104 protein-coding genes (1 of these 104 running past the window's edge) are annotated in these 115,343 nt (G+C 41.7%); 74 read left to right on the top strand and 30 right to left on the bottom strand.

All coding sequences use genetic code 11. The features are described 5' to 3' along the window. The 6 genes from J4E76_RS00520 to J4E76_RS00495 form a co-directional block, all read left to right on the top strand. Window positions 1-1,444, top strand: the 3' portion of a protein-coding gene (locus tag J4E76_RS00520) for a xanthine dehydrogenase family protein molybdopterin-binding subunit (protein ID WP_208500471.1). Its footprint begins 725 nt before the window's first position; 1,444 of the gene's 2,169 nt are visible here — the last part of the coding sequence; its start codon lies beyond the left edge, outside the window; its stop codon occupies window positions 1,442-1,444. A 114-nt stretch (window positions 1,445-1,558) separates the two neighbouring features. Beyond that, window positions 1,559-2,017, top strand: coding sequence for a (2Fe-2S)-binding protein (locus tag J4E76_RS00515; protein WP_208500470.1), 459 nt, complete (start codon window positions 1,559-1,561; stop codon window positions 2,015-2,017). An 18-nt stretch (window positions 2,018-2,035) separates the two neighbouring features. Further along, entirely contained in the window at window positions 2,036-4,198 is a 2,163-nt protein-coding gene (locus tag J4E76_RS00510) for a xanthine dehydrogenase family protein molybdopterin-binding subunit (RefSeq protein ID WP_208500469.1), read from the top strand. 114 nt (window positions 4,199-4,312) lie between these two features. Further along, window positions 4,313-5,092: a nucleotidyltransferase domain-containing protein gene (locus J4E76_RS00505; RefSeq protein WP_208500468.1), complete on the top strand. Its 780-nt coding sequence runs from the start codon at window positions 4,313-4,315 to the stop codon at window positions 5,090-5,092. A 9-nt stretch (window positions 5,093-5,101) separates the two neighbouring features. Further along, window positions 5,102-5,605 (top strand): GNAT family N-acetyltransferase, encoded by a 504-nt coding sequence (locus tag J4E76_RS00500; protein ID WP_208500467.1) that lies wholly within the window; start codon window positions 5,102-5,104, stop codon window positions 5,603-5,605. A gap of 328 nt (window positions 5,606-5,933) precedes the next feature. Beyond that, complete coding sequence (locus J4E76_RS00495; protein ID WP_208500465.1) at window positions 5,934-6,488, top strand: DUF1572 family protein; 555 nt, start codon at window positions 5,934-5,936, stop codon at window positions 6,486-6,488. Between the two features lie 247 nt (window positions 6,489-6,735). Here J4E76_RS00495 and J4E76_RS00490 read toward each other — a convergent pair whose 3' ends face one another. From J4E76_RS00490 to J4E76_RS00475, 4 genes are read right to left on the bottom strand one after another with little or no spacing between them, the layout of a single operon-like run. Further along, window positions 6,736-8,043, bottom strand: a complete 1,308-nt coding sequence (locus J4E76_RS00490; RefSeq protein ID WP_208500463.1) for a NupC/NupG family nucleoside CNT transporter — start codon at window positions 8,041-8,043, stop codon at window positions 6,736-6,738. Window positions 8,044-8,100: 57 nt separating this feature from the next. Next, on the bottom strand, window positions 8,101-8,688 hold the full coding sequence (locus J4E76_RS00485) for a bifunctional nuclease family protein (protein WP_208500462.1): 588 nt from the start codon (window positions 8,686-8,688) through the stop codon (window positions 8,101-8,103). A 16-nt stretch (window positions 8,689-8,704) separates the two neighbouring features. Continuing rightward, window positions 8,705-9,655 (bottom strand): electron transfer flavoprotein subunit alpha/FixB family protein, encoded by a 951-nt coding sequence (locus J4E76_RS00480; protein ID WP_208500461.1) that lies wholly within the window; start codon window positions 9,653-9,655, stop codon window positions 8,705-8,707. A gap of 5 nt (window positions 9,656-9,660) precedes the next feature. Further along, the gene (locus J4E76_RS00475) at window positions 9,661-10,398 is read right to left on the bottom strand and encodes an electron transfer flavoprotein subunit beta/FixA family protein (protein WP_208500460.1); all 738 of its coding nucleotides are present in this window, start codon (window positions 10,396-10,398) and stop codon (window positions 9,661-9,663) included. Between the two features lie 99 nt (window positions 10,399-10,497). Between J4E76_RS00475 and J4E76_RS00470 the strand changes: the two genes are divergently transcribed. From J4E76_RS00470 to J4E76_RS00460, 3 genes are all read left to right on the top strand, one after another. Continuing rightward, window positions 10,498-10,881 carry a tetratricopeptide repeat protein gene (locus tag J4E76_RS00470; RefSeq protein WP_236017248.1) on the top strand — a complete coding sequence of 128 codons (384 nt, stop codon included), beginning with the start codon at window positions 10,498-10,500 and terminating at the stop codon, window positions 10,879-10,881. A gap of 216 nt (window positions 10,882-11,097) precedes the next feature. After that, window positions 11,098-11,502 carry an AraC family transcriptional regulator gene (locus J4E76_RS00465; RefSeq protein ID WP_208500459.1) on the top strand — a complete coding sequence of 135 codons (405 nt, stop codon included), beginning with the start codon at window positions 11,098-11,100 and terminating at the stop codon, window positions 11,500-11,502. A 28-nt stretch (window positions 11,503-11,530) separates the two neighbouring features. Continuing rightward, a complete protein-coding gene (locus J4E76_RS00460) occupies window positions 11,531-11,926 on the top strand; it encodes a VOC family protein (RefSeq protein WP_208500458.1) in 396 nt (131 codons plus the stop codon). Between the two features lie 116 nt (window positions 11,927-12,042). Here J4E76_RS00460 and J4E76_RS00455 read toward each other — a convergent pair whose 3' ends face one another. The 5 genes from J4E76_RS00455 to J4E76_RS00435 all read right to left on the bottom strand — a co-directional run bounded on the left by J4E76_RS00455 (window position 12,043) and on the right by J4E76_RS00435 (window position 20,956). Further along, window positions 12,043-13,782: a M14 family metallopeptidase gene (locus J4E76_RS00455; RefSeq protein WP_208500456.1), complete on the bottom strand. Its 1,740-nt coding sequence runs from the start codon at window positions 13,780-13,782 to the stop codon at window positions 12,043-12,045. Between the two features lie 6 nt (window positions 13,783-13,788). Continuing rightward, entirely contained in the window at window positions 13,789-15,411 is a 1,623-nt protein-coding gene (locus J4E76_RS00450; RefSeq protein WP_208500454.1) for a M14 family metallopeptidase, read from the bottom strand. 177 nt (window positions 15,412-15,588) lie between these two features. Next, entirely contained in the window at window positions 15,589-19,689 is a 4,101-nt protein-coding gene (locus J4E76_RS00445; protein WP_208500452.1) for an FG-GAP-like repeat-containing protein, read from the bottom strand. Between the two features lie 2 nt (window positions 19,690-19,691). Beyond that, window positions 19,692-20,138, bottom strand: a complete 447-nt coding sequence (locus J4E76_RS00440) for a hypothetical protein (protein ID WP_208500451.1) — start codon at window positions 20,136-20,138, stop codon at window positions 19,692-19,694. A 215-nt stretch (window positions 20,139-20,353) separates the two neighbouring features. Next, on the bottom strand, window positions 20,354-20,956 hold the full coding sequence (locus J4E76_RS00435; RefSeq protein WP_208500450.1) for a DNA-binding response regulator: 603 nt from the start codon (window positions 20,954-20,956) through the stop codon (window positions 20,354-20,356). A 168-nt stretch (window positions 20,957-21,124) separates the two neighbouring features. Between J4E76_RS00435 and J4E76_RS00430 the strand changes: the two genes are divergently transcribed. Continuing rightward, a complete protein-coding gene (locus tag J4E76_RS00430; RefSeq protein WP_208500449.1) occupies window positions 21,125-23,014 on the top strand; it encodes a sensor histidine kinase in 1,890 nt (629 codons plus the stop codon). Here the strand turns inward: J4E76_RS00430 and J4E76_RS00425 are convergent. Further along, complete coding sequence (locus tag J4E76_RS00425) at window positions 23,011-24,012, bottom strand: zinc-binding dehydrogenase (protein WP_208500448.1); 1,002 nt, start codon at window positions 24,010-24,012, stop codon at window positions 23,011-23,013. The genes J4E76_RS00430 and J4E76_RS00425 overlap by 4 nt on opposite strands. A 13-nt stretch (window positions 24,013-24,025) precedes the next feature. Beyond that, window positions 24,026-25,591 carry a replicative DNA helicase gene (dnaB, locus tag J4E76_RS00420; RefSeq protein ID WP_208500447.1) on the bottom strand — a complete coding sequence of 522 codons (1,566 nt, stop codon included), beginning with the start codon at window positions 25,589-25,591 and terminating at the stop codon, window positions 24,026-24,028. Window positions 25,592-25,782: 191 nt separating this feature from the next. On the opposite strand from dnaB, the gene murC reads away from it, so the two are divergent. From murC to J4E76_RS00385, 7 genes are all read left to right on the top strand, one after another. Next, window positions 25,783-27,150, top strand: coding sequence for a UDP-N-acetylmuramate--L-alanine ligase (murC, locus tag J4E76_RS00415; protein ID WP_208500446.1), 1,368 nt, complete (start codon window positions 25,783-25,785; stop codon window positions 27,148-27,150). Window positions 27,151-27,157: 7 nt separating this feature from the next. Further along, complete coding sequence (locus J4E76_RS00410) at window positions 27,158-27,964, top strand: 3'-5' exonuclease (protein ID WP_208500445.1); 807 nt, start codon at window positions 27,158-27,160, stop codon at window positions 27,962-27,964. Window positions 27,965-28,004: 40 nt separating this feature from the next. Beyond that, complete coding sequence (locus J4E76_RS00405) at window positions 28,005-28,688, top strand: hypothetical protein (RefSeq protein ID WP_208500444.1); 684 nt, start codon at window positions 28,005-28,007, stop codon at window positions 28,686-28,688. A 99-nt stretch (window positions 28,689-28,787) separates the two neighbouring features. Further along, window positions 28,788-29,576: a LytTR family DNA-binding domain-containing protein gene (locus J4E76_RS00400; protein WP_208500443.1), complete on the top strand. Its 789-nt coding sequence runs from the start codon at window positions 28,788-28,790 to the stop codon at window positions 29,574-29,576. Window positions 29,577-29,638: 62 nt separating this feature from the next. Continuing rightward, complete coding sequence (locus tag J4E76_RS00395) at window positions 29,639-30,709, top strand: serine hydrolase (protein WP_208500442.1); 1,071 nt, start codon at window positions 29,639-29,641, stop codon at window positions 30,707-30,709. A 96-nt stretch (window positions 30,710-30,805) separates the two neighbouring features. After that, window positions 30,806-31,657 carry an AraC family transcriptional regulator gene (locus J4E76_RS21095; protein WP_208500441.1) on the top strand — a complete coding sequence of 284 codons (852 nt, stop codon included), beginning with the start codon at window positions 30,806-30,808 and terminating at the stop codon, window positions 31,655-31,657. A gap of 52 nt (window positions 31,658-31,709) precedes the next feature. Continuing rightward, window positions 31,710-32,429, top strand: a complete 720-nt coding sequence (locus tag J4E76_RS00385; RefSeq protein WP_208500440.1) for a metallophosphoesterase — start codon at window positions 31,710-31,712, stop codon at window positions 32,427-32,429. Between the two features lie 269 nt (window positions 32,430-32,698). Here the strand turns inward: J4E76_RS00385 and katG are convergent, their stop codons facing one another. Beyond that, on the bottom strand, window positions 32,699-34,918 hold the full coding sequence (katG, locus tag J4E76_RS00380) for a catalase/peroxidase HPI (RefSeq protein ID WP_236017247.1): 2,220 nt from the start codon (window positions 34,916-34,918) through the stop codon (window positions 32,699-32,701). A gap of 236 nt (window positions 34,919-35,154) precedes the next feature. Here katG and J4E76_RS00375 point away from each other — a divergent pair, with 236 nt between their 5' ends. The 3 genes from J4E76_RS00375 to J4E76_RS00365 all read left to right on the top strand — a co-directional run bounded on the left by J4E76_RS00375 (window position 35,155) and on the right by J4E76_RS00365 (window position 39,156). Next, on the top strand, window positions 35,155-36,084 hold the full coding sequence (locus J4E76_RS00375; RefSeq protein WP_208500439.1) for an MBL fold metallo-hydrolase: 930 nt from the start codon (window positions 35,155-35,157) through the stop codon (window positions 36,082-36,084). A gap of 711 nt (window positions 36,085-36,795) precedes the next feature. Next, window positions 36,796-38,646 (top strand): PLP-dependent transferase, encoded by a 1,851-nt coding sequence (locus J4E76_RS00370; protein WP_208500437.1) that lies wholly within the window; start codon window positions 36,796-36,798, stop codon window positions 38,644-38,646. Window positions 38,647-38,694: 48 nt separating this feature from the next. Beyond that, window positions 38,695-39,156: a nucleoside deaminase gene (locus J4E76_RS00365; RefSeq protein WP_208500435.1), complete on the top strand. Its 462-nt coding sequence runs from the start codon at window positions 38,695-38,697 to the stop codon at window positions 39,154-39,156. A 65-nt stretch (window positions 39,157-39,221) separates the two neighbouring features. On the opposite strand, the gene J4E76_RS00360 is transcribed toward J4E76_RS00365, so the two are convergent. Continuing rightward, the gene (locus J4E76_RS00360) at window positions 39,222-40,043 is read right to left on the bottom strand and encodes a M48 family metallopeptidase (RefSeq protein WP_208500434.1); all 822 of its coding nucleotides are present in this window, start codon (window positions 40,041-40,043) and stop codon (window positions 39,222-39,224) included. 122 nt (window positions 40,044-40,165) lie between these two features. Here J4E76_RS00360 and J4E76_RS00355 point away from each other — a divergent pair, with 122 nt between their 5' ends. The 5 genes from J4E76_RS00355 to J4E76_RS00335 are packed head-to-tail and all read left to right on the top strand — an operon-like array spanning window position 40,166 to window position 44,952. Continuing rightward, the gene (locus J4E76_RS00355) at window positions 40,166-40,774 is read left to right on the top strand and encodes a fumarylacetoacetate hydrolase family protein (RefSeq protein ID WP_208500433.1); all 609 of its coding nucleotides are present in this window, start codon (window positions 40,166-40,168) and stop codon (window positions 40,772-40,774) included. Further along, window positions 40,761-42,662 (top strand): M23 family metallopeptidase, encoded by a 1,902-nt coding sequence (locus J4E76_RS21070; protein WP_208500431.1) that lies wholly within the window; start codon window positions 40,761-40,763, stop codon window positions 42,660-42,662. The genes J4E76_RS00355 and J4E76_RS21070 overlap by 14 nt, the downstream gene beginning before the upstream one ends. A gap of 3 nt (window positions 42,663-42,665) precedes the next feature. Next, a complete protein-coding gene (gene bcp / locus J4E76_RS00345; protein ID WP_208500429.1) occupies window positions 42,666-43,115 on the top strand; it encodes a thioredoxin-dependent thiol peroxidase in 450 nt (149 codons plus the stop codon). A 24-nt stretch (window positions 43,116-43,139) separates the two neighbouring features. Further along, window positions 43,140-43,988 (top strand): transketolase, encoded by an 849-nt coding sequence (locus J4E76_RS00340; protein ID WP_208500428.1) that lies wholly within the window; start codon window positions 43,140-43,142, stop codon window positions 43,986-43,988. Between the two features lie 10 nt (window positions 43,989-43,998). Next, a complete protein-coding gene (locus J4E76_RS00335) occupies window positions 43,999-44,952 on the top strand; it encodes a transketolase family protein (RefSeq protein WP_208500426.1) in 954 nt (317 codons plus the stop codon). A 137-nt stretch (window positions 44,953-45,089) separates the two neighbouring features. Here the strand turns inward: J4E76_RS00335 and J4E76_RS00330 are convergent, their stop codons facing one another. Then, window positions 45,090-46,664, bottom strand: coding sequence for a glycosyltransferase family 39 protein (locus tag J4E76_RS00330; RefSeq protein ID WP_208500424.1), 1,575 nt, complete (start codon window positions 46,662-46,664; stop codon window positions 45,090-45,092). A gap of 57 nt (window positions 46,665-46,721) precedes the next feature. On the opposite strand from J4E76_RS00330, the gene J4E76_RS00325 reads away from it, so the two are divergent. Continuing rightward, window positions 46,722-47,909 (top strand): aspartate aminotransferase family protein, encoded by a 1,188-nt coding sequence (locus tag J4E76_RS00325; protein WP_208500422.1) that lies wholly within the window; start codon window positions 46,722-46,724, stop codon window positions 47,907-47,909. Between the two features lie 53 nt (window positions 47,910-47,962). On the opposite strand, the gene J4E76_RS00320 is transcribed toward J4E76_RS00325, so the two are convergent. The 3 genes from J4E76_RS00320 to J4E76_RS00310 all read right to left on the bottom strand — a co-directional run bounded on the left by J4E76_RS00320 (window position 47,963) and on the right by J4E76_RS00310 (window position 50,839). Continuing rightward, complete coding sequence (locus J4E76_RS00320; protein WP_208500420.1) at window positions 47,963-48,490, bottom strand: hypothetical protein; 528 nt, start codon at window positions 48,488-48,490, stop codon at window positions 47,963-47,965. Between the two features lie 105 nt (window positions 48,491-48,595). Beyond that, window positions 48,596-49,135, bottom strand: coding sequence for an ATP-dependent protease subunit HslV (gene hslV, locus J4E76_RS00315; RefSeq protein ID WP_208500418.1), 540 nt, complete (start codon window positions 49,133-49,135; stop codon window positions 48,596-48,598). 60 nt (window positions 49,136-49,195) lie between these two features. Continuing rightward, window positions 49,196-50,839 carry a pyruvate dehydrogenase complex dihydrolipoamide acetyltransferase gene (locus J4E76_RS00310; protein WP_208500417.1) on the bottom strand — a complete coding sequence of 548 codons (1,644 nt, stop codon included), beginning with the start codon at window positions 50,837-50,839 and terminating at the stop codon, window positions 49,196-49,198. Window positions 50,840-51,029: 190 nt separating this feature from the next. Between J4E76_RS00310 and J4E76_RS00305 the strand changes: the two genes are divergently transcribed. After that, window positions 51,030-51,728 (top strand): SOS response-associated peptidase, encoded by a 699-nt coding sequence (locus J4E76_RS00305; protein ID WP_208500416.1) that lies wholly within the window; start codon window positions 51,030-51,032, stop codon window positions 51,726-51,728. On the opposite strand, the gene J4E76_RS00300 is transcribed toward J4E76_RS00305, so the two are convergent. Then, window positions 51,717-52,469, bottom strand: a complete 753-nt coding sequence (locus J4E76_RS00300; RefSeq protein WP_208500415.1) for a DUF6503 family protein — start codon at window positions 52,467-52,469, stop codon at window positions 51,717-51,719. The genes J4E76_RS00305 and J4E76_RS00300 overlap by 12 nt on opposite strands. Window positions 52,470-52,677: 208 nt before the next feature. Between J4E76_RS00300 and J4E76_RS00295 the strand changes: the two genes are divergently transcribed. Genes J4E76_RS00295 through J4E76_RS00280 form a run of 4 tightly spaced genes read left to right on the top strand, consistent with a single transcriptional unit; the run spans window position 52,678 to window position 56,035 of the window. Beyond that, window positions 52,678-53,673, top strand: a complete 996-nt coding sequence (locus J4E76_RS00295) for a beta-ketoacyl-ACP synthase III (RefSeq protein ID WP_208500414.1) — start codon at window positions 52,678-52,680, stop codon at window positions 53,671-53,673. A 3-nt stretch (window positions 53,674-53,676) separates the two neighbouring features. Further along, window positions 53,677-54,252 (top strand): hypothetical protein, encoded by a 576-nt coding sequence (locus J4E76_RS00290; protein WP_208500413.1) that lies wholly within the window; start codon window positions 53,677-53,679, stop codon window positions 54,250-54,252. A 53-nt stretch (window positions 54,253-54,305) separates the two neighbouring features. Continuing rightward, window positions 54,306-55,829, top strand: coding sequence for a toxin-antitoxin system YwqK family antitoxin (locus tag J4E76_RS00285; RefSeq protein ID WP_208500411.1), 1,524 nt, complete (start codon window positions 54,306-54,308; stop codon window positions 55,827-55,829). 44 nt (window positions 55,830-55,873) lie between these two features. Then, a complete protein-coding gene (locus tag J4E76_RS00280; RefSeq protein WP_208500409.1) occupies window positions 55,874-56,035 on the top strand; it encodes a Lacal_2735 family protein in 162 nt (53 codons plus the stop codon). Here J4E76_RS00280 and J4E76_RS00275 read toward each other — a convergent pair. Both J4E76_RS00275 and J4E76_RS00270 read right to left on the bottom strand, forming a co-directional pair. Continuing rightward, entirely contained in the window at window positions 56,027-56,914 is an 888-nt protein-coding gene (locus J4E76_RS00275; RefSeq protein ID WP_208500407.1) for an alpha/beta fold hydrolase, read from the bottom strand. The genes J4E76_RS00280 and J4E76_RS00275 overlap by 9 nt on opposite strands. A gap of 82 nt (window positions 56,915-56,996) precedes the next feature. Then, window positions 56,997-59,159: a glutamine synthetase III gene (locus J4E76_RS00270; protein WP_208500405.1), complete on the bottom strand. Its 2,163-nt coding sequence runs from the start codon at window positions 59,157-59,159 to the stop codon at window positions 56,997-56,999. A 238-nt stretch (window positions 59,160-59,397) separates the two neighbouring features. On the opposite strand from J4E76_RS00270, the gene mtaB reads away from it, so the two are divergent. Further along, entirely contained in the window at window positions 59,398-60,717 is a 1,320-nt protein-coding gene (gene mtaB, locus J4E76_RS00265) for a tRNA (N(6)-L-threonylcarbamoyladenosine(37)-C(2))-methylthiotransferase MtaB (RefSeq protein ID WP_208500404.1), read from the top strand. 238 nt (window positions 60,718-60,955) lie between these two features. Further along, window positions 60,956-61,237 carry a hypothetical protein gene (locus tag J4E76_RS00260; protein WP_208500403.1) on the top strand — a complete coding sequence of 94 codons (282 nt, stop codon included), beginning with the start codon at window positions 60,956-60,958 and terminating at the stop codon, window positions 61,235-61,237. A 459-nt stretch (window positions 61,238-61,696) separates the two neighbouring features. Here the strand turns inward: J4E76_RS00260 and J4E76_RS00255 are convergent, their stop codons facing one another. Then, entirely contained in the window at window positions 61,697-62,731 is a 1,035-nt protein-coding gene (locus tag J4E76_RS00255; RefSeq protein ID WP_208500402.1) for a hypothetical protein, read from the bottom strand. 203 nt (window positions 62,732-62,934) lie between these two features. Between J4E76_RS00255 and J4E76_RS00250 the strand changes: the two genes are divergently transcribed. Next, a complete protein-coding gene (locus tag J4E76_RS00250; RefSeq protein WP_208500401.1) occupies window positions 62,935-64,173 on the top strand; it encodes a hypothetical protein in 1,239 nt (412 codons plus the stop codon). Between the two features lie 67 nt (window positions 64,174-64,240). Here the strand turns inward: J4E76_RS00250 and J4E76_RS00245 are convergent, their stop codons facing one another. Beyond that, window positions 64,241-66,811, bottom strand: a complete 2,571-nt coding sequence (locus J4E76_RS00245; protein WP_208500400.1) for a M14 metallopeptidase family protein — start codon at window positions 66,809-66,811, stop codon at window positions 64,241-64,243. 164 nt (window positions 66,812-66,975) lie between these two features. On the opposite strand from J4E76_RS00245, the gene dnaE reads away from it, so the two are divergent. Both dnaE and trxA read left to right on the top strand, forming a co-directional pair. Continuing rightward, window positions 66,976-71,268, top strand: a complete 4,293-nt coding sequence (dnaE, locus tag J4E76_RS00240) for a DNA polymerase III subunit alpha (protein WP_208500398.1) — start codon at window positions 66,976-66,978, stop codon at window positions 71,266-71,268. Window positions 71,269-71,371: 103 nt separating this feature from the next. Then, window positions 71,372-71,707: a thioredoxin gene (trxA, locus tag J4E76_RS00235; RefSeq protein ID WP_208500397.1), complete on the top strand. Its 336-nt coding sequence runs from the start codon at window positions 71,372-71,374 to the stop codon at window positions 71,705-71,707. Between the two features lie 130 nt (window positions 71,708-71,837). On the opposite strand, the gene J4E76_RS00230 is transcribed toward trxA, so the two are convergent. Then, window positions 71,838-72,242, bottom strand: coding sequence for a helix-turn-helix domain-containing protein (locus J4E76_RS00230; protein ID WP_208500395.1), 405 nt, complete (start codon window positions 72,240-72,242; stop codon window positions 71,838-71,840). A gap of 90 nt (window positions 72,243-72,332) precedes the next feature. Here J4E76_RS00230 and J4E76_RS00225 point away from each other — a divergent pair, with 90 nt between their 5' ends. The 22 genes from J4E76_RS00225 (at window position 72,333) to J4E76_RS00120 (ending at window position 92,504) form a co-directional block, all read left to right on the top strand. Beyond that, a complete protein-coding gene (locus J4E76_RS00225; protein ID WP_208500394.1) occupies window positions 72,333-72,707 on the top strand; it encodes a nuclear transport factor 2 family protein in 375 nt (124 codons plus the stop codon). Window positions 72,708-72,718: 11 nt separating this feature from the next. Continuing rightward, a complete protein-coding gene (locus tag J4E76_RS00220; RefSeq protein WP_208500392.1) occupies window positions 72,719-73,117 on the top strand; it encodes a hypothetical protein in 399 nt (132 codons plus the stop codon). 180 nt (window positions 73,118-73,297) lie between these two features. Continuing rightward, window positions 73,298-73,627: a PadR family transcriptional regulator gene (locus tag J4E76_RS00215; RefSeq protein ID WP_208500389.1), complete on the top strand. Its 330-nt coding sequence runs from the start codon at window positions 73,298-73,300 to the stop codon at window positions 73,625-73,627. Further along, window positions 73,627-76,260 (top strand): ABC transporter permease, encoded by a 2,634-nt coding sequence (locus J4E76_RS00210; RefSeq protein WP_208500388.1) that lies wholly within the window; start codon window positions 73,627-73,629, stop codon window positions 76,258-76,260. The genes J4E76_RS00215 and J4E76_RS00210 overlap by 1 nt, the downstream gene beginning before the upstream one ends. Window positions 76,261-76,451: 191 nt before the next feature. Continuing rightward, window positions 76,452-77,258, top strand: a complete 807-nt coding sequence (locus tag J4E76_RS00205) for a LytTR family DNA-binding domain-containing protein (RefSeq protein ID WP_208500386.1) — start codon at window positions 76,452-76,454, stop codon at window positions 77,256-77,258. Between the two features lie 143 nt (window positions 77,259-77,401). Then, the gene (locus J4E76_RS00200) at window positions 77,402-78,508 is read left to right on the top strand and encodes an intradiol ring-cleavage dioxygenase (protein WP_208500384.1); all 1,107 of its coding nucleotides are present in this window, start codon (window positions 77,402-77,404) and stop codon (window positions 78,506-78,508) included. A 93-nt stretch (window positions 78,509-78,601) separates the two neighbouring features. Continuing rightward, on the top strand, window positions 78,602-79,285 hold the full coding sequence (locus J4E76_RS00195; protein WP_208500383.1) for a DUF6058 family natural product biosynthesis protein: 684 nt from the start codon (window positions 78,602-78,604) through the stop codon (window positions 79,283-79,285). A gap of 4 nt (window positions 79,286-79,289) precedes the next feature. Continuing rightward, window positions 79,290-80,309: a hypothetical protein gene (locus J4E76_RS00190; RefSeq protein ID WP_208500382.1), complete on the top strand. Its 1,020-nt coding sequence runs from the start codon at window positions 79,290-79,292 to the stop codon at window positions 80,307-80,309. A gap of 32 nt (window positions 80,310-80,341) precedes the next feature. Continuing rightward, on the top strand, window positions 80,342-81,097 hold the full coding sequence (locus J4E76_RS00185; RefSeq protein ID WP_208500381.1) for a phosphoribosylanthranilate isomerase: 756 nt from the start codon (window positions 80,342-80,344) through the stop codon (window positions 81,095-81,097). 107 nt (window positions 81,098-81,204) lie between these two features. Then, window positions 81,205-81,747 (top strand): hypothetical protein, encoded by a 543-nt coding sequence (locus J4E76_RS00180; RefSeq protein WP_208500380.1) that lies wholly within the window; start codon window positions 81,205-81,207, stop codon window positions 81,745-81,747. 109 nt (window positions 81,748-81,856) lie between these two features. Continuing rightward, window positions 81,857-82,564 carry a YafY family protein gene (locus tag J4E76_RS00175; RefSeq protein WP_208500379.1) on the top strand — a complete coding sequence of 236 codons (708 nt, stop codon included), beginning with the start codon at window positions 81,857-81,859 and terminating at the stop codon, window positions 82,562-82,564. Between the two features lie 62 nt (window positions 82,565-82,626). Then, window positions 82,627-83,013, top strand: a complete 387-nt coding sequence (locus tag J4E76_RS00170) for a DUF4345 domain-containing protein (RefSeq protein WP_208500378.1) — start codon at window positions 82,627-82,629, stop codon at window positions 83,011-83,013. Window positions 83,014-83,325: 312 nt separating this feature from the next. Further along, the gene (locus J4E76_RS00165) at window positions 83,326-84,075 is read left to right on the top strand and encodes a DUF6597 domain-containing transcriptional factor (RefSeq protein WP_208500376.1); all 750 of its coding nucleotides are present in this window, start codon (window positions 83,326-83,328) and stop codon (window positions 84,073-84,075) included. Window positions 84,076-84,107: 32 nt separating this feature from the next. Then, window positions 84,108-84,398: a YdhR family protein gene (locus J4E76_RS00160; protein ID WP_208500374.1), complete on the top strand. Its 291-nt coding sequence runs from the start codon at window positions 84,108-84,110 to the stop codon at window positions 84,396-84,398. A gap of 49 nt (window positions 84,399-84,447) precedes the next feature. Next, window positions 84,448-84,972, top strand: coding sequence for a DinB family protein (locus tag J4E76_RS00155; protein ID WP_208500372.1), 525 nt, complete (start codon window positions 84,448-84,450; stop codon window positions 84,970-84,972). 344 nt (window positions 84,973-85,316) lie between these two features. Continuing rightward, the gene (locus J4E76_RS00150; RefSeq protein WP_208500370.1) at window positions 85,317-85,838 is read left to right on the top strand and encodes a DinB family protein; all 522 of its coding nucleotides are present in this window, start codon (window positions 85,317-85,319) and stop codon (window positions 85,836-85,838) included. A 310-nt stretch (window positions 85,839-86,148) separates the two neighbouring features. Next, the gene (locus J4E76_RS00145) at window positions 86,149-87,459 is read left to right on the top strand and encodes a hypothetical protein (protein WP_208500368.1); all 1,311 of its coding nucleotides are present in this window, start codon (window positions 86,149-86,151) and stop codon (window positions 87,457-87,459) included. 689 nt (window positions 87,460-88,148) lie between these two features. After that, window positions 88,149-88,865: a hypothetical protein gene (locus J4E76_RS00140; RefSeq protein WP_208500366.1), complete on the top strand. Its 717-nt coding sequence runs from the start codon at window positions 88,149-88,151 to the stop codon at window positions 88,863-88,865. A 396-nt stretch (window positions 88,866-89,261) separates the two neighbouring features. Beyond that, window positions 89,262-90,332 (top strand): DUF262 domain-containing protein, encoded by a 1,071-nt coding sequence (locus J4E76_RS00135; RefSeq protein WP_208500364.1) that lies wholly within the window; start codon window positions 89,262-89,264, stop codon window positions 90,330-90,332. Then, entirely contained in the window at window positions 90,329-90,961 is a 633-nt protein-coding gene (locus J4E76_RS00130) for an MAE_28990/MAE_18760 family HEPN-like nuclease (protein WP_208500362.1), read from the top strand. Before J4E76_RS00135 ends, J4E76_RS00130 begins: the two co-directional genes overlap by 4 nt. Before the next feature lie 138 nt (window positions 90,962-91,099). Then, window positions 91,100-91,672, top strand: a complete 573-nt coding sequence (locus tag J4E76_RS00125; RefSeq protein WP_208500360.1) for a hypothetical protein — start codon at window positions 91,100-91,102, stop codon at window positions 91,670-91,672. 7 nt (window positions 91,673-91,679) lie between these two features. Then, window positions 91,680-92,504 (top strand): HEPN domain-containing protein, encoded by an 825-nt coding sequence (locus tag J4E76_RS00120; protein WP_208500359.1) that lies wholly within the window; start codon window positions 91,680-91,682, stop codon window positions 92,502-92,504. Between the two features lie 66 nt (window positions 92,505-92,570). Here J4E76_RS00120 and J4E76_RS00115 read toward each other — a convergent pair whose 3' ends face one another. Both J4E76_RS00115 and J4E76_RS00110 read right to left on the bottom strand, forming a co-directional pair. Further along, window positions 92,571-95,126 (bottom strand): M14 family zinc carboxypeptidase, encoded by a 2,556-nt coding sequence (locus J4E76_RS00115; protein ID WP_208500357.1) that lies wholly within the window; start codon window positions 95,124-95,126, stop codon window positions 92,571-92,573. A 143-nt stretch (window positions 95,127-95,269) separates the two neighbouring features. Beyond that, a complete protein-coding gene (locus J4E76_RS00110; RefSeq protein WP_208500355.1) occupies window positions 95,270-96,205 on the bottom strand; it encodes a carbon-nitrogen hydrolase family protein in 936 nt (311 codons plus the stop codon). Between the two features lie 170 nt (window positions 96,206-96,375). Between J4E76_RS00110 and J4E76_RS00105 the strand changes: the two genes are divergently transcribed. The 8 genes from J4E76_RS00105 (at window position 96,376) to J4E76_RS00070 (ending at window position 101,458) form a co-directional block, all read left to right on the top strand. After that, the gene (locus J4E76_RS00105; RefSeq protein ID WP_370592778.1) at window positions 96,376-96,894 is read left to right on the top strand and encodes an RNA polymerase sigma factor; all 519 of its coding nucleotides are present in this window, start codon (window positions 96,376-96,378) and stop codon (window positions 96,892-96,894) included. A gap of 1 nt (window position 96,895) precedes the next feature. Beyond that, window positions 96,896-97,528, top strand: coding sequence for a hypothetical protein (locus J4E76_RS00100; protein ID WP_208500353.1), 633 nt, complete (start codon window positions 96,896-96,898; stop codon window positions 97,526-97,528). 29 nt (window positions 97,529-97,557) lie between these two features. After that, window positions 97,558-98,526 carry a M23 family metallopeptidase gene (locus J4E76_RS00095; RefSeq protein WP_208500351.1) on the top strand — a complete coding sequence of 323 codons (969 nt, stop codon included), beginning with the start codon at window positions 97,558-97,560 and terminating at the stop codon, window positions 98,524-98,526. Window positions 98,527-98,936: 410 nt separating this feature from the next. After that, complete coding sequence (locus J4E76_RS00090; RefSeq protein WP_208500349.1) at window positions 98,937-99,704, top strand: DUF2589 domain-containing protein; 768 nt, start codon at window positions 98,937-98,939, stop codon at window positions 99,702-99,704. Window positions 99,705-99,789: 85 nt separating this feature from the next. Then, window positions 99,790-100,398 (top strand): DUF2589 domain-containing protein, encoded by a 609-nt coding sequence (locus J4E76_RS00085; protein WP_208500347.1) that lies wholly within the window; start codon window positions 99,790-99,792, stop codon window positions 100,396-100,398. A gap of 11 nt (window positions 100,399-100,409) precedes the next feature. After that, on the top strand, window positions 100,410-100,607 hold the full coding sequence (locus J4E76_RS00080) for a hypothetical protein (protein ID WP_208500345.1): 198 nt from the start codon (window positions 100,410-100,412) through the stop codon (window positions 100,605-100,607). Between the two features lie 9 nt (window positions 100,608-100,616). Beyond that, window positions 100,617-100,967, top strand: a complete 351-nt coding sequence (locus J4E76_RS00075) for a hypothetical protein (RefSeq protein ID WP_208500343.1) — start codon at window positions 100,617-100,619, stop codon at window positions 100,965-100,967. Continuing rightward, window positions 100,964-101,458, top strand: coding sequence for a DUF2589 domain-containing protein (locus J4E76_RS00070; protein ID WP_208500341.1), 495 nt, complete (start codon window positions 100,964-100,966; stop codon window positions 101,456-101,458). Before J4E76_RS00075 ends, J4E76_RS00070 begins: the two co-directional genes overlap by 4 nt. Here the strand turns inward: J4E76_RS00070 and J4E76_RS00065 are convergent. Both J4E76_RS00065 and J4E76_RS00060 read right to left on the bottom strand, forming a co-directional pair. Next, window positions 101,455-102,324: a bile acid:sodium symporter family protein gene (locus J4E76_RS00065; protein WP_208500339.1), complete on the bottom strand. Its 870-nt coding sequence runs from the start codon at window positions 102,322-102,324 to the stop codon at window positions 101,455-101,457. The two genes, J4E76_RS00070 and J4E76_RS00065, sit on opposite strands and share 4 nt — an antisense overlap. Window positions 102,325-102,499: 175 nt before the next feature. Then, window positions 102,500-102,841 (bottom strand): nuclear transport factor 2 family protein, encoded by a 342-nt coding sequence (locus J4E76_RS00060; RefSeq protein WP_208500336.1) that lies wholly within the window; start codon window positions 102,839-102,841, stop codon window positions 102,500-102,502. 125 nt (window positions 102,842-102,966) lie between these two features. Between J4E76_RS00060 and rluF the strand changes: the two genes are divergently transcribed. The 6 genes from rluF to J4E76_RS00030 all read left to right on the top strand — a co-directional run bounded on the left by rluF (window position 102,967) and on the right by J4E76_RS00030 (window position 110,568). Beyond that, window positions 102,967-103,701 (top strand): 23S rRNA pseudouridine(2604) synthase RluF, encoded by a 735-nt coding sequence (rluF, locus tag J4E76_RS00055; RefSeq protein ID WP_208500335.1) that lies wholly within the window; start codon window positions 102,967-102,969, stop codon window positions 103,699-103,701. A 21-nt stretch (window positions 103,702-103,722) separates the two neighbouring features. Further along, window positions 103,723-104,154 (top strand): hypothetical protein, encoded by a 432-nt coding sequence (locus J4E76_RS00050; protein WP_208500334.1) that lies wholly within the window; start codon window positions 103,723-103,725, stop codon window positions 104,152-104,154. A 214-nt stretch (window positions 104,155-104,368) separates the two neighbouring features. Further along, window positions 104,369-104,947 carry a TetR/AcrR family transcriptional regulator gene (locus J4E76_RS00045; RefSeq protein WP_208500333.1) on the top strand — a complete coding sequence of 193 codons (579 nt, stop codon included), beginning with the start codon at window positions 104,369-104,371 and terminating at the stop codon, window positions 104,945-104,947. 74 nt (window positions 104,948-105,021) lie between these two features. Then, window positions 105,022-105,798 (top strand): alpha/beta fold hydrolase, encoded by a 777-nt coding sequence (locus J4E76_RS00040; protein WP_208500332.1) that lies wholly within the window; start codon window positions 105,022-105,024, stop codon window positions 105,796-105,798. Window positions 105,799-106,075: 277 nt separating this feature from the next. Continuing rightward, on the top strand, window positions 106,076-106,594 hold the full coding sequence (locus tag J4E76_RS00035) for a DUF1697 domain-containing protein (RefSeq protein WP_208500331.1): 519 nt from the start codon (window positions 106,076-106,078) through the stop codon (window positions 106,592-106,594). Window positions 106,595-107,259: 665 nt separating this feature from the next. Next, entirely contained in the window at window positions 107,260-110,568 is a 3,309-nt protein-coding gene (locus tag J4E76_RS00030) for an amidohydrolase family protein (RefSeq protein ID WP_208500330.1), read from the top strand. Between the two features lie 18 nt (window positions 110,569-110,586). On the opposite strand, the gene J4E76_RS00025 is transcribed toward J4E76_RS00030, so the two are convergent. From J4E76_RS00025 to J4E76_RS00015, 3 genes are all read right to left on the bottom strand, one after another. Next, window positions 110,587-112,470, bottom strand: a complete 1,884-nt coding sequence (locus J4E76_RS00025) for a lipopolysaccharide assembly protein LapB (RefSeq protein WP_208500328.1) — start codon at window positions 112,468-112,470, stop codon at window positions 110,587-110,589. Window positions 112,471-112,718: 248 nt separating this feature from the next. Then, window positions 112,719-113,642 carry a glycoside hydrolase family 18 protein gene (locus tag J4E76_RS00020; protein ID WP_208500327.1) on the bottom strand — a complete coding sequence of 308 codons (924 nt, stop codon included), beginning with the start codon at window positions 113,640-113,642 and terminating at the stop codon, window positions 112,719-112,721. Between the two features lie 74 nt (window positions 113,643-113,716). Continuing rightward, complete coding sequence (locus tag J4E76_RS00015; RefSeq protein WP_208500325.1) at window positions 113,717-114,523, bottom strand: hypothetical protein; 807 nt, start codon at window positions 114,521-114,523, stop codon at window positions 113,717-113,719. Window positions 114,524-114,654: 131 nt separating this feature from the next. Here J4E76_RS00015 and J4E76_RS00010 point away from each other — a divergent pair, with 131 nt between their 5' ends. Both J4E76_RS00010 and J4E76_RS00005 read left to right on the top strand, forming a co-directional pair. Continuing rightward, window positions 114,655-114,954 carry an antibiotic biosynthesis monooxygenase gene (locus J4E76_RS00010; RefSeq protein WP_208500323.1) on the top strand — a complete coding sequence of 100 codons (300 nt, stop codon included), beginning with the start codon at window positions 114,655-114,657 and terminating at the stop codon, window positions 114,952-114,954. Between the two features lie 107 nt (window positions 114,955-115,061). Continuing rightward, the gene (locus J4E76_RS00005) at window positions 115,062-115,253 is read left to right on the top strand and encodes a hypothetical protein (RefSeq protein WP_208500322.1); all 192 of its coding nucleotides are present in this window, start codon (window positions 115,062-115,064) and stop codon (window positions 115,251-115,253) included. Window positions 115,254-115,343: the final 90 nt, after the last annotated feature.

Raw genomic sequence — 115,343 nt, 5'->3', positions numbered from 1 at the left:
ACCGGGTGTCATTGACATATTTGAAATAAGCCAAGGAGACAACCCGGGAAACGGGCTTGGCGGAGTTGCTATTGTTGCAGAGAACCAATGGGCAGCTTTTAAAGCAAAAGGACTTGTCAAAGCAGAATGGAATTCGCCTAAGGGATTTATCTCTTCTAACGAGCGATTGAGAAGAGCACTAGATAGAGGAGCGTCTTCCAAAGGCACAGTCTTGAAAGATGAAGGAAATGTCGGCAATGCTTTCAGAAATAGTGATGAGGTGATAGAGGCAAAATACCATGTACCCTTTATCAGCCATAGCCAAATGGAGCCGATGAATTTCATTGCTGATGTACAAAAGGACAAGGTTCTTTTAATAGGCCCTACTCAGACGCCAGGTAGTGCAGCAGCATCTGCAAGTAATATAACAGGTGTTCCTAGAGAGCAAGTTCAAATGAAGTTCACCCGAATTGGAGGAGGATTCGGCAGACGACTATTAAATGACTACGCAAACGAGGCGGTCCTCATATCTCAAAAGGTTGAAAGACCAGTTAAACTAGTTTGGACAAGAGAAGCCGACTTTCTAGCAGATTATTATCGTCCGGCAGGTGCTTACCACTTTAAGGCTGCTTTGACAGGTAAGAATCTTGAGGCCATGGAAGTGAATATATGTACAACGTCCCGTTACCTCTATAGACAGTCTACACCTGCTCATGGAACAGAAGCTTTTCCAGATCAACAACCAGCAGGTATGATTCCCAATTTTAAAGTCACCTACAGCCCACTCAAGTCCAATATTCCAGTGGGTGCCTTAAGAACCCCTGGAGTCAACGCTACTACATATGCATATCAAGGCTTCATGGATGAACTTGCCGAAAAGGTTGGAATGGATCCCATTGAGTTCCAGCTTGGTCTGATTGGAACCGAAGACAAAGATATGCCTTATGAAGACCATGGTGGCCCAACCTATAATACAGTACGCCTAAGAAATGTGATCGAATTGGTAAGAGAGAAGGCGAATTGGGGTGGTGGTAAGTCTCAGGGTTTTGCTGCGCAAATGATCTTCGGCAGCTATGTCGCATGTATTGTGGATGCTAGTCTTGTAGATGGAAAAGTAAAAGTAGATAAAGTGAATGTCGCAGTCGATTGCGGAAGAGTAATCAATCCAATTGGCGCCAATGCACAAGTACAAGGCGGTATCACAGATGCGATTAGTGCTGCCCTTTATGAATCCTTAGAGTTACGAGATGGAGCGCCAATCGGGCAGAACTTCGATCGTTATGAAAAACTAAGAATAACAGATTCTCCAGAAGTAGATGTTCATTTTGTCGCCAGTGAAGAGTCTCCTCAAGGCTTAGGAGAGCCATCCTACCCTATCCTGTTTCCCGCTTTGACTAATGCGGTTTATCAGGTTACAGGACAAAGAATAAGAGAGCTACCGCTCAAAAAACACAATTTGGTTTAAAAGGGATTTAGGAGCTAACGGATTAATTAGCAATAGAACCGTTACTCCTTTTCACCTATGAACTTGAGATGAATAGAAGTATATTAAATTTTAAAGCAGAATCAATCCAAACATATGGCATCATATAATATAAAAATCAACGGACAGACGCGCTCGGTCGAAGCAGGCGCGGATACGCCCATGCTCTGGGTACTTCGAGATGAGCTCGATATGAAAGGAACGAAATTTGGCTGTGGCATTGGCCAATGTGGCGCATGTACAGTACACCTTAATGGCAATGCGGTAAGGTCTTGCCAGATACCTGTGTCGGCAGTAGGTGAAAATGACATTACGACCATCGAAGGGCTTTCAGAAAAAGGAGACCATCCTTTGCAAGAGGCTTGGAAGCAACATGATGTACCCCAGTGTGGCTATTGCCAGGCAGGTCAAATCATGAATGCTGCTGCACTCCTTAATAAGAACTCAAATCCTTCTTATCAAGAAATTGAAGATGCAACACATGGCAATATTTGCCGCTGTGGAACTTATAACAAAATCAAGGCTGCCATTACCACGGCTGCTGAGCAACTATAACCTTTAAAGATTGAAAAGATGACGATAGTAAAAACACAAGTCAACAGACGATCATTCTTGAAGGCCTCTGCTCTAGCGGGTGGTGGTTTAATGATAGGCTTTTCATGGGCCTGTAACCCAATGGAAGCGGAAAGGGCTGCACCAAAAGAATGGTTCGATATGAATGCATTCCTTTCGATTGCAGACAATGGTCAAGTGACCATCATGTCCCCTAACCCAGAGATTGGACAGAATGTAAAGACATCCATGCCGATGATCATTGCTGAAGAGCTTGACATTGCTTGGGAAGATGTAATTGTAAAGCAAGCCCCATTAAACAGCACCACGTTTCAAAGACAAGTGGCTGGTGGTAGTCAGTCTATCCGTCAAGGATGGGCGAGTCTACGAATGGTTGGCGCTACAACAAGGCAGTTGATGATTAATACCGCTGCCAAAGAATGGGGAGTAGATGCTGCAGGACTCACAACTGAGAATGGATTTGTAATGAATGGCCGTAAAAAGCTTTCCTATGGAGAGCTTGCTTCGAAGGCTGTTGGTGAAACAATTCCTGAAGAGGTGCCTCTGAAAGATCCAAAGACCTTTAAAATTATTGGCAAGAGTAAGACCAATGTCGATATGGATGACATTGTTACAGGTAAACCACTTTTCGGAGTTGACTATACTGCGGATGGAATGGTATATGCTGCTGTAATGAGACCACCCGCTTTTGGCACCAAGCTAAAATCATTTGATGACAGCGAAGCAAGAAAAGTAAATGGTGTTCTGGACGTAATTACTTTTGACGACAATGAAAGACCCGACCAACGAGAGATCAGAGGCGAGAAAATTGCCGTTATCGCCACAAATACTTGGGCTGCCTTTAAAGGTAAAAAAGCCTTGCAGGCAGAATGGGAACGATCCTCGAGGCTAGAAAGCACAACGAACCACGATCGTGAGTTAAACAGATTACTCAACGTTTCGAATAGCGAATCACTAAAGCGATCGGATGGTGACATCAAGAAAGCTTTCGCGCAAGCTGATGGAACACTTGAAAGAACTTACGAAGCACCTTTCTTACCACACAACACATTGGAGCCAATGAACTTCTTCGCTAATGTAACAGAAGACAAAGTGCTATTGGCAGGACCAACGCAGACACCGGATTGGACGCAAGGAAGAGTAGCTGGTTTGTTAAAAAGAGAGCGATCTACCATTACCTGTGAAATGACACGTATGGGTGGTGGCTTTGGCCGAAGGCTTTATGGAGACTTTGCCCTAGAGGCAGCTGCCATTTCTGACAAAATCAGAAAACCGGTTAAGGTGCAGTTCTCTCGAGAAGATGATATGATGGCAGGTACGTACAGACCAGCATCAAAGTACAAGTTCAGAGCTGCTTATAAGGATGGCAAAATTACAGGCTATCACCTAACAGGTGCAGGGATTCAGATGGGAAATGCTACCCGTGAGAATTGGTTCCCTGCTGGAGGAATCGAAAACTACAAAGTCGAGTCTAATAACCTGAATAGTAATATCACTACAGGAGCATGGCGTGCACCAATCACCAACTTCCTTGCTATTGCAGAGCAAAGTTTCTTCGATGAATTATCCAAGGAAATGAATGTGGACGCTGTTCAGGTAAGATTGGATATTCTTGAAAGGGCTAAGTCTAATCCTGTAGGCAGTATAGACTATGAACCTGAAAAGATGATTGGCGTAATTAAGCTTGCTGCAGAAAAAGGTAACTGGAGTAATCCAGAAGCTGGTGTAAGCAAAGGGTTCAGCTGTTACTATTCACATAATACCTATGTGGCAGAAGTGGCAGATGTAACCACTGAAAATGGTCAGCCCAAAATCACAAAGATGACGGCCGCAGTTGACTGTGGTATAGTCATCAACCCTGAAGCTGCTATCAACCAGATCCAAGGTGGTGTGGTAGATGGAATAGGACATGCGATGTATGGCGACTTTGCTTTTGTAGATGGTGCACCTCAAGCAGCCAACTTCGATAAGTTCAGGTTGATCAGAACGAAGGAAGCTCCTAAAGTCGATGTTCACTTTGTAGAAAGCCTCAACGATCCTACCGGATTAGGTGAGCCTTCTCTCCCACCAGCAGGTGGAGCATTGGCTAATGCCATTGCAGGGGCAACGGGCAGAAGAGTGTATAAGATCCCGTTTACCAAGCAAGACATTGCGATGGGCTAGTCACTATCAATCTTAAAATTCATGAAAGCCCAGGTCTCGTTACTTGGGCTTTTTTTGTAACCCTTGTATATTCTACTCGTTAATACGCTAATTTTTTAATCTGTACTAAACACTATGATTCAAAGAGAATTTGCCCTGAACGCCCAAAAAGCCCTTCAAGAAGACGAGGATGTCATTGGCCTGGCTGTAGCTGGTTCGTGGCTCACCAATGAACTTGATGAGTACTCAGATCTTGACCTGATTTTGGTAACTCAGCATCGGCTATCGGATGATAAGTCAAAAATGCTCGAGTATGCCACTAGATTAGGCAAGTTGCTGAATGGTTTTACGGGTGAACACGTGGGGGAACCGCGAGTGCTTATTTGTTTATACGATGAGCCCCTACTCCATGTCGATATCAAGTTCTTAACCTTAGAAGAATTTGGTCCGAGAGTAGAAGACCCTATACTTATGATAGACCGTGATGGACAATTATCTAGCATTATGTCAGAGACCAAAGCTGAGTTTCCCTATCCCGATTACCAATGGATTGAAGATAGGTTCTGGACATGGATACACTATGCCCTACTGAAAATTGGCAGAGGTGAGCACACTGAAGCTTTTGATTTCTCAGCATTTATGAGGATGGTAGTCTTTGGCCCCTTACTCCATATCAAGAACAGCAACCAACCAAGAGGTGTTAGGAAAGCTGAAACCACTTTGTCAACGGAAGATTTTGACAAGCTTAAGGCCACACTACCTACGTATGACAAAGCCTCCTTGCTTTCCTCCCTGAGAAACTCAGTTAAGCTTTACAAACAATTACAACGCTCTTTGTTTGGATCGGACATCAGGTTAGCCACCATGACTGAGGAAAGTGTAATGAAGTATTTTGACCAAATAGAAAGTAAATAATACCTTTCAATGAAGCCTGACATTACGTTAAGAATTGCCACCATTGAAGACCTGGAAACGCTGTTGTATTGGGACAAACAACAACATGTAATAGATGCTGATCCTGATGATGATTGGGACTGGACAAATGAGCTCAAACAGTTTCCTTCTTGGAGAGAACAGCTGATGGCTCAATTGGAAGGGCGTCCATTAGGTTTTATTCAAATCATTGACCCGTACTTGGAAGAAACCCATTATTGGGGAGACGTGCCCAAGAACTTGAGAGCCATTGATATCTGGATTGGTGAAGCAGATGACCTAGGTAAAGGCTATGGGACCGAAATGATGCGACAAGCGATTGAAAGATGTTTTGCTGCACCTGAAGTCACTGCCATTCTCATCGACCCGTTAGTGACGAATGTCAAAGCCATCAGGTTCTACGAACGTATGGGTTACGAATTTGTAGAAGAGCGTCTATTTGGAGATGGCCTATGCGCTATTTACCGGTTAGATCGTAAAAACTGGGCAAATTAGTCCCACCTCTTTTACGCTAAGTATGATGAAGGGACTAAAAAATGTAATGAGAGTCTTCGGCAAGAGACTCCGAAGCTTCAGGTAGCCATCTACTCTAATCTTTTTACCCTGAGCCTGCCGAAGGGACTTATTCTATTTTGTATCTGTAGAGATTTGAGTACACTGCAACAGACTCTGATTGAGATGAAAGACAGTTAGCATAGAACTCCCCTTTCTCTCCCTGAGTGAAACGAAGGGCCTCATCACTAATATAAGTTCAGTTCCCTCGACAGGCTCGAGATAAGAAGAGATTGATTAAATTAAACAAAGTAATCAAACCCTGAACCCCATGCCCCTATCAGACCTTCAAAGTATCAGAAAACAATTCGAATATTATAAGTCACTTGGCGAAAAAACCTTGGCCCAAATCAGCGATGACGATCTCTTTTTCGAGTACAACGAAGACAGTAACTCAATAGCAGTAACTGTCAATCATCTTTGGGGTAATATGCTCTCACGTTGGACAGATTTTCTAACAAGTGACGGGGAGAAAGAATGGAGAAATCGTGATCAGGAATTCGAATCTATCATTAAGACTCGGGAAGAACTACTTCAAAAGTGGAATGAAGGCTGGGAATGTGTTTTTACAGCATTGGATTCTGTCAATGAAGATAATTTCGGCACCAGGGTTTACATTAGAAATCAGTCCCACAGTATTATGGATGCTGCACTACGACAGCTCGCACACTATGCCTATCATGTAGGACAAATTGTTTATGTGGGCAGAATGTTAGCACAAGACTGGAATAGCCTTACAGTCCCAAAAGGCAAATCGAAAGAATTCAATCAGGCCAAATTCGCCAAAGGCAAGCATGATGGTCACTTTACTGATGATTTTAAGTGATGTCACTGTGAAATGCTAATGTCCGTCAACCCTGGTTCGCACTTGTAGTGCGGACCTACCTCAGATAAAATTTTGTTAGATACGAACAGTACTCACTGCAAGCCTGCCTGTCGGCAGATAGGTGAGCACTAGGCAGGAAAAAACATGGACAAGTTCTGGCAATACGCGAGTTGATCCTCCCCCTGCTGCGCTTCCCCCTCTGAGAGGGGGACAATTGAGAATGAAGCTGTCCTCCTCTTTGAGAAGCTTAGCCAAACAAAGCCCCGGCAATAGTAGCAGTCATCATAGTGGCCAGTGTTGCAGCCATTAAAGCACGCATGCCCAGCTTCGAAAGGTCTCCCTGACGAGAAGGTGCCAAACTACCAATCCCTCCTATTTGAATGGCAATAGATGAGAAATTAGCAAAGCCACATAAGGCATAAGTAGAAATGATAATTGCCTTCTCACTCAGTACACCTGCTTCTTTCATTTCAGCAAGACTTAGGTAAGCAACAAACTCGTTGATCACTGTCTTTTGCCCAATCAAACTACCGACTTGAAGGGTTTCGGCCCAGTCTACTCCCATTGCGAAAGCAAAGACTCTAAAGCCCTGGCCTAGAATATACTGCAAACTAAAGCCATCAAAAACACCATTCGTTGACTCTACCACAAAACCATTCAGTCCAGTCCATGCACCTATACCATCGACCAGAATCCAGTTCACGGAATAGATTACAGCAATAAAGGCCAATAACATGGCTCCAATATTAGCAGCCAGTTTAAGACCATCACTGGCACCACCAGCCAGTGCGTCAATTACATTGACACCAATCTGGTCTTTGCTGACCTTTAATTCTTTATTCACTTCCTCCTCTTCCGGAAGGAAAATCTTAGCCATCAATATAGCTGCAGGTGCATTCATGATTGATGCACTCAACAGGTAAGTAGCAAACTTGGCTTGCTGTTCAGGATCACCTCCACCTAGAAATGAAACATAAGCCCCTAAGACAGAGCCTGCAATGGTCGCCATCCCTCCTGTCATTAAACACAAGAGTTCTGACTTAGTCATTTTACCAATAAAGGGCTTTACTAATAAAGGTGCTTCAGTCTGGCCTAAGAAGACATTACCAGCAGCCGACATTGACTCTGCACCAGAGAGACGCATGGTCTTGGCCATCACCCAAGCAAATACATAAACGATCTTTTGAAGAATTCCTAAATAATAGAGTCCAGCCGTAATGGCCGAAAAGAAGATTACTGTAGGCAAGGCCTGAAAAACAAACAGGAAACCAAGGCTATGGCCTACACCGTCTACTGCATCACTATTCTTTGCCAGGTCGCCATAAAGGAACTCAGCACCATTAAGTGCAAAGCTCAAAAAGGATACAAAGCCTCGACTGATGAAGTCGAAAACATTCTTAACAAAAGGGACTTCTGCAATCAAAAGGGCTATAACCACTTGCATGGCGATACCCACTCCTACCAGTCTCCAGCTAATCGCCTTCTTATTACCGGAAAGTAAGTAGGCTATTCCTACCAGAACTAAAAGACCTATGATTGCTCTTATAATATCCATTTTCTTAAAGGCATAAAAAAGCCTTTGTTCATTGGCTGAACAAAGGCTTTAGTTGAATTAACTTCTTTTATTTATCTCGTCTCTGATTTTAGCAGCACGTTCATAATCTTCAGCATTAAGTGCCTCATCCAACATCTCATTCAGCTTTTCTAATGAAAAGTCCTGAAGTCGTTCATCAGATTTAGATACCAATATTGGCTCTTCACTCTCCTCCTCCAACAGCTCTTCCTCATCTGTCAAGATGATCCCAGCTTCGGCCAACACGGTCTCATGCGTATAAAAAGGTACTTCAAAACGAATACCAATTGCAATTGCATCTGACGGTCTCGCATCAACTTCAATTGTCTTGATTCCATCTGTACATACAATTTTGGCAAAGAAAACACCTTCCTTAAGGTCGGAGATAATGATCTCTGTCACTTCAAAGTTAAACCCATGGGCAAACGACTTAAACAAGTCGTGGGTCATGGGTCTATTTGGTGTTATTTTCTCAATTTCAAGGGCAATCGCCTGCGCCTCAAACATGCCGATGATAATTGGTAGTCTTCTTTCTCCTTCGACCTCACCTAATACCAGCGCAAAAGAGCCCGTAGTTTGGGACTGGCTTGAAGAAAGCCCAAGAATTTCAATCTGTACCTTACTCAATGCTAAAAAATCTAAGCTATTGTGCTGCTTTCAGCGCCTCATTCAATTTAGGTAAGACTTCGAAAGCGTCTCCCACAATACCATAATCGGCAGCCTTGAAGAAAGGAGCTTCTTCGTCTTTATTAATTACGACAATATACTTAGAAGAATTGACACCTGCCAAGTGCTGAATAGCACCTGAAATACCAACTGCAACATATAGTGTCGGACTTACCTTAACTCCCGTCTGTCCAACGTGCTCATGGTGAGGTCTCCAATCCATATCTGATACTGGCTTTGAGCATCCCGTAGCAGCGCCTAGAGTCTTTGCTAGATCTTCAATAATACCCCAGTTTTCAGGTCCTTTAAGACCACGACCGCCAGATACCACAATATCAGCTTCTGGCAACAACACATCACCTTCTGCTTTTTCTGTAGATGTGATCTTCGTACCAAATAGGCTATCATCAAGACTTACACTGAAAGCTTCTACTGAAGCAGCGCCACCGTCTTCTTTGATCTCGACCGCGTTCTTCTTGATTGCCAATACCTTCTTATCGGTAGTCATATTCACATTGGCAAAAGCTTTACCCGTGTAAATACTACGCTTCACTTGAAATCCATTAGAAGTGTCAGGCAATGAAACGACATTTGATACAAGAGAAGCGCCTAATTTCATAGACACTCTTCCGACTACGGCATCCGCCAAAGAAGACTTAGCCGTAACAATTACATCAGCACCAGCCTCACTTGCAGCAGCAGCAATTGCAGCAGCATAAGGCTGAATCAATCCTGCATTCAATCTTTCATCTGCAACGTGTAGTACTTTGGAAGCACCATTTTGTCCAGCCGTTGCCAATTCATCGGCATTCACTGTACCCAGTGCCAAAGCTGTAACGTCACCCAAAGCGGCTCCATAAGAGATGGCCTCTCTTGAAGATTTCTTAATCTTTCCGTCTTCTGTTTCTATAAATACTAAAACTGACATATCTCTTAGATTACTTTGGCTTCGTTTTTCAATAGGTCAACCAACTCACTTACGTTGTCGGCATCAATCATTTTCACCGCTCCCTTTGCTGGCGGCAATTCATAGGCAGAAATCGCACTATGTGTAGCATTGTCAGAAGGCTCAACCACGTTCAATGGCTTAGTTCTGGCAGACATAATTCCCCTCATGTTAGGAATCTTCCACTCAGCGATCGGCTCTTGACAGCCCGCTACAAACGGAAGTGAAACTTCTAATTTCTCCTTTCCTCCTTCTATCTCTCTGGTAATTTTAGCATTACCTCCTTCAACCTGAAGTTGCATCACAGGTGAGAATGACGGTAATCCCAACAATTCTCCTACCATACCATGCACCATACCTCCGTTGAAATCGATCGACTCGCGTCCCATCAAAATCAAGTCATAGCCTCCTTCTTTAGCAATTGCAGCAATCTGATTTGCTACAAAGAAAGAATCCGATGGAAAGGCATTTACGCGAATGGCCTCATCGGCTCCAATGGCCAAAGCTTTTCTAATCGTTGGATCGCTATCCGCTTCTCCAACATTCAATACAGTAATTTTCCCTCCGTTCTGCTCTTTCAACTCTACAGCTCTTGCCAACGCGTAGTCATCATAAGGACCTATGATAAACTGTACACCATTCTTATCGAACTCGGTATTGTCATTGGTAAACGCAATGCGTGAAGTAGTATCAGGAACATGTGTGATACAAACTAATATGTTCATGCTTACTTATTTAATGATTTTAGTATCAACTCTATGATTGTCACTCTGGTTCTGCCCAAAAGCAGTTAATCAGACAAATGACGAATAAAGACAAGCTAGATGCCTAAATTTGCCCCGAAGATAGCCAATAAACAAGTAAATAAAAACGTAGTCGGCCGAATGAATCAAACCCGAATTGACTTACTTAAAAAGTATATTGAAGAAGACCCTAATGATCCCTTTAATCATTATGGTTTGGCATGCGAATACCTCTCCGAAAAACCAGAGGAAGCCTTAAAGATTTTTCAAGAATTACTAGCCCAGCATGCCGATTATCTCCCCACCTACTACCAAACTGGTCAACTATTAGAAGCATTCGAACGTGAAGAAGAAGCCTTAAAAGTCTATGAGACTGGAATGGCTCTCGCGAAAGCGCAAAACAATACAAAGACCTTTCAAGAGTTAAATTCGGTTCATCAAAACTTGTTGTTTGAAATGGAGTAATTATTTAATCCAGAATTTAATTATCCATCAGCTATCTAAGCCTCAGTTCTCTCCTCCCAAGGTGAGGTTAATAGATAAAAAAACCAGTCTGCATTGATTGGCTTTTTTGTTCTGCAAAGTTGATTACCACAACTCAGTCATTCAGTTTTGTTATTTTAGATGTTACTGACAACTGCTACATACGATCGTGTAGGAATAATTATGTCGGATTAACCAATGACATTTTACGAAAGAAAGCTTAAAAGACTTAATGAGGTTCTTTACAAAAACCAGAGTCAAATCGATGCCATAATTGACGTTAAAAACTATATAGACTGCAATTATGAAACTGATTTAAATCTAGACCTCCTGTCAAAGGTTCGGTTTATCTCAAAGTATCATCTCATACGCTTGTTCAAGAAATATTATGGGCTCACACCAAGACAGCATTTGATAGATAAACGAATTCAAAAATCTAAAGAGCACCTCACAAAAGGAATCACAGTTACTGAAGCTTGCTTTTTTGTAGGTTTCTCAAGCCTGAGTTCTTTCAGCGCGCTCTTTAAAACCAAAACAGGTAAAACGCCAAGTCAATTTCGAAAAGAGCAACTTTCGAGAAATGACTTAGTTTATGATTCCTGATCTTTGAATAGACAAATTTGAATTAACAATGAAGGTAACACTTATAAGTATCCCGGTTAGAGATCAAGAACAGGCACTCCAATTCTATACAGAAAAACTCGGGTTTATCAAGAAACTTGACACACCGATGGAAGGTGGTAATAGATGGCTTACACTCGTTTCACCAGAATGGCAGGATGGCCCAGAGCTCTTGCTGGAGCCAGCTCCCAACCATTTTGAGCCATGCAAAGTCTTTCAAGACGCATTAATGGAGGCTGGATTTCCATATACCCAATTTGATGTTGATAATATCGACTCCGAATACGAAAGGCTTACGAAACTAGACGTTGAATTCAGTGTTAAACCAACACAAATGGGAACTGTTAAGTTTGCGGTATTCAATGATACCTGCGGGAATAATATTCAACTGGTGGAGAAGTTATAAAACACTATAACCCTTTCAGATTAGCGTACTCTGGATTCAGTTAAAAAGTGAATCCTTCGATAAAAAAAAGCCACCCCGATAAAATCGGGGTGGCTTTTTGATTAGTTACTTATCTGCTATCGGCTTACAATACCACCTTTAGCACTGTCAACAGTAATCGTATACTTGCCTCTTCCGCTAACAATCCAGCGGACTTTAACAATTGAGTTACCTGGAATATTGTCAATTCTAAGCTTCTGAGGCTCAGTCTTCTGCTCTCGCGTGAAGTCTCTATCCTCATTGTCTACAACCATTCCTGCTTGTACATCAACACCAGAAATGCTGATAAAGTCAGGACGCTCAATCTTATATTTCAAATCTTGAGATGCATGAGTAGGCATAAGCCTATCATTTTGGATATAAGCAGTGATCTCTCTCAATCCACCACCTAGGTCCTTTTCCTTCACTTCAGGAATACTCAAGTTCGGCATATGGTAAGCGTGGTAGAGGGTGAATGCCATATTTCTATGCAATTCTTCCTCTAACATAAACCCAGGTGTTGCACGACCGAAATTCTTCTTGAACCCACCGATTTCAATCTCTCCATAAGTTGGATGATTGTAAGGTTTCCACGGTTCAAAAGCATCGCCCATCAACAACTCAGTATCGATATCATAATTCAGGTTTTGTCCACCTTCATTGTTCTTGTAATAAGCAAAACGAGTGAATATCTCATTAGAGAAAGTATAGATACCTCTACTACCATACATCCAGTCTAGCTCACCACCAAATACAGAGTACAAATCTTTATACACTACCAAGTAGTTATATCCAGGCATGATCTTTTCTCCTTTTCGGCCAATGGCGTCATAGATTCTGATATCAGCTCGGTTATAAGTCGATAGATCTTCCTGAGCACCCGGTCCACGAAGGATCATCCCCCCTGAGTTATGGTAACTCTGTCCGCCTGCGATATTTGGATGTGCCAAAACGAAGTCAGCTACATTTCTATTCTCAGGCACACTGAAAGGGTACTTGTAAGCACCTCTCTGGATATAATCCGGTTGCCATTTCCATGCCCAGTCTCTATTCGGGTCATAGTAACCTACTCTGTCCTCATTGACAAGGCCATCACCGTCATTGTCAATTCCTTCTTGACCCAGCATCTCATAACGCTGCACATTCGCAGGTACATTGTCATCGACACCTACAACAATCATCTTCCGTGGATCTTTAGGATCAAGAATGAAGTTTCCAGTAGAACTCTTCCTTCTCATTTGAGTAATAGAGCCGTTTCCGTCTAGATCATCTGGAGCATCCTCATCGAAAAGACCATCACGATCATCATCTAATGGAATCATTCCAGAACGCGGAGAACTACCCGTGTTAGGTTGCTTCATATAGTCATTTCGTGCATCAGGATTGATGGTTGGAATGATATAGAAGATACGATCATCAAGCATCTTGGTGATATAGTCCACATCACCATAATTCTCTGTGAGATACCAAGCGGTATAGATAGATATCTCTGCTCCTTGGATCTCATTTGAGTGAATGTTACCATCAATATAGAAACCAGGTTTACGATCTGCCTCGCCTTTCTCAAAGTTGGTAATCTGAAGCATCCACATATCACGGCCTTCATAAGATTTACCAATTGAAACCCTCTTTACGAGGTTAGGGTGAGCATCAGCAATCTTTTTAGTCAATGCTGCATGTCCTTCAGCAGTATAATAGCGATTGAAGCTAATCTGAACCTTAGGATTATGCGGAGAGCCTACGGCTCTGAATATCTCATCTGCGCTTTGCGCAAAAGCTGGGGTTATAAACCCAAGTAAGCAAATCGATAGAGCGAGTTTGTTTATATACTTTTTCATGTCGGCTTATTTGAGGTTAACATTAGTTGAAGTAAATCCGATGTGCGGAGCTCCAGCTTCGATCGTAACTGAACCCTTACCCTTGATGAGCCAGGTCATTGAACGTGCAGCATCGCCATCGATAGAAGGAATCAAAGTAATTTTTCGTCCAGAGACAATCTCCTGACCATTACCCAGTTTCAATTCTACCTTCAGCCTTCTCAGCCAACGCGAACGGCTACCCATTTGAGAATGGGTTGGCAATGTACCTCCGTTGTATAAATCGACCGTCACACGTGTCATGCCTTTCCCTACAGACTCTGCTCTTAAGTTGATCAACTCAACACTTGCCTGCATTTTGGCTACTTCCATAATGAATTCATTATGCTTACTTGCCAAGTCATCAATCATTGAGATTGGAGGGTTCAGCATATTAAAAGGAGCGATTCCGCCTACTTCAACCTTCATACCCGGGAAGTCTGGGTGATCCATTTCAGTCCAGTCTGCAAAATAGTTCGAGAGGCCTTCTTGCTCAGCCCATCTCAGGTAGTTCACCTCCCTATTCTTGTCGCTGTTCTTTTTCATGGTAGAATCACCTTTTACCATTGGTGCCCACCACCCTGGCGTGCTTAAGCTTATTCTACCAAAGTGGAAATATGCCCATTGGTTAAAGCTACCTCCTGGCTCCACTGACGGTGGTGCGTCTTTTGTACCAACAGTCTTGTTGTACTTTCCAGAGATTAGCTTATTCAATGTCTCATCATCTTTAAGCACACTGGTCACTACTCTCTTGGTAGCTCCGCCTCTATTGTATCTCCATGCACTAGAAAGATTATTCCCAGGACCGAAAGTCATGATAGCATAGATGTTCCATTTAGTATAGAGGATATCGAGCAAAGCTCTATTCTCCAATTCAGAAACTGGATGTTCGCCAGAACCTGGCGTGAAGTAGTCAAATGCGAAAGTCATACTCTTATTAAAGTAGATTCCACCTTCTCCATCTTCGTTAAAAGCACCATCCTTATCATTATCTGCACCTTCGGTGAAAACATGATACATTCCTTTCTCGCCTTTTGATTTATTGGCTTTGATCATTACCCTATCATCGGCAGGATGAGTAATCCAGTCGCCAGTAGCATCCTCAACGCGCATCATTGTGATCATACCGTCACCATTGAGGTCTTCGAATGGATCTTCATTCATTCTACCGTCACGATCGTCATCTGTGTCTTTAGCGTTTGCACTTCTTCCATACTTGAGGCTAGCAAAGTATTGCTCAGTGGCGTCAGGGCTCATATTTGGAAACACATAGTAAGTAGTATTGTCCAAAGCGCTCATATTGTTATTGACAATGTCCTCGGCAAAACGAACGGCCATTTCTACACCTAAAAGATGTTGGCCTTCAACGCCACCGACAACGGCCATAGCGGGCTTATTCTCCATATCGCCTGTACCCAAGGTGAGCATCCAGACATCTTTGCCTCCTAATGTTTTTGTAATGGACTTCAAGGTGGCGGCATTTGAGGAGCTGGCCAATCCACGAAGTCGTTGAACCAATTGACTGGCATTGTTATAGTCCTGCGCCCAGATGATCTGAGTTAAGAACAGCAATGCAGCAACCAGTCCAAACTTGTTCCGATTGATTCTCATATATTTTAGTCTTTGATAAGTTAAAAGTGAGTTTACTAAATTATCTCTGAAGTAAACTACAGGATTGTAATAGTAAAAGGAATGCCATTGTGAATGGCGCCTACAACATTTAGATGGAACTTACAAAAAAGGCTCCGAATGCATATTCGGAGCCTTTCATTGGTTTTAAATGTTGTATTACTGTTTAATCAAAAGTTTAGTACTCTTAATACCCATAGGTGTCATCAAGCGTATCACATAAACACCTGTTTTAAATGGCTTGGTGTTAAGTTCAACCTCTTTTTCCTGGTTGGCTTCAAGGCGCCCCTCAAAAGGAGTAGCCTTAACGATCCCATTTACATCGAGCAAGACTAACTTCACATCACCTTCCAAAGCTGAAGAGAAATTGATTTTGATAAAATCAGAGGCCGGGTTTGGATAAGTATTGATTTTAAGCTTAAACTCATTCAAATCACTAGTCTCAGTTTCTGATCCTACCTCAATTATTTCAGCAAATCCTGATTCTTGATTATTCGATGCCATTGCCATAACATTGGTACCACAGGTGCCTAAAGCATCTCCATGCTCCATTAAATGATCAGCCACAGCATTTACACTGATACAAAGGGTTCTTCCTTTATGACAAATGTGAACTTTCTTACCATCCCATTTATCCATAGTCTCAGGGTCAGCATAGTTACCTTTACTACCTTTGCCTTTACCCTTAATGCGATCTCTGTGTAAACATCTTATGTCTACAACGTTCACAGTAAAGCTCTCAGTAGTAGAGCAGCCGTTCTCATCTGAAACCACAACTACGTATGTACTAGTACTTTGAGGACCAACCTCAATAGATTCAGAACTTCCACCATTTAAGATATCAGCGCCAGTCCAACTATAGCTATAAGTGTTATTACCCCCATCAGCTGATGCTATTAACAGAGCTGTTTGAGTGCCATAACCCAAATAAATAGTATGATCTGCACCATATGTCGGTACTGGGTTTTCAGGAGACATATTGATACTTGCCTGAAGAGGTTCTGGCTCAGTAAGTGTAACAGTCTGATTAATTGAACTGCCATTTGCATCGGTTACAGTCAAGGTATAAGTTCCTGCACCCAAACCAGTTGGATCTTCAACATTATCACCATTACTCCAGCTATATGTATAAGGAGTACATCCTCCGGTCACTGTTGCATCAATACTACCGTCTGTAGCCCCATTACAACTCACGTTGAAACTCTGAACCGAATTGAAGACGGCAGGTATCATTGTTATTTCCATTGGAATAGGTACAACTGTAACATTGAAACTAGCACTAACAGCATTACCACTACCATCAGTGGCTGTATAGGTCACAGTTGTAGTGCCTACAGGGAAAACATCTCCTGGATTATGTGAACTTGTAAGGCTTACTGAACAATTATCAGAAGCACCTGGTGCTGTCCAGTTCACAATCTCAGAACAATCCGTATCCTGCGAGTTTACCGTTATATCTGAAGGAACATCGGACAGAACAGGGTCTTCATTATCTATTACCGTGACAGTAAATGTATGGGTATCATTCCCACAAGCATTTGTCACAGTCAGCGTTACATTGGTAATTCCCAAGTTAAAAGAAGCACCAGCTCCCGTTCCATCTCCACTACCCGATGTAGCTCCTGTGAAACTATAGCTAATATCAGGAATTGGATTGCCATTTGCGCCTACCTGATAGTTGACAGTTGCGGCACAGCTTTCTTCTTCTGTATTAACAGATATATCCGCTGGCACCTCGGAGAACTCTGCTGCTACACAGGTGATTTCCGCGGCAATATCAAAAGTGATGTTGCCTTCATCGCAATCATTGCTGACAATAGTAACAGAAGCACTGTAAGAAGTAATATTTGGAGCATTAAACACCAAATCGAAGTCAGCAGACGAGCCTGCACCCACGGAACTTGGTGCTCCTACTACATTAAAATATTGAGCATCCGTTCCGTTTACAGAAATTTGAGAGATATCAAGCACATTAGATCCTGTATTGTTAATAGTAAAGGTTTTCACGTTATCGGCATTCGGGAAAACATCACCATAATCACTCAAACTACCACTTGTTATGGCAGTGGCACCCTCTACTACATCAATTTCTGGTGGGTTAGCTGCAACGATCACCTCATCAGACTCAGCAGAACAACCAAACAAATCAATAACCCTGACGCTGTAGTTCCCTACTTCAGTAGCTGTATAAATTTGCTGTGTGGCATTAGGAATATCTACACCATCCTTCATCCATTGGTAAATTGATGATTGAGAAGCGGTTAAGACGGCAGTTCCGCTCGGAGGGCAGATATATGTCGTCCCAGTAGGGAATACATCTACAGTTGGATTATCATTTACCGTTAGGTCTGTTGGCAATGAAGTACCGGAGCAGCCTCCGGCATTTTGCACAGTCACAGTATATGCTCCTGATTCGGTAGCTACGTAAATCTGGTCAGTAGCACCTGGAATATCCACTCCATCCTTTTGCCATTGATAGGAATCCCCATCATTAGCTGTCATTGAAATTGTTTCACCTTGACAAACAGTGGTTTGACCCGTAACGATAATAGCCGCTGGTTGAACATTAACTATTGCCGGTGCCGAAGTCTGATTACCAGCGTTATCAAATACTGTAAGGATAACTTCATTTTCTCCTATGTCATTACAAGTAAAACTGGTGATATCAAGTTCAAGTCTATCAAGTCCACAGGCATCACTAGAACCATTATCCACATCTGCTGGAATGATGGACACAGTACCACTTGGATTTAATGCGACAGTGATATTTTTAGTGAGGGCCGTTGGAGGATCTGAATCAACCTGAGCACTCGTATTCCTATGAAACCTTATAGTTCTACTGCTTATTCCTGAAGTCGCAATATCTGGAACAAAGTCACCGTCCAAATCACCGATTACAATACCTGAGACTTCTGCACGAGAAGATGAAGTGTAATCAACTCTTGAGGCAAAAGTAGGCGCTCCAGGCCCTCCACTAGTATTCTTATATACAGAAAATACATTGACGCCAAGAGACTTAGTCACCACATCAGGAAATCCATCACCATCGACATCTCCAACACCGATTCTGTAGTTCCTTGTTGGTGATGGGATATTCACTGTTGGTGCAAAAACAATATCACCTACAGTTGAAATATTTCTCCATATCGCCACGTTGGTATTTCCCAGATAATTACAAGATGTAAAATCTATCTTACCATCTTTGTCAAAGTCGGCTATCTGCGCCCTGTAAGGGAACGTTCCTCTTCCATCTGACCAATCAGAATCTGATGACCAAAATTCAGGTGCTTCGAATGAGGCAGTCATGCTTCCTGGCGTTATTGTATTCCTAACACTCACGGCTCGATTGGCTCCCCCTTGAGAGGCGATAAAGTCAGTTCGACCATCTCCATCAACATCTGCAACTTGAATTCCTGTACAACGACTTCCAACATTACCAATGACCTGTCTAGGACCGAAACTAAAGTGGCCAGGTCCGGTACTTGTGTTAAACGCTATCCAGGCTATATTTCCATTCTCTCCAACAATATCTACTTTCCCATCATTGTTGAAGTCTCCGGCTGCAACTTGGTAACCAGATATCCCCTGTGAGCTATGAGCTACAGCCAAGCCAAAATTACCAGGGCCTGTACTGGTATTTCTCAACACGCTTGCGTTGGTCACCAAGTCTTTAAGTCCATCACCGTCAAAATCCGCTGCAAAAACAGATCTCGTAGCAGTTGAAAAATTATATGCACTGAAACTTAGGTTACCTGGTGTACTATTGTTTTTGGCAATTGTAATTCCTCCATTCAGTCCGGATGATACCACATCTGGTCTACCATCTAAATCCATATCCTGGGAGATCATATTATACGCTCCGAAGATACCATTCAATTCAAACGCTGTATTTTGATAAGTTTGATTATCGATTGGTGTCGGGCAGAATATGCCATTAAACGCTACCTTAGAATAGGCTGTTAGATCACATTGATTTTTAACAGATATCGGTGCAGTGGAAGCTCCCACTGGTACGATTACTTCAAGCTTTCCAAATGAAGCAGAGATCACAACCGCCTCAGTAGCACCAAAATAAACCTGATTGTTTTCCAGGTTTGTAGCGTCAAAATTTGCTCCAAAAATTTCTACTATACTGCCAATAAACCCAGTATTGGGTTCAAAGCTATTAATAACCGGCACATCGTTACACGATTGCCCATACGACTGCATACTCACTCCCAAGCAAGCAATCATTATCAAAGTTGATATAAACTTTCTCATGATTACTTATTGTAAGTGATTTCTATGGCAAGATTACTTGGATCAAGTCCAGTTGGTACAGGAAATTTTAAATTCTTATACTCATCTGAGTCACAAGAAGCGATTTGCATGTCTGCAAAGGCAATATCAAACTTTTCAACAATGTGTTGAGCCGTCTTTCCTTTACCGTCAGTAAAATTCAAAGTAAATCCAATACTCTTTACATTTCCTCCCTCGTTGAAGGCATTCAGCAAAATCATGGGATTGCTCTCAGGACTGCATTTCACAATGGCATATAGCACATCAAAATGAAACTCTGCTTCTTCCAACGCTGTCCATCCCTGAATATACTCAGGCTCTGTCTGAGTCTCAGATTGAGCCTGAGCCCAATAGGGACCACCGAAAAAAAGCAAAGAGATTAGGAAAGGTATAAGTGCATACCTCCCATTCTTGGTAAAATTAGTTCTCATATGTTATGTTTTGGTTGACTAAAAAATGCCAGTGATATAAAACCACTATGACATTTGTAAGATAGGCCAAAATCGCAGGCTACCTCCTACCCAATTTGGGTAGTTATAACATTTTTAATAATGTGAATGACGTAATTATAAGTTCAAGCACTATACAAAAGAAAGCCTGAGAACTGCTGAGGGAGGATAAATCCAACTCAGTTGACACAATACAATTACACTAAGGATTGGAGTTTTTTAAGTAAGTCAGTACGGCTCGATACATCGAACTTACTGTATATGTTCTTAAGGTGGTACTTGACAGTGTGGCTCGAGATGGACAAATTGTTTGCGATTTCCGAATTCAATTGGCGCGTATAGAGACATTCAAGTACATCCATTTCTCTCTCTGACAAATTGAGGTGACAAATTGATTTGCCTAACAATTCTTGACACTCATTAGACCTACTTATTGTTGCCATTTCAATACCAATCATTAGATCCTCTGGACTAAATGGCTTATTAAGATAGCCTCCTGGCTTGGTCATTTTGGCAGCGATGACAGTATCACGATCCGCATAAGACGTGATATATAAAAAGGGTTGTTTCTTCCTTTGGCAAAGCTTACCTAGTTCAATACCCTCGTTTCTACCATTTAAATTGATATCAAGCAAAACTAAGTCAAAACTCTCTTCCTGAATCGTGCGCTCAGCAACTAAATAAGAATTGGCAACTGCCACACAACGATGACCTAGATTTTTAATAATCCGCCTCAGACTCTCAGCGATTATCAGTTCATCTTCTACAATAAAAATATTAAACCCTTTGGAAGAATCCATAGAATATACCAGCCAGTAACTCTGTCAATTAATAGTTGTGTCTATTGCAATATGAATTTTTTCAATTGAGAATAACACATGTCTCTGGAAAATTAAATGTTGGTACAGGTAAAATTCATTTAGTACTAGAAATTTGAATACTTTAGCTTTTGCTCCACTCGTCAATCTATGAATATCGCTCACTGTTTTCTGGCTGTCACACTAGTTGCCGGCTTTAATTTTCAACAAAAGAACACACCTCTTCCGGTCATTCCTGAACCAGAAAAAGTCCTAAGTGAACTAGAAACTCAACTGACTTCAACTTCCCCAAATTCACAAAGAGCTTTTGCTCTCTACAGTGAAGCAGCGCAGTTGCTCGCCAAAAGAGGTAATTACGAAGAAGCCAATTCACTTTTTGAAAAGTCAAATACGCTCACCAAATACGAACCCGATTCGGTAATCATAATAGAGATGAACCTTTCTCGAGCGAACATGAACAAGGAAGAGGGCAAGTATACAGTTGCTCTTCAAACCTATCTAGAAGCTTTGACATTCTATCAGAAAAGGCGAAACGCCAATGCACAACTATGGGTCTACAGTTATATCATAGAGCTTTATCGAGCTACTTACAATGCTGACCTTGCGCTAAAGTACATTGAAGAAAGCGAAGCTTTAATGGCTAATAATGAAGTAGAAATGAGACCAAAGGCCTATTTACTACATGCAAAGGCATCCTATTTCTTGCAGTTTCAAATAGATATTATTGATACCCCTTATGATACTACACGCTACCATTTGGATAATGCGCTTAAACTTGCCGAAGAAGTGGGTGACTCTTACCTCATTGGACTGAATCAAAACGGTCTAAGCTACCTACTCATGCACAATGATCCTTCGGCTTCAGATCAAATTATTAGATATTTAGATTCAGCTAAAGGCCATATGCTGACCAATGAGCGTTTTCGGAACTATACTTCGGTGCTGCAAACTTTGGCGCTTCATTACACTCGAAGTGGAAAGCCTGAATTGGCTGTAGACATCACTTTTGAAGCCATTGACTTAAGTATTAAGAATAACTGGACAAGTAATTTAGGAGACTTATATCGCCTAGCTGGAGAGGTGTATTATGAACTAGGCCAATACAAAAAGAGTGCAGAATACCTTAATGAAGCACTAGGAGCTACAAAAAAGAGTATGGCCGAGATTCACTCAATGGAGTTGGGTGAGCTAACCACTAGTAATGAAAAGGCGCTTGCAGAACGTAAACTACTAGAACAACAGACAGAAACAGAACTTGCTCAAAGACGTGTGGCTAGAAATAGACAGGCTCTAATCGCGACAGCTATCTTTTCAGTGATCATCTTGGCCGTAGCGATTGTAAGTGCAGTTCTTTATTTCCGTCTTAAACGTGCTAACACGAGTTTAAAAACGCAGCAGGGCATCACACGAAAGACGAATGCCAAGTTAAAAGAGGTAGTTGGTCAGAAGAATGTGCTATATAAAGAGTTAAATCATCGGGTAAAGAATAACCTAACTGTACTTTCAAGCTTGATCTATCTACAAGAGGATGGAGAACAAAATGAAACACAAAAAGAACTTTATCAAACACTTAGGCATCGGATTCAATCCATGGCCCTAATTCACCAAAACCTCTATGAATTTGACCAAGGATTAAACGTTGATTTTCAGCAATACTTAAAGCAACTTATTCCTGAAATTGCTGCCGCTTTTGGTGACGAAAAAAATGTAACTACCAACATCAATTGTGATAGTCTTGAAGTAAATATTGATGAAGCCATTCCAATGGCCATGATCATTAATGAGCTGATTACCAATTCTTTCAAGTATGCTTTTAAAGAAATTGACCAAGGTAAAATTAGCCTCGCTTCAGAAGTATCAACCGACAAAAGAATTATTCATTATCGAGACAATGGACCTGGAATACAAGATGATTTGGAGCATGATCAACCTCAAAGACTTGGGATGCTATTAATAAGATTAATGGTTGATCAACTAAAAGGAAAACTCACCTATGAAGGCGGCAGCAATGGAGTTTATTTCCGAATAGAGCTGCCTTAGTCAAATACAACCACAAGCTTACCAAACTGCTTTCCGGCTTTCATCTCGTCAAAAGCTGAAATGGCCTGTTCAAATGGACGAACGGAATCAACAATAGGCTTGATTTGGTGTTGGTTGACAAAAGTCACCATGTCTTCAAACTCCTGATCGTTGCCCATGGTGGAGCCTTGCAATGTGATTTGGTTCCAAAACATGCGGAACATATCTAGTTTTTCAGGTGTGCCATTCGTAGCACCATAAAAGACGATTCGGCCAGCAGGTTTCATGATCTTGATAAAGTCATTGATTTGATTGCCACCCGCACTATCAATCACTACATCAAAGCCACCAGTTTCCTTCTGAGCCTTTGTGAACCAGGCTTCTTCTCTATAAGAATAGGCACCCTTCGCTCCCATTGAGAGACATTTTTGCATCTTTTCTTCGGAACCTGAAGTGACATAAACATTGCAACCTGCAGCTACGGCAAATTGAAAGGCAAACTGTGCCACTCCTCCACCTACACCGGAAATAAGGACGTTTTTTCCTGTTGAAGCAGCTCCGTGATGAAACAAAGCTCTAAAGGCCGTCAAACCAGCCAAAGGCAAAGCTGCTGCTTCTGTCCAGTTTAGATGATCAGGTTTGTTTTGTAAGCGATCGGCCTCGACTACAATATATTCTGCAAACGTACCATTGGAAGGCATACCCAAAACGGAGTAGTCAGCGGCCTGCGCTTTCGGATCTTTTCCCCAATTCACGTTTGGGTTAATAATCACTTCTTTTCCCACCAGGTTTTCTGAAACGCTTTCTCCAATTGCTTCTACAACACCAGCGCCATCAGAACCAAGCACAGTTCCAAACTGAATGTTAGGATACATTCCTTGTCTGATCCATTGATCTCTTCGGTTCAAAGCGGCTGCCTTGATACGTACAAGAACTTGTCCTGCCTGAAAAGTTGGCTTCGGTACATCAGCAATTAAAAGAGGTTCTTCTTGGTTATCGGTGATCAATAAGCCCTTCATTCCGCAAAATTATTTAGAAAGGAGCTTCTTCATCATTAGTTGGAAGATTTGGTGCTCCGCCATTTGCCTTACTAGGAATGGTAACCGACCCACCTGCGCCTGATTCAAAACTTGACGTTCCATCTGTAGGGAAAGATGATCCGTAAGTTCCTCCGCCCAGATTAGAGTCTAAATCTGTGAACTTGGTGTACTTACCAATAAACTTGAGTTGTACATTTTCCAGTGATCCGTTCCTGTGCTTTGAAATAATCACTTCTCCAACACCCTGTGTAGGCATACCATTTTCATCCTGTGTAATACCATAGTATTCAGGACGATACAAGAACATTACCATATCGGCATCTTGCTCAATTGATCCGGATTCCCTAAGGTCGGAAAGCTGGGGACGCTTATCTCCGCCTCGGGTCTCAACGGCTCTACTCAACTGTGACAGTGCAATTACTGGCACACTGAGTTCCTTAGCTAAGTTCTTCAAAGATCGGGAGATAGAGGCGATTTCCTGTTCACGGTTACCTCCTCCACCTCCACTCTTTGAGGAGTCGCCTGACATCAGCTGCAAGTAATCAATTACTATTAACTGGATGTCATGCTGTTGTTTCAACCTTCTACACTTGGCCCTCAATTCGAGGATTGAAAGTGCAGGGGTATCATCTATAAATATGGGGGCTTTGGTCAAATTTGCTGTTTTGTGCACTAGCTGTGCCCATTCATGCTCTGCTAGTGTACCCTTCTTGATCTTCTCACTTTCCAACTCCGCTTCGCCTGAAATCAATCGATTTACCAACTGAACAGATGACATCTCTAAAGAGAAAATCGCACAGGCTTGGCCGTGATCTACTGCTGCATTCCTGAGGGCAGATACCACAAAGGCAGTCTTACCCATCGCAGGTCTTGCTGCTATAATCACAAGGTCAGATTTCTGCCAACCTGAAGTCACACGATCAAGGTTCGTAAACCCTGATGGTACTCCTGTGAGGCCATCCTGGTGATCTTTCCTGGTCTGAATTTCTTCAAGCGCAGTAGCCATGATGTTACGCATGCTGTCATACTCTTTTCGAACATTGTTCTCAGACACTTCGAAAAGAGACTGCTCCATTTTGTCGAGCAGTTGGAAAACGTCAGTGGTGTCTTCAAAAGCGTCTTTCTGAATTTCAGAAGAAATTCTAATCAACTCTCTTTTGATAGATTGCTCCACCACGATTCTCGCATGGTACTCAATGTTAGCTGCCGAACTCACACGGTTAGTCAACTGTGTGATGTAATAAGGACCGCCAACAATTTCGATCTTACCAGTCTTTCTTAATTGACTGGTCACAGTAAGAATATCAATAGGTTCGGAAGCTTGGAAAAGGTCATAAATCGCTTGATATATTTCCTTATGTGCTTCCTTGTAAAAGGATTCTGGACGAAGAATATCGATGACATTTGTCAAAGCATCTTTCTCCAGCATCAGCGCACCCAAAACGGCCTCTTCGAGGTCAACGGCTTGAGGGGGCAACTTGCCCAGTTGAGCCGCATCGCTAAGCCCGCTCTTGGACTTATAGCCAGTTCTTGATTGCGCTGATCTCTCCTTTTCCATTACAACAAATGTATTCTGAATTTTGTCAACAATGCACGTACTTTAAAGTCTTTATTTTTCCAGAGACTTGCGAACACTTTAGCATAGTTTTCCACATACTATATCCACCCTAAGATTTCCTTTATTAAACGTCTTTGGTTGGGCTCATCATACAATTCCTTTACTTTTAATCTCACATTATCCACAAGTTCATGATCACAAATCAACGCATTCACTTTATCGCCATAGGTGGAGCGGTTATGCACAATCTGGCTATTTGCCTCAAAAACCTTGATAATCAGGTTACTGGGTCAGATGACATGTTCTTTGACCCTTCGAAAACCAACTTAAGAGATCATGGGTTGCTACCAGAAAGTGAAGGCTGGGATGCCGATCGTATCACCCCTAACATTGATCTCATCATTTTGGGAATGCACGCCAAAGCAGACAACCCAGAACTGCTTAAAGCACAAAGTCTTGGCTTAAAAATTCTCTCTTTTCCAGAGTTTATTTTCGAGGCCTCCAGGGACAAAAAGCGAGTGGTAATTGCAGGCAGCCACGGTAAAACTACCATCACATCGATGATCATGCATGTGCTGAAATCTATGAATCGAGGTTTCGATTATATGGTGGGTGCACAACTGGATGGATTCGATCAGATGGTGCAACTTTCTGATGCTCCGATCATTATCATTGAGGGGGATGAATACACAACATCTCCACTTGATTTAACACCCAAATTCCTTCACTACAAACATGACTTGGCCCTCATCTCCGGAATCGCCTGGGATCACTACAACGTCTACCCCACTTTAGATAATTATATCGACCAGTTTAGACAGTTTATCGCACTCACGCCAGACCATGGAAAAGTTTTTTATGCCGAAGAAGACAAAGCCTTATGTGCATTGATTGAAAGCGTGGGGAGTCCGAACAATTTGATTCCTTATGGTCCGCATCCTGCCACCATTCATAACCAGCAAACCTCCTTATTACATGAAGCTGGCGAAACCGCTATCGAGGTATTTGGCCAGCATAACATGCAAAACCTTCAGGTGGCTAAAAACATCCTGAATGAAATTGATGTCACAGATGAGGAATTCTACCACCATATTCAAACTTTTGCAGGAGCCGCAAAACGCATGGAAAAAATGGGTGAGAATGACCAAACCATCATTTTCAAAGACTTTGCCCATGCCCCTTCTAAACTAAAAGCCACATCAACTGCTGTTAAAGATCAATTTGACAATCGAACTTTGGTGGCCTGCATTGAGCTACACACTTTCAGTAGCTTAAACAAAGACTTTATCGATCAATATGCCCACACTTTTGACTCTCCAGACGAGGCTTTAGTTTTTATAAACCCCAAGACTGTTGCAGCAAAAAAGCTAGAGATGATCAGCGAAGAGGAAGTCAGAACTGCTTTCGATAGAGAAGACATAAAACTCTTTACGGAAGCTGAAGTACTCGAAAAACATCTTTTATCTCAGAAATGGGCGGCCAAAAACTTACTTTTAATGAGCTCAGGCAACTACGGTGGTCTCGACCTGGAAAAAATCAAAAAATCAATTCTGAATTAAGAACTTAATGCAACTCAATCTAAAAAACCCACTTGTATTCTTTGACCTTGAGACTACAGGGATCAACATTTCTCAAGACAGAATTGTGGAGCTCGCCATGTTAAAGGTGATGCCTAATGGTGAAACCGAAAAAAAAGTACAGCTCGTAAACCCAACCGTCCCGATTCCTGAAGAATCAGCCATGATTCATGGTATTCGAGATGAGGATGTGAAGGACAAACCCACTTTTAAAGAACTGGCTAAAAATTTAGCCAAGTTTTTAGAAGGTTGTGATCTAGGTGGATATAACATTGTTCGCTTTGACGTCCCCCTATTGGTAGAAGAGTTCTTAAGGGTTGATGTCGACTTCGATGTGAGTAATCGTAAGCTGATCGATGCGCAAAAGATCTTCTTTCTGATGGAACAGCGCACGCTTTCTGCAGCTTACAAGTTCTACTGTGGAAAGGAATTGGTTGGTGCACATGGTGCGGAAGCCGATAATGACGCCACTTTCGAAGTATTCAAAGCTCAAATAGAGCGCTATAACGGCATGGATGTTACTGATGCCTCTGGTAGAGAGTTGGGTAAAATCGAGAATGAAATGGGTGCTATTCACAATTTAGTAGCCTCCAGAATGGTAGACCTTGCCGGCAGAATTGTCCTCAACGATAAAAATGAAGAGGTCTTTAATTTTGGTAAACATAAAGGCAAACCTGTGGCGGAAGTCTTTAAAAGAGAACCAGGCTATTACGATTGGATGATGAAAGGTGATTTCTCACTAGACACTAAGCGCAAACTGACCAAAATCAAACTCAGTGGTTTTCAAATGGGTTGATCACTTATTTCGATCGACACGCATTCTCAATAGAAGCAATTTGATTATTGCACTCCTCGGCTTGTGCTTGATGGGATGTCAACCCTTCAAAAGATTTGAATCAAAAAGAGTCATTCAGATACCCACTGGGAATTGTACGACCACAGAATCCGCTATTCGACATGCTTTAAACAGAGGTAATAGGGGTTGGAATAGGACTATTGAACTTCCTACTTCGGGTCGTTTTGTAGAAGAAAGTCATTATGTAACTTCTTCGGAAAAATTAGCCTCCTCTTGGCCTAAAACGAAAACAGAAGGCATTCAACACCACCTAAAAGAGTCACTCAAAATCTATAGAAGATTTGAACCGAAGGCTTCCTTGACCGATTTATACCCAAACTCGTGGAATAAAGAATGGACACCGGAAGAGGGAGGTCGCTTTGGGCAGGGCTCTGTCGGTGATCTTCAAAGGTCAGAATTGACAACATCTATGGAAATGTGGTTTATGACTATGATGTGGGCTAAAGGCGAACGCCCAAAACCTGGGACTAAGTTTCTTCTTTCTGCTAATGATAAACGTATTATAGTTGTTGCTGGCTTCGAAACTGGCCCTTCTGACCAAAAATACCTAGGAGGTGTCACACGGGAAGTGCATCATTGGCTTGGTACAAATTCTCAAGACTCCATCAAGGTTCAGCTGTTGGGGAACCATTCTTTGGACCCAGGACCAATTAGGTGTCATTAGTCAATAACTATTGAAGAGTAATTAATAAAAGAAAGATCGAGCTTTTCGCTAAAGCCATTTTATAACTTATCTTGTCACAAGCCTAGTTTTATCAATTGCATGTCCCCTTTAAAACTTAGTACTTCTTATAAGCACCATGTATTAGTTGCCATTATAATAGGTGTATGGCTTGTTTTGTTTCTAGTCTTAATTGCCCCCTTTGACACTGCAGATTTACCCATGCCCATTAGGGTTCAAATACTTCCACCCTATGGATTAATATCTATTGTCGGGTACTGCATGTTGGTTCCTGCGCAGAATTGGTTGTTCAGAAGGTCAGGTAAATGGAATGCCTTGTTTGAATCGGTCTTTCTACTGGTTTTTAATATCATTGTATGGATTGGAAGCTATCTCTACTACAAAACAGATATCATCAATGGGGTGTATTCTTTCAGCAAGTTCACACTAGAAGTCTACTACCCTATCTTCTTTATCATTTTACCCATTTTGATTTTTGTACGCTGGTACCTAAACAAAAAAGCACCAGACCCTGAGTCTGACAAGATTGTCCTTTCAGGAGAGAACAAATTAGATGTACTTCAGATCAAACAGTCTGACTTAATTTGTATTTCGAGTGCCGATAACTATGTGGAAGTGACTTATCTCACAAAGGACGGTGTCAATCGAAAGTTACTCCGAACTACCCTGAAGAATGTACATGCCCAAAAGCCTGAGTTGGTTAAAGTGCATCGATCGCACGTGATCAACCCTGAGCATTTCAAAGAATGGAAGGACTCCAATACCATACTTCTTACCGAAATCGAACTCCCTGTTTCCAAGAGCTACAAACAAAACCTTGTTTCGCTAGATCATTCGCCCCTAAAAGCCGATAGTTTATCCCAGACGTAGTAAAAAGGGAGGTTTGGCCTGATTAATCCTTCATGTTTGTTGAAACAATTAATAACAACGAAATGAAAAAACTCATCATCATTACCGCACTTTTTATTGGTTTCAACAGCCAAGCACAAGACCAAGCTACCAAGGCAAAAGTTCTGTTAGAAAGTCTTATCACTAAAGATAAAATCGTTGGGGCAGCAGGCGGCTTTACCATTGATGGGGAAACCGTTTGGCAAATGGGAGCTGGCTATGCCGATCGCAAGTCAGAGGTAAAATTCACACCTACTACCATCACTCGACTAGCATCTATCGCCAAGTCTATGACTGCCATTGCAGTAATGCAACTGGTTGAACAGGACCTGATCGATTTGGACACTCCTATTCAGACGTATATCCCTGATTACCCGAAGCATGAGAAAACTCAAATTACAACAAGGCATTTGCTCTCGCACACTTCTGGCATTGGGGGTTACACGAGTGCTAAAGACGCTCAGACTAAAGTAGAATACCCTACGCTTTATGATGCGCTAGAAATATTCAAAGACAGAGAACTTCTATTCGAACCTGGTACCAGATACAGCTATACCACTTATGGTTATACTGTCTTGGGTGTAATTGTGGAAAGAGCCTCAGGCATGACTTTCGAGGATTATATGCAAAAGAACATCTGGGATAAAGCGGGAATGACGAACACTGGTGTTGAAAAATTTGGCCAGAAGAAGCCGAATCAATCGAGCCTATACCATCAGATCAGAAAAGGAAAATCAAGAGATGGAAAAGAAAACAACTTGAGCAATCGTATACCTGGCGGAGGAGTCTACTCTACGCTAGAAGACATGCTGAAATTTGGAAACGCAGTCATCAACAATGTTTTCGTTAAGGAAAGTACCATGGACCTAATGCGAGAACATCATAGTCTTGAAAAAGAAAGAAATGGCTATGGCTTTGGTTGGTTCCTTTATAATCCTAAACCCAATGAAGGCGCCATTATAGGTCATAGTGGAGAGCAAACAGGTTCATGTACACAAATCGTTATTGTGCCTAGCTTAAAGCTCGTGACAGTCATTCTAACGAACACCTCAGGTACCTTCTCAGAAGTTCAACCAGCAACTTTTAACCTGTTCAATATCGCAAACGAAAAGTAGATTCAACCTGAATCTATTATAATGTGGCAGCACCTTAGGTGTTGCCATTTTTGTTGTTGTAAATTGGAGGGGACGAATTAAGAACTCCGTTTCTTCGTGATCAAAGTTGAAAAAATATCGACCCCTAACTTCACGAGCCAGCGAGGCAGCAAGGTGATTCACTCCCATCATCAGGAGGATATTTCTGTCTCTTATAAATCCACGTATACACTGAAATATGTTCTTGAAGGATACAAGCATTACAGCTTTGGAGAAGGTGATTTAAAGGTCTCTAAAGACCAATATCTACTTGTAAATGATAACCGCACCATTAGCACAGCAGCCAAAAAGGGAACCAGAGGATTATCTTTCTTTATAGAAAAGGACCTTATAGAGAACGCTTGCCTAAATATTTCTGGAGAAGAAATGAGGGCTAATGAGTTGTTTGAATATCCCCAGCGTCAACCCGATGGCGCATTGAGCAATTGGTTAAAACGTAATGCTCATTTATTCTTGAATGAAGAGAACATCTCCCCCCTCCTTATTGAATCTCTTTTTGTTGATCTAGCCGGGTTGATTGTTGAAGAGCACACTGAGATTCGCAACAGACTTGAGCGATTTGGGGTAGTAAAACACAGCACAAAACAAGAACTATTCAAAATAATTGCACTGGCAAAGGAGTATATGCATGATCATATGAATAACTCAATTAGTCTTGAATGCTTAAGCAAATCAATAGGCATCAGCAAATTCTATCTAAATCGTCTTTTCAAAGAACTCACCTATACCACTCCTGTAGAATACATTACCAGTCTTCGACTGACCGAAGCGAAAAATCTCTTAAGAGAGTCCAAAATGTCTATTATCGAAATTTCTACATGCTGCGGGTTCGAGAGTCAATCCTATTTCTCAAGAACTTTCAAAAAAGCATTTGGTATAACCCCTTCAGCATATAGAGCACTTTCTTAAAATCAGCAAGATTGTGCAAATAACCCTTTTCTGTAGAAGTTAGCTTCGCTCTATGAAGTTTCGAATTGCTCAGATTACTGATCTCCACCTTGATGAAGCCTTCCCCAAAGAACATGGAGTAGAGACTAGAAGGCGTCTTAAAACGGTCTTAAAAGACATTAATCTCCATGGAATATCTGAAGTTGTTTGCACCGGTGATATTGGTGAGAACGATGCTGTGGCTTACTTTTTTGATCAGTTCAAAGACTATTCCCTTGCATTAACACTTGGCAATCATGATGACTATATAACAATCTCTAAATACCATTCAAGAGGGGAACACCCTGAAACTAGCAAGCTCTATAGTAGCATTTTGAAAGCTGAATTCAAGTTCATCTTTTTAGACTCCTCTAGTGGCACCATTGACAATAGGCAGTTGGTTTGGCTTCGAAATGAACTTGACACAGTTAAGACAATTGTAGTTTTCTCTCACCATCCAATCATTGGCTTAAGTCTTATGGTTGATGAGATTGGAAAATTGGAGAATCGAAGTGAAGTATTGGCCTTGCTAGAAGGGTCAAATAAACAGATCATTATCTTCTGTGGCCATTACCATATGATTGATCATCAAACACACAGAAACATCAGCCAATATATAACTCCAGCCGTATCATTTCAGATTGAGAAAAAAACTGATGCCATAGTGATTGACTCTGTTACATTTGGATATCGGGTATTGACATTTGACGAAGGTCATATTTCATCAGTGGTACAGACCTTCCATGCAAAGTAGAAAGGAGTCGCTCATTGAGAGCCTAATTAATGTGACTATCGGTTTTTTAGTCACCATGCTGTCGTTGTACTTCATATTGCCTTTACTGGGCATCGAAAGCAATTCTGGAAAGAATGTACTATTAACCCTTTACTTCACAGCTTTAAGTATTGCTAGAAATTACATACTGCGCAGGTATTTCAATCGAAAAAAAAGTCCCAAAACCCAGGTGCGGATATAAAAAAAGCGCTACTCAGAAGAGCAGCGCTTTTGAATTCTAACAGCGAATCTTAGGCCAGATCAAAACGATCAAGGTTCATTACCTTATCCCAAGCCGCTACAAAGTCATTAACGAACTTCTCACCAGCATCTGCGCAAGCATAAACTTCAGCTAAAGCTCTCAACTCAGAGTTAGAACCGAAGATCAAGTCAACACGTGTTCCAGTGCCTTTTACGTCTCCTGTTCTACGATCTCTACCTGCAAATACTTCGTCAGCATCAGATACTGCACTCCAAGTAGTGGTCATGTCCAATAAGTTCACAAAGTAATCATTGGTCAAAACACCTGGTCTTCCAGTGAAAACACCATGTTGAGAACCGTTATAATTAGTATTCAGTACTCTCATACCTCCAACTAAGACCGTCATCTCTGGTGGTGTTAATGTCAATAATTGCGACTTGTCAACTAACATTTCTTCGCCCGAAGTCTTGTGCTTCGCTGCGTAGAAGTTTCTGAAACCATCGGCAATTGGATGAAGCGCGTGGAAAGAATCTACATCAGTTTGTTCTTGTGAAGCATCCGTACGACCTGGAGTAAATGGCACAGTGATATTGTGACCGGCATCTTTAGCCGCTTTCTCAACACCTGCACATCCACCTAATACAATAAGGTCTGCCATAGAAACACCTTTGTTTCCTGACTGCGCACCGTTAAACTCTGATTGAATGCCTTCAAGCACACCCAATACTTTTGCTAACTGTGCTGGATTATTCACTTCCCAATCTTTTTGAGGAGCCAACCGAATTCTTCCGCCATTAGCACCACCTCTCTTATCCGATCCACGGAAAGTTGAAGCCGAAGCCCATGCCGTAGAAACCAATTCAGAGACCGATAGGTCAGAAGCTAAAATCGAGGCTTTCAAAGAAGTCACATCAGCATCGTCAATCATATCGAAAGTCGCAGCAGGAATTGTGTCTTGCCAGATTAGATCCTCTGCAGGTACTTCAGACCCTAAGTATAAAGCCTTAGGTCCCATGTCTCTGTGTGTCAATTTGAACCAAGCTTTTGCGAATGCTTCTTCAAACGCAGCTTGATCATTGCGGAAACGTTTAGAGATTTCTAAGTAAGCCGGATCATTTTTCAAGGCCATATCAGCCGTTGTCATCATCAAGGCTTGCTTTTTAGTTGGGTCACCAGCGGCTGGTGCCATGTCGGCATTAGAAGCTGCTGTTGGTGTCCACTGATGAGCTCCTGCAGGGCTCTTGGTCAGTTCCCAATCATAATCCAACAATACTCTAAAGTAGTCATGGTCCCATTTGTTTGGAGTAGGTGTCCAAGCCCCTTCGATACCACTTGTGATGGTGTGATCGCCATGACCAGTTCCAAAAGTGTTCTTCCAGCCTAGGCCTTGCTCTTCAATACTTGCTCCTTCTGGCTCTCTACCTACATATTGGTCAGGATCCGCAGCACCGTGTGCCTTACCGAAAGTGTGACCACCAGCAACTAGGGCTACAGTTTCTTCATCATTCATTGCCATACGACCGAATGTCTCACGGATGTCCATTCCTGAAGCTACAGGGTCAGGGTTTCCGTTAGGTCCTTCAGGGTTTACATAGATCAATCCCATATGTACCGCACCTAAAGTTGCTTCTAGTTCACCATCGGCATAACGTTGCTTGTTACCAAGCCACTCACCTTCAGATCCCCAGTAAATATCTTCCTCCGGTTGCCAAACGTCTTCACGTCCACCTGCAAAACCGTAAGTCTCAAGTCCCATTGACTCGATAGCGCAGTTACCCGCTAAAATCATTAAGTCAGCCCATGAAAGTTTTCTTCCATACTTCTGCTTAACAGGCCAAAGCAATAGACGTGCCTTGTCTAGGTTACCATTGTCAGGCCAGCTATTCAGGGGTGCGAAACGCTGAGTACCAGACCCTCCGCCTCCACGACCATCAGCGATACGATAAGTACCAGCACTGTGCCATGCCATACGAATAAAGAACGGACCGTAGTGACCATAATCGGCAGGCCACCAATCTTGAGAATCCGTCATTAGATCATAAAGGTCTTGCTTAACCGCTGCTAAGTCGAGTGATTTGAACTCTTCAGCATAGTTAAAATCTTCATCCATTGGATCGGATAAAGATGAATGTTGTCTAAGAATATTTAGGTTCAACTGGTTAGGCCACCAGTCTCTATTTGAAGTTCCTCCGCCAGCACTCTGTTGCATAGTACCACCGTGAAATGGGCACTTACCTGCAGGGATGCCCGAATGTCCGTTGTTTTCCATTATGATTGATCGGTTTAAATTGTTTAGACCAAATCTAACACAATCCTTTCAATACTTTTCATTAATAATTTCTATCAAAGTATAGACAAAAACTATAAGGTAGTGATAAGCAAAATCACGGGTATTTCGGTCTAAATTCAGCCTTCAGAAACTGACAAAAATCATTTATTTGAGAGGTATTTCTGTAAATTTAGTTCAAAGACATTGCCACCTCTTTAACACCAAACCTTAGAAGTATGAGTCGATCGAAAATCTATGCACTTATAATCCTTTTCAGCCTTGGAATATCATTAAACATTCAAGCTCAGGAAGATGAAATCAAGCTCAGGTACTTCGGCACAGCGGGTTGGGAAATCACGGATGGAGCGGTCACTGTGTTGGTTGATCCTTATATCTCTCGGCTGAAGCTAGGTGAAGGACCTTCATCCAATAAAGAGGATACACGTAAAGTCTACAAGCGCTCTGACTACTTTGAATCCGATACGGTTTTGATTAATTCGCTGATTCAGAAGGCTGACTTTATTCTAGTACATCACTCCCACTTCGACCACCTTTCGGATGTACCCTACATCGCCAAAAAGACGGGCGCGAAAGTGATTGGTACGGAATCTACAGTCAATGTGCTCAAGGCCTATGGTGTTCCTAATGACCAGTTGTATACCGTAAAAGGTGGAGAAGATTATCAATTCGAAAACTTCTCGGTGCGTATTTTGGAATCCATTCATTCTGCCTTGAACAAGAAACATTACTTTGATTCTCGGACCATCTCCCCTTCTGTAACGGCTCCCATGAAAATCGCTGAATTTGTGGAAGGAGGCTCATTGATGTTTTTAGCCAGGTTCAAAAACCATAAAGTGCTCACTATGGGCTCTATGAATTACATCGAAAGAGAAGTCGATGGACTAAGACCAGACATTTTATTGCCAGGCGTTAATTTCTCAAGGTTAGAAATCTACAAGTATACGGAGCGTTTGATGCAACTCACTGGCTTTCCAAAAACAGTAATCCCATCGCATTGGGACAACTTCAGAGTACCATACGGCTTCTCTCAAGAACAAGCAATTAATTCGAAAATCAAACCTTTCATTGAAGAGGTGAAAGCCGCATCTCCTGACTCAAAGGTGATTACTCCCGTCCACCTGGAAACTATTACCATCAAAGAATAGAAAACCAAACTCAATTCTAATAGACGGGCTCGGACCCGAAAACAACGCGAAGGACGAGTTGGTGTAAAGGTCATTGCTTCTCAAACTTTCACAAAAAAAGTATCAGACACGGAGGTTCTAAATTTCAACTCAGATAACCTTACTTTTCTTTTGCTCCTCCAAAAGAAAAGTAACAACCTGCCTACCGCAGGCAGGAAGAAAAAGAGTCCAACCTGTCTGCTGACAAAGGCAGGCATCAAAACCATTGGAATGACATTGACCTCTTCTTCCATCTCTATCAACCAATGGCCCCGCTGACGTTGGATCCCCTCCGCACACTGATTGATTTACACTTGATCATATAATTGATGGAGGGCGGGAAACCGAAAACAGCGCGAAATACAAGTCGGTCGGCAGGCAGCGTGGGTAATGCGCCAAGACCGCGCTTGGATTTGGAGTTTTCGGAAAGGCTTTTTGTTGCTTTTTGGCCTATCAAAAAGCAAGAATTGAGTTTTGCATGTCAAATCTTCATCTAATTCTTTTTCTCTATACTTTTAACCTTATAGACAAAAAAGGAACTTCTTCTGTAAACAGAAGTGTTGGTATTGACTCCGTTTTTTGACAATTTCCGCAGTCAAATAATTGGCAGGTCATAAAACCTCAGATTCGGTTTGGAGAACCGTCTTATATACAGTTTGAACTATAATTAGAAGCCTTTTCAAGGTGAATAGAATGGAATACAGCAAAACACTCGACTATCTAAAAGATGTTTTAGAAAATATGCCAGCCGACTGGCTCAACCTAACCACTCATCGACTGGATATCTACAATGAGGAACTAGCCAAGACCGAGTTTATAGAGCAGTTTGAAGCTTTGTTTAACGATAACAATGCTGAAACCTCGGCTCTGAGTGAACTACGCACTGCATATGATTACATTCGACTTGGTCATCCATTATCCTGTGTGTTGGAATGGGGTGTTGCAAGAATGCATCAGCTCAGCCCAGAAAACGTCATAAGCTTTTCTTCCAGGGTAATACCTATTATGGCGGTGCTAAGAAAGAATCTGCTGGAAAATAAAAAGACTCGAATCCTATATGAAGGTGAGTTACCAGCCCTTTTTGATACCGACATTGCAAAGAATATCTACGATTATACATTTGACTTAGAGCAAGTTAAAAGCGCTGATAACATAGTAGGGTTTGACGGTAGTACCGTTCTCATCTCAAACAAAAGTGATGGCCTTATAGAAGCTGACACCAACCTCTCTACTGAGATCGACTTTTACATCAACAATTACGAAGGCTTGGGTAGCATTCTGATGGTCAATGGAGAAGACAACACATCTTATATCTCAGAAATTCAGCATGTAAGAAGAAGAGAGACCATTGCCATGACACCGGCCAACGCCCTAATTGCTCTTCAACAACTGACTGGAACGCTTCCGGGTACTCAAACGCATCAACTTGAATCCGACAAGGCTGAAGTATTAGCGGCTATAGCCCACATTGCAGACACTAATATCAAAGCAGTAGTAGCTTCCAGCGGGCTGTCTATGCAGTATGCTATTGTTATGGGGCTAATTCATGAAGCACTCGAAAAGCACCCGGGCAAGGAGATTAAAATTGTTGTGCCTCCTAACTGTTATGGTGGCACTAACGATCAGGCGAGGCGTATTGCGGCATGTATAGAGAATGTCGAAGTCGTGGATTTACCAGTGGATGGTGGTAATGATATGGTACTGAGCACTCACCAAGTGCTAGACCAAATAGCCAATCAGGATGCCATTCCATATATCATTGCCGAGATACCAACCAATCCAAGAGTCGAGGTTCCAGACATGATCAAGTTGGAAGAAGCCTTGACGAAAGAACGAAAAACAGCGACTGGAGAAACAGCAATTAGCCCAGTTTTCATTCTAGATCAGACCTTCTGCCCTAATGTCCATTTCTTGGGAGAAAAAGACATATTGTCAAAAGTCAAGACGATCGCCTATGTAAGTGGTTCGAAGTTTCCGAGCGGTGGAAAATGTACTGCTGGCTACGGTGTCGCCAACAAGGCTGCCGAAAGCTTGATGGAAAAGGTAGGCTTGCACCTAGAACTTTGTGACAATGAAGCTACAGCGCTTCAAATGGAGATACTGGCTAAGCAACTCCCTTCAATGAATCAAAGGATTGATAAAGCTTATCAGAATACCCGTGAGTTTGTCAGTTTTATCAAGGAACATTTGCCTAAGGCAAAAATCAACTTTGTATCAGAAGAGTTGGCAGCGCAAGGCTTTACCCCCTCCGTATTTTCATTAGACCTTCCGACCAAGGGCGATACTGATGAAGAACGAGAGGCTTACAAACGGGACTTAAATCTCAAGCTTATCGACTTAATGATCAATGAGATTCCTAATGAGAGTAAATACTGTGTGAGTTATGGCCAGCTAAAAGGATGCTATTGGACCATACCTGCGACATCTACTCAAGGAACTACCAAGGAAGGTGACAAAGATTATATAGCACGTGTGGCGCTTTCCCCCGACATGGACTTAGACCTTCATAAAAAGGTGTTTTTAGACTTTGTAAACAGTATTTGAGAAAAAAGCCCGAGATAAATACGAACTTAAACCTGAAAGACTATGGATATGGAAAACGACAAAAGATTTGTCAGAATGGCAATTGAAGTAGCAAAGAAATCAAAAGAGAAAGGCAATTTACCCTTTGGTTGTATTCTCGTAGATGGAAATGGAGAAGTTATCATTGCAGGCGAGAATACAATTAATACTGACAATGACTGTTTAGCACATGCCGAGATCAATCTAATACGAGAAGTCAGTAAAACACATGATCATGCTTATCTGCAGAACTGCTCCATATACACAAGTGACGAACCTTGTCCTATGTGCACTTCTGCCATTTACTGGAGTGGAATCGGGAAGCTTGTTTATGGCTTAAGCAAAGCCAAGTATTATGAAATTGTAGGAAGAGACAATCCAAATTGGGTCTTTGAAATGCCGACAAGAGAGTTATTAGATAAGGGAGGCCGCAAACTTGAAGTAATAGGTCCGCTATTGGAAGACGAGGCTTCAATTTTGCATTCAGATTAAAAGGCAATGAGATTTCAGCGAATACTCAATCACCTCATCCCCCATCCACTTCATTACTCAAACAACTACTTTCCGCTCGCCTCATAGTACTCCAATGCCTTAGGCAATGCAGCATTTAAGCGATTAATTCTCGTTTCATGAGAAGGGTGAGTCGACATAAACTCTGGTGGTGCTTGTCCACTGCTACCGGCCGACATGCGTTCCCAGAACTTTGGTGCTTCGCTGGGATCATAACCTGCAATGGCCATAAAAGTCAAGCCTAACTCATCAGCTTCAGATTCGTGGGTTCTAGAATACTTTAACAAAGCCAAATCAGTACCAATACCTACAGCTCTAAATACCATTTGTTGGCTTACTGTTGGATCTTGACCCAAGGCGATCGCTCCGATAGAAAGACCAATTTGCTTAGCATAGTTTTGATTCATACGCTCCTGACCATGCTTGGCCACTGCATGTGCCACTTCATGGCCCATAACCACCGCAACACCGAGATCATCCTTGCAGATAGGGAGAATTCCTGTATAGAAAGCCACTTTGCCACCAGGCATTGCCCATGCGTTGACCGTACTATCATTATCAATCAGGTTGAATTCCCAGTTAAAACCATCAAGAAGACTGGCACTACCATTATCTGTCAAGTATTTCTCAACTGCCTTCTGGATTTTGGTCCCTACACGCTTGATCATTGCCACCTGTTCCTGATTGTTTGAAAGTGGAATGGAATCCAGTACTTGTTTGTAGGCATCGGCACTCATACCAATGATCTGTTCCGACCCGATCACACCCGTCAGCTGACGTCTTCCGGTAATCGGTACTTTGGTGCAGGCCCAAGTGATCATTACCAGTAAGAGAATAGATGCGATAAGGGATTTAGAGATTTTCTTCATGACGTTTCAGTGCTTACAAAAGCAAAATTGAATAATCTTTGGAGCTTGTCAAATGAAGACAAGGTTTTAATTTTGTCCAAACGACAAACGGTCACCTCGACCTAGGCCTTAAACCCGAACAAATGAAAATTATTGCTATTGGCAGAAACTATGCCGCCCACATTGCAGAACTAAATAATGAAAGGCCTTCAGAACCCGTAATCTTTATGAAACCGGATACTGCCGTGCTACGCAATAATGCACCCTTCTACTACCCAGATTTCTCCAAAGACATTCACTACGAGGTAGAAGTACTGCTAAAGATCAATCGAGAAGGCAAGTTCATCGATGAGAAATTCGCTCATAAATACTATGATGAGATTGGCATTGGAATCGACTTCACAGCTCGAGACATCCAAACCCAATGCAAAGAGAAAGGATTACCTTGGGAAAAAGCCAAAGGTTTTAATGGCTCAGCGCCCATTTCTAACTTCTTTCCGAAAGCAGACTATGACCTTTCTAACCTAGACTTTTCACTCAAAAAGAACGGTGAGACACAACAAAGTGGCAATACAAGTCTGATGCTTTACACTTTTGATCAAATCATTGCATATGTATCGCAATTTTTTACGTTGAAAAAGGGAGATATTATATTTAGCGGAACTCCAGCAGGAGTTGGTCCTATTGTTGTTGGTGATACCTTAGAAGCGTATATTGAAGATAAATTACTACTCGAAGTTGAGATTAAATAAACTTTTACTTTTCCTACTTACAGCTTTCCCGTTCGGCCTTCAGGCCCAATATGAGGGAATAGACAAAGACTATTTCGAATTTCCCATTCAGCCAGATAAGACCAATTTCTTAAGTGGCAACATGGGCGAATTGCGTTCAAGTCACTTTCATGCTGGTCTAGACATAAAAACGGCAGGAAAAGAGGGACTTAATGTCTTTGCTGCTGCCGAAGGTTACGTCAGTCGAGTAAGAGTAGCCACAGGAGGTTACGGTAATTGCATTTACATTCAACATCCGAATGGTACTACAACTGTATATGCTCACTTACAGCGATTCAATCCCATTATTGCGGAGTATGTGCTGAAGAATCAATACAAAAGAGAATCCTTCACGATCAACCTGTTTCCAAAGCGAAATGAATTTGTCGTAAAACAAGGAGAGATTATCGGATTATCTGGTAACTCTGGTTCATCTACGGGTCCACACTTACACTTTGAAATCAGAGGCTTGAATCAAGAAGTTCTGGACCCGTTACGGATAGGCAACTTTTCACAAATTGAAGACAACATTCCTCCGGCAGTTCAGCGTGTGGCTTTAAAGGCTATGGATATGAATTCCAGAGTAAACGGCCAGTTCGGTCGGTTCGAGTTTCCATTGACAAGAGAGGGCAGCACCTATATTATACCCGATACGCTAGACGTCTTCGGGAAAATTGGGATTGAAGTTTATACCTATGATCAGCACAACGGAGCATCCAATAAGAATGGTGTACCCTTAATCGATATGACAGTCGATGATCAGCTCTATTTTAGTCAGAACATTGATACAATCAATTTTGCCAAGCAAAAGAATATCCTGATTCATACCAATTATCAAGCACAGAAAGAGTCCAGAAGAAGATTCAACAAGCTTTATGTAGACGAAGGCAATACGCTAGACTTTTATGATGCCAAGGTCAATGACGGATTTGTTTACGCATCACCCGGTCAAACCAAGCGGGTTTCTATGCAGTTACAAGATGCATTTGGCAATACGAGTAAGGTTGAAATGACACTCCGTGGAGTTGAAAAGGTATCAGCTATTGACAGTGAGATCAGGGCCAGCAGAGGAAGTTACGTGCAAGACAATGCCCTAGTTCTTTTTCAGCCGAAAGATTCGACCAATAACAACATAACACTTTATAATCAGAAAGGCTCTTTTATCGCAGAACCTACTTATACCAGCGACAAGTCGAATGTCTACTTGATCGATTTAAGGCGTTTTCTTCCGCAATCAGTCACCTATAATGACGGCACCAAAGAGTCTCTTCATTTTGCCGATAGAGTCCCCGCTGCCAATGCCCACTCCTACCTCAGCGACACATACTCTTTACGTTTTTCAAAGAATGCCCTTTTCGATACAGTCTATATCCGCGCTCGACATTTTATTGATGACGCACAAATGGAGGTTTTTGAAGTCGATCAGGACCGTTATCCATTAAAGGGTTCGGTATATGCAGAGTTTATGCCTTTGGCGAAATATGATGATATAGAAAAGTATCATGTTTATAGTATCGACAATCCTCGAAACCCAGGCTTTGTAGGTGGAAAATATGAAGAGGATAAATTCTCCTTCAACTTTTCAAGTTTTGGCAAGTTCACCTTGCTCAAAGATGATGTAGCACCTACTATAAAAAAACGTAGTGTCAAAGACGGAAGAATTAGCCTTACAATCAGGGATAATCTATCTGGAATTAATAGCTTCGAAGCCAAATTGAATGGAGAGTGGATTCTCATGAAATACGAGCCGAAAAGAAGTTTAATCTGGTCAGAACGATTAGATAAAAACAAACCTCTTGTTGGCGAGTTTGAATTGAAGGTGGCAGATAATGCCGGCAACGAATCATTCTTAAAACTAAAATTAGACTAACACATGGCTTTACAAGTAGGCGACAAGGCACCAGCCTTTGAGGGTATCGATCAAGACAGCAACCCTATCAAACTTTCAGATTTCAGCGGCAAAAAACTAGTACTCTATTTCTATCCAAAAGACAATACGCCTGGCTGTACAGCACAGTCTTGCAACCTAAGGGATAACTATGATGCCTTATTGAAGGCTGGATACGCAGTGGTAGGCATCAGCTCTGACTCTGCCAAGAAGCATCAAAACTTTATTGCTAAATACGAGCTTCCCTTCCCTCTGATTGCTGATGAAGACAAAAGTATTCATGAGCAATTTGGCACTTGGGTAGAAAAATCTATGTACGGAAGAACGTATATGGGCACAGCAAGAACTACATTTGTAATCAACGAGAGTGGTGTAATCGAAGAGATAATTGCCAAAGTGAAAACGAAAGATCACACCGCTCAGATTTTAGACTAAATCTCAACCTTTTAACTTTTAATAGTGAGCAAACCAACAACAGCAGAACTTGAGCGCATCGCTTCACAAGTAAGACGTGATATTGTGCGCATGGTTCATGCAGTCAACTCTGGCCACCCTGGTGGATCGCTTGGCTGTACCGACTTTTTAGTAGCCCTTTACTTCCACGTTATGAACCGCAATGATGGTTTTGACATGGACGGAAGAGGCGAAGACATTTTCTTTCTTTCCAATGGACATATCTCTCCAGTTTGGTACAGTGTACTGGCCAGGGCTGGTTATTTCGAAGTATCAGAATTAGCCACATTTAGAAAGATCAATTCACGTCTTCAAGGTCATCCGGCTACTGAAGAAGGTTTGGAAGGCATTCGTGTGGCTTCTGGCTCACTAGGACAAGGTCTATCTGTGGCTTGCGGTGCAGCCCAGGCTAAGAAATTAAACGGTGATGATAGTTTAATCTTCGCGCTTATGGGTGATGGTGAACTAGAAGAAGGCCAGGTTTGGGAAGCTGCAATGTATGCGTCTCACTGTAAAGTAGATAACCTGATCGCAACAGTAGATTATAACGGTCAGCAGATCGATGGCCCTACAGACGAGGTAATGTCTTTAGGTGATCTCAAGGCCAAGTTTGAGGCATTTGGCTGGACAGTAATCGAAAGCAATGGCAATGACATGGCTTCGGTTGTGGCTAGTCTCGAAGAAGCAAAGGCCTTGACTGGTCAGGGCAAGCCGATCTTGAACTTGATGACTACTGCAATGGGCTATGGTGTCGACTTTATGGTAGGCACTCACAAATGGCATGGCGTGGCTCCGAATGATGAGCAACTAGCTGATGCACTTGGTCAATTGGAAGAAACTTTGGGAGACTACTAAACTAGAAACGATGACGAAATTTACTTATACAGAAAAGAAAGATACGCGTTCTGGTTTTGGTGCTGGTTTGACCGAGCTCGGTAGAACCAATCCTGATGTAGTGGCACTTTGTGCTGACTTGGTTGGATCGCTTAAAATGCAGGAATTTATTAAGGAAAATCCTGAAAGATTCTTTCAAATCGGAATCGCTGAAGCGAATATGATGGGTATTGCTGCGGGTATGACCATCGGTGGTAAGATTCCTTTCACAGGCACTTTTGCCAACTTCTCAACAGGTCGTGTTTATGATCAAATCAGACAGTCGATCGCGTATTCTGAGAAGAATGTGAAGATTTGTGCTTCTCATGCAGGTTTAACGCTTGGAGAGGATGGTGCTACACACCAGATCCTTGAAGACATTGGCATGATGAAGATGCTACCAAATATGGTGGTCATTAACCCTTGTGATTACAACCAGACAAAAGCCGCTACGATTGCGATAGCAGATCATCACGGCCCAGTTTATCTTCGATTCGGCAGACCATCGGTTCCGATCTTCACTCCTGCTGATCAGAAGTTCGAAATTGGAAAGGCCATCAAAATGATTGAAGGTTCTGATGTGACCATCTTCGCTACAGGCCATTTGGTCTGGGAGGCCATCGAAGCGGAAGCTGCTTTGGCTGAGCAAGGCATTAGTGCCGAGGTAATCAACATCCATACTATCAAGCCCTTGGACACTGAAGCCATTCTAGCTTCTGTTGCTAAAACAGGTTGCGTAGTTACTGCTGAAGAGCATCAAATGAATGGTGGCTTAGGTGATAGTGTTGCACAGACTTTGGCAATGAATCACCCTGCTCCTCTAGAAATGGTTGCTGTTAATGACTCATTTGGAGAAAGTGGTAAACCAGCGGAATTAATGACCAAGTATGGAATTGATGCAGCCAACATTGTGAAGGCCGCGCAGAAAGTTATTGGTAGGAAATAAGAGTAAGGCTCTAGCTTGTAATCGTCTAGAAACCAAAATTCGTCACCCTGAATTTATTTCAGGGTCTAACTAATTTAAGATTCTGAAACACTCCGAAGGTTCGGAGCAGAATGGCGTTGAACTAGGTTTTGAGACGATTACTTTTTTATTTCTATCAGGAAGACAGGCTCTCCCCAATAAGCAAACTCCTTATGCTGAACGTAGTCCATATGCCTTGGAAAGTCTTCGGCATGGACAAAATAGAACCCTTGTTCAAAATCAGACTTTTGATATATAGGCTCCTCCCTACCTGCTTCCACATAGAAGACAATCGTCAAAGACATTCTCAAATCACCATATCGATGCAAAGGCTGTCCTTTGGTCAATTCTACGATCTCATAACCTAAGGTTTTATCCTCTGCGGCACCAGTATCTAAGGCCCTTGTAACAGGTACTATTGCTGAAAAACCGAATTTCAGTACTACCATTACTGCCAATACAATGATATAGGGCCTCACCTTTTTCACCAGAAACATATACCAGAGTATCAGAACAAATGACAATACAATACTCAGGATCACATTCAAGCTCGTTACAACCTCCAACTCATTTGACAAGAAGCCCACTATAGGTACAAGAGCAAAAAGACCAATGAAAACATAAGCCATTACATTCATGACCTTACGCCAAACATCACTTCGGCCTTGAATTGCGATATGAATTATAGGAACAATTAGAAAAGGGAATAGCGGATAAATGTACCTTGACTTGGCCTCTGTAGAGAACCAATAAACCAAGAAATTAAATGCAAATACCAAAACACAATACCATACAAAAGGGTCTTCTTTCAACTTTTTCAAAAGGTCCTTTCTAAAAAGAACAGGGATTAATAATCCTGCAGGAAGAATATTCTTGATTGTGTCTAGCGGGAAAGTAATCAAATGTTCTAACCATTTCACCAAACCTCCACCTGTCGCCTTATCTGCTGACTCTGAGAACAATGTAGTCCACCAGCCCGTCACGTCTTCGTATTGGCTATACATGAAGAAATAACCTCCAACCAACAGAGCAAATAGTCCGATCCCCACAAAATGTGGTAGCCGGAGCAACTCCTTAAACTGTCGTTTGTGTATAAAGTAAACCAATAGTGTGATTGCAGTGTATGGTAGCGAGGTCAGTCCTTTAGTCAAAAAACCTATGGCCGTAAATAGATATACTACCAAGAAAAGTCTCCAGTATTGCTTTTTTTCACCATAGTGATAAGTGGCGAATATGGGTATCGCAGTTACCAAAGCATAGAATAAGTCAATTTCGCCAAGTGTACTGAAATAGATAAGAATATCAGCCGCTACCAAGAGACTCATGGCCACAAGAACTGCTGTTAATTGACCTAAATACTTTCGTGTAAATAGAAAAGTCACCCACGACAACATCAAGTGACTGAATACCGAAAAGAACCTAGTGGCGAATTCAGTATAACCACCGAATAACTTATAAGATGCTATTAATACCCAATTATAGACTGGGGGTTTTCTAAAGTATAAGTCCCCCGTCTGTGTCGGCACCCATATATTGTCTTGAAAAATCATTTCGAGAGCAATAAGGCCTCTCCTGGGCTCCTCCAGGAACAGCGGATAAATCCCAAGTTGATAAAAGAAGGAAAAGATCAAAAGCAGCAAAGCACCTATAATAAGGTGTTTTTCAGGCTTTATGAGAGGGTGCTCATTGATCATTCGTCAAAACTAACCATTCAAGGCATTTCAATAAACATATCTTGATTAATTTCGCGCATGCTTTCAGCATCCGACATATTCTTGAAGCACCTAGCGCAGACTTCACCTCACCCGCTTGAACTTGAAGTGAGTCATGCAAAAGGCTCTTACATCTTTGACAAGGCAGGCAAGAAGTACTATGACCTAATATCTGGCATTGCTGTATCCAATATTGGACACTGCCACCCTAAGGTAGTTCAGGCTGTCAAAGATCAAGTGGACAAATACATGCACGTAATGGCATATGGTGAGTTTATCCAAACGCCTCAGAACGAACTGGCAATTGAGCTCACGAAGCTACTTCCCATCAGTCTCAACTCCTGCTATTTCGTTAATAGCGGTGCCGAAGCAAATGAAGGGGCCTTAAAGCTTGCTAAGCGCATTACAGGGCGCACTGAGCTGATCGCTTGCAACAAGTCCTATCACGGTAGCACGCATGGCACCTTGAGCGTCTCAGGCAACGAGGTTAAGAAAAATGCTTTTCGACCCCTATTACCTGACGTAAGGTTTATTGACTTTAATAACGAGGCACATCTAAGTCAAATCACAGAAAAGACAGCTGCCGTAATCATTGAGCCAATCCAGGGAGATGCAGGTGTAAGAATTCCATCTGCGAATTACCTTCAAAAACTTAGACAACGATGTACAGAGGTCGGGGCCCAATTGATTTTTGATGAAATACAGACTGGTTTTGGTCGTACAGGAAAACTATTCGCCTTCGAGCATTTTGACGTAGTTCCGGACATACTCACTATTGCAAAGGCTTTTGGAGGCGGCATGCCTATTGGGGCCTTTGTGAGCAGCAAGGAGAAAATGGATCTACTTACCCATAATCCAATGCTAGGCCATATCACAACCTTCGGTGGTCACCCCGTGAATTGTGCGGCTGCCTTAGCCAACCTTAAGGTCATTCAAGAAGAAGGGCTTGTCTCTAAAGTTGAAACCAAAGGAAAGCTCCTCCAATCGAAAATTGAGCACCCTTCGATTAAAGAAATCAGGCGCAAGGGCCTGATGTTTGCCATCGAGTTTGATTCACCGGATACGGTACAAAAAATTGTTCTCCGCTGCCTAGAAAAAGGTATCATCGCCTTTTGGTTTCTATCATGCCCAGAGAGTTTTAGGCTTGCTCCTCCTATTAATATGTCAGACGAAGATCTTGCTTATGCGGGGAATACCATTCGACAAATTATTGACAAATGCACATAAAAAAAGCATCCACTTAGTGGATGCTCTCATATATAGTTAGTAGTTGTTATGTCTTAATTCTTACTCGAAATCACTGAACCAGTGTAATCGCTTTGTCTTAGGATTTTAACCTTCTCCTCACCCATCACCACGTAGTCGACTCTAAACTTAGTCATGTCCTGAATGCTACCATAGCAAATGAGCAGTTGTGCCTCACAGCCAATAGTGATACACTTTTCGACTTCCTGATCTCTAATTGCGATGTTAATAGGCTCGGCATTAGCTCTCGCCAATACGATTCCTGAGTTAGCTATTTCAGCCTTCTTGAATGGGTAAATGTGATATTCTGGTCCTAGTTTGTCGACTTGAAATTTCGTTAAGTCGATTTTATCCATGGCATCACCCGCTAAGAGCGTAACAAAGCCGTCTTTTACAGCCAAAGCTGCATTTTCAACAACCTCATCATTGCCTAAGTGCACAGTAGCACCTAGTAGAAGTCTTCCTTCACTAGCTTCGCGATATTCCGTAGATATCGGTGCCTCAGCACAGGAAAATCCTATTGAAAGGACTAAAAGAAAAGATAAAATTTTGAAATTCTTCATGCTCTTAAGTCAATTGGGGAGAACATACTCCCTCTATAACGCGGTGGTTTAGCTTATGAAGGTTGTGGTCAGGAAGCGGCAAAAGAGCCACTTCTTCTATCAAATTTACGAAATTCTCTCGATAATCAAATTATGGTTGGTGTAGATGCATATGTCAGCAGCAATTTTAAGACTCTCGTCTACAATTTGTTGACTATCTAATTGTGTTGCATGTTTGAGCAAAGCTTGAGCTGCAGCCTGAGCATACATGCTTCCTGAACCAATAGCTGCAATACCATTATCTGGCTCAATGACATCCCCTGTTCCGGAAATTATAAGCACATCATCTTTATCAGCGGCAATTAGCATTGATTCAAGCTTACGAAGATACCTGTCTGTTCTCCAGTCTTTGGCCAGCTCAATCGCTGCCCTCTTCATATTACCACCGTAGGCGCTAAGTTTCTCATCAAATCGCTCTAATAACGTAAAAGCATCTGCCGTAGAACCAGCAAATCCTGTCACGACCTTTCCGTCTTGCAGCTTCCTTATCTTCTTCACATTGCTCTTGGCAACCGTATTACCCATTGTAGCCTGGCCATCAGCACCGATGGATACCGAACCATTATGTTTTACTGCTAGTACTGTAGTCGATCTAATCTTAGTCATTCTCTATATGTATTTAAAAAACAAAGTCCCGTATGATACGGGACTTTGTTATGCTTTGTTCTAAACCAAAATCCTTACTGGATCTTCAAGTAGTGATTTGAAGGTTTGCAAAAATGCCGAACCTACTGCACCGTCTACTACCCTATGATCACATGACATGGTGACTTTCATCATATTACCAATGGCCAACTGTCCATCTTTTACAATGGCAGCTTGCTTGATTCCTCCCACTGCCATAATACAAGCATCAGGCGGGTTGATAATGGCCGTGAACTCTTCAATACCGAACATTCCCAAGTTGGAAATGGTGAAGGTATTGCCTTCCATTTCTTGAGGTTGCAACTTCTTGCTCTTGGCCTTTCCTCCAAGGTCCTTAACCTCTGCAGAGATATGTGATAATGGTTTGTTGTCTGCAAACTTAACCACAGGCACTAGCAAGCCTTCGTCAACTGCTACAGCCACACCAATATGGACATGGTGGTTAGTTCTAATTCTATCTTCTAACCATGATGAATTAACACCAGGGTGCTTTCTTAAGGCAACTGCTGCTGCTTTGATGACCATATCATTGAATGATATTTTCACAGGAGACACCTCATTCATGCTCTTACGTGCTTCTATTGCCTTGTCCATGTTAATTTCCATGGTCAGGTAGAAGTGTGGTGCAGCAAATTTGCTCTCGCCAAGTCTTCGTGCAATCACTTTGCGCATTTGACTTAGCTTCACTTCTTCGAAGCTTTCTTCACCAACGACAGTTGGCAGTTGGACTGGTGCTGGAGCATCATTAGCTACTGCTGGTTGGCTCGCAGGAGCCGCAGCAGGAACAAAGCCTTCAACATCTCTTTTTACAATTCTTCCTCCTTCGCCACTTCCTGGTACTTGGCTGATGTCAATTCCTTTTTCTGAAGCTAGACGCTTAGCCAATGGAGAAGCCTTTACTCTGCCATTAGAAGATGTTGCTACTGCCGGTGCAGGAGCTGGAGTACTTGACGCAGGAGCCGAACTAGTCGTGGGTGCGGCCGCTGCGGGAGCAGCTTCTACTTGTGGTGCAGGAGCTTCTTCTGCCCCACCTTGTCCTTCAGCCTTAATTAGAGTTTCGTAGTCGGCACCTGGCTCACCTACGATCGCCAGAATTCCATCCACTTTAACAGCTTCTCCTTCAGCAGCACCTAAATAAAGTACGGTACCGTCATTATAGGACTCATATTCCATTGTGGCTTTGTCAGTATCTACATCAGCCATTAATTCGCCTGACTCCACTGTATCACCAACTTTTTTGTGCCAAGCCGAGATGGTACCTTCTTCCATGGTATCACTCATTTTCGGCATTCTTACAATTTCAGCGTTTATGGCACTTGTGTCAATCTTCTCGCTTGGAGCTGCACTAGGAGCAGCTGTTTCAACTTCTTCTTTAGGTTCGCTGGTAGCAACAGCACCACCATTCAGCAATGCTTGATAATCTTCACCAGCTTCTCCAACGATGGCCAAAATACCATCTACCTGGACGGCATCTCCTTCAGTAGCACCTAAATAGAGTACTGTCCCTTCGTTGTAAGATTCATAATCCATTGTAGCCTTGTCTGTCTCTATCTCGGCCATCAACTCACCTGAATCTACCTTATCTCCTACCTTTTTATGCCAAACCGCGATTACCCCTTCTTCCATGGTATCGCTCATTTTCGGCATTCTTACAATTTCAGCCATAAATCTCTCTAAAATTTGAGCACCAAAAATAGTTTTAAATAGCTCTATATTCAAATTAAAGATACGCTATTCTGTACTCCTCTTTTCACCCTTTTTCTGCAAACGATTGTTGCATCCCTCAGCATCAATATGATGACAAGTACGATTAGCTTTTTTAGTCAACTTGGAGTAACTTTCTCAAAACTAATTCATGCAGATCAACTACTCCATTGCGGCTCAAGGATCGGTCATTGCTGAACACTTTCAAACCGAAGTTGCAGACGACTATATACCAACCTTTAACGCTCAACCAAGTGATGTGCTACCGGTAATTACCAGTGAGAACCCTGAACACTTATCTCATTTTTACTGGGGAATTAACCCTTCTTTTTCAAAAAGCAGAGGGGTAAGTGACAAGCTACTTTATGCCCCAGTGGAGAACATTCTCACTAAACCAAGCTTAAAGAAGTCATTACAAATGCAGCGTTGCGTCATCGTTGCGGACAGTTTTTATAGTTGGAAGGAGATAGCCAAAAAGGAAAGAGTGCCTTATCGATTTCATCTAGAGAACAATGCGGTTTTTGCTATTGCGGGACTTTGGGACTCTTTTGAAACTGAAGCTGGCGACACTGTTCACACTTTTATGATGATTACCACACCCGCTTCTTCCGAAGTGATCAAGGTTAGCGAAAGAATGCCTGCTATTTTAAATGATGACTTGTTGTTGGAATGGCTAAATGAATCAAATACTTCTGAAAGTATTCATGATTTCATCAAGCCTTATAGTGAAGAGCATATCTTTCAACATACTATCAATCCGAAGCTGTCAGATCCTAATTTCAATAATAAAGCATTGTGGGAAAAGGTACCTCCTGCCAATCAGTTTGGCAATTTGACTTTATTCAACTAAGCCTACCTTGATATTTTCAAGCTTAATTTCAGAGAGTAACCTCAGCTGTTTGGTCTGAAAAGCGTAATCCAACTCCTGAGCCGGAAAGTCTTTGTCGATCGTATAGTTTCGATAGTCCTGAAAGCGGATTCCATTTACCTCCCGTTGGTTATAGGCTTCTCTAAATCGTACTCCTCCACCATTGATATTGAAGCTATAGGCCAGGTAATCAATTGTAAAATCCTCCTTATCGATCCAATAGACATAGACATCTTCAAAATCTTCTCCTCCGCCATTTTGGCCATAAGTCATCTCAACCTTATAATAGGCCTTATCATTGATCTCAACCGATCGCATTAGTTGACGGTTGACAACAGGGTCATCTAGATTAAAGGGCAATAAGGCAAAATAGATTACAGAATTGGTTGCGGTTCGATAGGTTCTAAGGTTTTCTTGGTCAAGTTTGATCTCTTTTTCATCGATCATTCTTTTGAACTTGTCGTTCGACCAAACGTCAGTAACCCAACCTTCCTTACTACGAAAGCTGCGTTCATAAACATACTGACCTTTGCTGATTTTGGCTCTGAAATGACGCTTTCGGAAGTCAAACTCAACTTCCATATTGTTGTACTTTTCTCCCCCATGGCGTTCAACTGCCTTCTGGATTATCTGATCTGCAGATAACTTCTGCTCATCATCTCCACAACTCTCCAAACACACCAGTCCGACAAAAATCAGACAGTACAGACTATAATTTTTCATTCGTTGAAAAAACCCTATCCACACTGTTACGCAGAGATAGGAAACAGGTTACATAGATTTTCTTAATTCATCAATTCACAAAATCGAGTTCAAAAAACTGGCAATCGAATTCATCAGAATTCTTTAACTTCGACTCCAATACTACTTGTACAGGCCAAACCTATGGAATCGGATTAAGCCAGTCAAAGAGAACCCTAAAAGCCAAGGAGTGAAAAAGTCAAGGATAACCGGAATTGGACACTATGTCCCAGAAAATGTGGTAACCAATGCCGACCTAGAGAAGATCATGGATACTACCAATGATTGGATTGTAGAAAGGACAGGAATTGAAGCACGTAGGTGGTTTAACCCAGATAAAGATACCGTCTCGAACATGGCAACCAGAGCTACAAAAATGGCTGCTGACCGCGCAGGTATAGAGATTAAGGACATTGAATTCATTGTTTTCGCTACCATAACTCCCGACTACTTCTTCCCTGGTTCTGGCGTCTTATTACAAAGGGAACTCGGCTTGCAAGGCATAGGAGCACTAGACATAAGAAATGCCTGTTCTGGCTTTATATATGCACTCTCTGTGGCTGATCAATTTATTAAGACCGGGATGTACAAAACTGTTCTCGTGGTTGGTGCAGAGATTCAATCCTCAGCTCTGGATAAGTCTACGGAAGGACGTTCTAGTTCTGTAATCTTTGCCGATGGTGCTGGTGCAGCTATTCTTCAGGCAACTGATGAGGACCGTGGTGTACTCTCAACACATCTGCATGCCGATGGTGACTACGCAGAAGAGCTTTATGTTCACGATCCAGGCTCAAGTAGAAAAACGCGACTCTCCAAAGATATGCTAGATGGTAAGACTTTCAACCTGACTATGAATGGTAATACTGTATTCAAGCATGCAGTTGTCAGGTTCTCGGAAGTGATAAATGAAGCCTTGCAAGAAAACGGTCACGTTACCGAAGACATTGACCTACTTATCCCTCATCAAGCCAATTTGAGGATTAGCAACTTTGTGCAAAGACAATTCAAACTTCCTGATGACAAGGTCTTTAATAATATCATGCATTACGGAAACACAACAGCCGCCTCTATCCCGATTGCAATGAGTGAAGCATGGGAAAAAGGAAAAATTAAGGAGGGTGACTTAATTTGTCTTGCGGCCTTCGGGAGTGGATTTACATGGGCGTCCTCTCTTATCCGCTGGTAAGACATGTTAACAGAGAGGCAAAAAGATTTCATCACCGATTCTGAAGGCTTTATCATTAAAAATGAAGTAGACACACAAGTCAACCGTCTACTCTATTCATTCCATGAAAGCCTATCCTCTCTCATTGAAGAAAAGCCTTTCCACCTACCCGCAAAACTAGGCAAGACTCCATTCAAAGTCAGTAAAGGCAATAACCACAAAGGCTTCCCTTTTCAAGTGATAGACTTTCCTGCCTCACTGGGGCAAACGGATGCTTATAGTTTCCGGTCTGTGATTTGGTATGGCAATTTCTTCTCATTTAGTCTTCTGCTAAAAGGAGAGCCCAAGACAATTTATGAAAGTTACTTATCGAGATTAACAAGTAAGGGCTATACCATGACTTGGGCAGATAATATTTGGGAAACCGAAATTTCAATTATCAATTCGATTGATATCAATGTCTCTTCTTTAGAAAAAGCTAGAGGGATTTATCAGTCAAATGAGGCTTTAAAAATTTTCAAGTCATATAATTTGAATCAAATTGATGACTTTGAGCGTTTAGGAGTTGAATGTTTCAAAGATTTCTTCGGTCAAGATTAGTTGGCTCAATATTTGATATTTTGCCAGTGTCTCAACCAGACACCAAATTGGATATGAACAACATCAAATTGCAGCTCTGCATAGTGCTAGGCTTGTTAGCCATGAATACCTTAAAGGCACAAGAAACCGGTTTCGAATTAATCTTCCCAGTTGATGAGGAATCCTTGACCCTAAAAGGAGAATACGAGAATGAGCTCCGGTCTGGGAAATGGGTTGCCTACAATCAAGACAGCTCTTATTTTCAAACAGGTCCATATACTAATGGTAAAAGAGATGGCGTCTGGCTGATATATGTCAACAAACTAGAGAGGGCTCGCCTGACCTACAAATCAGATACCATCCAAGGTCCTTATATCCTATTTCACCCCAATGGCTCTATGGCTGTTAGAGCCAATTTTGAGAACAATTACCTGAATAGTGAATGGAAGTCATATCGTGATGACAAAACACCTTTGGATCAAGGCAATTTTGAAAAGGGTCTGAAAAATGGAGTTTGGATTTCATACTTTGAGAGTGGAGATACGCAAATCTTGTCGGAGTATAAATCGGGGAAACTGGAAGGACCATATGCTGTTTTTGATGAGTACGGAGCGAAGACATTGGATGCCACTTACACCAATGGCTTACTGAATGGTGACTGGAAAAAGTACGACTATGATGGACTAATAATTGAAAGGGGTGCTTTTGTAAATGGGCTCAGAGATGGCAAGTGGGAATACTTTCATGAACCAAGAAGAAAATCCGCCATCGAGTACTACGACAAGGGTAATAAAACAGGCAAATGGCAGAGCTATCATTTGAATGGAAGAAAAGCTTCAGAAATCGACTACGTTGATGACAAACCTGTAGGCCAAGCCACCAGTTGGTATGCCAATCGACAGGTTGAGTCAAAAACCTATTATAAGCTGGGGCTCATGGATAGCACTTTTAGACAGTATTATGAAAACGGTGCGGTCATGATGGAGGGTGAATACAAACTTGGTTTGAAGACTGGACCATGGAAGTTCTATCATGGAAATGGCATGATCGCCCAGTTTGGCTCTTTCGATATTGATAAAAGAACGGGCAACTGGAAGTTTTTCAATGATCAAGGCAAACTGATTAGTGAAGGAACCTACCGATTCGACTTAGAAGTGGGTCAGTGGTTTGTTTATTACTCCAATGGAAAACTGGAGTCTATAGGTTCATACATGGCAGGTGAAAAAGACGGTCTTTGGGGCTACTTTCATCAATCTGGTAAGCCAATGAAAGAAGAGACATGGAGAAAGGGAAAACTCCTCGAAATCTCAGGTTTCACCTCATCAAGAGGTAAAACACTAGACAGCGGTGACTTGAACAATGGGAATGGGCAAGTCATCAATTATTATGCTAATGGAGTACTCTTTTCAAGAGGGCCTTATCAAAATGGCTATCCAAATGGCAATTGGCTATTCTTTGATGAAAGAGGCAAAAAACTCACTGAGGGCCAGCTTGTCCAAGGGGTTCGCAATGGCCAATGGAAAGTGTTCTCAGGAACTGGAAGGCTCATTAAAACTGAAGTCTACCAAAACGGTGAGCTTATAGAAGAAAGGAGATAAACATTTTCGGTTAGTATACTGTTAATGCATCAAAATGGAAAAAGATGGGTTGGTTCAGTAAAAAAACAGAGAAAGAAAAACTCCAAGAAAAGTACGAAAAGCTGGTTGGCGAAGCCTACAAACTCTCTCATACTGATAGAAAAGCCAGTGATCTGAAAACTGCTGAAGCAGATGCCTTAATCAAGCAGATCGAAAAGCTACCTTAGCGAATCAGACTTAATCTGATTGAGCATCTCAACAATTTTTCTTCGTATAAGCGCACCCTTGTTCCAAGGCAGAAAGTGATTGCTCTCTTCAAGAAAGACAATGTCCTTAGGAGCACTTACTAGCATACTATCGGCAAAGGCTGCATTTCCTGGGTGCACAAGTTTGTCTTTAGCTCCTTGAACGACAACACTTGGAATGGTAATATCCTTCCAAAGTGGCAACATATACTCTAGTTCTTCATCCAGAAAGACAAGTTCTTCGTTCGAAATCCTAAATATTTTAGGTGCAATGGCTCCGATCACTGGCCACCTCATCGGAATTCTAAACCAGTCTTCGTTCGGTTCCAATGCTGGGTCTAAAGCAGGAGCAAGCATAATGATACCGTCTACCAATTCTGGGTAATCCATTGCCATTCTGGCTACGATTGGCCCTCCTAACGAATGTCCAATCAATATCCTTGGTGCAGGTATTGCTTCAAGCATGGGTTTCAATAACCTTGACTGCTCTTTTAGAGATTTAATAGGTTTTCCATAGCTCGACTTACCAAAGCCAGGTCTATCTGGAGAAACAATGTTCGCCCTTTCGATCAGAGTGTCTGACTTAAAATAAGAAATGAATGCATCCCATGATCCTGGAGTCCCATGTATAAAGACCAGACTCCCCTCTTTGTCCATATCCTGATACATATAGTGCATGGTATAGCCATCTACATCATAGAATTTACTAACAGGTTTATTAGGCTCCTCCTCGAAGTATTCTTCTACTTCCTTATCAGACATACTGAAACTTACACAGCCGCTAACCACCTGAGTTAAGACAATAAACAGCACCAACATAGACAGACACCCTACTCTGATTCTTTTACGCCATTTTCCCATTCAATGAAGTTTTCATGAAACTAAACAAAAAAACCACCCCGAGATATCAGGGTGGTTTCAAATCTATCGTCTTTCTTGAAAATTATCTCAAGAATAACATTTCTCTATACTTTAAGAGTGGCCAATCTTCGTCATCCAGAATAATCTCTAGCTTATCCACCGATTCTCTAATCACATCGAAATATTTCGCTTTGATTCTGTCACAGTATGCCTGAGCTTTTTCATGTGTTTCTTCAATTAGATTAACCTCACCTCTTTCGCCATTCATTGCCAAAATATTTGACTGAATAACTGCAACATGTTTATTCACTTTATCCAATACAGATTTCACATGAGAGTTATCCAAACCAAATTCCTTCAACCCTTTTGCATTATCCATTAGCTTGTTCTGATACTTCAATGCTGCAGGAACAACTTGAGTCATACCTAGCTCACTAATTAACCTTGCCTCAATTTGGATCTTCATAATGTAATTCTCAAGCTGGATCTCATGACGCGCATCAAGCTCAATACCTGTCATCACACCAAACTCCTCAAAAGTCGCTTTAGCCTCATCAGCCACGTAAGCGTCCAATGCTCTAACGGAATCCTTTACATTAGGCAAGCCTCTTTTCTCAGCTTCTTGAGCCCAACCATCAGAATAACCATCACCCTCAAATCGAACAGCCTTAGAAGCCTTAATATATTCTCTTAAGACATTAACAATCGCAATCTTCTTGTCCTCTCCTTTATCTACCTGAGCACTAACAGCCGCATGAAACTCTTTCAATTGCTTAGCCATGATCAGGTTCAAGACTGTCATCGGCTCGGCTACATTTTGATCCGATCCAACAGCTCTGAACTCGAATTTATTTCCAGTAAAGGCAAATGGAGATGTCCTGTTCCTATCGGTGTTATCAAGGATAATTTCAGGAATCTTATCGATACCCAATTTCATATACATGTTATCCCCCTTGTCAACTTTCAGATTACCGTTACTTTCCAGTGAGTCTAAAACAGTCGTTAATTCTGAACCTAAAAAAACAGACATGATGGCTGGAGGTGCTTCATTTGCTCCTAACCTGTGATCATTACCGGCAGAAGCAATACTTGCTCTTAATAAGCCAGCATTGTCATGTATCGCCTTCACAGTATTTACTAAGAAGGTTAAAAACTGAAGGTTTTCTCTAGCACTAGAACTCGGCTGAAATACATTCACTCCTGTAGAAGTGATCAAAGACCAGTTGTTATGCTTTCCACTACCATTTAGACCCGCAAATGGCTTTTCATGGAAGAGCACCTTAAGTGAGTGCTTTTCGGCAACACGATCCATAACATCCATCATCAGGGAGTTGTGATCTGTAGCCACGTTGATGTCTTCAAAAAGTGGTGCTACCTCAAATTGAGAAGGTGCCACTTCATTGTGACGCGTAGAAACTGGAATACCCAATTTAAGACACTCAATCTCAAAATCTTTCATATAGTTATAAACCCTACTCGGAATTGAACCGAAATAGTGATCGTCTAACTGCTGGCCTCTTGCTGGGTGATGACCAAAGACAGTTCTACCCGCCATAACTAAATCAGGTCTTGCATTGTATAAAGCTCTGTCTACCACAAAGTATTCTTGCTCGCAACCTAGAGATGCGCTTACCCTATTAACATTTCTATCGAAAAGTTGGCAAACCTTAGTAGCTACCTTGTCAACTGCCTCGACAGCCTTCAACAATGGCGCTTTGTAATCAAGTGCTTCTCCGGTATATGAAACGAAGATTGTCGGGATACAAAGGGTACGTCCCCAAATGAAGATTGGCGAACTTGGGTCCCAAGCAGTATAACCACGTGCTTCAAAAGTCGAACGGATACCACCATTCGGAAAAGAAGATGCATCAGGTTCTTGTTGAATCAATGCTGAACCTTTTAAAACCTCTACTCCTTTATGAGCATCAAAGAATGAATCGTGCTTTTCAGCAGTAGAACCAGTCAATGGTTGAAACCAGTGCGTATAGTGAGTAACTCCTTTAGATAAAGCCCAAGTTTTGACTGCAGATGCTATTTCATTAGCAGTGTCTACATCAATTTTTCTGCCTTTATCTATTGCACTTTGTACCTTTTTAAAAGTATCTGGCGCAAGGGCAGAACGCATCTTGTCCTTATTGAAAACATCATCGGCATAGAAGTCCGATATTTTGTTCGAAGGCGCAATAACTCTGTCTGTGGTCCTATTTTGGACTACATTTAATGCGCGTTGGCGTTGATTCGACATGTCTTGTTGATTATTTGGGTTAAATTTGAGTTCAAAATTAACAGTTTTACGTAATTCACATCGAAATCACTTCAATTTTATTCCCGAAAATTAAGATTTTACAACAAATCCACTCAAAACACCCCTCATTTAAATCCAATACGTTGAGAAACTCAATATTTGGGATAAGAATGGGTTTCGAACCTGATCATGGGTAAAAGCATGTTTTTTACTAGCTTTGCGCCTTGTTAGAACAGAAATGAAAAAAGTAGCCTTCTATACCCTCGGTTGTAAACTGAATTTTTCTGAAACCTCTACCATTGCGAGAGGTTTCGAGGAGAAGGGCTATGCAAAAGTTCCTTTTTCAGATACTCCAGACATTTTCATCATCAACACGTGTAGCGTTACCGAAAATGCCGACAAGAAGTGTAAGAAAATTGTCAAGGAAGCTCAAAAGATTAACCCTGACGGGTATGTAGCCATTATTGGATGCTATGCTCAGTTAAAGCCGAAAGAAATCTCTGAGATAAAAGGAGTGGATGCCGTTTTGGGTGCTGCCGAAAAATTTAGGCTTTTAGAATTACTTGATGGCTTCGTGAAAACGCCTGAAGCCAAAGTATTGGCATCGGAAGTCAAAGAGGCCAAAGCCTTTAACAACGCTTACTCTATCAATGATCGCACAAGAACCTTCCTCAAGGTTCAAGACGGATGTAACTACCATTGTGCATTCTGTACCATACCTCTTGCTCGAGGCAAGAGTCGAAGTGACACCATTGACAACATCATTCAATCCGCTAAAGAGATTGCTAACACTGATGTTAAAGAAGTAGTACTAACAGGAGTCAACATTGGAGATTTTGGGATCGTAGACGGCAAACGTGAAGAACGTTTCGTTGACTTGGTGAAATCTATTGATCAAGTTGAGGGTATTGACAGAATTCGTATCTCCTCGATTGAACCAAACCTGTTGACAAACGAAATCATTGATTATACAAGTCACTCCAATCGTTTCGTGCCTCACTTCCATATACCATTACAGTCAGGTAGCAATAAAGTCCTGCGTGTGATGCGTAGAAGGTATTTGCGTGAGCTTTACGAAGATAGAGTAAACAAAATCAAGCAGTTAATGCCTGATTGCTGCATTGGTGTCGATGTAATTGTTGGTTTTCCAGGAGAGAGCCATGATGACTTCTTGGAGACTTATAACTTCTTAAATGAGCTACCTATCTCCTATCTTCATGTGTTTAGCTATTCCGAAAGAGCCAATACTACAGCTGCCGAAATGGGTGATGTAGTTCCTTTGAAAGAAAGGCAAGAACGTTCGAAAATGCTTCGCATACTTTCTGAAAAGAAAAGACGTCAGTTTTATGAATCTCAATTAGGCACCACCAGAACTGTTCTGTTTGAAAATGACATCGAAGACGACATGATGCATGGCTTCACTGAGAACTATGTGCGCGTATCTGCAAAATACGATCCACTGCTGATTAATGAATTGAAAGAAGTGACTCTGCGGTCCATCAATGAAAATGGAACTGTGGATGTTCAGGAACCGGAAATGGTTTTAGAAACGCATTAGACTTTAATTTTCGAAATTTCTAAACACCACTCCATCATTCGTTTCTAAAATCGACTCTGCTCATCTGGATATTCTAGCATAGTAGATATTACTACTTAGTAAGAATAGCAAGGTCACTCAACTTTAATATAGTGAGGAGTACCAACCCCGATTAACCTTGTCTAATTCCTCTCATTCAGAATCTTGAACAGAGGGCTCTATTTCCGCGATTAACTAGGTATACCTAGATATTAAAATTATGAATGGAGCAGGATTTATGTTAGCTGCGATCAAGAGCCTTCGTTCTAATCGCGCATTATTGAGAAAAAGCACTGGTGCCTTTAACATCAAAGAGCACAATGCATTCAAAGGCAAGCCGATCAGTGCTTATCGGAAGTATAGTTTCAAAAAAGCGACACCGGCTTATATGAGAAAGCTCAGAGCCAAACTACGTGCCGAGCGAAAGGCCCGAAAGATCAAAATGACAGTGGCATTTATGTTCTCAATTACCCTTGTGATTAGCCTTCTTTTTCTTCTTTAAAAGTGGGTCAAAATGGCTAATTGATAGTTTTACTATTATATCAGTAAGTTTTACTTTAAAAATGGCAACAAATCGCTCTCTATTGCGTAAAAACAAATAGAAATTAAATTTAAAGTTATGGGAGCAATTACGTCAACAGGGGCATTTAGTACTCACAATTCGAACCAATCTCTTCTCAATACGAGAAGGAATAAATCGTTTTTGCACAAAGGGTCTGTGAAGCGCTTTGAACACTCAAATTTGGAGTTGAAGCAATCAAATATTTCACCGTCAAGAGCGGCAAAGTTCAAAGCTTGGTTAAGAAAGGATATAGCTCAAGAAAGAAAAATAGATATACTGATTTTAATAGTATCAGTGCTAATAGTAAAGATAGGCCTCATGGCCATCGCATAGTGGATTAATCAAAATTCTATTAGATATAAAGGGAGGCCAAAAGCCTCCCTTCTTTGAATCGGGAACCTAATCTACTTTAATCCCCTCTTGATTATCAAATCTGGCCATTACGGCCCATCCTCCGAAATTCTCTGTAACAGCAACCCACAATTCATTTTTACCCTTTTTCAGAGGCAAATAGACCTCATCGAAATACCCCATAGTACCTAAAAAGCGATAATCTCTAGAAGTGAACCTATCATTACCTCCAGCCAGTATTTTGTCGTTCAGGTAAACTCTAACACGGTCACTAAAACCGTAAGTCAGCTTCCTCACTTGCTCTTTGTCAGAGGTGATAATCACCTTGGCAAAGGTTGTATTGTTTTGAGCATTGATTTTTGCAAAGCGAGCCAAATTGGCGTATCCAGGAAATTCTGAATCAATGTTCTCCCAAGTCAGTCCTTGCTTTTGATCTCTCCCAAGTTGAAAAACACCATCAACCTTCTTTTCCGGAAAACTATTTGAAACTTGCCAAGACCTTATAACACCTTCTTCTAAATCTGGCATGGGCGTTCGCTTACTTTTGAGCACCGGATTGCCAACCTTAGTGATTTTAAGGTCAGCAACATGAAATGGAGAAGGCCCTCCACCGTTAAACCCGATACTTCCGGAAGCGGGATCTCTTTTAAGCTCTGCTATATAAAGTGCGGGTTGCTCCATATCATTGATATAAACCTCAGCCTCGCTATTTACAATCACCAGTTTGATATGATTCCAAGCATTCATCTTGTAAGTCACTGGCGCTGCATATCTTGAGCCATAGTACAGCTGCCAACCCGTTAGTCCATTGAAAACCGGAGTATACTGATTTGCATCTGGGTTTCCTGATTGGTGTGGACGAATATAGAACTCCTCGAAGTTCCCAGCATCTTGAATCCTGAACCTTACCCCTGGGAAGCCTCTTCTTTCGGTAACAAAAATATCATACTCGATAATTCCATTTAAAAATTCAACCTCTGTCTTAAGGTTAGCCCTGCTTCTAAACAGATAGAGACTTTGCTTTCCCTCGAATGTCTCGAACACATGACCTGCTCCTGTCACATCCCATAATTCGGGGCTCATTTTATATTCTTGTGCGACTGAAAGTGATGAAAGAGTCAAGCATATTAAAAGCGTAATTTGAAAACGTTGTTGCATAATCTTATTAATGGTTTCTCTCTCTAGACGAGTATCACTCTCCATCGACTAAAAAATCTCCGTGCAACTCTGTTCAAAGCTGTGCAACCTAATTCACGTATCTTCAGTACTTACATTTGTTATCATCTATGAATAGAGAGTTACTCAAATATTGTCTAAGAAGGATTGAGAAGAAGTTAGGCTGGATTTCCAATGATTTATGGCAAAACCAAGACTTTGATCTACTGAGCGATCGAATCTTTGATGAGACCGGAGTCAAATTAAGTGTCACTACCTTAAAGCGGGTGTGGGGAAAAGTCAACTATTCGAGTGAACCGAGTATTTCTACTCTTAATGCTCTAGCCAAATTCATAGGCTATGATAATTGGAGCGACCTGAAAAATAGTGAACAGTTTTCGGCAGCTCCTAAACCGAAATCTAAACCATCGATCAACTTAAGACCCGTTGTCATTCTTATAGCACTTGCTTTGACTACAGTAGCCATTGTCAGTTTTTCACAACGCTCTAAGCCTATTGATTTATCACAAGTGAAATTCGGAGCTGAACCAGTGACTTTGGGATTACCCAACTCAGTAGTTTTTACCTATGACTTTGGAGACAATGAAGTCGAAGAGGCTACAATCCAACAATCATGGAACGAAAAGCTAACTTTTAGCATAGACCCCAATAAAGAAGCTGCCACAGGCATATACTATTACCCTGGTTACTTCAAAGCCAAGCTCCTTGCAAACAATCGTATTCTCAAAGAGCAAGACCTACACATTCGCACTGATGGTTGGATGGCAACAATTAACCATTCTGACTCCCCTAGGTATTTATACAACCATGAGTTATCGACAAATGGTCGTATTCGTCTTACCGAGGGCTTATTAAAAGAAATTCATGATGAAGACAGTGAATCTGTTGACTTATTGACCTATCACTTTTTTGATGATTTCGAAAGCACAGCTAGCGATGACTTTGTTTTTGAAACACGCTTTAGAAACACGTACAAAAAGAGTAATGGCATCTGCCAACGCGTACAAGTGCTTGTCCATGCAAAAGATGGCGTGTTTCTGACGCCATTTTCCATTCCCGGCTGCACTAGCGACTTATATCTTATTACCTCGGGTGAATCTCACTCGGGAAAAGAAAACGACCTCTCTTCTTTTGGAATAGAAGCTACTCAATGGAATGACTTCCGGCTTGAAGTATCTAAGGGAATGGCTCATTACTTACTTAATCAAGAGCTGATCTTTACCCAACCATATGAAACCAACATTGGAGATATAGTTGGCTTCAAATTTCGCTTTGAAGGTGCCGGAGAGCTCGATTACGCCAAGCTCTCGAATAACCAGAAAACTATCTTCTTTGAAGACTTTAATTGAAGGGTCTTAAACAGAAAAGGCCCACCAAATGGTGGGCCTTTTCTGTTTGCTTATTATGTTCTGAATGTTATTTCTTATCTGACAATGGGTTTTTATTCTTCTCAGCACCCATGAATATCGAATTAAATATCATTCGATAAGTTCCTCTCGATTGTCCTCTAAATTGTGGTCTAAAGGCAAACATTACTAAATCTCCAGAGCCACGCTTTACATGAACCATAGCGGATGTATTGGCCAAGTGAGTCTCCTCTCCTAGTGCCCATCCACTCATTAAAATATCTTCTCCTGCGTATTTGGACACCTCCATAACTCCAGCAGCATTCTCATCAATCTTAAAAGCGCGGCTTTGGTTAAATGAAGCAGATACCTGAGATGGCATTCCTAACCCAAGTCTGTTCTTGTTGTCTACATCCATTCGTACCAGAGAACCAGGGATGAAGAAGTCATTCGGCTTGATACCTGCAGTTACATTCTTTACTGGCAATTTGAACTGCTGGATCGCAAAATCACTGGCTTTATCATAAAAGATAATAGTCCCGCCCGCAGTCGCATAGGCGTCTAAGGCAGCAACACCTTCTTTACCAATTCCTCCCACAAACTTTTCAGGAGCTCTTCTGGCCGAATTACCGTTCATGATTCCAGCTGGTCTCTGATCAGGGAAAAGGATAGCCGTATACTGACTCAAGTTTCCGCTTTGAATATCCTCATTATGAAGTGTATCTAGGTCAAACTCAAATTGCTCGAGCATCCATCGACTCCAACCTTCATCCATATTGGCTTGCCAAGATTTATAGATTCCAATTTTAACCTTTCTCAACTCGTTATAATTTGCCGTAGGCCTTTTCGTAATACCAGAAAAATCTAGTCCCAAGTCATTACTCAATTCCTTCACCTTATCGTTCAAACCGCGCTTTGACCTAATTAAAAACGAACCCGCTTCAATACCATCTTGATCGGTGGTGAACTGACTTACAGTATACCCTGCTTTTTGAAGTCTGTTTATCGCAGTTGCACTTTGATTATCCTTGTTAGAAAGCACATAACCATAGCGGGCGTTACCTGATACAGTGCCTGCGTCAGGAGTCATCTTCTCATTTATTGGATCAACCTTCGCTACAAAATCCTCCTCGATTCTATCAACGGAAACACCCATCTGAATTGGAAGTGTCCAACCCGCTAAATCATAAGGAGGCTGCGGTGGCCCACCTGGATACAAAAACTGGTCAGGGTATTCCTGAACCTCCATTAAATCCGCCAAGAAAGGCCTGAATGATTGAGCACCATAAAATATGATTGAACCGGCCTCATAGTTTTTGCCATTGACGCTAAAAGTCTCTGTTGCCCTATGAGCCTTCAGTCCACCCTGCATCAAAACATTCGTTAAGTTGATCGCCTCAGAAGGATTGTACTGATCTTTTGGAATCACATAGGCGAAAGCTCCTTTTCCATTAGCATTGGTAATTGCATCTCGACCCATGCTATAGATGTTGTATAAAAATTCATCCTTTTTATCAGCCGCCAAGTCAAGAATCGCCATTGAAGCGGTTATCATATATTCAACGGCATCTCTGAATTTAACCTCTCCGCCTTCGAACGGATAAGGATAGAAAATCTCGGAACCATCAGAAGGCAAACCTCTTATGTTTTCTGGCTTCCTCTCAGGATCATAATTTGTTGGAGTAGGTGTTGGCTGCGCTACCTCAGTTAAAATACCGATCTGATTGTGATAATAGGGAGCTGTTCTCATTCCTCCGTTCCAGAACATACTAAAACCTACATTGGCGATCACACCTGGTTTCTTCTCCATTGCAAATCGTTGTGCCATGGCGGTTCCAACAAGATTTACCGAAGTAGTTATTCCTGGGTGTATCTGAGGATTAACAGGACTACGGAAAGGAGGCAAGAAAATCATCGCCCATCTTGGTGCTGTTTGGTGATGATTGTGTACGATCTGAGGATACCACTCATTGTACAGGACATTGGTGATTACTTTAGTTTCCTGCATGTTATTCATAAACCAGTCACGGTTATTATCATGACCGACATATTTCTGGTATAACACCGGAGGCCCTGAACTCTCGAATGGAGTTCCCAAGGTCTTTCTATACCAATCAACTACAATGTCTACACCATCAGGATTAATTACTGGCACGACTAAGCTGATGACCTCGTCTCTAATCTTTTTCATTTCATCCGACTCTTCGGAAGCTATCTTCCACATCAACTCAGATGTCATTTGAGCGTGAGCACGCTCAGTAGCGTGCATACCACCATCAAACCAGACAATGGCCTTTCCCTCTTTGGAAAGCCTTCTGGCCTCCTCTTCTGTAATTTCGGCACGGGAAAGCTTTTCAGAAATCTCTTTCCATTTATCCAGTTGCTTCATGTTTTCCTTACTGGATATGAAAACAAGTTTGATCGGCCGGCCCATGGAGGATTTTCCAATTTCGATCATTTGAACACGATCTGTTGAGGCCGCCAGCTTATCGTAATACGCTAGCATTTGATCATAATCGGCCAACTTATAGTCAGCACCTACTTCATGACCGAAAGTTTCTCGAGGGTGTGGTATTTGAGCGTAAGCATTAAAGCCTATCACTAAGAAAAGAACCACCAATAGTCGGATTGAATATTTCATCTTTGTTAAATCAGGTTTGCCTGAATATAAGGATTAAGAAGAAGCTTTGACGACTGTTTTTATACAGCCTGATAATTGTTAAAACAAGCGGGTGATTTTGGTGGGTTTTCTTTACTTTAGTCAACTAATTCAGGCCCAAAATCAACAAATCTATCTAAGTACTTATGTATCTGATATTTGATACTGAAACCACCGGTTTACCCCAGAATTACAATGCCCCCCTTACTGATTTTGATAATTGGCCTCGATTGGTTCAACTGGCCTGGCAACTGCATGAACCTAACGGTAAGTTAGTCACTGCACAGAACCTGATTGTAAAACCAGAAGGCTTTACTATCCCCTATAACTCAGCACAAATACATGGTATTAGTACCGAAAGAGCACTTGCTGAAGGACATGATCTTAAGGAAGTTTTAGCCCTATTCAAGGAAGACATTCAAAGAGCCACATCGGGGATTGGTCATAATATTGAGTTTGATTACAACATCGTAGGCTCAGAATACCTAAGAGCTGAACTCGAAAATGAATTAGAAGAGCTTGAACCACTCGACACCAAGTTAGTATCCACTGATTTTTGTGCGATTCCTGGCGGACGTGGTGGTCAGTTTAAGTGGCCCACCCTTACCGAGTTACACACCAAACTCTTTGGTGTACCCTTTGCAGATGCGCACGATGCGGCATATGATGTAGATGCTACTGCAAGGTGCTTCTTTGGCTTGATTAAGGAGAGTGTTGTTCCGCATGACCCCTCTTTAAAACTAAACGAGGTTGTCTATGAAGCACCAAAACTGGATGCCGCTAATTTCGCGCAAGAGAAAGAAAAGGGTTCAGATACTGGTAAGTCAAAAGTTGATACACAGGCACTTTCCGCATTAGAAGATGTCCCCTTCTCTCACCTACATGTACACTCGCAGTTCTCCATACTTCAAGCTGTATCTGAGATCAACGGAATAGTCAATACTGCCAAAGAACTGGGCATGCCAGCTGTGGCATTGACAGACCATGGTAATATGATGGGCGCCTTCCAGTTTGTAAGTGCTGCCTTAGCCAATGACATTAAGCCCATAGTTGGTTGCGAATTCAACATATGTGCTGACCGAACAAATAAGAAAGTTCAAGACAATGGGGCTCAGACCGTGATTCTGGCCAAAAACAAGAATGGTTATCACAACCTCGTCAAGCTTTCTTCCATTGCCTTTACCGAAGGATTCTATTACGTCCCTAGAATTGATAGGAATGACCTGATCAAATACAAAGAAGACCTAATAGTAACAACAGGTGGCTTGTGGGGAGAAGTGCCATTTAAACTCCTGAATGTTGGCGAAACGCAAGCAGAAGAAGCCTTTGTCTGGTGGAAAGAGCAGTTTGGAGATGACTTCTATGCCGAAATAAACCGCCATGGCCTTCCAGAAGAGGAACATGTCAACAAAATCCTTCTGCAATACTGCGAGAAGTATAATGTCAAACCGATTGCTGCCAATAACACCTATTACACAAGGAAAGAGCAGTCAGAAGCACATGATGTTCTCCTATGTGTTAAAGATGCCGAGTCAATAAACAAGCCCAAGAAATACATTGGTAAGCGTGGTAGGGAATTCAGGTATGGCTTCCCGAATGATGAATTCTATATGAAATCTTCTGAAGAGATGAAAAAGCTCTTCTCTGATATTCCGGAAGCCATTGCCAATACCAATGAGGTTGTTGAGAAAGTAGAAGCCTACAAACTAGCGAGAGAGGTTTTACTACCAAAATTTGAAATTCCTGATGAGTTTATTCATCCGGAAGACGACCAGGACGGAGGAAAACGAGGTGAGAATGCTTACCTGAGACACCTCACTTATGAAGGTGCCAAAAGACGTTATGGTGAGATCACTGATGAAATCACCGAGAGACTAGACTTTGAGTTAGCTACAATTGAAAACACTGGGTATCCCGGTTACTTCCTGATTGTCCAGGATTTTACCAACAAAGCAACCGAAATGGGTGTCTCTGTTGGTCCGGGACGGGGCTCTGCCGCTGGATCAGTTGTGGCCTACTGTATTAACATTACTAATGTAGACCCTATCAAGTACGACCTCCTTTTTGAGCGTTTCCTGAATCCAGATAGGGTATCACTTCCCGATATTGATATTGACTTTGATGATGAAGGTCGTCAAAAGGTGATTGACTATGTAATCGAGAAATACGGCAAAAATCAGGTAGCCCAGATCATTACCTATGGTACTATGGCCGCTAAGTCATCCATCAGGGATACGGCTAGGGTTATGGAATTACCACTTCCGGATGCCGATCGTGTCGCCAAACTCGTTCCGGACATCAAACTTGCCAAGTTATTCTCACTAAGCGAACCAGAGCTCAAGGCAAAAATCAGATCTGAACAAATTCCGCTCGCCAATGAATTAAAGAACATTGCCAAAGGAAATACTGCCGAAGGAAGAGTAGTAAACCAAGCGAGAGTTTTGGAAGGCTCTGTTCGTAATACAGGAATTCATGCCTGTGGAGTAATCATCACGCCAGATGACATTACCAACTTTGCACCTGTTGCAACGGCAAAAGACTCAGACATGTGGTGCACACAGTTTGACAATGCCGTTGTTGAAGATGCAGGTCTGTTGAAAATGGACTTCTTGGGACTGAAGACCTTGACCTTAATCAAGGACGCTGTCAAGAATGTCAAAGAAAAGCATGATGTTGATCTTGTTCCAGATGACTTTCCACTAGATGACACCAAGACCTACGAATTATTCCAGCGTGGTGAGACTGTAGGTATTTTCCAATATGAATCTGCTGGTATGCAGAAGTATATGAAGGAACTCAAACCTACAGAGTTTGCAGACCTCATTGCTATGAACGCTCTCTACCGCCCAGGACCATTGGAATACATTCCTTCATTTATCCGCAGGAAACATGGTGACGAGCCTATCTCCTATGACTTGGAGGATATGGAAGAGTACCTGGCAGAGACTTATGGTATCACTGTGTACCAAGAGCAAGTGATGCTGCTCTCACAAAAGCTCGCTGACTTTACCAAGGGTGAAGCTGATGTCCTGCGTAAGGCCATGGGTAAGAAACAGCGTCAGGTGCTAGATAAGATGAAGCCGAAGTTTGTCGACCAGGCCAAAGCCAAAGGGCATGCCGAAGACAAACTCGAAAAGATTTGGCGTGACTGGGAAGCCTTCGCATCCTATGCCTTTAACAAGTCACACTCGACTTGCTATGCATACATTGCCTTCCAAACTGCTTACTTAAAAGCTCATTACCCTGCAGAGTATATGGCCTCTGTATTGAGTAACAACATGAACGACATTAAGCAGGTAACCTTCTTTATGGAAGAATGCCAGCGCATGGGTGTTCCAGTCCTTGGACCAGATGTCAATGAATCTAATTACAAGTTTACAGTAAATGCCAAGGGGGAAATCCGTTTTGGTATGGGTGCTGTAAAAGGTGCAGGTGAAGCCGCAATCGAAGAGATTATTAATATTAGAAAAGAAGAAGGCCCTTATCCGAACGTATTCGAGTTCGCTGAGCGCATCAACTTGAGAACGGTAAATAAGAGAAACTTCGAATCCCTGGCACAGGCAGGAGGCTTCGATTGTTTTGAACAGTATCACCGCAAGCAATACCTCTGGGCTCCTGAAGGTGAGCAAACACTAATTGAAAAGGTGATTCGCTATGCCAATGCCAAACAGGCTGAAAAGGATGCTGCCCAAGTGTCGCTTTTTGGTGGAGACAGCAATGTAGCAACACCTCTACCAAGTGTAGCTGACATGGAGCCTTTTAGCCAGATGGAAAAGTTGAAGCGAGAGAAGGAAATTGTCGGTTTCTACATTTCAGGGCACCCATTGGATCAATTTGAAATAGAACTGGAAAGCTTCTGCAAACCAATCAATGACATCAATAAATTCCCGAATCAGGAGATCTCCATTGGCGGTATTGTCAACAGCATTAGGAATGGTCAAACCAAAAATGGCAAGCCCTATGGAGTGGTCAGTGTTGAAGACTACAATGGTTCTGTTGAGCTATTCCTGATGGGCGAAAAGTACATCAACCATGCGCAATACTTAAGGCCTGGCGAATTCCTATTTATTACTGGTCGTGTTGAGATTAACTGGCGCAAGCAAAAAGAGATTAGGGAAAACCCAAGCATCAACCCAACGCCAGAAGACTGGGAACTACAGACTTTTGCCATTTCGCTTCTGAGCGAGTTGAGGGAGAAGCGTGGAAAGGGCATCCACATTAAGTTAGATGCTAAGATGGTCGATCAAGAATTGATTGAAAACATCATGAAGCTGACAGATGAACATCAAGGAACTACTGACCTAAAAGTCGAGCTTGTAGACAGGTCCGAAAACCTTACTGTTGAGCTTTTTGCAAGAAAAATGAAGATCGATCCAAACAATGAATTGATCAAAGGGTTGAAGCAATACACCGATGGTGCACATTTGATTACGGCATAAATCAGATTGTAATTTGTTCCGTTATTCGTTCGGAACTTTTTAATTACTTTTGATGTCATTGCAGTGAATTAGAAAAAATAACAAAGCATAAATAATAGAGATAATGGCGAACGCATTAGAAATTAACGAGAGCAACTTCGAAGAATTAGTGTTGAACTCTGATAAACCAGTATTAGTTGACTTTTGGGCAGCTTGGTGTGGTCCTTGTAGAATGGTGGGTCCTGTAGTGGAAGAAATAGCTGGTGAGTATAGCGAAACAGCAGTAGTTGGAAAAGTTGATGTTGATGCCAACCAAGACATCTCTATCAAATACGGAATCAGATCTATCCCTGCCCTGCTTTACTTCAAAGGTGGCGAGGTTGTAGATAGCGTAATCGGTGCTGTACCGAAGAACGTATTGACAAATAAATTAGACGAGGCTATCGGAGCAGAAGCTTAAGCAATAGCATTATCTAATTCAAAACATTGAAAGCCCTGACGAGAGTTGGGGCTTTTTTAGGTTTAGAAGTCAACAAAACCTAGCCCCCCATCACCGAACTATAGGCTGGTAAATACTGCACCTTTTAGAATCACTCCAGTGAATCTAGAATCCCCTTTAATAGGCTCGCGCGATCATTAATTGCTTGGTTTACGAAATCCTCTCCCGCTTCTGTTTCTGGGTCATATTTAAAAGACCAAACTATATATTCGATAAGGATCGGTATTAAGTCTTTTCCTTTCTCCGTGAGTGTATATTTCTTTCGAAGCTGCTTCTGCTTTATTTTTTCAGAAGTAATAATTCCAATTAACTCTAACTGCTTCAGTCTGTCAGATAGGATATTTGTAGAGATGCCTTCCCCGCCATCCAAAAAGTCGTTATAGAAATTCTTCCCCTTGAATGCTAGGTCTCTTATAATCAAGAAGGACCACTTATCACCAAAGAAATCCAGGCCAAAGCTAATGGGACAATGTGTACGCGTTTTCAACTTTTTCATTTCATAACTTGTTTTTTGCAAGTTAGTTTTTAGATTTGAATAACTTGTTTTTTACAAGTTACCTATTCTTCACTATTAAACCATAGAAAAATGAATTCAAAAGAAACAGTTCAAGCGTACTTCAGTGCCTTCGGCAAGAAAGAAGGTTGGGAAAAATTTGCTGACCAAAACATAGTTTTCGAAGGCCCAATGCCCAAAGTGGTTGGAAAACAACAATGGGTTGAAATGACACAACAATTCACCATGGGTGTTACTAGTTCGTCACTAGACTCAACGATAACGGAAAACGACAAAGTAGCCTTAACAGCTACCTACAATATGACCTTACCCACTGGTGACACACATTCTTTAAAAACCATGGAGGTCTATACAGTACGAGATGAAAAAATCAATCACATTCTCATTTCGTTTGACACGGCTACATTTAATGAGTTTATGGCTAAAATGCCACAGCCAAACGCCTAATTGTGCATCATATGAAAGTTAGAAACTTGATGATTGGAACGGCAAGCTATCTTGTCGCTTCCTTCTTCGTCCAGGCGCTGTCGCATTTTGTAATTAATACTCAGCACTATGCCTCTATATCTTTTATGAGGCCAGAACCTTTAATGTACTTCGGGCTGCTCACCATGATAATTCAAGGCATTGTATTAACACTTCTGTATTTGAAATGGGCAAATAATACCTTCAATGTAAACCAAGGCTTGAAATTCTCTTTGCTCGTTGGTTTGTTTTTTGTTAGCTATTTAGCCCTTGTAGAACCTGATAAATACAATGTTATAAATGTATTTGAATGGATTCTGGTCGAAGGGTCCGCTGGCTTAGTTCAGTTTACCATATTCGGTGTCTTATTAGGGAAATTCATAAAAAACTAAACCAAGCCCTGACGAAAGTCGGGGCTTTTTTAAGAATTTCTCACCTCCCCTGCAACATTTTTTGCACTTGCCCCATCTAACCAATAGTAATTGTTTTACAATTGGGTAATAATTAAACACCGAAGCCTTGTACACTTCGGTTTTATCCGCGATAATTGTTTTACAAAAGGGTAAAATAAAATGAACAGTAAACTCGGAGAATTCGAAGAAATAGTCCTTATGCTGGTTGCAGCCCAACATGAGCAGGCTTACGGTCTATCCGTAACTAAGGCCATTGAAAAGGAACTCAAGCGATCCGTAACCATGAGCAGTGTACATACGGCACTGTATCGATTGGAAGAAAAGGGATTTGTTACTTCTAAAATTGGAGATGCCGAGGGCAATCGTAGGGGCCGCAGAAAACGAGTCTTTATCATCACCTCTCAGGGCAAAATAGCATTAAAAGAAACGCGTGAAGCCAGGAATCACATTTGGGATATGATTCCAAAATTCATTTTCGACATCGCTTAATGAAACAAGCGCATCAACATATAGATCCTCCTAAGTGGGCAGAACGATTCTTTGAATGGTACTGCTACCCTCCTCTTTATGATTCCATCATAGGAGATCTCTATGAACGCTTTGATGACAATGTCGAACAGTATGGTCAACGAAAAGCCAATCGCAAATTCTGTTTTGATGTCCTACGGTTTATGAACAGGCACACACTCAAGAGAAAAGGTCAATCTAAATTTTATAACAACAACATGTCAATACTCAGTAATTACTTCAAAGTGGGTTTTAGAAACCTCATGAAGAATCGGTCATTCACTGCCATAAATATCTTGGGGCTCTCGGTATCCATGGCGGTATGCCTAGTCATCATTTTAATGATCAACGATCAACTCAGCTATGACAAATGGCAAGCCAATAGTGAAGAGACTTATCGATTTACTCACTATGATCAAAATGAAGTTAATATACCTATGGCCACCGTGCCTATGCCCTTGGGTGAAGCCATGCAAGATAAGTTTGCCGGTTTTGAGCATATGGTCACATTCAGAAGGGGTTTTGGTGGAGATGTTATTCAAAACGGAAAGGCCATTGCCTTACAGGGTTACTTCACAGAGCCCTCGTTTTTTGAACTCTTTAGTTTTGAGCTGGAACGCGGAAACCCAGAAACTGCCCTGAGCACACCTAACGCCATTGTCTTGAAAAAAGACATTGCCGAGAAGCTCTTTAAAGATCAAGATCCTATCGGGCAAACCCTTGAAGTTGGTAACAAAGGGGTATACCAGGTAACAGGTGTCCTAAAGGAGTTTCCAGGTAAAACACATATCAAGTTCGAATCACTAGTCTCTCTGTCGAGCTTAGATAAGCTGGAAAAAAACAAGGTACTCGGTTCATCTATTGGAAACTGGGGAAATGGAAGTGAGACCTGGATATATTTTAAGCTTAGGGATGGCTATTCTATTGAAACCCTTAAGGGTTATTTGACTGAGGCAGAAAAGGAACATTATGAACCAGAATCAGACGAAGGCAAAGAGTTTACACTACAGAAGATGTCCAAAATCACCCCAGGCCCGCTTCATGGCAATCAAATTGGTGCTGGCATGCCGAACTTCTTTGTGATTGGCTTGGGCGTTTTAGCCATACTGATCATTGTGTGTGCGACTTTCAATTACACCAACCTATCGGCAGCTCGAGCATTGACTCGTACCAAGGAAGTGGGGGTAAGAAAGGTAATGGGCGCAAGAAAAGGGCAACTCACTATCCAGTTTATTGTGGAATCCATACTGGTGTCCATACTTTCTCTGATCGTAGCGATCGGCCTATTGCAATTTTTAATCCCGGCCTTTCAAAGCCTGCAGATGAGCTCTCTCTTAGAGTGGGAGTTGAAACCTGATCTGAAAGCCTATCTTCAATTCTTCGGCTTCAGTGTATTGCTTGGTTTGATCACCGGCATCTTCCCTTCCCTCTATTTGGCTTCCTTCAAGCCGATCCAGGCCATGAAAAATTCTGTTTCGAATTCTAAACTTTCTAAGCTGAGTTTGCGAAAAGCATTGATTGTGACCCAATTCGTGATTTCCATTGTACTGATCGTCTCCTCTGTTTTAGTCTATAAGCAGATCAAGTTTATTGTCGAAAAGGATTATGGCTTCAGTAAAGAGAATATTCTGAATGTCCATATGCAAGGTCAGGACTTTGCCAAGTTCGAGAATGAGCTCGAAAAACTTCCCTTTGTTGAAAGTGTTACGGCAACGAATAACATTCCCAGTATGGGCACGGAATACTCTGATGATGTGAAGCTCAGTGACGGAGATGAGACATTCTCTATGAACTACTTCGATGTCGATGAGGACTATATCAGTAGCCTTCAACTCGAACTTATTGCCGGCAGTGACTTTATCAAAGGCGCTCCTTCGGTAAACAAGCGAGCCGCCATCCTGAATGAGACTGCTGTGAAACAATTTGGCTTTGAAAGTCCTTTAGAGGCTGTTGGAAAGCAGTTTTATATTGAAAATGACTCCCTTGCCCTCAATGTGGTAGGCGTGGTAAAGGATTACAATCACATGATGCTGATCATGGGCATAGACCCTATGATGCTTCGTTATGACCCTAGTGGCTTTAGAATAGCACAAATCAAAGTGGCTGGTTTTGATATTGTCAAAGAAATCTCGGCTATCGAAGCGGTCTGGGATGAGTTTGACCCTAACCATGAGATCATTCTCAAAACTTTTCAGGGAGAAATTGATGAATTCAACGCCTTCTTCTTTGACATCCTTTATATAGTGGGATTGATAGCGATTCTCAGTATTAGTATTGCTGGAATGGGCTTGCTAGGTATTTCTACCTATGCCATCCAAATCAGAATGAAGGAAGTAAGCATCCGCAAGGTGCTGGGCGCAAGTGTTAAGGGCTTGATATTCTTACTATCAAAAAGCCTCAGCATTATGCTTATGATTGCTTTTATCATCGGTTTCTCACTTGCCTATATGGCCAATAATGTCTGGCTCAATCAGTTTGCTTATAGAACCTCCTTCGGCTTTGACGTATTCCTGATGACTGCCCTAGCCATGGTCGGCATTGGAATAGCTACCATCGGATGGCAAGCCTGGCGAGCTACAAGGGCCAACCCAGCTGCTACATTGCGGGATGATTAAATAGTCGGTAACCATGACTTATATTAAACCGTCATTCTGCCCCGAAGCTTCGGGGCAGGGTGACGTTTATATTTGAGTTAAAGATTAACTCTCAAACTCTGGTTTCTCATTAACCATCGATCCGACCGATCTGTGCTTCCTTACAGATCGGTCGGATTGTTGTTTATTGGAACAGCCTAAAAGATTCAACCTTGAAAAAGCAAAGTCCGTTATTAAATCCAGTGAGTTTTCTGGCATATATAAAAAGTCAAAGGGTTAATACTATTCATGTTGGGGCGGTACTTCTTACCCTTGCCTTATTTTTGGCCCTCTTCCAAGACTACCTCCATTCCTATGTGCAGGGCTACAGCTTTTACTGGAGCGAGTCATTACTCTTCAACACCTTTTGGGTGCTATTTATACCTATCGCTGTATTAAGCAAGAGGCTTAAGAGCCATTCGAATAGATATCGGATAGCGACAGATGCTATTGCCGCATCAGCTCTCCACCTACTCGCCTACCCTTTACTGGTTTTCACTCTTTCAAGCCTGTTCTTTTACCAGCCATACACCTTCACAAAGGTGCTGTCTTATGCTCTCTCTAAGTATGTATTTATCACCTTGATCGGATATGGCTTGATTCAACTGACGCTTAGTTATATGAAGAAGCCACAGCAGGCTCAAACAAAAAACTCACTTCAGAATATCTTGATCAACAAAGGGACTGAGAAGATTGTACTGGCTACCTCAGATATCTATTGCATTCAGGCCGAAAGCCCATATATCAAGTTTGTCGCGACACATGGCAACTACTTAAAACAACAAACGCTTAAATCTATTCTTACAGGCTTAGACAGCAATCAATTTATCAGGGTACACAAATCAACCATCATCAATGGGGACATGGTTCAGTCTTTTACATCCAGGCTAAATGGCGACTATGATATTGAGTTGAAGAATGGATCAACAGTTAGGATGAGCCGAAGCTTCAGCGCTCAATTTAAGGCCCAATTTAGCTAGCCACGACTCAAACTATTAACTACTCGCTTCACCATATTTAGACGCACCATGTCAATCTGCTTTGCGTATTTCAAAAGAAAAGCAAAAGCATGGTTAAATCAGTTATTCTATCATTTCTAGTCTTCTTTTCAACACTCAGTTGCATGGCATTTCAATCCTCACAAGTGGGTGGGCCATTCGAAAATGCAGAGTTCATGTATTTCGGCATGCCAGAAAACATAGCATCAAGCGACACTACACTTGGCTGGTTTGGTGAGGGTCAAAAGCTAGTGATCACTGGAAAAATCCTTAAGGCAGATGGCAGAACACCTGCCCCTAATGTAATCGTGTATTACTACCACACGGACACAGAAGGGTATTATAGCAGCCGCACAGACATGGACCAACGTGCCGCAAGGCATGGACATTTAAGAGGCTGGGTAAAATCCGATGCTGATGGTAATTACTCTATTTATACCGTAAGACCTGCGGCCTACCCGAAGAGATCAGATCCCGCGCATATCCACCCCACAATTCTCGAACCTCAGATTAACACACCATACTATACCGATGCCCTAGTATTTGATGATGACATCCTATTGACCACTGCTAAGCGAAAGGCCATGGACAACCGTGCAGGTAGTGGCATATTGAGGGTTTTAATGAAAGGTAACATCCAAATAGCCGAGCATAACTTTATCCTTGGACTCAATATCCCCAACTACCCTACAACCAAGAGCGACAGCATAAAATCAGGCAGAGCGATTGGTGAAGATGTCTTCTCCTTTACGCCTTATCATGCTTGGGGGCCAGACCAAGGGACTACCACCTGCCCCATCTGTAAGTATGGCCGCTATCAGGGGGTTTTATACTTCGCTGGTGACAACACGGACTCGGCCGAAGTAAAAGCCTGGCTGCAATTCCTCGAAAGAGAAAGTTTTAAGCGAGAACAATACCTCAAGGTCTTCTTCACTTGTACTACCGAGAGACAAGAAGGAGTAAATGCCAAGCTAGTACAAATAGGTAGATCACTTGGCCTCCGCAAAGTGTCGCTTACGACTGTAGCCTCCTATTCAGATCGGGCATCCGAAATCTACTTAAACGAAATCAACCCCTCGGCTCGCAACACCTTCATTATCTACAAGCATAGTAATGTAGTAGCCAAGTTTATCGAACTCTCGCCTACTGAAAATAACTTCAAGCTTATATCAGAAACACTCGATAACATCAAAGGTGATTACATGCATTTGGCTCCGCCCAAGCATAAATAAAATCTCTTATAATCCTTATCAAGTTGAGTTAGCAATTCACAATTTTTTGGAAGAACTTCCACGTATATAAGTGCAAGGGTCATTTCAAAAACTATGGACATCAACCTCAAATACATTCAGGAAAACTACATTGAGAAAAAGGCGCTATGTGAGGCCACCAATATATCCTCAGAAGAATTGGACATCTTGATTACAATGGAGTTGATTCCAAGTGCCTCCTATAGCATTGACTCTAGGCATGAAATCAGTTCCCCACTGGGTGACAAAATTGTGATCAACGATCCCAAAGAGTACTTCCCCCAGAATACTCCAGCACTGATCGAAAAGAACAAAGGCTTAACAGGAAGCCCCACCAGCTTTAAGGCACTGATAAAACAGGAATTCTTAACCTCCTTCGAGAGCGATGAAGACAAAAGGTACGCTTATGGCAATATCATTGATAAAGCGGGCAAGATTGACAAAGCTAAAATGGACAATGCCTTCGAGATTGAGTGGGATTACTACTGCAAAGGCATTTACGGCATATGCACCTTAAACGCCACAGGCTCTGACATTATCAAAAAGGAAATAGCTGTGAAAAAGTTGATTGAGTTCAACCAGAAGCATTCTGAGTGTGAATTAAGCGAAGATGATAAGAGCACCCTTGAGGACCTAAGTAAACAGTATAATGAAGTATCAAACCTCTTTGCCCCCTATCAACGTGAAACTAGCAGCAGAGGCAAGTACCTAGACAAGATATTGAGAGAGAATGGCATGGCCCATCTAATCAAAAAGTAAAAACATGAATAGAGCATTCCATATCAGCAGACACCTGATCACTTTTGGAATCCCTTTGAGCCTGCTAGCCATTCTGGTCATTTTCATCAAGTCTTCCACCTTCACAGGTGGAAATACTATAGACTTAGCCATTACAGCTGACTTATTGCTCACCGTTCCTCTCATCTACCTCTTACTGATTCGTAAGACGGACATCCCTAAAACAACCGTGGTACCCGTAATGGTCATTGGGCTCTTAGTTGGCACTTACTTTCTACCCAAGGAGAACCAGACTTATCTAATGCTCTTTAAAACCTGGGCCTTACCCATCATTGAGCTTTCAGTATTGACATTTGTGGTGTTCAAAGTCCGTGGAGTTATTAAGGCCTACAAAGCCAGGAAAGACGCAACACCGGATTTCTTCCATGCTTTGAAAGACACTTGCTCTCAGATTTTCCCAAGGAAAGCAGTGTTCTCGATAGCCACCGAGGTAGCCGTATTCTATTATGGCTTTATCCACTGGAGAACCATCCCTCTCTCAAAAAATGAGTTTTCTTATCACAAGAAAAGTGGAACCCCAGCGCTATTAGGCGCATTGATATTTATCATCATCATAGAAACGGTTGTTTTTCACTATTTACTTATCTCTTGGAGTTCAATAGCCGCCTGGGTTCTAACAGCCCTAAGTATTTACTCAGGTATTCAAATCTTTGGTTTTGCCAAGTCGCTGTCCAAAAGACCTATATGCATTAACGAAGATTACTTGACGCTGAAATATGGCATCCTAAGCGAGGTGGAAATCCCTCTTGAAAACATAGAGACCATTGAGCTATCAGGAAGATCTCTGGATGAAGAAGGTACATTGACCAGAACACTCTCTCCTCTTGGCGAAATGGAAAGCCATAACCTTATCCTCCACTTGAAGCATGAGCAGACACTTATAAGCCTCTATGGTATAAAAAGACAATTCAAAGTGTTGGCTCTTCATATTGACGAGCCAGAGGATTTTAAAAATGCATTGAACAATGTGATCGTAGACAATTGATCGAGGCAATCTGTACAAACCATTTTTGGTGAATGCTGGTAGATTATGCCAAAACTTTTCTAGAACTTTCAAGTCTGAGTATGTCTTTCGATTTGCACCCAATTTCACGAACCAAAATCAAAATCTGTTGTATAGCTTCCTTGGAAGAAGCACTAATGGCCATAAATGCCGGAGCGGATGCACTGGGTTTTGTATGTGCTATACCCACTTCTTCACGAACCATTGACAAACAAAAGGTTGCTGAGATAACTCCCCACATTCCATCCCAAGTAGCGACTTCCGTGTTAACCTCTGAGCTCACTGCATCAAGCATTGCCGAAAACGTCAGGCTGACTGGCACATCGAGAGTGCAGATATTATCTCATATCACTTCAACAGAGTCAAAACGTCTGTCTGAACTTATACCTGATATCCAAAGAGTGCAGATCATACATATTGAATCCAAGGCGTCACTAGGTTTAATCGATCAATATGCGTCCTATGTTGACTTCTTCCAGCTTGACTCTGGCCGACCTAATCTCAAAGTACCAGAGTTTGGCGGCACAGGCAGAACCCATGATTGGTCGATAAGTGCTGAGTTTGTAAAGAGGAGTCCTCGCCCAGTCTTTCTTGCTGGAGGATTGACACCCGAAAATGTTATCGAAGCCATTAGACGAGTCCGCCCCTTTGGAGTTGACTTATGCTCAGGTGTGCGTACAGATGGCCGTCTCGACCCTGATAAACTCAAGGTCTTTATCGATAACGTTCGAAAAACAGATGCGGACTTATATGGCTCGAATCGAGAATAAGCATCCTTTTCTTGACACAATCCCTAGTAGTCTTTGCCATTTTTTTTACTCAACTTTCAGACTTAAACGAGTCCCAAAATTTCGACTCATTTACGAAGAACAAGCCGATGAGCGCACAAAATACCGCAACCAAGAGCACTGAAAAATTCAACCTTCAAGACTCTCAATTGCACTCAATAACAAGTTTCCTTGAGGAAATAGGGATAGAATACTTCTTTACCGGAGATGCGTTTGACTCCTTCTTGGTAGGAATAGAAATTGAGCACGGCAGACTCAAAATAAATCTTGACAATCTGTTATGCCATGGCGACATTCTTCATGAGGCTGGTCATCTCGCCTGTCTCACTCCAGACCTTAGAAGAAAGGCACATGGTGACATTGGCAAAACATTAGGAGAAGAAAATACTTTTGAGCTAGGTGTGATCGCCTGGTCGGTAGCAGCAGCGCTATATTTAGGCATCCCCCTTTCTGAAATATTTCACCCTGAGAGTTATAAAGGTGATGCTACTTGGCTGCTTGAACAGTATACCGCTAAGACATACATAGGCCTCCCACTACTGCAGTGGATGGGAATGGCAGCACATGACGATGAATTGGTTGAAAACAAGGTACTCCCTTACCCACATATGATCCGCTGGACCAGACAATGATAATCAGTGCAGGCAACCAGCAAGATTCATCTTGACCTGAAGAAGGCCTTTGCTGAAGTTTCCATCATATTTTCTCTGAAAACCGATCAGATCATTAAATTGGTTGATAATGGAAGAGACAGAAAAGCCAAGACTCTCGAGACTTACCGCCATTATGACGCAACTACAGTCTAAGAAGATTGTAACGGCAAGTTATCTGGCCGAACGTCATAATGTAAGTATTCGGACCATTTATAGAGACATTCGCACGCTTGAACAATCAGGAATTCCAATCATAACCGAAGAAGGTAAGGGTTACTCCATCATGGAAGGTTACCACCTTCCTCCAGTTGTATTCACTGAAGATGAAGCCAACGCGTTAATCACTGCAGAGCAGTTAGTAAGCAAGAATAAAGACCTTTCCCTGAGACAAAGTGTTTCTAGTGCCATTGAAAAGATTAAATCCATCTTAAAGTATTCTCAAAAGGGAAATACAGATTTGCTCACGGACAGAATCTACTTTGCCGAACATAAAGATGACAGGACAAGCGACAACTTGATGGAGATACAATCGGCTATCATTCGATTTCAGCTTTTGAAAATTGACTATCTATCTTCTGAAAGGAAAGAGACCACTCGGCAAATAGAACCCTTTGCTATTTATAGCATTCATGGAAATTTTCTACTCATCGCCTATTGCAGGCTTAGAAATGAATTCAGAGCCTTTAGGATAGATTACATTGCCAATCTTGAGACACTCGAGGAAACCTTTACGCCCCATAAAATGACCATTCAAGAGTATTTTGAAAAATATATAAAGAATCAGAAGTACCCCTGACACAGGGCTGTCACTACCCCATTTTACCTTTGCTTTAGAATCAATAACAAAAGGAATTTAAAATGGAAACTATCAAAATCATCATCCTCGCTTTATCAACTCTACTGTTAGTCTTTGTTGGATTAATGAGGTTACTCGATCCAATCAAAACTTATCTCAAGAATTCAGGAATTACTATTGCAAAGGATGTCGACCTCTTAAATGAAATGAGGGGTGTCAGTGCTGTAATGTTATGTGCGGGTCTACTCATTGGCTTAGGAACATTCCTTCCTGGCATGACCTTCTCATCATTTCTTATTGGGGCCTTGATTTTTCTCGGTTTCGCTATAGGAAGATTTATGAGTATCGCTAAGGATGGCAAGCCCAACAAGCAGATCAATCAAGGAATTGCCTTTGAACTTGTCTTAGGTGGAGCAAATCTCTTCGGCTTGTTGTATACCTATCTCTAATCTGACTTATTAAGATCTAACAAGCCTCCGCGAGCAAAGTCTTACACGGTATCTTCTTCATACCATATGACTCGGGCTAATTATCGATCCCACCGATCCGTGTCCCACTACACATCGGTGGGATTGATTCATTTATAATCCACCGATCTTCACCTACTCCATACTCACTACGTACTACGCAATACCCAATACGCATTACTCCCAATTCCTTCCCTTGTGATTATGCCCATTTTTGTAATGTATTTGATAGCTCAAATGAATAAATTGATAAGTATAAAGAGGAAGCAACAAAATACTCAATAGGCATTTCAGATGATTTACTTTCAACAGCAAGCCCACCACAACCTTAGGGATTATGTAAGGTGCTACTGGAAGCTTGAAAATAAGAATGAAGACGCTCACTCCTACACCATATTTCCTGACGGCTTCTTCGATTTATTGATTTGCTACCAAAATGACCGTCTGGAAGGAGTGCTTTTAAGTGGTTTATGGGATCAGAAAACGAATGTGGTCATCCCACCAGAAACTACCATCTATGGGGTACAGTTCAGATTGCTTGCAGCCGAAAGTGTAGTTCAAGAAGACATCAACCTATTGCTCAATGATATAAAGAGCTTAGAGAACTCTTATTTGGGCCTTGACGAGTTTAAAAGGAGTACTGATGCTTCCTTCTTCGAATACTTGGACCAGTGTCTGTTAGCATGTATTGAAAAGCATGATCCGATTAACTCCGGAAAATCGATTCTTTTGAAGTCGATTAATCAAACAAGAGGAAATCAGACAGTTGAGTATTACTCGCAAAAAGCTTCATTATCCAAACGACAAATCAATCGGTACTTTCAATCAACTTTTGGGCTTTCTTTAAAGGGCTATTGTAATATCCGGAAAGGTGCTGCCACATTTAGTCAGATAAGCAAAGGACAGCTCTACCCTCCGCAAGGTTATTTTGATCAACCACATTACATAAAGGGAATAAAGAAGATCACTGGGTTTACACCAAAGGCATTGTCGAAAAATGAGGATGGCCGATTTTTACAATTTTCAATCATCAAAAATGAATAAGTTTCATTTTTAGAAATAAAAACCTAGGTCATATGATATTGCAAATCATCAAGTTGAAATCAGACTTACCAGAAGAAGAATTATTAAAGAGAGCAAAAGAAAGAGAGCCAAATTTTAAATCCATCCCTGGGCTCTTACAAAAATACTATGTCAAATTAAGCGAAGAAGGAGAATACGGAGGAGTATATGTCTGGGATTCTGCACAATCTCTAAAAGATTACCAGGCATCTGATTTAGCCAAAAGCATACCTTCGGCCTATGCCATTAAGGAAGTGCCAGCTGTAGAAATCATGGATATCATGTTCCAGTTGAGAAACAATTAGACATTCATAAGGGCAGGTTCTTTAGGTTTAAAACTCAAATTTCAACCATATGACAAAGGCAGAAGTCATCGACATTCTGGAGCAAAAACACCAAACACTATATGAATGGCTCGTGGATCATCCAGATGAAAATTGGATAAAAGGCCCTGAAGGCAAATGGAATACTGGTGAACACATTGTGCACTTGATTCAAAGTGAAAAAGCCTTAAACAAAGCACTGCGGTTGCCTAAGTTTTACTTGAAATATAAGCTTGGAACCAATAATAGAGACAATCGCACTTATGATCAAATTGTCAAAAGATATCAAGAAAGGCTAGCTGATAATCCCGGTGTAGTAGCCAATACTTCTAAGAATATGCCACCCATTACGGTCTCCAATAAAGCATCATACCTCTCCGAATTGGACAAGGAGAAAAAGAGACTGATTAAGAAGTTCCAAAATTGGACCGAGCATGATTTAGATACTTACCTACTGCCTCACCCCCTTATGGGTAGAATGACTGTAAGAGAAATAGTAATCTGGACGGCTTATCATACCGAGCATCATTATAATAATTTGAGGTCCAACTATTGAATCTTGCGACAAGCCTCAGGCTAAGGACCTTGATGAGAATGGTATGGATGTGTTAACCTATTCTGTTTCGCTCATAAGCTGGTCGGAGGAAAATCCATATATTTATTCAACACAAATAATTTCTGTCTTGAGAGTAATTCTGAAATTCATAGTAGCATAATTACTAGCCATTAATCTAAAGGCTGGTAATTCTCCGTTCGGATGTTCTTCCGAACGCAATATTTAATTCACTATTCGTGTATTGCTGTTAGCGCTTGCCATAGCTCTTAAGGCTATTCCTGTGCTTTAGTTCTAGGGATGATGCTATCTCCCACACACGGATGTCACATCAATTACTACTATTTATGAAAAATCAAGAAGCTAACAAGAACCCCGAATTTTTAGAATACGTTTTCGAATTAAACGGAGACATGGCAGTCCATGAGGCACTGCAACTCAGCGTAAATGAAATCGATGCATTAGACATTGCCCAATTGACCCGCATTGGCCTGAAAACTTACAAAAAGGACAAATGGACGATTCATACAATCCTTCAACATCTGATTGATTGGGAAAGGATTTGGTGCTTTAGAGCTATCATATTTGCTCGTGGAGAAGGGAGCATTCCAGATGCACATGACCAGGAAATCATGGGTGCAAATTCAAATGCAAACGAGTTGTCTATTGAACAACTGGTCCATGAGCTTCGAGTGGTACGTCAATCAACCATAATGATGTTTGAGTCTTTTAACAAAGCGATACTCGAAACCAATTGTGTGTTTTTTGAATATGAGATGCCTTTGTATACGATTGGATTGACGATAAGAGCACATCAAATCCATCATTTCAATGTTATAAAAGAAAGGTATTTGCCACTAGATCAATAAAGCCTGAATTGGCTATTACTAAACTGATCCGACCGGTCTATGCCTCCTTACATATCGGTCGGATCGATTTTACTCACTAACAAGTATTCTCTCCCTCCGCCCGTGGGCACCCTGCCTTTGTCGGCAGACAGGCTCCCTCAAGGGAGGACAGCAGAACCGTATTACGCACTACGCATTACGATATACGTACTACGCCTCCCCTTGTAACTATCCCAATAATTTCACTTCTTAATAGTAGAAACACACACAGCCCAACTTTGAGTAAGCTGTGCTTTTCTAGAAAAAAGATAACACACCAAAACACAAAATTATGTCACGTTTATTAAACAACTCACAACTAACAGAGTCAAAAAAAGCCGCTAATCAATCGAAAGCACCTACTTCACTTGAGCCCGGCACTTCCTGTTCTTACTCAAATACAACGACACTTCCACATAGTAAAAGCGCTGAAGGGCTTGCCTCATGGCTTTCGCAACCTCATCCCGGTTATAACATGGCGTCACTTGACTTTTACGGTCACCTAATCCCTGACAATGGTGATATAGTAGGGTTCAGTTCCATGATACAACAGCAATTCGGGCTTCCAGGCTCAGCGCCCTACCTTGCTGAATTCTCCATATGCAATAATGAAACTGACGGTGTTGTGGTAGCTCCGTTTCTATTGGACAAAGACAAAGTCACTTTTCAATCCAACCCGTTTTCGGAAACAGCGAACTTAAACCTGTTAATCGAGGATGAAAAAATCACCATTGCTCTTGTTTCAGGTAAAATGGGGCAGCCAGGTGCTAAATATAAGTTAACGGGTAATGCCATCGCTTTTGATTTAGCGAATTGGGTATACGAAGTTGAACTTACCGATAGTATGGGAACTGTTGCCATAGGCTATGGTCCATCAAGCTTTTTACCGCAATGGTTAAATGCAGGGCAGCACCAAGCTGTAATGAATGAATTTGGTGGTAATGTGGAAACTTATCTACAGGACGGACAAGATAACATGAGTGGAGAAGGTTCTTATTACTATTCTCTACCAATACTTCAGGTCACCAGTTTTAACATCACAAAAGACGGCAAACCATTCTCTTCAGGCTCACAAGGACACTTGTGGGTAGATTATGTAACACAGAGTTTTTCAGAAGCATCTTATCCGGTATTGAAGAATGATGCAACATGGCAGTTTCTTGCCATTCAGTTTCCGCCACAACTAAGCCTAAATGACTTTTCTGGTGCCTTAATGTTTTCACAGGTTGAAATGCCTATTCCAGGTTCAACTGGCACATCTACTTTACCAACAGCTCGCTTCTATCATAGTCACTCAGCCCAAGAACCAAACACAGCCCTAAAAGCATGGCACGATTGGGATATCCAAGACATCTCTTTCGAATCAAGTGACCTTTGGCCAAAAGAAGGTGATCATCAGTTTCCATTAAAGTTTACCTTAACCCTGGGTAAACCCGGTGATGAGAACGGCTATGCGATATTGAAAGGCGAGGCTGTTCGCCCTAATCAGGAGGTAACATTAGTCCATAAATATGAAGGTGTTTACAAGGTTACGGGATCAATTCATGTAGATGATTTTCATCTGGACACGGTCTTTGGCTATGCCTGGGCGGAAATCCACTAACGCGGGTATTGTCTTATCAGGTGGCGAAAGCTTCTGTCTGAATATTTGGGAGGGCTTGCTTTTATCGGCAGGCACCTCCTCAAGGGAAGACAACAGTACACACTACGCAATACTTACTACGCCATACGTATTACGTACTACGCAATACGCATTACCCACTACGCAATCCCCCCTTGTAACTATCCCAATAATTTCTTTCCTTCATTAGAGATAAACACACACAGCCTTCCTTTTTTACAAGCTGTGCATTTCTGGAAATGATATAGGTGCGGTTAGCACACCTTTTTGTTGGTCAGTTAAGACTCACTTTTGTTAACTAAATGAGGCAATGAAAAAAACATATCTTAAAAGTCCAAGTAGTTAGGAAACAGGAATCAATGAACAAAACGAATCGAATAGTCCTTTTTGCAATATTTAGCTTCATACTTTTCTATCAGTTGACCCTTCACTTCGGATTAGCCCCTCAGCCTGCTCCTGCTACCGTTTTTGTATCCAATGATCAAAACGATTTTGTAGATACCCTACGTTATAACATTCCTTTTAAACTAAAAGAAGTTAAGAAAAATGGTCAAGAAATAACTCCCTCAGAACTGCTATTCAATCAAAATCCGAACTTTCTACTGTACTTATTCTTTCTGACTTTTTTCTCATCAGTTTCCTTAAGCTTAATATTCCCATTGATTTTCAGGATGAGAAAAAAATTAAGGATGCTCACAAGAAAAGAAGTCATACTCTATGCTATAGTTTCTCTTTTAATAACAATAGGTGTCTTCGGAGTATGTAATTATATCCCTCATGCTTGGCACCCACAATCCATTATGAAACACCTTGGGATTCTATTAAAGTATCCTGTAGAGACTTTGATGATTTTTTTATTCCCATTATTGATACTTGCGGCAATTTGTCTATTTGGAATTTTCGGAGTTTCATCTGAAATCAAAAAGAGCGACTTTTCAATTGAAGACAAAGAAACATCATTTAAGTCTTTTCGCAGATACAAAACCTTATTGGATGAGTATATCTTGATATTTGGGGTTTTTGTTGCCTCAGGGTCAATTATCCTTGCATCTGCATTAGCGGATACGATTAACAATTTCATCGTAAGCAATTCATCTTTTAAGTTTGTCCCAGATGAGTTCGTTTATCTTTATGGCTTGGCATTTACTGGAGCCATTTTGATAGTTTATGTCCCAGTGTATTTGAAGGTTAGGGAAATTGGAACTCAATTGGTATATAGATTGAACCCCATTGATTATGAAGACATTGAAGCCTGGAACAAAAGAAATGAAGCATATTTAAATACTTTAGATATAGCTGGAAACGCATGGGATGGAACAAAAACCTCATTGAAAATTTTATCTCCCATTATAGCCAGTATTCTTACAACAATAATAAAAGGCATATAGCCAAAACCTAGACTGGGCGAAAGCACCCTTCAGACACTTATTGAGCAGTACAATGAGGTATTCAACCTCTTTACACTCTATCAGCGAGCAACCAGCAACAGAGGAAAGTACCTAGACTAAATATTGAGAGATAATGGCATGGATCATTTAATCAAAATGTAGGACCTCATACCTTCTAAGCTCCACCCATATAATCAACTTGTGATTATACTTATATTTTCTTTACTTCATTAGAGATAAACACGCACGGCCTACCCTTTTTTACAAGCTGTGCTTTTCAGAAGAAAAAGGTGCGTATAGCATACCGCAAGGTGTTGACTAACGCTCACTTTTTGTAAACTATTAGAGAAATAACGCTCATAAAAGTGAGCGTTAGCCACAACAATTACTACACAGATGAAAAAGAACATAGATAATCTATTAGGAGACATAGAAGCTGCCAGAAACAACCTCAAAACTGATAGGTTGGACATGTCCTTTGGTGAGATCATAAGTATGTATGAGAGGGATGAAATCATAATTAACCCTGAATTTCAAAGATTCTATCGATGGGAAGATTATCAAAAAACAAGATTCATTGAATCAGTAATTTTAGGTATACCAGTCCCTCCAATCTTTGTGGCTGAAGACACGAACGGTAGATGGGAACTAGTCGATGGTCTGCAGAGATTATCTACAATTATGTCATTTTTTGGTATTCTTAGAACAATGCCTGAAAAGAACAACTGGCTGCTAGAGGATGGAGAAATAGTGAAGTCACTAGAAGGATATTCATGTGAAGAGCTTCCAATGAAAATTCAACTGAATATCAAAAGGGCAACTTGCCGAGTTGAAATAATAAAATGGGATAGTGAATATGATATGAGATTCGAACTTTTCAATAGGTTAAATACTGGCGGAACCCCATTAACTGACCAAGAAATTCGAAACTGTATCTATCGAGGTGTTTCATCCTCTTTTAATGATTTTCTAAAGAGGATCGCGGACAATCCTAAGTTTATAAATATGATAGACGCATCAGACAAACAGGTGTCAGAACTTTATTTGGAGGAATTGGCATTGAGATTCATTTCACTACATAAAAACATTAAAAACGTGAAATTGAGCATGGGGCAGCACATGACAGAGTTTATGCGAATTGCTGTAAGCGACAAGGATTTCAATTATGATAAATATGAGTCAATTTTCAACAGAACAGTTGATATATTGTCTCCCTGCGGGAAGTCCATTTTCCGAAGTAAGAATAATGCCTTTGCAACAGGGTTCTATGACACAATTATGATTGGTGTCGGTGAAAACCTTCATTTATATGGCGAAGTAACCCCTGAAAAAATTAAATCAAAAGTGATGAAGGAGGTCAAGCATGATTCAGTGATTAGAAAAATTTCTCGATCGGGAGGTAACAACTCTATTCAAAGAGTTCGTAACCGAATTAAAGCAGCAAATAGAATTTTTGGCACCATATGACACCTTCTTTTTACAAAGAGATTTTAGCTGACATCGATTGGAGATACTCTGAACTCTCTGTTCTAAGAACTCTCCCGTTCAGGTACAAATTATCCACTGACCATCATCAATTTTTAATCAAATACTCCGTTCCGGTGATTTACTCCATTTGGGAGGGGTACGTTAAATCAGTTTTTGAGATTTATGTTCGAGAGCTCAACAACCTGAATATTGAGTCTGACAAAATAAACTACAGACTACTTGCTCATGCAATTGATTCGGATAGTAAGCTGACACTTCAAAACTCAAGAATTCATTTTAAAACAAAAACAGAATTTACCGAATCACTGATGTCATTTCTAAGCCAGAGAATAGAAATACCCAATAAAACACCAACGAACTCTAATATAAACTTTGAGGTATTGAATGATATTCTAGAACGGTTTAATCTTGAACCACTTCCAATAAAGAATTTCAAAACACCATTGAATAAACTCTTACGCTTTCGTAACTCGGTTTCACATGGTGACAACTCAATACCTGTTACGGCAAAAGATATTGAAAAGTTCTGCGAGCTTGTCAACGATCTAATGTCAGAGGTTTGTGAACGCATTGAAAAGGGTTTTGAAACAAAAACATTCCTCGCGTAATGTGGCTAACAAATACTACCATCCATAAGCTAACTAAGCTATTTGCAAAGGCTAATGGGATAAGATACTTTAGTAGATATTTGAATAGACCAGCTTACGGATGATAGTTGATCGTTAGTTCTAATAAATAAAGAAAATATGTTCGATAAAGAAATTGAAGCAATTGCCAAGTGCACCGAATTAATCAAGGATCTTGATGATGATTCTAAGGTTCGAGTACTGAAATACCTCATTGAGAGATTTGGAATTGGAATGCCCAAGTATCAGCAACCTAATAATCCAGTATCAAATCAAATTCAGGGGGCTAACAACCACCATCAAGAAGACACCTCTGAGACCAACTATGTTGAAAGTGACGAGATGGACTATCCAAGCTTAAGGGATTTAGTTATTAAAGACTATCCGAAGAATGAACCCGAATGGGTACTAGTTTATGCTTTCTATTCTTCAAAATATGGAGAAGATTCGTTTACTAGAGATGACTTATTAAGCGAGTATGAAAAAAGCAACCGTAGAACTGATACAAGAATTAAGAATCTGTCTCAAAGTATTTCAACAGGTGTAAAAAAGGATTGGATAAAATCTTTAAACACAAAAGAATATATATTCCTAGAAGCAGGTAGAGAATACTGCAAGGAAATATTGCAAGGAAACTCAAGTGGTTCTACAAGGAAAAGGAGTAAAAGAGCCAAAAACAACGGTGAAGACTAGCTAATTCATGACCGGACTAACAGAATATATTGAGAAAATCAAAGACTTCAAATCTTTGAAAAGTTCTGAGCAAGTTGACTTTTTTACTTATTACTTTTCAATCGTATTGAACGAGAACTACTTTTCCCCATCCCAAATACAAAAAGCGTTTGAACATCTTCGATTAAGTCCCTATTCTAACATACCAAAATATTTAATTGACAATTCTAACAAGGCAAAAAAAAAGAAAAAAACAATCAAATATTTAAAGGGAAAAGAAGGATATCATCTTGAATCTAATTTTGAAGATGAACTAAGGAAATCAATCAATATAGAAGAAGAAGCACCTTTTATTGACTTCGACATCAACCAAGATAAATTAGATTGGAAACCTAGTGATATTCCTTTCATAAATACTAAAATTAGAAAAAACGCAAAATTTTTCACCACTCTATATTTTCTGCTCTATCATCTTGAAAATAGCATAAGGAAATTTCTAATTAATAGACTCACTGCAATTATCGGTTCTAATTGGGAAGTTGAGATTTGTGCGAAAGTTGAGCTAGGGAAAGCTCAATCTATTAAAGCTGAAGTAAACCTTTCCGAAATGTTGCCAATTAGAGGCGATAACATTCTTTTCTATTGCATGTGGGATGACTATGCGAAAATCATAGTAGAGTATCCACAAGTTTTCTCAAAACCCAAGGAAGCAAGTGAAATCCTTGCTCACCTAAATTCATTAGCGAAAGTTAGAAATGCTATTGCACACAATGCCAGTACAATACCAAAGGAGTATCAAGATGAACTAACTATTTTCATTAAGAAGTATATCAAAATTTTAGAAAATAACTAGAGCTAACAAAACCTATAAGCAATAGTGCCCTTCGGGACCCTACTACTCATGTCCGAGACCATCCCTCTAAAACTGATTCCCTAAAAACAGCGCATTAAAGAAGAGCTTATTGGTACCATACCACATGCCTCTAAAGTTGGGGTTATCGGCAAACATAATGACGTTGCCCCTACCAATACCACTCACGATCAAGGAAGCAGTCCCTCCTAGTTTTTCGAGGTTGGTCTTGTTCACATAGCCACTGAGTAACGGATTTTCTTTGTACTTCACCACCGTACTAAATGGATCTTCACTTGGTGCCATAAAGATGGAGTGATTTCTATATACCGGTAAGTCGCGTTGTGTATAGCCAAAAGCTAGTGGATGCGTAATATCCACATCTGTCATATACATAGAGCCACCAATGGAATTAGAACCTCTAAACTCTCTGGATGTCACATAATCCATACGCTCAGGCGTATCTCTTTCTGGTCTTTCGCCAAACTTCTCGTTGACAAACTTGGAGCTGATCGCCCAGCTGGTCGCGCTACGGAGGGTAATTACGGTTCCGCCCTCTCTCACCCACTGCTTAATGCGATCGATCGTATTCTTACCCAAACCACTATAGTTGGCAGATGGCAAAATCAAAGTATTGTACTTGGCCCAGTCGATACGGCCAGCACTGGTAGTCATCACCTTCGTCACTGGCATGCCCACTTTGGTATCTAGCAAGTGCCAGATTTCGCCCGCTTCGGTACTGCTGACATTACCACCAATCAGCATCACCGCTTTCGGTTGGCGGATGGTTCTGAAATTGCCACTGCCCAAGTCAATGCCTTTAGCACTAAAGCCTGACTTCACGGAGTACGCCCGAATGCCTGCCAGGTCGGTGGCTTCTTCCACAAAGCCGTGGACAAGATTTGAATTCATTTCCTGACGGTTGACTGGAATCATCAGCGTACCATAGCCAAAGTCTTTGATCCCATCGTTCGTTTCGATACTAAAAGGTTTAAAGGCAGTATTGACATAGAGTCCCTTTTCTAAAAGATAATTCAATGCTTTCGGGGAGTAATACTCATCCCATTCGATCAGGTATGCATAATTGGATTTCGGCACGCTGGCGTAAGTAGAACCATTGAAATCATCGTCAATAGCCATACCCCTCAGCGAAGCTTTACCAGTATATCTTTCATAAGGCATATTATAGGTCAGCGCAGTGGTCCACGAGGAAGCGTCATAGAAGATACTGTCGTAGAAAGTGGTCACCTGCTCGAACATCGTTCTTACCATGCGATACTGCTTTTGCTCGTTCGGCACATAGAAGGCATTGCCAGCCTTAAATGCTCTGCCATTTAAGGTGATATCCTCATTCAACTGAACCATTTCAATTTGATGGCGATTCAACAAGTCGATAAACTCACCATTTCGACCTTCATCCGTTTGGTCACCAAACACCCAGCCTCCGCCAGCTTTCTTACCTTCCTCAACAGCCGTATTAAAGTTGTTCTCCATATGCTTGAGCAGCGTTTCCTTCTCTCCGACAGAAGCACGCACGGTGGCCATACTGGAAGTGAGGTGATTCTTAATGGTAAAAGCGAAAGCCACTTTCCCCATACGAGAGTCTTGCAAGTGCCCTCTGGAACTGGCTTGCTCAAAGACCAAACCTAGCGCGCCATGGATATCCGGATAAGTCGACCCATAGCCAGGATAACTATTGTCGTATTGTTCTTTGGTGAAATAAAGCGATCCAATCTCGTCTAGCGCCTCGTGGAAGTATCCCGCGAAGAGATTATTCAATCCATCATAATTATCGCGTGGCACTACAGGGTTCTCAGAACCGAAAGGTTTCGTAGGCTCGAAGAAGTAGGTAGAGTTGGTTCCCATTTCGTGAAAGTCCGTGACCACATTAGGATACCATTTGTGATAGAAGTTGATTCTCGCTTGAGATTCCACATGTGCCAAAGGCAACCAGTCTCTGTTCAGGTCGAACCAGTAGTGGTTGGTACGACCTCGAGGCCACATTTCATTATGCTCAGCATCGATGGGATCGGAAACCATTGGGTCTCCTTTGAAGCTATTGGCCCAGGTGCTATGCCGATCTCTACCGTCAGGATTGAAAGCGGGGTCAATCAGTAGGACTGCATCGTCTAGAGCGTCTGTCACCTCAGCATGGCGTCCGGCAACATAGTAATAAGCCGTTAGCAAGGCTGCCTCAGAACTCGATGGTTCATTGCCGTGAACATTGTAACCCAAGAGTACAATAGATTTTTGACCATCATAGCTCTCAATCGCCTGCGATGGATCAACCAATTTCAAATGTTCTGATCTGATTTGCTCCAGGTTGCCATGGTTTTCTGGAGACGTGACTTTTAATACCACCAATAGTCTATGCTCATACGTCTCGCCAATGGTATCGAGTTCGGCCCTATCGGATATCCTAGCTAACTCCCTCATATAACCTACTATCGCATCGTGACGCGTATGCAGCGTACCGATCGGATAACCTAGATACTCTTCAGGCGTAGGGATGCTCTCATCGAATCGAGCATTAGGCGGGAAGAAATAGTCGCTTTGGGCGATGGCCGTATTAAGACCGAGGCACAAAATCAATCCTAAGAGGGTAAGCAGGCGTCTGTTTTTCATAATAGCGAGTTATCAATGCATCAAATGCAATTCGAACGTCATTGCGAGTTGCCTGTCGACAGACAGAGCACGAAGCAATCTCCTTGTCATTTCAGGAGACTGCTTCTCCTGATTTATTATCAGGATCGCAGTGACGAGTATATTTACTGATCAACTACCCTAATCGGTGGTTGACGATTTACTTTAAATTCAAATATATCAGGTCTATGATAGTGACCTATCGGATCAAAGTCCAGTTTACTTTGTATGATCTGGTCTAGGTCGATTTCAGCGGTAAGGATTCCTTCCTCACCCCAAAGCGGTCCGGCCAGCACATTACCCAGTGGATCGACAATAATAGATCCTCCATTGGCCATTACCTCTGGCTGATCTTCTAAGTCAGCAATCCCCGGCAGGTCATTAGGGTACATATCCTTGGTAACAAACTGATTGCTCCCCAAGACAAAGCATCTCCCCTCCAAGGCAATATGCCGCATGGTCTGTTGCCAGCCTTCTCGGTTATCAGCAGTTGGTGCCAAATAGAGTTGAACACCCTTTTGATACATGGCCATTCTAGCCAAGGGCATATAGTTTTCCCAACAAATGAGTCCACCAATCTTACCTAAACTTGTATCAAAAGTCGATAACGTACTACCGTCATCTTCGCCCCAGATCAGGCGTTCCTGAGCCGTGGGTTTAACCTTTCTATGCTTTCCAAGAAACGATCCATCCGGCCCGAAATAGAACATGCTACAATACAGCGTTCCCGAAACATTGTCCTTTTCATTGACTCCGATCACCAGAAAGCTCTCGGCCTCCTTGGCCATTTGTCCCAGTCGATGACAAGAGGTGTCACCTTCAGCTATCGAAGACTCCCAATACCTTTGCCATAGCAATCTACCCTCCTCTTTTCTGCTTCCTACTACCGTTCCAAAGCTTAGACCACGCGGATAGGCAGAGACAAAAGCTTCTGGAAAGAGAATAAGCTTAGCACCTTGTTTTTTAGCATCATTCACAAAGCTTTCCACCTTATTGAGCGTACCCTCCAAATCGAACAAAACAGGTGCCGCCTGCACCACCGATACCTTGTACTTTGACATAGTGGGAAGATAGGAATTAATAAGAAGCAGGAATGTTGATATTATACAAGCTGCCGCAAAAAATTATCAATTCGCAATACACTGAAAATCAGGACAGTTTGACAGAAGGAAAATAAATTTCAAATTTCTTGTCATATTTCTATCCACCCTGTCACTAAGATTAGTAGACAGTGAAAAACTCTGAAACAGAAAAATTGGCTAAACAGACTTTCGAGGAAATATTAGAAAACAATAAAGAGAAGGTTTATAGAATCTGTAAGGTCTATGCCGTCTCTCCTATCGAGCCTCAAGACCTTTTCCAAGAAGTGGTTTACCAGATATGGAAATCACTACCGAGTTTCAAGGGAAACTCGAATGTCGACACCTGGATCTATAGAATTGCCCTGAATGTAGGACAAAGGTCCAAGTTGAAACTAGAAAAGCAGAATGGTAAGACGGTTCGGTTGGAGTCAATTCTATTTACACCAATCGAGACTGACGATCGAAGTCAAGAGGAAAAGTACCAGGCATTGCGCGATTGTATTGACATTTTAAATGAAAGCGATCAGTCACTTATGGTGCTTTATCTGGAAGACCTGCCCTATAAAGAAATTGCAATTATCACTGGGCTGACAGAGAATCATGTAGCTGTTAAAATGAAGAGAATTAGAAAATTACTTTTTGAGTGTATCACCCCAAAATTATCATGACATGGTAGAGCAAGAGCTGAAAGACATATGGAGGAATTCCTCTCAAGTGGAAAAGATTAAGATTGATTTGTCAAACTTACTTACTGACCTTAACAAGAGGGCAAAGCGCCTTAATAATGTAATTAAGAACAGAGACAGAAGAGAGATAATTGCTTCCGCCCTCGGAGCCATACTGTTTATGTACTTTGCCTACGAGGTTCCCTTTATCATTGCTAGAATAGGTTGCCTCTTGACCATCACTTGGTTCGTCTACTTGGTGTACAAATTAAGGAACAATAGAAGCCTAAAGAGGCCTATTGATCTAACCCAGTCATTCAGGCAGCAATTAGAAAACCAACGTCAAAATATGGAACAGGAAGCGAAGCTGCTAAACAGTGTTCTGTACTGGTATGTCCTCCCTCCTTTCATTGCCAATGTTGTCTTCATTTTAGGCATCGGGGACCCATCCATCTCTAACTGGGAGTCAGGTCTATTAGAGTACCTTCCAGTTACCATGGAATCTAAGCTTCGAATGATTGGATTTATTGCCCTATTCAATGTCCTGATAGTATGGATCAACAAAAGAGCAGTTAAAAAGACATTAAAGCCGATTATTGATGACATAGATCGGCTACAAAAACAACTAGAAAACTAAGGTCATATTATCAATTAAAAACAAAACCCATGAGAACTATATTAATGTGCTTTGCACTTCTACTTGCAGCACACATCGCTTTAGCACAAAATGAATCGGATAAGCTGAAAAAAGTAGCCGACCTATTCAAAGAGAATTACAATGGCAATGCGTACGAGGCCATTTTCACCATGTTCAACCCCCAAATGAAGCAAGCCGTACCACAAGATGCTCTATCTAACTTCTTAACTGGATTGAACTCACAGGCGGGCAAAATGGAGCAGTTAGAATTCGTTAGATATTCGAATGGGACGGTAGCCTTGTACAAAACAACTTTTGAACGTGGGCTCTTTGGAATCAACCTCTCGATTGACAGTGAATCTCAAATCAATGGGTTACAAGTTGTTCCTTTCAATGATGAAGAATTTCCGATACTGGAGCGAAATACGACACCCTTAATCCTTCCATTCAAAGAGGAATGGAGTGTTTTCTGGGGTGGAGATACTGAGGCACAAAATTATCACGTAACAACTGAATCTCAGAAAGGAGCCTTTGATTTGGTAATCAGAGATGAAAATGGAAGGTCTTACAAAACCGATGGTAGAACTAACGAAGATTATTACGTATTCGGCAAGGACATCATTGCCCCTGCGGATGGAGAGGTAGTTTTGGTAGTTGATGGGGTCAAAGACAATGTACCAGGGCAAATGAATTCAATTTATGTTCCTGGTAACACAGTAATCATTAAAACTGCCAATGATGAATATCTATTTTTTGCACACTTCAAGCAACAGTCTATCGTGGTCAAGCAGGGGCAAAAAGTAAAACAAGGTGAGCTTCTTGGACTTTGTGGTAACTCAGGGAATTCTTCAGAGCCACATTTGCATTTCCATATCCAAAATGTCGAAAATATGGTCAATGCCACTGGAGCAAAAAGTTTCTTCGCAGAGATTATGGTCAATGGCGAATTGAAGAAAGACTATTCTCCAGTCCGAGGTGAAAAGATAAAGAACAAATAAGAATCCATAAGGAATAGGCTTTCCTAGTTAAGGTGGCCTATTTTCTACACACTTGGTAAACTTTCGATTCGCACATTGCACCACTACTCCTTCCGTTAATAACATCCATAAGTCGTAAACAGCAGTTTCTATCGCAAACTCCGAATTATTGTAGGACCCAATCATTACAATTGAGGAGATATTGAATTCGTAAGAGATACTGAATGCCGATCAGTATATCTACCGCATTTATATAAGGAAAGGCCTCCTTATGTCGTCTAGCTGATTTCAGCCAAAATCGTCCAAAACAGGGCAGCCAATCATTTTTGTATTTGATAAGTCCATATAAATCCATACATTTCCTTACACACAACTCTTGAACGATCAGGAGGATTTTAATAAACACGAATCAATACCAAAACCAAAAAATTATGGAAACCGCTTTATTATCAATGGCCCAACAGTTTTCAGGGCTGCCCATGGAGTCTCTTATCGGAGGTCCTTTAACTGCCGCTGCCAAGGCCAATGCAGCAATGGCTGTTACCCAAACCAAGTTTATGCTGGACACCTGTTTTACAGTTACTCCCGTAGGAGATACACCTGCCGTTGCTCCGGTAGCAGGAGATCCAACCGCCACACCACCTGTAGCAGAAGTGATTGGAACACCCGCTATACCAGCACATAACAACTATGCTCCTGTTATGATTGTCATGACACTAACCCGCGGGGTTATTACTCCAGGAACACCTGCATCTGCTGGAGACCCGACTGCGACTCCGCCAGTACCGCCTACTCCGGCAAGCGCAGCTATTATTCAAAACGTTAAAACGGAATTTAACCTTCCAATGCTGACAGTGGTGCCACTTAACTCATTAGCTGTGGAGACGGTCGACATTAATTTCGAAATGGAGGTAAAATCCAGTTTTGCGGAAGAGGCATCTCAAACCTCTGAAAAGCAGGTAAAAACTGAGGGTAGCTTCGAGGCCAAGGCCGGCTGGGGACCTTTCTCTGTAACTGTAAAAGGTAGTGCGAGTTATGATTCCAAGGATTCTTCCACGCATAGCACACATTATCAAAAAAGTAACTCGGCCAAGTACACGGTAAATGTCCATGCTGGTCAATTACCATTGCCTAAAGGAGTCAACACTATTATTGAAGCCTTTACGCAATCCATTCAGCCAATAACATTATCTGCTTAAAAGCAGACGACAATAGGTGAGTCGAAATAGGAAGTTGGTGGTGATCATCAGCTTTCTATTCGATTAAATCATTTAGCATATATATATGCCTGAATCTCAAAATCAGTCTTTCAAACCCAGCTTCGGCAAGGAGCTGAACATTGAATCCATCATTAGCGCTCCTCTTGTGGCAGCCTCCAAGGCCAACGTAATGATGGTCACTGGACAAACACGCTTTTTGTTGGAATACTGTTTTACCAAAGAAGACGGTAAGACTTATGAGCCAGTGATGATAGAAATGTCAATGGTTAGAGGTGTGATTGATGATTCAAAGAAGCCGACTGACCCAGGCTATATTCAAAAAGCGCAGTTGACCTTCAATATCCCTTTACTATGTCTAGTGCCGTTAAACTCCCTGGCCATTGACAAAGTAACCGTAGACTTTGATATGGAGATTACCTCGGTTACCTCAAAGGAGTCCACAAAAAAAGTTGGGGAAAACAATATAATGGATAAAAAGGCTCAGCTGAACGGTAAGATCAGTGGCGGCCCTAGCGGTGACAAAAACAACACCCAATCTACCAGTAAATTAAAGGTTGGAATCAATGCCGGACCTCTACCTCTACCTGTTGGAGTTTTGGCCATTCTAGACCTTTACACTAAAAATATTCAACCCTTACCTGAGGAAAAGAAACCCGAATCAATTGAAGAATAAAAGACAATAGCATGATTAATTTAGACCAAAGTATCCCTTGCCCTGTCTGCCAGACTAAGATACCTTTTGATACCAAACAGCTCTTGATGGGAGTTCAGTTTTCTTGCCCAAACTGTCAAGCCGCTATTGGACTATCTGACCAGAGCAAGCCTCTTGTTCAAGAAACGATGGAAAAGTTTGAGGAGTTAAAAAAGAATGTTGCCAAGTAGAACAAGCCAATGAACAAATTCAAATCTTTGTTCAAGTCTATTCGGGACAAGCTCCTGAAAAAAGGCATTAAAGCCGCTACTGAGTCCATTCAATCGAGCTCAGTCAAGTCTTCCTTTAACAAAAAAGGTACACTCCAGTCGAAGCCCAAAGTGGGTACAGCATTGTCTTCACTGGAATATATGCTCATGACCGAAGCACCCTTGATTAAGAACCAAATGAACACCGCGAAGATTCGTACAGGAGAATTGCAGCGTTCTACCGTCAAGCACCAGCCAAAATCCTTGAGTATTTCTCCGGGTATTGTCAAAATACTGGATGCCTATACTTCAATACCTCAAACGTCAGCCCAAAAAATATGATCAGTTTTAAATCATTCGTAAACGCCATACATGATGCCATCATCAATGCGAGTGACTCGTTGATGGATAAAAATGTAGGTCTACTGGACAAATACTTTGAAGAGAACACCAGAGAAATAAAAGATCCAGAAACTGACGAGGTAACAAAAAAGACAATACTAGACCCTAAAACCGTAATCCTTGAATACCCCAGTGTCGATTCGGCTGGCAATGAAATTACAAGTGAGGTACACGTACCCCTAATCACCTTGGTACCTCTTCAGATGTCTCAGGTCGAAAAAGCAGTTGTGACCGCTGACTTTGAGATGGAAATTGTTGATGGCGAAATTGAACTCAACTTTCCTAAGAAAAGTAGCGGTCTTAGCTTTCTAAAGAAGCCTAAGAAGAACAGTGCCAAGCTAGAAATTACCATCACTCCTCAGGAAACTTCTGAAGGCCTTAAGGTATTGGTAGAAGGTTACGAATCTATCCTAAAGAGGCAGATTAGCTAGTTGCTTTTGTACCTGGCAAACTTCCTACTCGACCAGTAAATGACAACGCCCCCTGTTAAGAACATTAACAAGCCGTAAACGGCTGGTGCTATCGCAAACTCTGAATTGTTAAGCAGTACGATGGCAATCGATATCGCCAAAGTGCCATTCTGAATACCTGACTCTATTGCAATGGAAACGGCAGATTTATCATTCAAACTGAAGAGTTTCGCTATGCGGTAACCCACAAACATGGTCACTACATTAAGCACAAGTGACACAAGTCCGGCTTCTTGCAGGTAAGGAATCATATTGTCCTTTTCCTTAACACACAATCCTACAATCACCAGCATAATCACCACACCAGAAGCAATTCGTACTGGTTTCTCCATTTTCATGGCAAAGGCAGTTTTGTACTTACGGATCATCATACCAATGACAATCGGGATAATGATGATGACCATTACCTGAAGGATTGTTTGAATAACATCGAGCTTGATGAATTCACTCTGCCCCATAAACTTTTCTAATGCAAAGTTGACGATAAAAGGAATGGTGAGAATAGTAATGAAGCTACTAAAAGCCGTTAACGTAACCGATAGGGCTGTATTTCCCTTCGCCATATGGGCAATTAGATTCGAAGTAGGCCCACCAGGACAGGCTGCAAGGATCATAATTCCCACTGCAATCTCTGGTCGAACATCGAAGAGGGACGCCACGCCATACCCAATAATCGGCAATAAGATTAACTGACTTACCAGGCCTACGATAACTGCCTTGGGGTAAACCAGCACTCGCTTAAAATCATCCGTCACAAGAGAAAGCCCCATGCCCAACATGATGATAAACAGAGAAGCACCGAGAATAATGGTTGATAGTTGATCCATGTCCTAGAAGTGTCTATAAGTATTGATTCAAAGTCTCAAGATATAAAACTTAGTCAATCTTCCGAAAGCTTCAAGCTATGAGCCTCAAGGTTATGAATCCATTCTCAAAAGGCAGGTTTACCAATACGGTAAAACCCAACCTTCACTATTATATTCCATAATCTCAGACTATCATTTACTCTACGTACATAGCAAATGTCTGTACAGCAATTTTTCCGTCCTTCACATATAATGTGTCCGTTCCCATTTTTACCTCTCCCGCGGATGTCGTGGCATGCCAAACGATGTAGGCTATATCTCCCGAAATCTCCACACGGTCCATGGTAAATTCATAGGTTCCAGGTTTGAAAATACTATCAAAAAACTCTGTGAAAGCTCCATGGATGATTTCTTTTCCAGTCAATGTTGCTTCTGGAATAATAAGTACAGATTCATCTGTAAAATCTTCCATTACCTTATCCGCACTCCCTTCAGAGAAGGCTTCAAGATGATGGTTCAATACTTCTTCGGTGGTCATTATTCTATATTGGTTGGTTCAATCTTCAAAGTATGTCTATTCTTTTGATAAACAATAGACTTCACTATAAGCGGTCAACATAGATTTCAGAGATAATCAATTAATTTTGACGCTACACTTTTGAAATGTCAGAAATCAAGTCCACCCGTATCAATAAATACCTTAGCGAAGTTGGTTATTGCTCTCGAAGAGCAGCAGACAAGCTAATAGAACAAGGTAAGGTCACCATCAATGGTAAGGTTCCTGAAATGGGGACGAAAATAATTGAGGGAGATGAAGTTCATGTTAATGGTGAATTGATCTCTGGGCCAAAGGCCAAGAAGAATGTTTACATTGCTTTCAATAAGCCTGTTGGCATTGTATGTACTACAGATGTGGGTGTTGAAAAAGATAATATCATTGATTTTATCAACTACCCTTCGCGCATCTTCCCTATTGGGCGACTAGACAAACCAAGTGAAGGGCTAATCTTCTTAACCGATGACGGTGACATTGTCAACAAGATTCTCCGTGCACGAAATCATCACGAGAAGGAATACATGGTAACGTTGAACAAGCGCATCCGTCCAGACTTTGCCAAAAAGATGAGCAATGGCATTCCTATCCTCGAAACTGTCACAAGAAAATGTGAAGTCGAAGTATTGAGTGACTTCAGATTCCGAATTGTATTAACACAAGGCCTTAACCGTCAAATCAGAAGAATGTGTGAGTACCTCGGCTATCGGGTAACCAAACTAAAGAGAACCCGCATTATGAATGTGGGCCTTGATGTGCCCGTAGGTAAATGGCGTGACCTCACTGAGAAAGAATTGAAAGAAATCAATCGACTGGTTTCTGACTCGGCTAAAACGCATGATTAAGATTAGGCTTTTGATTGTAATATGAAGCTATTATTAAGAAGCCCATTTTTAGGTATCTCAATTACTGTTGGGTTAACCATTTTTCCGGTCACTCAAATAATTCTATTATACCTAAATGGTGGATTATCATATTTGCTAGCCTTGCCGTTTGGCGCTAATACAAATTCTGAAGTTGTTGAAAATGCAGCGATCGTTTTGAATACCCTGCTAATTGTTATTGGGTGTTTAGCTTTTTATTTCTCACTCAAACCATGGAAGTTATATTTTTCGACATTTTTGATAATGTTCTCAGGGCAAGCTTTAATAGTTTTTGTTTCAGGTATACTTAATGGTGGAGACGATTATTTCTGGGGTTGGTTGGCCATGAGTGGAATTCCAGTCTTACTGATTATTATTCTTAGTATGAATAAAAGCAATTTTATTAGCCTTGAAACTAAGGATGATAAATTATAACCCTGCCATTGTTGGTCTTATCACCAACAATAAACACCCACGAAAAAACCTACTCAGAGTCTCCTAAAGAAGACTCTGATGGTGAGATGGTAGTAAATCCCTAAACACCATTTCCCTAATTACCCAACTTCCCAATTACCTATTCCAAACATAATTCACATCAAGCTTCATTTTGATTGTAATTAAGTAAGCGATCGCTTACATTTATATACGTATGGGGCGATCAAAAAAATACAAGCGTCAAGAAGTGTTAGAAAAAGCCATGAAGGCTTTCTGGGATAATGGGTTTATAAACACCTCAGCCAGAATGCTGGAAGACAAAATGGGGATCAACCAGAGAACCTTGTATGCCGAATTTAAAAGCAAGGACCAATTATTCATCGAATCCTTACAGCAATACGAGCAACTGAACAAAGAGGTAATTCTAAAACCCTTACTCGCCTCAGATGGAGATTTGGAAGACATCAGAACCTTCTTCACAGATTTCATTGTCGCTGTCAAATCAAAACAATCTCCAAATGGCTGCCTGTTTGCAAACACTGCGATGGAATTTGGCACAACCAGTCCAGAGGTTAAGGAGAGGCTCGATAGCTATTTTGACTTGATTTATATGGCCTTTTTCGACTTGCTTACTAAAGCCAAATCCAAAGGTAAACTAGCCAAAAATACAGATCTCGTCAAGCTATCTAATTATCTGATAGGCTGCACCGAAGGACTTACAGTTACTGTTAAAGTTCGAGATGAAAAAGCACTGCTCGACTTTGTAGACTTTACCATGAACTCTATCAAATAATTTTTTTACTCAATAAGTAAGCGATTGCTTACTTATATAAACAAACTTTTAATACTCATTTAAACCAAATCATCATGAAAAAAACAATGATTCCCTCCTACGCCCTAAAAGGTTACGGTGCGAAAAAAGTAATTATTACTAATGACTGGATGGGTGATATTGAGGGGAACTGGGCCCTTGCTGTCAACTATCTCAACACATCAGAATTTACATACGCCTTTGTAGATGTTAGAGGTTATGGCCATTCGAAAGACATCAATGGCGATTTTACGATTGATGAAATCGCTTCCGACATCTTCAAAGTCGCGGATGCGTTGGACTGGCACGAATTCTATTTAGTAGGGCATTCTATGACAGGCATGGCCGCTCAGAAAGCCATCCTCCAAGACAAGACAAACCGTATAAAAGCGATGGTTGGTATTACTCCGGTATCTTCTGCTGGTTTTAAGGTTGATGACGACACAAAAGCCTTTTTCAGTCAAATTATCACGAATCCCGATGTAGCTGCCACAGGTTATGGCATGCTTGTCTCAGATAAACTGCCTAAAATATGGAACCTTAAAAGGGCGGAAAGATTACATGCACAAACAAATCAGGCTGCGATGAAAAGCTACATGGACGAATGGTTGACTAAAGACTTCTCTGAGGAAATGAAAGGAACAACTAAACCAATATTGATCATCTATGGCGAAGATGATTTAGAACAATGGCGAGAAAAGGGACAACGAGAAGCTTTCCAACAATTTGAAAACGTGAGTTTTAGCGGTGTCTCAAATGCTGGCCACTATCCCATGCAGCAAGTTCCGATTTACACAGTTCAACTCATGGAAGCTCACCTATTAGCCCATTAATATTGGATAAATCTGTCAAACGGCTTGCGATCTCTGAAGTGAGTCGTTTGACAATTCCAGCCATTACTGATGTAACCACCAACAATAAATATTCACGAAAAACCCTACTCAGAATCTCCTAAGGAAGACTATACCTCATGCATCAGAGTCGCCTGCGGAAGACTCTGATGGTGAGAAACACCACTTTCCCCCTTGTCTTCCGGAGGTTTACCTTAGGGAGAAATAAATATCAAGCAAGAAACTTGCTGAAATCGATCAAAACTATTGAACTTCCAACATGAAAACCTGGATCGCATTACTTAGAGGAATAAACGTTGGAGGCAATAACATCGTCCCGATGAAAGAGCTTGTTGCTCTTATGGAAGTCAATGGCTTTTCGGATGTTAAGACATATATCCAAAGCGGGAATGTGGTTTTTAAAAACGAGACTAGAGCTGGAGATCAAATTGCAGACTTAATTGATGGCAAGTTTGGCTTTAAGCCTTCAGTATTTGTGCTAAGCGAGGATGAATTAAAGGCTGCAGCTGCAAACTCCCCTTTCCAAACTGAAGTTGGCAAGGCACTCCATTTCTTCTTTTGCGATCAAATACCCCAATCTGTCGATTATGAGTTCTTAGATGGACTGAAGGCTCCTTCGGAGGAATATCAACTTATTGACAAAGTATTTTACCTATATGCGCCTGATGGTATTGGAAGGTCTAAGCTTGCGGAAAAAATGGGGCGGACCTTCAAGGATGTAACCATAACTGCTAGAAACCTCAACACCATCAACAAACTGATTGGGATGATAGGATAAGCTATCCAAAGGCGTTCATCAGGGTAGCCTGCGGAAGACTCTGATAGTGGGAAATGGTGGAAGAGTATTTCATCAGAGTCGCCTGTGGAAGACTCTGATGGCTTGTGACCGATTGAGATGGTCTCCTAAGCTCCTCGAATTACACAAGTGGCTCTACAACTTGGTAAGCAAGCCACCCCATGACCACCAGCATCATGATTTTAAAATTGCAGCCCGTTCCCTTGGCCAGGCTTTTCTTGAACTTATTATAGAAATTGATCATATCATTTACTCCTTTTACTTGATTGAAGTTATTCATTACCTGCCCTAAAAAGGACTAAAAGGCATTAATAATAATTAAGCCTAAACAACCTTTTCATCAGAGTCTCCTTCCGAAGATTATTCATCAGAGTATGCTGTGGAAGATTATTCATCAGAGTCTCCTACGGAAGACTCTGATGGTGAAAATGGTGAAAGGCTCGCGACCGGAAGACTCTGATAGTGAAAAGACGCTGATGGAGAAAGGCTGACGATCGGAAGACTCTGATGGTAAGTACGCTCTACTCACTACTTACTACGCAATACTCACTAACCAATACCCAACACGCCTCTCATCCCAAAGCCCTTTGGCTTCTAGTTTGAATACAATTACATTGGAGAGACTTTTTTTAACCAACCAATCAACAATGAAAAAGCTATTCATGGCCCTACTGGCCTTGACCTTCACTTTTACCGCAGTAGCACAAGATGCCCCTGCCAAGAAAGACACCACCAAATCAGAAAAGAAGAAGAATAAAGGCCTGCCTCTAGAAGTTGGAAGAACCTTTGAGTTCGACCTGACTGAAGGCTCGTGGATTGCACTGGATGTTAGTCCTGATGGACAGTCTATCGTCTTCGACTTTCTGGGCGACCTCTACACAATGCCTATTTCTGGTGGCACCGCCACTCAGTTGACTGAGGGCATGCAATTTGATTCACAGCCCCGCTTTAGTCCTGATGGCACTAAAGTCATCTACATTTCTGACGAATCAGGGGGAGAAAACGTATGGACTGTTGAAGTTGATTCCAAAGAGAAAAAACAGATTACCAAAGGAAACACCAATGCTTACCAAGGCCCTGAGTGGTCTCCTGATGGCAAATACATGATAGCTTCTAAGCAAGCAAGGAGCTCTCATAAAATATGGCTCTACCATGTCGATGGAGGTTCTGGTACGGCACTTGTCAAAGAACCGAACCAGTTAAGAATGCTCGAAGGAGCATTTGGCGATAACGATCGATATGTCTGGTATTCACGCAGAAATGGCTCTTGGACTTATAATGCGCCAATGCCTCAGTATCAAATATCACGTTACGACCGTGTTACTGGTGAGCAAATCACACAAACTTCACGTTATGGTTCCGCCTTTCGTCCAACACCAAGCAGCGATGGCAAATGGTTGGCTTACGCTACACGACATGATGCCGAAACAGGATTAATTCTCAGGGATTTGACCACTGGAGATGAGAGTTGGTTGGCCTACCCTATCCAACATGATGATCAGGAATCGAGAGCTTCAAGAGATGTACTCCCTGGTTTTTCATGGACCCCTGACAATCAGCACATCGTTATTTCTTACGGAGGAAAGATTCATAAGATCAATGTGAGTAACAAGACAGCGGTTGAAATTCCCTTTCGAGTAAATAGCAAAATTGAACTGGGTCCTGAATTAGACTTTGACTATCCAATCTCTGACGACCTGCAATTCACAGTCACTCAAATCAGAGACATTGCACCATCTCCTGATGGTAAGCAGATGGCCTTCACGGCCCTGAACGAGGTATACCTAATGGACCTGCCTGACGGAACGCCAAAGAAATTGATAGACTTAGACGAAACGCAAGCCGAACCCGCGTGGTCACCCGATGGAGAATGGCTAGCCTTTGTAACATGGCAGCCCGAAGGAGGAAAAATCTATAAGGTGAGACCCAATGGAAGAAACCTTATACAACTGAATCAGGAAGATGGAGTATTTCAAAGCCCAGTCTGGAACAACGATGGCAGTAGAATTGTAGCCATCAAAGGTAATACCAAGGACTTTCGTGAAGCCCTACAAAGAACAGCATTTAGAGGCACCAGCGATCTAATTTGGATTTCGGCTGACGGCTCAAAGAATAACTTCATAAGCTATACGAATGGGCGCAGCAACCCTCACTTCGTCAAAAGTTCTGACCGCATCTACCTATCAAGCTTCAGAGGCTTGACATCTATCCGATGGGATGGTACAGATGAAAAAGCGCATGTTCAAGTGAGAGGAAAAGCAGCGGCTGGATCTTCCAATGCACCAAGAGCTTCATGGATTCAAATGGCCCGTGAAGGAGATCAGGCCCTGGCCGCGGTTGGGACCAACTTATATGTGGTAACGGTGCCTCAAGTAAGTGCTGAAGCTCCTACTATTTCTGTGGCTAATGCCAAAAATGCAGCCTTCCCTTCAAGAGAGTTAACAGATATTGGTGGTCAATTCCCTGCATGGAGTTGGGATAACAATACTGTTCACTGGGCAGTCGGCAATGCACATGTTATGTACAGCCTGACAGATGCTAAGGCATTTGATGAGCAAAAAGCAGCTGATGATAAGGCAAAGAAAGATGCTCCAAAAGACAAGAAGGATGACGATAAGGGAGAAGAGAAGAAAGAAGATAAGCCAAAAAATTATGAGCCAACGGAGCGCAGAATTGAAGTAAAGGCTGATCGTGATATTCCGAAAGGAACTATCCTTTTGAAAAATGCACGTCTACTGACAATGAAAAATAATGAAGTGCTCGAGGATACTGACATTCTAATTGAAAACAACCGTATTAAGCAAATCGGGAAGAATATCCAAGCTGGCAGAAGAGTGAAAGTAATGGATATGACGGGCAAAACCATTGTACCGGGTTTTGTAGACACTCACTCCCACTTCCGTCATCCTGTAAACCTGCATCGTGGACAGTTCTGGCCATATCTGACCAATCTGGCATTTGGAGTTACTTCAACACGAGATCCTCAGACTGCAACTACTGACGTGCTTACGTACGGAGACCTTGTAGATGCTGGTAAATTGATTGGCCCTCGTATTTACTCCACTGGCCCTGGTATTTTCAGTAGTGAAAATGTCAGTAGCCTGGAACATGCGCGCAAAGTAATGAAGCGATATAGTGCTTATTACAATACCAAAACCATTAAGATGTATGGTGCAGGAAACAGACAGCAACGTCAATGGATCATTCAGGCTGCTCACGAGCAGAACATTATGCCAACTACTGAGGGTGGACTTGACTTCAAAAACAACCTCACTCAAGTCATTGATGGATATCCGGGACATGAACACTCTTTCCCTATTTTCCCACTATACAAAGACGTGATCGATCTAGTGGCATTTTCTAGAACGGTATATACACCCACACTTTTGGTGGCCTATGGAGGTCCTTGGACAGAGAACTATTTCTATGCTACTGAGAATCCTCATGGCGATGCAAAACTGACTCACTTTATGCCACACTCTAACCTTGATTCTCGCACGAGAAGAAGAAATGCTGGTTGGTTTATGGAAGAGGAATATGTGCATGTGGAGCAGTCTGGCTTTGCTAAAGATCTAGTAGAGGCTGGTGGTCGTGCAGGTGTTGGTAGTCATGGACAATTGCAAGGCTTAGGTTATCACTGGGAACTATGGGCTGTGCAGTCTGGTGGCATGAAGGAATATGATGCGTTAAGAGTAGCGACAATCATCGGAGCTGAAGCGATCGGCCTAGACCAAGATCTTGGTACTCTGGAAGTTGGTAAACTCGCTGATCTAGTGATTCTCAATAGTAATCCTTTAGACAACATCAAGAACTCTAAGGACATCAGTCATGTAATGTTCAATGGCAGACTATATGAAGGAAATACGCTAGACGAAGTTCATCCAGCACAAAAGAAGATGCCAAAGCTATGGTGGCAAGAGTATGCACCAAAGGGCGTACCAGGCATTAAGAAGTAGTCATAGAAAATCATTCCATTAATTGGCCATTGGATCAAATGATCTGATGGCCATTTTTAGTTGTTTATCTGTTAGAATCTCAATTTGCAGCATGGTTGGCTTGGATGAGTCAAAGTCAGGAATAGCCGCAGCATTAGTTTCCATCCATTGAACCAACTCTTCAAAAACTCTTTGATTAGCATCCCCATGAGAAGTACCGTTACCCATACTTGAATTCAGTATGGAAGCTAAAAAGAGCAGAGGCTTCTCCGAAAAGTACACCTCCGAAAGCTTTGCGGTAAACTCCAGGTTCGTTGACCCCGAAACCAGTCCATACTTCATGTCTATTGAATGGCGACCTTCATGGGCGTAAATTTTCGAATCTTGACCAATCCGTTCCATATGGGTGATAAACGAATATCTTAATGCATCTCCCTTCAAGCCCGCATGTTCTAATGAATCGACTATGTTTTGGCATTCCCTAAGCAATATTCGGAGTCGGAGTCCTGGCAAATATCTCACCGGCTGAGTTCTCAACATACTCTCTTCATTCTGGGACAGTCTCTCCATTCGATCTTCCATCTTCCGTTTTTCAGAAGGGTCATTTAATATCGACCATACACCTGTAATCTCCCGATTTAAGTCCGAACGGACCTGAACAAAGTAGCCTTGCGTTGTAGCCCAGCCTCCGACAGAATTCTCTCCATCAGCAAACCAGGTGGTATACCCATTCGACAGCATGTGATCTAACAAAATATATCTGAATTCGGCAGACTGATCATATTGGTTGATTGTTCTCCTATCATCCAATATAATTTGTCCAACATGGAGCCCATAAAAGCCACTGACGGTATTGAATAGAATTCTCCCTTTGAACCGCTCAGCTACAGTTTTAATAAATTGAGATTGAGAATAACTGGGTTTACCAGTCGGCCAAGTCAATTGATCCCACAGCCAACGACTATCTCTATTGAACTCATCGCGTAAGTCTTGAGGCTTGCTATTCCCATCAACCGTACTTCTGTAGAAGGTGGTTAGCGTTTTTTCAAGTCGTCTTAAATACTCATAATATTTGCCGATCTCCTTAACCTCTTCATCCTGAAGAAGACCTTTATTTGATTGCAGATTTGACAACACCCAGGCATACTCTACAAAGCCGGATTCTGCCAAGGACTTGATGATTGTCTTATCAGTTTTGATCGAGGAATTTAATTCCCTCTCAAAGGCTTCGTAATCTTTTAAAAGGGTCTTGTGAATTTCATCTCCTTCCTTTAGGCGAAAGAATAACCTCCAGGCCCTCAACGCTTCGGCTCCATTGTCTAGTAATATGGAATGCCCTAAGTAAAGCCTTGCTAAATCACTGTTATCCTTTCTTCCCTCAAGCCACCCACCCAGCTTTTGATGAGAAATGGCTAAAGTAGCCATGACTTTATCCGAAACCCTTCCTATTGTAAAAACATCTTCTCTGGCCTGCATGAGCACGTTATGACCATAGACGAATGCTGCTTTTATATGCTGTATTTCAGAATTACTGGCCTCAACTGCTCTCTCCGCCCATTCGACAGCTGTCTCATATTCTCCTTGTTCTGATAGTACTCTTGCCTTTAGGGTATAAGCTAAGCCGACTTCCTGTTCTTCTGCGATCAAATCATCAAGGATTTCAATTGCCTTCTCAGGTTCGTCAAACTGCCTGAAATTCAATTTGGCCAAATGTCTACCTGCTTCCAGTCTGTCAACCTGAGGAGCAGATTCACTTTGCCACAATGCATTGAAAAGCCGATAGGCTTTGTCGGCATCCGTCTGATTGTATGCCTTCTTGGCTGCTACAATATCTCCATTAGCCGCTACCTGTGACTCCTGGCTCATGCTTAAGCAGCCGGTATTGAGAATAATAAATAGAAGTAATCCTTTTGATAACCGCATATAGAGATATTTGACTTTTATGACCTTTTTGTTCAGCCAAAGAAGTAATATCTGCCCTAAATCGAGCATTAAAAATGTGAGGTTTTTATGAAGAATTCGGGAATTGAGTGACTTGAGTGATCAGGGGGCCTCTTTTAATAATTAGGCCTCACCTAGGAAAAATAAACCAGGCCAGATGGATAAGGAGTAAAATGAAAGAGCCGCAGATGCAATATCCGCGACTTCCTTCTTCAACTAAATTAAGGAGACTAACCCTTAATGAGTTTATAAAGCTCCACTTGACTGTTTTGCTCTGTACCGAAGTTTTCAGAGTTGAGTCTCCACTGAGTAGCTATTTTATAACCCCCACTTTGGTAGCCGTCATAGGCATTTTGAGCAGTTTGATAACCCGCCCAATAAGTAGGATCTCCATTTGTACCCTGCCCATTGTTTTCAAACTTGGCACCGTATGCGAGTAATGATTGTTCAATATTATACGGAGCGCTGGTATAGTCACTCGGGAAAGTAAAACCAGAGTATAGCTGTAGGTTTAAGAAGTCAATGTGTTTATTCACCGCATCACCATCGAGCGTACCAGGAGAGGCTGGAGAAACTGTAAACAGATAATTATCTCCTGAAGCATTCATGGCTGCTCTTATCTCTGAGATCAATAGTCCTACTCGATCAGTTGTCAACTCGCTATCTACCGGAGATTCCCAGTCGAGATCAAGGCCATCGAGATTATTTGCTTTCAAATACTCCACTACCCCAACTGCAAAAGCACTAGCGCAGTCAGTATCTGTGATATTAGAGCCAGGATTATTAGGGTTAGGCTTTCCGGAGTTCTGAAATATTCTGGAATAAGTACCTCCATTGTATCCCATAGTAACACAGACCTTAATGTCAGGGTTATTTGCTCTCGAGTCAGCATTAATCATTGCCATATAATCGGCATTGGTCTTATTATCTGGGTGACTGCCCTGACCGATTTCAATAGTCGCGTATTGGCTACCCTCAGGTATTACTGTCGTCAGGAAACAGAGAAACAAAACATCAACAGATTGATATACATTATTGCTGATTAAAGTCTGAAAGCAACTAAGAGGGTTGCTATAAGCCACTGGTTTACCATTTACTTTTGGCTCATCTTCATTCAGAAAAAGCCATGCGTTTACCATTTTATCATTTGCCATTTTTAATCTTGTTAAGGTTTAAAATTTAAAAGCCGCTATCGTTAACATAGCGGCTTTATTACTGATTGTTAGGCTTATGCCAACAAGGTTCCCTTGAAACCAATTGGGCCTTCACCTGCATAGGTCATAGTCCCTTGAAGGCTCTTACCTCCATCTTTGGAAGAAAGGTTTAAAGCTACAGTCGCCTGACCATTGCGGGCACCAACTACAAAATCACCAGCAGGATGCTTCTGTCCAGTTCCACCCCAAGTGTTTTGCACATCATAGGTGTTCCAGCAACCAGTTCGCTGACCAATGAATCCAATTGGGCCTTCACCCTCATAATTCATTGTACCATCAAATGATTTACCACCGTCACCAGAATTGATGTCATAGCCGTTAGGGTTTTGACCGCCTCTTCTACCTAAAACCATCACACCACCTGGGTGCCAAGGTGCGCTATCGCCCCCCCATTGGTTTTCCGTAGTGTAAGCACTACCTTCTACTAATTCAGCTTTGAAACCGATTGGTCCCTCACCTGCATAAGTCATGGTACCTTCGAAGGTTTTGCCTCCATCAGCAGACTTAACATCCAATGCAACAACGAATTGACCGTCTCTGCAGCCAACTAGCCATGCACCTCCATCATGCCAAGGAGCACTATTACCTCCCCACTGGTTTTCGGCAGCATAGCTGTTACCAACATTTCTTGCTGCCTTTAGGCCAATTGGGCCTTCACCTGCATAGGTCATAGTACCTGTAAGGTTATCTCCATTGTCTGAAGATTTAGCCTCAACAGCTACTACATTTTGATTGTCTCGACATCCCATAACCCAGATGCCACCATCGTTCCAAGGAGCAGAGTTTCCACCCCATTGGTTTTGAACTTTGTAAATTGCCATAATTGTGTGTGTTTATTGTTAATTACCAAGGCAATTTCAGCACTACAAAGTACAAGTCTATCAATGAATACAACCATATTGGAAAGTATATACTATTGACTACTAGCCCATATCCCCAAAACGCCCCTATTATGATATCTCGACAGTGGAAATGCATACTTAAAGAAGAAGCGCACGATCAGTACATTGCTTTTCTGAATGGTGTAGTTTTTAAAAGTGCAGGCAAACTACCAGGCTTTGTCCATGCTGATATTTTGAAAAGAAAGACTTCGAAGGGCCTTGAGTTTTTAGTGATCACTTTGTGGGAAGATCTCGATGCCATTAAAGCATTTGCAGGAGAGGATATCGAAAAGGCCATGGTGCCTGAAGAAGCTCAGCTAATGATGGTCTCCTTTGATAAAACTGTTCAGCATTATGAGGTGATTCTTTAAATGACTGAATGCTTTTAGCCATTCAAACTAACCGAAATCCGATGGGTCTAATTTATTGTCTGCATTCCCTATCTTACGTATGACAGTAGACATCAAACAAATAGAACATGGGATTATTCTGGGACCTTATCCAACAAAGTCAAATTGAAGAACAAAAGGACAGAGCAAGTACGCTTGAGGAAAGAGTTGCTCATTTGGAAAATGAACTGCACGATACACAGGTATTACTCATCAAGACTTTGAAGGCCTTGGAAAAGCACCTGGGTCAAGACATTGACGGTGATGGTGTGGCTGGGTGATTAGGTGATTAGGTGATTAGGTGATTAGGTGATTAGGTGATTAGGTGATTAGGTGATTAGGTGATTAGGTGATTAGGTGATTAGGTGATT

Source organism: Roseivirga sp. E12 (genome assembly GCF_017592825.1).
In the GTDB taxonomy this organism is placed as follows: domain Bacteria; phylum Bacteroidota; class Bacteroidia; order Cytophagales; family Cyclobacteriaceae; genus Roseivirga.
This window is presented reverse-complemented; position numbering and strand designations above follow the sequence as displayed.

What these genes read in the sequence shown, in the direction of transcription:
- J4E76_RS00030 (WP_208500330.1), top strand. Translation starts at nt 107,260, where the DNA reads ATGAAAAAGCTATTCATGGCCCTACTGGCCTTGACCTTCACTTTTACC.
- rluF (WP_208500335.1), top strand. Translation starts at nt 102,967, where the DNA reads ATGTCAGAAATCAAGTCCACCCGTATCAATAAATACCTTAGCGAAGTT.
- J4E76_RS00365 (WP_208500435.1), top strand. Translation starts at nt 38,695, where the DNA reads ATGGAAAACGACAAAAGATTTGTCAGAATGGCAATTGAAGTAGCAAAG.
- J4E76_RS00285 (WP_208500411.1), top strand. Translation starts at nt 54,306, where the DNA reads ATGAACAACATCAAATTGCAGCTCTGCATAGTGCTAGGCTTGTTAGCC.
- J4E76_RS00260 (WP_208500403.1), top strand. Translation starts at nt 60,956, where the DNA reads ATGAATGGAGCAGGATTTATGTTAGCTGCGATCAAGAGCCTTCGTTCT.
- J4E76_RS00200 (WP_208500384.1), top strand. Translation starts at nt 77,402, where the DNA reads ATGGCATTTCAATCCTCACAAGTGGGTGGGCCATTCGAAAATGCAGAG.
- J4E76_RS00040 (WP_208500332.1), top strand. Translation starts at nt 105,022, where the DNA reads ATGAAAAAAACAATGATTCCCTCCTACGCCCTAAAAGGTTACGGTGCG.
- J4E76_RS00280 (WP_208500409.1), top strand. Translation starts at nt 55,874, where the DNA reads ATGGGTTGGTTCAGTAAAAAAACAGAGAAAGAAAAACTCCAAGAAAAG.
- J4E76_RS00300 (WP_208500415.1), bottom strand. Translation starts at nt 52,469, where the DNA reads ATGAAAAATTATAGTCTGTACTGTCTGATTTTTGTCGGACTGGTGTGT.
- J4E76_RS00355 (WP_208500433.1), top strand. Translation starts at nt 40,166, where the DNA reads ATGAAAATTATTGCTATTGGCAGAAACTATGCCGCCCACATTGCAGAA.
- J4E76_RS00425 (WP_208500448.1), bottom strand. Translation starts at nt 24,012, where the DNA reads ATGAAGGGCTTATTGATCACCGATAACCAAGAAGAACCTCTTTTAATT.
- J4E76_RS00510 (WP_208500469.1), top strand. Translation starts at nt 2,036, where the DNA reads ATGACGATAGTAAAAACACAAGTCAACAGACGATCATTCTTGAAGGCC.
- J4E76_RS00515 (WP_208500470.1), top strand. Translation starts at nt 1,559, where the DNA reads ATGGCATCATATAATATAAAAATCAACGGACAGACGCGCTCGGTCGAA.
- J4E76_RS00175 (WP_208500379.1), top strand. Translation starts at nt 81,857, where the DNA reads ATGGAAGAGACAGAAAAGCCAAGACTCTCGAGACTTACCGCCATTATG.
- J4E76_RS00250 (WP_208500401.1), top strand. Translation starts at nt 62,935, where the DNA reads ATGAATAGAGAGTTACTCAAATATTGTCTAAGAAGGATTGAGAAGAAG.
- J4E76_RS00305 (WP_208500416.1), top strand. Translation starts at nt 51,030, where the DNA reads ATGCAGATCAACTACTCCATTGCGGCTCAAGGATCGGTCATTGCTGAA.
- J4E76_RS00440 (WP_208500451.1), bottom strand. Translation starts at nt 20,138, where the DNA reads ATGAGAACTAATTTTACCAAGAATGGGAGGTATGCACTTATACCTTTC.
- J4E76_RS00110 (WP_208500355.1), bottom strand. Translation starts at nt 96,205, where the DNA reads ATGTCAAAGTACAAGGTATCGGTGGTGCAGGCGGCACCTGTTTTGTTC.
- J4E76_RS00025 (WP_208500328.1), bottom strand. Translation starts at nt 112,470, where the DNA reads ATGCGGTTATCAAAAGGATTACTTCTATTTATTATTCTCAATACCGGC.
- J4E76_RS00395 (WP_208500442.1), top strand. Translation starts at nt 29,639, where the DNA reads ATGAAAAAACTCATCATCATTACCGCACTTTTTATTGGTTTCAACAGC.
- J4E76_RS00455 (WP_208500456.1), bottom strand. Translation starts at nt 13,782, where the DNA reads ATGAAAAAGTATATAAACAAACTCGCTCTATCGATTTGCTTACTTGGG.
- J4E76_RS00150 (WP_208500370.1), top strand. Translation starts at nt 85,317, where the DNA reads ATGAAAAATCAAGAAGCTAACAAGAACCCCGAATTTTTAGAATACGTT.
- J4E76_RS00190 (WP_208500382.1), top strand. Translation starts at nt 79,290, where the DNA reads ATGAATAGAGCATTCCATATCAGCAGACACCTGATCACTTTTGGAATC.
- J4E76_RS00160 (WP_208500374.1), top strand. Translation starts at nt 84,108, where the DNA reads ATGATATTGCAAATCATCAAGTTGAAATCAGACTTACCAGAAGAAGAA.
- J4E76_RS00450 (WP_208500454.1), bottom strand. Translation starts at nt 15,411, where the DNA reads ATGAGAATCAATCGGAACAAGTTTGGACTGGTTGCTGCATTGCTGTTC.
- J4E76_RS00095 (WP_208500351.1), top strand. Translation starts at nt 97,558, where the DNA reads ATGAGAACTATATTAATGTGCTTTGCACTTCTACTTGCAGCACACATC.
- murC (WP_208500446.1), top strand. Translation starts at nt 25,783, where the DNA reads ATGATCACAAATCAACGCATTCACTTTATCGCCATAGGTGGAGCGGTT.
- J4E76_RS00180 (WP_208500380.1), top strand. Translation starts at nt 81,205, where the DNA reads ATGAGCGCACAAAATACCGCAACCAAGAGCACTGAAAAATTCAACCTT.
- J4E76_RS00210 (WP_208500388.1), top strand. Translation starts at nt 73,627, where the DNA reads ATGAAACAAGCGCATCAACATATAGATCCTCCTAAGTGGGCAGAACGA.
- J4E76_RS00445 (WP_208500452.1), bottom strand. Translation starts at nt 19,689, where the DNA reads ATGAGAAAGTTTATATCAACTTTGATAATGATTGCTTGCTTGGGAGTG.
- J4E76_RS00460 (WP_208500458.1), top strand. Translation starts at nt 11,531, where the DNA reads ATGAAGGTAACACTTATAAGTATCCCGGTTAGAGATCAAGAACAGGCA.
- J4E76_RS00070 (WP_208500341.1), top strand. Translation starts at nt 100,964, where the DNA reads ATGATCAGTTTTAAATCATTCGTAAACGCCATACATGATGCCATCATC.
- J4E76_RS00140 (WP_208500366.1), top strand. Translation starts at nt 88,149, where the DNA reads ATGAGAAAAAAATTAAGGATGCTCACAAGAAAAGAAGTCATACTCTAT.
- J4E76_RS00115 (WP_208500357.1), bottom strand. Translation starts at nt 95,126, where the DNA reads ATGAAAAACAGACGCCTGCTTACCCTCTTAGGATTGATTTTGTGCCTC.
- J4E76_RS00275 (WP_208500407.1), bottom strand. Translation starts at nt 56,914, where the DNA reads ATGGGAAAATGGCGTAAAAGAATCAGAGTAGGGTGTCTGTCTATGTTG.
- J4E76_RS00005 (WP_208500322.1), top strand. Translation starts at nt 115,062, where the DNA reads ATGGGATTATTCTGGGACCTTATCCAACAAAGTCAAATTGAAGAACAA.
- J4E76_RS00290 (WP_208500413.1), top strand. Translation starts at nt 53,677, where the DNA reads ATGTTAACAGAGAGGCAAAAAGATTTCATCACCGATTCTGAAGGCTTT.
- J4E76_RS00435 (WP_208500450.1), bottom strand. Translation starts at nt 20,956, where the DNA reads ATGGATTCTTCCAAAGGGTTTAATATTTTTATTGTAGAAGATGAACTG.
- J4E76_RS00360 (WP_208500434.1), bottom strand. Translation starts at nt 40,043, where the DNA reads ATGAAGAAAATCTCTAAATCCCTTATCGCATCTATTCTCTTACTGGTA.
- J4E76_RS00155 (WP_208500372.1), top strand. Translation starts at nt 84,448, where the DNA reads ATGACAAAGGCAGAAGTCATCGACATTCTGGAGCAAAAACACCAAACA.
- J4E76_RS00335 (WP_208500426.1), top strand. Translation starts at nt 43,999, where the DNA reads ATGACGAAATTTACTTATACAGAAAAGAAAGATACGCGTTCTGGTTTT.
- J4E76_RS00255 (WP_208500402.1), bottom strand. Translation starts at nt 62,731, where the DNA reads ATGAGCCCCGAATTATGGGATGTGACAGGAGCAGGTCATGTGTTCGAG.
- J4E76_RS00015 (WP_208500325.1), bottom strand. Translation starts at nt 114,523, where the DNA reads ATGGCAATTTACAAAGTTCAAAACCAATGGGGTGGAAACTCTGCTCCT.
- J4E76_RS00080 (WP_208500345.1), top strand. Translation starts at nt 100,410, where the DNA reads ATGATTAATTTAGACCAAAGTATCCCTTGCCCTGTCTGCCAGACTAAG.
- J4E76_RS00170 (WP_208500378.1), top strand. Translation starts at nt 82,627, where the DNA reads ATGGAAACTATCAAAATCATCATCCTCGCTTTATCAACTCTACTGTTA.
- trxA (WP_208500397.1), top strand. Translation starts at nt 71,372, where the DNA reads ATGGCGAACGCATTAGAAATTAACGAGAGCAACTTCGAAGAATTAGTG.
- J4E76_RS00470 (WP_236017248.1), top strand. Translation starts at nt 10,498, where the DNA reads ATGCCTAAATTTGCCCCGAAGATAGCCAATAAACAAGTAAATAAAAAC.
- J4E76_RS00195 (WP_208500383.1), top strand. Translation starts at nt 78,602, where the DNA reads ATGGACATCAACCTCAAATACATTCAGGAAAACTACATTGAGAAAAAG.
- J4E76_RS00475 (WP_208500460.1), bottom strand. Translation starts at nt 10,398, where the DNA reads ATGAACATATTAGTTTGTATCACACATGTTCCTGATACTACTTCACGC.
- J4E76_RS00165 (WP_208500376.1), top strand. Translation starts at nt 83,326, where the DNA reads ATGATTTACTTTCAACAGCAAGCCCACCACAACCTTAGGGATTATGTA.
- J4E76_RS00220 (WP_208500392.1), top strand. Translation starts at nt 72,719, where the DNA reads ATGAAAGTTAGAAACTTGATGATTGGAACGGCAAGCTATCTTGTCGCT.
- J4E76_RS00505 (WP_208500468.1), top strand. Translation starts at nt 4,313, where the DNA reads ATGATTCAAAGAGAATTTGCCCTGAACGCCCAAAAAGCCCTTCAAGAA.
- J4E76_RS00050 (WP_208500334.1), top strand. Translation starts at nt 103,723, where the DNA reads ATGAAGCTATTATTAAGAAGCCCATTTTTAGGTATCTCAATTACTGTT.
- J4E76_RS00310 (WP_208500417.1), bottom strand. Translation starts at nt 50,839, where the DNA reads ATGGCTGAAATTGTAAGAATGCCGAAAATGAGCGATACCATGGAAGAA.
- J4E76_RS00225 (WP_208500394.1), top strand. Translation starts at nt 72,333, where the DNA reads ATGAATTCAAAAGAAACAGTTCAAGCGTACTTCAGTGCCTTCGGCAAG.
- J4E76_RS00410 (WP_208500445.1), top strand. Translation starts at nt 27,158, where the DNA reads ATGCAACTCAATCTAAAAAACCCACTTGTATTCTTTGACCTTGAGACT.
- J4E76_RS00375 (WP_208500439.1), top strand. Translation starts at nt 35,155, where the DNA reads ATGAGTCGATCGAAAATCTATGCACTTATAATCCTTTTCAGCCTTGGA.
- J4E76_RS00465 (WP_208500459.1), top strand. Translation starts at nt 11,098, where the DNA reads ATGACATTTTACGAAAGAAAGCTTAAAAGACTTAATGAGGTTCTTTAC.
- hslV (WP_208500418.1), bottom strand. Translation starts at nt 49,135, where the DNA reads ATGACTAAGATTAGATCGACTACAGTACTAGCAGTAAAACATAATGGT.
- dnaE (WP_208500398.1), top strand. Translation starts at nt 66,976, where the DNA reads ATGTATCTGATATTTGATACTGAAACCACCGGTTTACCCCAGAATTAC.
- katG (WP_236017247.1), bottom strand. Translation starts at nt 34,918, where the DNA reads ATGGAAAACAACGGACATTCGGGCATCCCTGCAGGTAAGTGCCCATTT.
- J4E76_RS00120 (WP_208500359.1), top strand. Translation starts at nt 91,680, where the DNA reads ATGACCGGACTAACAGAATATATTGAGAAAATCAAAGACTTCAAATCT.
- J4E76_RS00480 (WP_208500461.1), bottom strand. Translation starts at nt 9,655, where the DNA reads ATGTCAGTTTTAGTATTTATAGAAACAGAAGACGGAAAGATTAAGAAA.
- J4E76_RS00500 (WP_208500467.1), top strand. Translation starts at nt 5,102, where the DNA reads ATGAAGCCTGACATTACGTTAAGAATTGCCACCATTGAAGACCTGGAA.
- J4E76_RS00045 (WP_208500333.1), top strand. Translation starts at nt 104,369, where the DNA reads ATGGGGCGATCAAAAAAATACAAGCGTCAAGAAGTGTTAGAAAAAGCC.
- J4E76_RS00215 (WP_208500389.1), top strand. Translation starts at nt 73,298, where the DNA reads ATGAACAGTAAACTCGGAGAATTCGAAGAAATAGTCCTTATGCTGGTT.
- J4E76_RS00385 (WP_208500440.1), top strand. Translation starts at nt 31,710, where the DNA reads ATGAAGTTTCGAATTGCTCAGATTACTGATCTCCACCTTGATGAAGCC.
- J4E76_RS00065 (WP_208500339.1), bottom strand. Translation starts at nt 102,324, where the DNA reads ATGGATCAACTATCAACCATTATTCTCGGTGCTTCTCTGTTTATCATC.
- J4E76_RS00135 (WP_208500364.1), top strand. Translation starts at nt 89,262, where the DNA reads ATGAAAAAGAACATAGATAATCTATTAGGAGACATAGAAGCTGCCAGA.
- dnaB (WP_208500447.1), bottom strand. Translation starts at nt 25,591, where the DNA reads ATGGAAAAGGAGAGATCAGCGCAATCAAGAACTGGCTATAAGTCCAAG.
- J4E76_RS00125 (WP_208500360.1), top strand. Translation starts at nt 91,100, where the DNA reads ATGTTCGATAAAGAAATTGAAGCAATTGCCAAGTGCACCGAATTAATC.
- J4E76_RS00330 (WP_208500424.1), bottom strand. Translation starts at nt 46,664, where the DNA reads ATGATCAATGAGCACCCTCTCATAAAGCCTGAAAAACACCTTATTATA.
- mtaB (WP_208500404.1), top strand. Translation starts at nt 59,398, where the DNA reads ATGAAAAAAGTAGCCTTCTATACCCTCGGTTGTAAACTGAATTTTTCT.
- J4E76_RS00100 (WP_208500353.1), top strand. Translation starts at nt 96,896, where the DNA reads ATGGTAGAGCAAGAGCTGAAAGACATATGGAGGAATTCCTCTCAAGTG.
- J4E76_RS00060 (WP_208500336.1), bottom strand. Translation starts at nt 102,841, where the DNA reads ATGACCACCGAAGAAGTATTGAACCATCATCTTGAAGCCTTCTCTGAA.
- J4E76_RS00185 (WP_208500381.1), top strand. Translation starts at nt 80,342, where the DNA reads ATGCTGGTAGATTATGCCAAAACTTTTCTAGAACTTTCAAGTCTGAGT.
- J4E76_RS00495 (WP_208500465.1), top strand. Translation starts at nt 5,934, where the DNA reads ATGCCCCTATCAGACCTTCAAAGTATCAGAAAACAATTCGAATATTAT.
- J4E76_RS00020 (WP_208500327.1), bottom strand. Translation starts at nt 113,642, where the DNA reads ATGGCAAATGATAAAATGGTAAACGCATGGCTTTTTCTGAATGAAGAT.
- J4E76_RS00010 (WP_208500323.1), top strand. Translation starts at nt 114,655, where the DNA reads ATGATATCTCGACAGTGGAAATGCATACTTAAAGAAGAAGCGCACGAT.
- J4E76_RS00035 (WP_208500331.1), top strand. Translation starts at nt 106,076, where the DNA reads ATGAAAACCTGGATCGCATTACTTAGAGGAATAAACGTTGGAGGCAAT.
- J4E76_RS00270 (WP_208500405.1), bottom strand. Translation starts at nt 59,159, where the DNA reads ATGTCGAATCAACGCCAACGCGCATTAAATGTAGTCCAAAATAGGACC.
- J4E76_RS00370 (WP_208500437.1), top strand. Translation starts at nt 36,796, where the DNA reads ATGGAATACAGCAAAACACTCGACTATCTAAAAGATGTTTTAGAAAAT.
- J4E76_RS00325 (WP_208500422.1), top strand. Translation starts at nt 46,722, where the DNA reads ATGCTTTCAGCATCCGACATATTCTTGAAGCACCTAGCGCAGACTTCA.
- J4E76_RS00085 (WP_208500347.1), top strand. Translation starts at nt 99,790, where the DNA reads ATGCCTGAATCTCAAAATCAGTCTTTCAAACCCAGCTTCGGCAAGGAG.
- J4E76_RS00145 (WP_208500368.1), top strand. Translation starts at nt 86,149, where the DNA reads ATGTCACGTTTATTAAACAACTCACAACTAACAGAGTCAAAAAAAGCC.
- J4E76_RS00490 (WP_208500463.1), bottom strand. Translation starts at nt 8,043, where the DNA reads ATGGATATTATAAGAGCAATCATAGGTCTTTTAGTTCTGGTAGGAATA.
- J4E76_RS00075 (WP_208500343.1), top strand. Translation starts at nt 100,617, where the DNA reads ATGAACAAATTCAAATCTTTGTTCAAGTCTATTCGGGACAAGCTCCTG.
- J4E76_RS00320 (WP_208500420.1), bottom strand. Translation starts at nt 48,490, where the DNA reads ATGAAGAATTTCAAAATTTTATCTTTTCTTTTAGTCCTTTCAATAGGA.
- J4E76_RS00230 (WP_208500395.1), bottom strand. Translation starts at nt 72,242, where the DNA reads ATGAAAAAGTTGAAAACGCGTACACATTGTCCCATTAGCTTTGGCCTG.
- J4E76_RS00090 (WP_208500349.1), top strand. Translation starts at nt 98,937, where the DNA reads ATGGAAACCGCTTTATTATCAATGGCCCAACAGTTTTCAGGGCTGCCC.
- J4E76_RS00430 (WP_208500449.1), top strand. Translation starts at nt 21,125, where the DNA reads ATGAATATCGCTCACTGTTTTCTGGCTGTCACACTAGTTGCCGGCTTT.
- J4E76_RS00245 (WP_208500400.1), bottom strand. Translation starts at nt 66,811, where the DNA reads ATGAAATATTCAATCCGACTATTGGTGGTTCTTTTCTTAGTGATAGGC.
- J4E76_RS00400 (WP_208500443.1), top strand. Translation starts at nt 28,788, where the DNA reads ATGTCCCCTTTAAAACTTAGTACTTCTTATAAGCACCATGTATTAGTT.
- J4E76_RS00130 (WP_208500362.1), top strand. Translation starts at nt 90,329, where the DNA reads ATGACACCTTCTTTTTACAAAGAGATTTTAGCTGACATCGATTGGAGA.
- bcp (WP_208500429.1), top strand. Translation starts at nt 42,666, where the DNA reads ATGGCTTTACAAGTAGGCGACAAGGCACCAGCCTTTGAGGGTATCGAT.